The organism is Amycolatopsis ruanii, assembly GCF_003385175.1.
In the GTDB taxonomy this organism is placed as follows: Bacteria; Actinomycetota; Actinomycetes; order Mycobacteriales; family Pseudonocardiaceae; genus Amycolatopsis_E; species Amycolatopsis_E thermalba.
This window is the reverse complement of the sequence record NZ_PQHY01000010.1, coordinates 56,959-144,943: the sequence shown is the minus strand read 5'-3', so window position 1 is coordinate 144,943 and position 87,985 is coordinate 56,959. Positions and strand designations below refer to the sequence as shown.

At 71.6% G+C, this 87,985-nt stretch carries 80 protein-coding genes, 1 tRNA gene, 3 pseudogenes and 1 riboswitch (1 of these 85 cut by a window edge); of the genes and pseudogenes, 28 read left to right on the top strand and 56 right to left on the bottom strand.

Annotated elements, in window-relative coordinates:
- Nucleotides 1–222: 222 nt before the first annotated feature.
- From D0D28_RS08180 to D0D28_RS08150, 7 genes are read right to left on the bottom strand one after another with little or no spacing between them, the layout of a single operon-like run.
- Entirely contained in the window at nt 223–714 is a 492-nt protein-coding gene (locus D0D28_RS08180) for a GNAT family N-acetyltransferase (RefSeq protein ID WP_162831011.1), read from the bottom strand.
- 36 nt (nt 715–750) lie between these two features.
- On the bottom strand, nt 751–1,401 hold the full coding sequence (locus tag D0D28_RS08175; protein WP_094005668.1) for a class II aldolase/adducin family protein: 651 nt from the start codon (nt 1,399–1,401) through the stop codon (nt 751–753).
- The gene (locus D0D28_RS08170) at nt 1,398–2,846 is read right to left on the bottom strand and encodes an FGGY-family carbohydrate kinase (RefSeq protein ID WP_116110238.1); all 1,449 of its coding nucleotides are present in this window, start codon (nt 2,844–2,846) and stop codon (nt 1,398–1,400) included. The genes D0D28_RS08175 and D0D28_RS08170 overlap by 4 nt, the downstream gene beginning before the upstream one ends.
- Nucleotides 2,843–3,874, bottom strand: coding sequence for a 2-hydroxyacid dehydrogenase (locus D0D28_RS08165; protein ID WP_116110237.1), 1,032 nt, complete (start codon nt 3,872–3,874; stop codon nt 2,843–2,845). Before D0D28_RS08165 ends, D0D28_RS08170 begins: the two co-directional genes overlap by 4 nt.
- Nucleotides 3,875–3,903: 29 nt before the next feature.
- Nucleotides 3,904–4,368 carry a ribose-5-phosphate isomerase gene (locus D0D28_RS08160; protein WP_116110236.1) on the bottom strand — a complete coding sequence of 155 codons (465 nt, stop codon included), beginning with the start codon at nt 4,366–4,368 and terminating at the stop codon, nt 3,904–3,906.
- A complete protein-coding gene (gene dhaL, locus D0D28_RS08155; protein ID WP_116110235.1) occupies nt 4,368–6,056 on the bottom strand; it encodes a dihydroxyacetone kinase subunit DhaL in 1,689 nt (562 codons plus the stop codon). The genes D0D28_RS08160 and dhaL overlap by 1 nt, the downstream gene beginning before the upstream one ends.
- Nucleotides 6,053–6,730, bottom strand: a complete 678-nt coding sequence (locus tag D0D28_RS08150; RefSeq protein ID WP_116110234.1) for an HAD family hydrolase — start codon at nt 6,728–6,730, stop codon at nt 6,053–6,055. The genes dhaL and D0D28_RS08150 overlap by 4 nt, the downstream gene beginning before the upstream one ends.
- A gap of 68 nt (nt 6,731–6,798) precedes the next feature.
- Between D0D28_RS08150 and D0D28_RS08145 the strand changes: the two genes are divergently transcribed.
- The 4 genes from D0D28_RS08145 to D0D28_RS08130 all read left to right on the top strand — a co-directional run bounded on the left by D0D28_RS08145 (nt 6,799) and on the right by D0D28_RS08130 (nt 10,991).
- Entirely contained in the window at nt 6,799–7,404 is a 606-nt protein-coding gene (locus tag D0D28_RS08145) for a histidine phosphatase family protein (RefSeq protein ID WP_094005662.1), read from the top strand.
- Between the two features lie 9 nt (nt 7,405–7,413).
- Nucleotides 7,414–8,202 (top strand): DeoR/GlpR family DNA-binding transcription regulator, encoded by a 789-nt coding sequence (locus D0D28_RS08140; RefSeq protein WP_094005661.1) that lies wholly within the window; start codon nt 7,414–7,416, stop codon nt 8,200–8,202.
- A gap of 72 nt (nt 8,203–8,274) precedes the next feature.
- Nucleotides 8,275–9,606 carry an MFS transporter gene (locus D0D28_RS08135; protein ID WP_198958234.1) on the top strand — a complete coding sequence of 444 codons (1,332 nt, stop codon included), beginning with the start codon at nt 8,275–8,277 and terminating at the stop codon, nt 9,604–9,606.
- Nucleotides 9,603–10,991: an FGGY-family carbohydrate kinase gene (locus D0D28_RS08130; protein WP_116110233.1), complete on the top strand. Its 1,389-nt coding sequence runs from the start codon at nt 9,603–9,605 to the stop codon at nt 10,989–10,991. Before D0D28_RS08135 ends, D0D28_RS08130 begins: the two co-directional genes overlap by 4 nt.
- A gap of 687 nt (nt 10,992–11,678) precedes the next feature.
- Here D0D28_RS08130 and D0D28_RS08125 read toward each other — a convergent pair.
- Nucleotides 11,679–12,737 (bottom strand): hypothetical protein, encoded by a 1,059-nt coding sequence (locus D0D28_RS08125; RefSeq protein ID WP_233157281.1) that lies wholly within the window; start codon nt 12,735–12,737, stop codon nt 11,679–11,681.
- 135 nt (nt 12,738–12,872) lie between these two features.
- Between D0D28_RS08125 and D0D28_RS08120 the strand changes: the two genes are divergently transcribed.
- Genes D0D28_RS08120 through D0D28_RS08110 form a run of 3 tightly spaced genes read left to right on the top strand, consistent with a single transcriptional unit; the run spans nt 12,873 to nt 16,697 of the window.
- Nucleotides 12,873–14,105 carry a DUF445 domain-containing protein gene (locus D0D28_RS08120; protein ID WP_094005658.1) on the top strand — a complete coding sequence of 411 codons (1,233 nt, stop codon included), beginning with the start codon at nt 12,873–12,875 and terminating at the stop codon, nt 14,103–14,105.
- A 33-nt stretch (nt 14,106–14,138) separates the two neighbouring features.
- On the top strand, nt 14,139–15,362 hold the full coding sequence (locus D0D28_RS08115; protein WP_094005657.1) for a DUF445 family protein: 1,224 nt from the start codon (nt 14,139–14,141) through the stop codon (nt 15,360–15,362).
- A gap of 21 nt (nt 15,363–15,383) precedes the next feature.
- Complete coding sequence (locus tag D0D28_RS08110; RefSeq protein WP_205413205.1) at nt 15,384–16,697, top strand: alginate O-acetyltransferase AlgX-related protein; 1,314 nt, start codon at nt 15,384–15,386, stop codon at nt 16,695–16,697.
- Here the strand turns inward: D0D28_RS08110 and D0D28_RS08105 are convergent.
- The 3 genes from D0D28_RS08105 to D0D28_RS08095 are packed head-to-tail and all read right to left on the bottom strand — an operon-like array spanning nt 16,654 to nt 19,254.
- Entirely contained in the window at nt 16,654–17,535 is an 882-nt protein-coding gene (locus D0D28_RS08105) for a metal ABC transporter permease (protein WP_116110231.1), read from the bottom strand. The two genes, D0D28_RS08110 and D0D28_RS08105, sit on opposite strands and share 44 nt — an antisense overlap.
- A gap of 22 nt (nt 17,536–17,557) precedes the next feature.
- Nucleotides 17,558–18,352: a metal ABC transporter ATP-binding protein gene (locus D0D28_RS08100; RefSeq protein ID WP_116110230.1), complete on the bottom strand. Its 795-nt coding sequence runs from the start codon at nt 18,350–18,352 to the stop codon at nt 17,558–17,560.
- On the bottom strand, nt 18,349–19,254 hold the full coding sequence (locus D0D28_RS08095; protein WP_116110229.1) for a metal ABC transporter solute-binding protein, Zn/Mn family: 906 nt from the start codon (nt 19,252–19,254) through the stop codon (nt 18,349–18,351). The genes D0D28_RS08100 and D0D28_RS08095 overlap by 4 nt, the downstream gene beginning before the upstream one ends.
- A gap of 196 nt (nt 19,255–19,450) precedes the next feature.
- On the opposite strand from D0D28_RS08095, the gene D0D28_RS08090 reads away from it, so the two are divergent.
- The 3 genes from D0D28_RS08090 (at nt 19,451) to D0D28_RS08080 (ending at nt 22,003) form a co-directional block, all read left to right on the top strand.
- Nucleotides 19,451–20,551: a LacI family DNA-binding transcriptional regulator gene (locus D0D28_RS08090; RefSeq protein WP_116110228.1), complete on the top strand. Its 1,101-nt coding sequence runs from the start codon at nt 19,451–19,453 to the stop codon at nt 20,549–20,551.
- Between the two features lie 68 nt (nt 20,552–20,619).
- On the top strand, nt 20,620–21,108 hold the full coding sequence (locus tag D0D28_RS08085; RefSeq protein WP_094005651.1) for a beta-class carbonic anhydrase: 489 nt from the start codon (nt 20,620–20,622) through the stop codon (nt 21,106–21,108).
- A gap of 16 nt (nt 21,109–21,124) precedes the next feature.
- Nucleotides 21,125–22,003 carry an A/G-specific adenine glycosylase gene (locus D0D28_RS08080; RefSeq protein WP_116110227.1) on the top strand — a complete coding sequence of 293 codons (879 nt, stop codon included), beginning with the start codon at nt 21,125–21,127 and terminating at the stop codon, nt 22,001–22,003.
- 1 nt (nt 22,004) lies between these two features.
- Here D0D28_RS08080 and D0D28_RS08075 read toward each other — a convergent pair whose 3' ends face one another.
- Nucleotides 22,005–23,051: an aldo/keto reductase gene (locus tag D0D28_RS08075; protein ID WP_116110226.1), complete on the bottom strand. Its 1,047-nt coding sequence runs from the start codon at nt 23,049–23,051 to the stop codon at nt 22,005–22,007.
- A 117-nt stretch (nt 23,052–23,168) separates the two neighbouring features.
- Between D0D28_RS08075 and D0D28_RS08070 the strand changes: the two genes are divergently transcribed.
- On the top strand, nt 23,169–24,002 hold the full coding sequence (locus D0D28_RS08070) for a helix-turn-helix transcriptional regulator (RefSeq protein ID WP_116110225.1): 834 nt from the start codon (nt 23,169–23,171) through the stop codon (nt 24,000–24,002).
- Between the two features lie 7 nt (nt 24,003–24,009).
- Here the strand turns inward: D0D28_RS08070 and D0D28_RS08065 are convergent, their stop codons facing one another.
- Together D0D28_RS08065 and D0D28_RS08060 are read right to left on the bottom strand one after the other, a co-directional pair.
- Complete coding sequence (locus D0D28_RS08065) at nt 24,010–24,768, bottom strand: alpha/beta fold hydrolase (protein ID WP_116110224.1); 759 nt, start codon at nt 24,766–24,768, stop codon at nt 24,010–24,012.
- A 4-nt stretch (nt 24,769–24,772) separates the two neighbouring features.
- Complete coding sequence (locus D0D28_RS08060) at nt 24,773–26,176, bottom strand: AAA family ATPase (RefSeq protein WP_116110223.1); 1,404 nt, start codon at nt 26,174–26,176, stop codon at nt 24,773–24,775.
- Nucleotides 26,177–26,217: 41 nt separating this feature from the next.
- Here D0D28_RS08060 and D0D28_RS08055 point away from each other — a divergent pair, with 41 nt between their 5' ends.
- The 3 genes from D0D28_RS08055 to D0D28_RS08045 are packed head-to-tail and all read left to right on the top strand — an operon-like array spanning nt 26,218 to nt 28,558.
- Nucleotides 26,218–26,514, top strand: coding sequence for an antibiotic biosynthesis monooxygenase family protein (locus D0D28_RS08055; RefSeq protein ID WP_020417072.1), 297 nt, complete (start codon nt 26,218–26,220; stop codon nt 26,512–26,514).
- The gene (locus tag D0D28_RS08050; protein ID WP_094005646.1) at nt 26,514–27,323 is read left to right on the top strand and encodes an SIR2 family NAD-dependent protein deacylase; all 810 of its coding nucleotides are present in this window, start codon (nt 26,514–26,516) and stop codon (nt 27,321–27,323) included. Before D0D28_RS08055 ends, D0D28_RS08050 begins: the two co-directional genes overlap by 1 nt.
- A 47-nt stretch (nt 27,324–27,370) precedes the next feature.
- Complete coding sequence (locus tag D0D28_RS08045; protein WP_116110222.1) at nt 27,371–28,558, top strand: FAD-dependent monooxygenase; 1,188 nt, start codon at nt 27,371–27,373, stop codon at nt 28,556–28,558.
- A 170-nt stretch (nt 28,559–28,728) separates the two neighbouring features.
- On the opposite strand, the gene D0D28_RS08040 is transcribed toward D0D28_RS08045, so the two are convergent.
- Nucleotides 28,729–29,562 carry an SDR family NAD(P)-dependent oxidoreductase gene (locus D0D28_RS08040; protein WP_116110221.1) on the bottom strand — a complete coding sequence of 278 codons (834 nt, stop codon included), beginning with the start codon at nt 29,560–29,562 and terminating at the stop codon, nt 28,729–28,731.
- An 86-nt stretch (nt 29,563–29,648) separates the two neighbouring features.
- Between D0D28_RS08040 and D0D28_RS08035 the strand changes: the two genes are divergently transcribed.
- Nucleotides 29,649–30,515: a LysR family transcriptional regulator gene (locus tag D0D28_RS08035; RefSeq protein WP_094005643.1), complete on the top strand. Its 867-nt coding sequence runs from the start codon at nt 29,649–29,651 to the stop codon at nt 30,513–30,515.
- Here the strand turns inward: D0D28_RS08035 and D0D28_RS08030 are convergent.
- Nucleotides 30,502–31,419 carry an endonuclease/exonuclease/phosphatase family protein gene (locus D0D28_RS08030; RefSeq protein WP_116110220.1) on the bottom strand — a complete coding sequence of 306 codons (918 nt, stop codon included), beginning with the start codon at nt 31,417–31,419 and terminating at the stop codon, nt 30,502–30,504. The genes D0D28_RS08035 and D0D28_RS08030 overlap by 14 nt on opposite strands.
- A 104-nt stretch (nt 31,420–31,523) precedes the next feature.
- On the opposite strand from D0D28_RS08030, the gene D0D28_RS08025 reads away from it, so the two are divergent.
- Together D0D28_RS08025 and D0D28_RS08020 are read left to right on the top strand one after the other, a co-directional pair.
- Nucleotides 31,524–32,489 (top strand): ATP-binding cassette domain-containing protein, encoded by a 966-nt coding sequence (locus D0D28_RS08025; RefSeq protein WP_116110219.1) that lies wholly within the window; start codon nt 31,524–31,526, stop codon nt 32,487–32,489.
- Nucleotides 32,486–33,280, top strand: coding sequence for an ABC transporter permease (locus D0D28_RS08020; RefSeq protein ID WP_094005640.1), 795 nt, complete (start codon nt 32,486–32,488; stop codon nt 33,278–33,280). The genes D0D28_RS08025 and D0D28_RS08020 overlap by 4 nt, the downstream gene beginning before the upstream one ends.
- A gap of 40 nt (nt 33,281–33,320) precedes the next feature.
- Here D0D28_RS08020 and D0D28_RS37590 read toward each other — a convergent pair.
- The 3 genes and pseudogenes from D0D28_RS37590 to D0D28_RS08005 form a co-directional block, all read right to left on the bottom strand.
- A pseudogene (locus D0D28_RS37590) lies at nt 33,321–36,427 on the bottom strand (BTAD domain-containing putative transcriptional regulator).
- Between the two features lie 18 nt (nt 36,428–36,445).
- Nucleotides 36,446–38,230, bottom strand: a complete 1,785-nt coding sequence (locus tag D0D28_RS08010; protein ID WP_116110218.1) for an Hsp70 family protein — start codon at nt 38,228–38,230, stop codon at nt 36,446–36,448.
- A 100-nt stretch (nt 38,231–38,330) separates the two neighbouring features.
- Nucleotides 38,331–40,883, bottom strand: coding sequence for an ATP-dependent Clp protease ATP-binding subunit (locus tag D0D28_RS08005; protein WP_094005637.1), 2,553 nt, complete (start codon nt 40,881–40,883; stop codon nt 38,331–38,333).
- Nucleotides 40,884–41,281: 398 nt separating this feature from the next.
- Here D0D28_RS08005 and D0D28_RS08000 point away from each other — a divergent pair, with 398 nt between their 5' ends.
- On the top strand, nt 41,282–41,998 hold the full coding sequence (locus D0D28_RS08000; RefSeq protein WP_240323129.1) for a (2Fe-2S)-binding protein: 717 nt from the start codon (nt 41,282–41,284) through the stop codon (nt 41,996–41,998).
- A 26-nt stretch (nt 41,999–42,024) separates the two neighbouring features.
- Here D0D28_RS08000 and D0D28_RS07995 read toward each other — a convergent pair whose 3' ends face one another.
- The 3 genes from D0D28_RS07995 to lysS all read right to left on the bottom strand — a co-directional run bounded on the left by D0D28_RS07995 (nt 42,025) and on the right by lysS (nt 44,785).
- Nucleotides 42,025–42,615 (bottom strand): TIGR03086 family metal-binding protein, encoded by a 591-nt coding sequence (locus tag D0D28_RS07995; protein WP_240323128.1) that lies wholly within the window; start codon nt 42,613–42,615, stop codon nt 42,025–42,027.
- Between the two features lie 161 nt (nt 42,616–42,776).
- Nucleotides 42,777–43,130 (bottom strand): histone-like nucleoid-structuring protein Lsr2, encoded by a 354-nt coding sequence (locus tag D0D28_RS07990; protein WP_017985420.1) that lies wholly within the window; start codon nt 43,128–43,130, stop codon nt 42,777–42,779.
- 143 nt (nt 43,131–43,273) lie between these two features.
- Nucleotides 43,274–44,785, bottom strand: coding sequence for a lysine--tRNA ligase (gene lysS, locus D0D28_RS07985; protein ID WP_094005634.1), 1,512 nt, complete (start codon nt 44,783–44,785; stop codon nt 43,274–43,276).
- 250 nt (nt 44,786–45,035) lie between these two features.
- Between lysS and D0D28_RS37465 the strand changes: the two are divergent.
- Both D0D28_RS37465 and D0D28_RS07980 read left to right on the top strand, forming a co-directional pair.
- Nucleotides 45,036–45,101, top strand: a pseudogene (locus D0D28_RS37465) (hypothetical protein); the annotation flags it as partial.
- A gap of 71 nt (nt 45,102–45,172) precedes the next feature.
- On the top strand, nt 45,173–45,475 hold the full coding sequence (locus D0D28_RS07980; protein WP_240323127.1) for a hypothetical protein: 303 nt from the start codon (nt 45,173–45,175) through the stop codon (nt 45,473–45,475).
- Here the strand turns inward: D0D28_RS07980 and D0D28_RS07975 are convergent.
- The 7 genes from D0D28_RS07975 to D0D28_RS07945 form a co-directional block, all read right to left on the bottom strand.
- On the bottom strand, nt 45,472–46,257 hold the full coding sequence (locus tag D0D28_RS07975; RefSeq protein ID WP_094005633.1) for a type III pantothenate kinase: 786 nt from the start codon (nt 46,255–46,257) through the stop codon (nt 45,472–45,474). The genes D0D28_RS07980 and D0D28_RS07975 overlap by 4 nt on opposite strands.
- A 5-nt stretch (nt 46,258–46,262) precedes the next feature.
- Entirely contained in the window at nt 46,263–46,760 is a 498-nt protein-coding gene (gene panD, locus D0D28_RS07970) for an aspartate 1-decarboxylase (RefSeq protein ID WP_094005632.1), read from the bottom strand.
- A gap of 2 nt (nt 46,761–46,762) precedes the next feature.
- Nucleotides 46,763–47,647: a pantoate--beta-alanine ligase gene (panC, locus tag D0D28_RS07965; protein WP_094005631.1), complete on the bottom strand. Its 885-nt coding sequence runs from the start codon at nt 47,645–47,647 to the stop codon at nt 46,763–46,765.
- Nucleotides 47,644–48,588: a Rossmann-like and DUF2520 domain-containing protein gene (locus tag D0D28_RS07960; protein ID WP_430732355.1), complete on the bottom strand. Its 945-nt coding sequence runs from the start codon at nt 48,586–48,588 to the stop codon at nt 47,644–47,646. The genes panC and D0D28_RS07960 overlap by 4 nt, the downstream gene beginning before the upstream one ends.
- Nucleotides 48,589–48,683: 95 nt before the next feature.
- Nucleotides 48,684–49,790, bottom strand: coding sequence for a PrsW family intramembrane metalloprotease (locus D0D28_RS07955; protein WP_094005629.1), 1,107 nt, complete (start codon nt 49,788–49,790; stop codon nt 48,684–48,686).
- Nucleotides 49,791–50,176: 386 nt separating this feature from the next.
- Nucleotides 50,177–51,769 (bottom strand): DUF6779 domain-containing protein, encoded by a 1,593-nt coding sequence (locus D0D28_RS07950; RefSeq protein WP_116110215.1) that lies wholly within the window; start codon nt 51,767–51,769, stop codon nt 50,177–50,179.
- A gap of 69 nt (nt 51,770–51,838) precedes the next feature.
- Entirely contained in the window at nt 51,839–52,300 is a 462-nt protein-coding gene (locus D0D28_RS07945) for a DUF3180 domain-containing protein (protein ID WP_094005627.1), read from the bottom strand.
- A 61-nt stretch (nt 52,301–52,361) separates the two neighbouring features.
- On the opposite strand from D0D28_RS07945, the gene D0D28_RS07940 reads away from it, so the two are divergent.
- Nucleotides 52,362–53,291: a MerR family transcriptional regulator gene (locus D0D28_RS07940; protein ID WP_116110214.1), complete on the top strand. Its 930-nt coding sequence runs from the start codon at nt 52,362–52,364 to the stop codon at nt 53,289–53,291.
- A 7-nt stretch (nt 53,292–53,298) separates the two neighbouring features.
- On the opposite strand, the gene folK is transcribed toward D0D28_RS07940, so the two are convergent.
- From folK to dacB, 13 genes are all read right to left on the bottom strand, one after another.
- Entirely contained in the window at nt 53,299–53,787 is a 489-nt protein-coding gene (folK, locus tag D0D28_RS07935) for a 2-amino-4-hydroxy-6-hydroxymethyldihydropteridine diphosphokinase (protein WP_094005625.1), read from the bottom strand.
- Nucleotides 53,784–54,146 carry a dihydroneopterin aldolase gene (gene folB, locus D0D28_RS07930; protein ID WP_116110243.1) on the bottom strand — a complete coding sequence of 121 codons (363 nt, stop codon included), beginning with the start codon at nt 54,144–54,146 and terminating at the stop codon, nt 53,784–53,786. The genes folK and folB overlap by 4 nt, the downstream gene beginning before the upstream one ends.
- Nucleotides 54,139–54,972, bottom strand: a complete 834-nt coding sequence (gene folP, locus D0D28_RS07925) for a dihydropteroate synthase (RefSeq protein ID WP_116110213.1) — start codon at nt 54,970–54,972, stop codon at nt 54,139–54,141. The genes folB and folP overlap by 8 nt, the downstream gene beginning before the upstream one ends.
- Nucleotides 54,969–55,571, bottom strand: coding sequence for a GTP cyclohydrolase I FolE (gene folE, locus D0D28_RS07920; RefSeq protein WP_198958236.1), 603 nt, complete (start codon nt 55,569–55,571; stop codon nt 54,969–54,971). The genes folP and folE overlap by 4 nt, the downstream gene beginning before the upstream one ends.
- Nucleotides 55,561–57,915, bottom strand: coding sequence for an ATP-dependent zinc metalloprotease FtsH (gene ftsH / locus D0D28_RS07915; RefSeq protein WP_116110212.1), 2,355 nt, complete (start codon nt 57,913–57,915; stop codon nt 55,561–55,563). Before ftsH ends, folE begins: the two co-directional genes overlap by 11 nt.
- 199 nt (nt 57,916–58,114) lie before the next feature.
- Complete coding sequence (locus D0D28_RS07910) at nt 58,115–58,918, bottom strand: ESX secretion-associated protein EspG (RefSeq protein WP_094005622.1); 804 nt, start codon at nt 58,916–58,918, stop codon at nt 58,115–58,117.
- Between the two features lie 79 nt (nt 58,919–58,997).
- Nucleotides 58,998–59,798 carry an ESX secretion-associated protein EspG gene (locus D0D28_RS07905; RefSeq protein ID WP_094005621.1) on the bottom strand — a complete coding sequence of 267 codons (801 nt, stop codon included), beginning with the start codon at nt 59,796–59,798 and terminating at the stop codon, nt 58,998–59,000.
- Nucleotides 59,799–59,835: 37 nt separating this feature from the next.
- Nucleotides 59,836–61,161 (bottom strand): hypothetical protein, encoded by a 1,326-nt coding sequence (locus D0D28_RS07900; protein ID WP_116110211.1) that lies wholly within the window; start codon nt 61,159–61,161, stop codon nt 59,836–59,838.
- 19 nt (nt 61,162–61,180) lie between these two features.
- Nucleotides 61,181–61,549 carry a hypothetical protein gene (locus D0D28_RS07895; RefSeq protein WP_020422650.1) on the bottom strand — a complete coding sequence of 123 codons (369 nt, stop codon included), beginning with the start codon at nt 61,547–61,549 and terminating at the stop codon, nt 61,181–61,183.
- A 136-nt stretch (nt 61,550–61,685) separates the two neighbouring features.
- Complete coding sequence (hpt, locus tag D0D28_RS07890) at nt 61,686–62,240, bottom strand: hypoxanthine phosphoribosyltransferase (protein ID WP_094005619.1); 555 nt, start codon at nt 62,238–62,240, stop codon at nt 61,686–61,688.
- A 3-nt stretch (nt 62,241–62,243) separates the two neighbouring features.
- Nucleotides 62,244–63,203 (bottom strand): tRNA lysidine(34) synthetase TilS, encoded by a 960-nt coding sequence (tilS, locus tag D0D28_RS07885; RefSeq protein WP_094005618.1) that lies wholly within the window; start codon nt 63,201–63,203, stop codon nt 62,244–62,246.
- Nucleotides 63,200–64,252: a zinc-dependent metalloprotease gene (locus D0D28_RS07880; protein WP_094005673.1), complete on the bottom strand. Its 1,053-nt coding sequence runs from the start codon at nt 64,250–64,252 to the stop codon at nt 63,200–63,202. The genes tilS and D0D28_RS07880 overlap by 4 nt, the downstream gene beginning before the upstream one ends.
- Nucleotides 64,253–64,274: 22 nt before the next feature.
- Entirely contained in the window at nt 64,275–66,245 is a 1,971-nt protein-coding gene (gene dacB, locus D0D28_RS07875) for a D-alanyl-D-alanine carboxypeptidase/D-alanyl-D-alanine endopeptidase (protein ID WP_116110210.1), read from the bottom strand.
- A gap of 166 nt (nt 66,246–66,411) precedes the next feature.
- Here dacB and D0D28_RS07870 point away from each other — a divergent pair, with 166 nt between their 5' ends.
- Nucleotides 66,412–66,930: an inorganic diphosphatase gene (locus tag D0D28_RS07870; protein WP_094005616.1), complete on the top strand. Its 519-nt coding sequence runs from the start codon at nt 66,412–66,414 to the stop codon at nt 66,928–66,930.
- 61 nt (nt 66,931–66,991) lie between these two features.
- On the opposite strand, the gene glyA is transcribed toward D0D28_RS07870, so the two are convergent.
- A complete protein-coding gene (gene glyA / locus D0D28_RS07865; RefSeq protein WP_116110209.1) occupies nt 66,992–68,260 on the bottom strand; it encodes a serine hydroxymethyltransferase in 1,269 nt (422 codons plus the stop codon).
- 17 nt (nt 68,261–68,277) lie between these two features.
- Nucleotides 68,278–68,363, bottom strand: a riboswitch (ZMP/ZTP riboswitch).
- A 362-nt stretch (nt 68,364–68,725) separates the two neighbouring features.
- A pseudogene (locus D0D28_RS37585) lies at nt 68,726–68,899 on the bottom strand (SDR family NAD(P)-dependent oxidoreductase); the annotation flags it as partial.
- A gap of 399 nt (nt 68,900–69,298) precedes the next feature.
- On the opposite strand from D0D28_RS37585, the gene D0D28_RS36070 reads away from it, so the two are divergent.
- Nucleotides 69,299–69,499 carry a hypothetical protein gene (locus D0D28_RS36070; protein WP_205413204.1) on the top strand — a complete coding sequence of 67 codons (201 nt, stop codon included), beginning with the start codon at nt 69,299–69,301 and terminating at the stop codon, nt 69,497–69,499.
- Nucleotides 69,500–69,540: 41 nt separating this feature from the next.
- Here the strand turns inward: D0D28_RS36070 and D0D28_RS07850 are convergent, their stop codons facing one another.
- The gene (locus tag D0D28_RS07850) at nt 69,541–70,062 is read right to left on the bottom strand and encodes a gamma carbonic anhydrase family protein (RefSeq protein WP_094005614.1); all 522 of its coding nucleotides are present in this window, start codon (nt 70,060–70,062) and stop codon (nt 69,541–69,543) included.
- A gap of 10 nt (nt 70,063–70,072) precedes the next feature.
- Nucleotides 70,073–70,654 carry a TetR/AcrR family transcriptional regulator gene (locus D0D28_RS07845; protein ID WP_116110208.1) on the bottom strand — a complete coding sequence of 194 codons (582 nt, stop codon included), beginning with the start codon at nt 70,652–70,654 and terminating at the stop codon, nt 70,073–70,075.
- A 117-nt stretch (nt 70,655–70,771) separates the two neighbouring features.
- Between D0D28_RS07845 and D0D28_RS07840 the strand changes: the two genes are divergently transcribed.
- Nucleotides 70,772–71,461, top strand: coding sequence for a Pr6Pr family membrane protein (locus D0D28_RS07840; RefSeq protein WP_094005612.1), 690 nt, complete (start codon nt 70,772–70,774; stop codon nt 71,459–71,461).
- Here D0D28_RS07840 and D0D28_RS07835 read toward each other — a convergent pair.
- Together D0D28_RS07835 and D0D28_RS07830 are read right to left on the bottom strand one after the other, a co-directional pair.
- Nucleotides 71,378–72,163 carry a class I SAM-dependent methyltransferase gene (locus D0D28_RS07835; protein WP_116110207.1) on the bottom strand — a complete coding sequence of 262 codons (786 nt, stop codon included), beginning with the start codon at nt 72,161–72,163 and terminating at the stop codon, nt 71,378–71,380. The two genes, D0D28_RS07840 and D0D28_RS07835, sit on opposite strands and share 84 nt — an antisense overlap.
- 68 nt (nt 72,164–72,231) lie before the next feature.
- Nucleotides 72,232–72,305, bottom strand: a tRNA-Thr gene (locus D0D28_RS07830).
- Nucleotides 72,306–72,418: 113 nt separating this feature from the next.
- Here D0D28_RS07830 and D0D28_RS07825 point away from each other — a divergent pair.
- Nucleotides 72,419–74,062, top strand: a complete 1,644-nt coding sequence (locus tag D0D28_RS07825) for a hypothetical protein (RefSeq protein ID WP_240323125.1) — start codon at nt 72,419–72,421, stop codon at nt 74,060–74,062.
- A 51-nt stretch (nt 74,063–74,113) separates the two neighbouring features.
- On the opposite strand, the gene D0D28_RS07820 is transcribed toward D0D28_RS07825, so the two are convergent.
- From D0D28_RS07820 to topA, 5 genes are all read right to left on the bottom strand, one after another.
- A complete protein-coding gene (locus D0D28_RS07820; protein WP_094005609.1) occupies nt 74,114–75,322 on the bottom strand; it encodes a DNA polymerase III subunit delta' in 1,209 nt (402 codons plus the stop codon).
- The gene (locus D0D28_RS07815) at nt 75,319–77,418 is read right to left on the bottom strand and encodes a bifunctional MFS transporter/dTMP kinase (RefSeq protein WP_116110205.1); all 2,100 of its coding nucleotides are present in this window, start codon (nt 77,416–77,418) and stop codon (nt 75,319–75,321) included. The genes D0D28_RS07820 and D0D28_RS07815 overlap by 4 nt, the downstream gene beginning before the upstream one ends.
- A gap of 146 nt (nt 77,419–77,564) precedes the next feature.
- A complete protein-coding gene (locus tag D0D28_RS07810; protein WP_240323124.1) occupies nt 77,565–78,068 on the bottom strand; it encodes a hypothetical protein in 504 nt (167 codons plus the stop codon).
- Between the two features lie 107 nt (nt 78,069–78,175).
- Nucleotides 78,176–78,970: a hypothetical protein gene (locus D0D28_RS07805; RefSeq protein ID WP_094005606.1), complete on the bottom strand. Its 795-nt coding sequence runs from the start codon at nt 78,968–78,970 to the stop codon at nt 78,176–78,178.
- Nucleotides 78,971–79,024: 54 nt separating this feature from the next.
- Nucleotides 79,025–81,787, bottom strand: coding sequence for a type I DNA topoisomerase (gene topA / locus D0D28_RS07800; RefSeq protein ID WP_116110203.1), 2,763 nt, complete (start codon nt 81,785–81,787; stop codon nt 79,025–79,027).
- A 230-nt stretch (nt 81,788–82,017) separates the two neighbouring features.
- Here topA and D0D28_RS07795 point away from each other — a divergent pair, with 230 nt between their 5' ends.
- Nucleotides 82,018–82,866: a trypsin-like serine peptidase gene (locus D0D28_RS07795; protein ID WP_116110202.1), complete on the top strand. Its 849-nt coding sequence runs from the start codon at nt 82,018–82,020 to the stop codon at nt 82,864–82,866.
- On the opposite strand, the gene D0D28_RS07790 is transcribed toward D0D28_RS07795, so the two are convergent.
- A complete protein-coding gene (locus tag D0D28_RS07790) occupies nt 82,867–83,454 on the bottom strand; it encodes a hypothetical protein (protein WP_116110201.1) in 588 nt (195 codons plus the stop codon). It lies immediately after the preceding gene.
- A gap of 126 nt (nt 83,455–83,580) precedes the next feature.
- On the opposite strand from D0D28_RS07790, the gene D0D28_RS07785 reads away from it, so the two are divergent.
- A complete protein-coding gene (locus D0D28_RS07785) occupies nt 83,581–84,342 on the top strand; it encodes a MerR family transcriptional regulator (RefSeq protein ID WP_094005602.1) in 762 nt (253 codons plus the stop codon).
- Nucleotides 84,343–84,432: 90 nt separating this feature from the next.
- Here the strand turns inward: D0D28_RS07785 and D0D28_RS07780 are convergent, their stop codons facing one another.
- Both D0D28_RS07780 and D0D28_RS07775 read right to left on the bottom strand, forming a co-directional pair.
- Nucleotides 84,433–84,951, bottom strand: a complete 519-nt coding sequence (locus D0D28_RS07780; RefSeq protein ID WP_240323123.1) for a hypothetical protein — start codon at nt 84,949–84,951, stop codon at nt 84,433–84,435.
- Between the two features lie 211 nt (nt 84,952–85,162).
- Nucleotides 85,163–87,457: a sodium-translocating pyrophosphatase gene (locus D0D28_RS07775; protein WP_116110199.1), complete on the bottom strand. Its 2,295-nt coding sequence runs from the start codon at nt 87,455–87,457 to the stop codon at nt 85,163–85,165.
- Nucleotides 87,458–87,701: 244 nt separating this feature from the next.
- Here D0D28_RS07775 and D0D28_RS07770 point away from each other — a divergent pair, with 244 nt between their 5' ends.
- Nucleotides 87,702–87,985: the start of a DEAD/DEAH box helicase gene (locus D0D28_RS07770; protein ID WP_430732354.1), read on the top strand. It continues 2,464 nt past the right edge of the window; 284 of the gene's 2,748 nt are visible here — the first part of the coding sequence; it begins with the start codon at nt 87,702–87,704; the stop codon falls past the right edge of the window.

Sequence of the window (87,985 nt, the reverse complement as noted above, 5' to 3'; positions counted from 1 at the left end):
CAAAATCCTGCGAGACTACCGCCGCGCCGCAAGCACGCTCGCCGACACCGTCTCCGGAATCGCGAACCTCCACAACATCATCCTCACAGCCTGACCCAACCACTAGCCCCACCAACCACAACACCAGTTACGAGACAGCCCTTAGGGGATGCCGTGCCCGAGCGGATCATGTTCGTGCAGCTGAAGACCGGCTTCCACACCCCTGCCGGGGCAGGAAGACGGTTAACGCTGTCCGCGTGTGGTGCGGAACGTGCGGAATCCCCGGCGGTGGTAGTTCGGCAGGGCGTGTGGGTGGTCCAGGTCCGAGGTGTGCAGCCAGACGCGGCGGACGTCCGGGCCGCACTGCCACGCCTGCTCGATCGCCAGGGTCAGCGCGTACCCGCCGATGCCCTTGCCCACGTACTCCGGCACCAGGCCGAACGTGGTGATCTCGACTTCGCCGTCGCCGTGGGATTGGTAGTCCGCCAGGCCGGCGACTTCGCTCAGGTAGCGGATCAGCACGCACTGCCGTCCCTCGCGGGCCAGGTACGACGCCCAGTCGTCGTCGGACCAGCGGGAGCTGGGCCAGTTGTACGGCTTCCCGATCCGCACGGTCGTCGGGCGGACCAGCGGGGAGTCGGCGGGCACGTGCTCGGCCGACAACCCCGGCACGGGCGGCGCCGGGCGCAGGTCGGCGGGGCTGGACATCTCGAGATGGGTGACGATTTCCTCCACCGGCCCAGAATGCCGTCCGCGCCCGCGTCGCGCGAGCTATTTCTGCCCGTACCCCCGCAACTTCTCGACCACGTGGGCGATCTCCTCGGACGGCAACAACCGCGGGCTGCCGGCCGAACGAGCCAGCAGCCACACCTGACACAGCCACTCCAGCTGCTCGGCACGGCTGTAGGCAGCCGCCAGACCGTCACCGTAGGTGATCGTGCCGTGGTTGCCCAGCAGACAGCCCCGGCGGCCTTCCAAGGCGGCGAGCATCGACTCCGCCAGCTCCTCCGTGCCGTACGTCGCGTACCGGGCGACCCGCGCGGACGGGCCGATCGCCGCCAGCATGTAGTGCACCGCGGGCACCTCGTCGACCAAAGTGGACACCGCGGTCGCGTGCACCGAGTGCGTGTGCACGATCCCGGTGATCGGCGCGCCGTCCGGATCGGTCGCCTTCGTGTACACCGACAGGTGCATCGGCATCTCGCTGGTGGGCCGCAGCTTGCCCTCCACAATGGCCCCGTCGAGCGACACCACCGGGATGTCCTCCGGTGTCAGCACGCCGTAGTCCACCCCGGTGGGCGTCATCGCGATCAGCTCGCCCGAGCGGGCGGAGATGTTGCCCGAGGTGCCCACCACGAGCCCGTCGGCGGTCAACCGCCGCGCGTACTCGCACACCGCTCGCCGTTCGTCGGCCAGGATCACAGTCGCCACAACCCTCGCGCGGCGGTCAGCGACGCCTGGTAGTCCGCGTAACCGCCCTGGTAGAACTCGACATTTTCGGGCACCGGCGACACGGTCCGCGAGCTGCTCGCCCACAGCTCCGCGTCGTACGGCTGGTTCAGCGCCTCGGCCGCGACCAGGACGGCACCCCGCGCCCCGACGCCCGGATCGCTCGGGATCACGATCGGGCGGCCGAGCACGTCGGCGAAGATCTGCGTCCACTCGGCGGAGCGCACCCCGCCGCCGCACGCGTACAACCGGCCGGACAGCCCGGCGGCTTCGAAGCAGTGCCGCGCCGCGTACGCGATCGACTCGCACAACGCGCGCACCATGTCCGCCCGCCCGTGCTCCAGGCTCAGCCCGGCGAACTGCGCCCGCGCGGACGCGTCGACGAACGGCGCCCGCTCACCGGACGCGGACAGGAACGGCAGCGCCCGCACCCCGGCGGCACCGGGCGGGCTCTGCGCAAGCAGCGACCCGATCTGGGTGACCTCGATGCCCAGCAGACGGCAGATCCAGTCGATGCTCGCGGTGCCCACCATCGCCGGCATCGCGTGCAGGTATTCGCCGGGCGTGGGCGTGGACAGGAACATCCCGGCCGGCTCGCCCTCGCCGTCGAACTCGGCGTTGTCGGTGAGCACCTGGCAGGCCAGGGTGGTGCCGGCGGTGAGGATGCCGTCACCCGGCGCCCGCACACCCGCGCCGATCGCGCTGGCCGGCAGGTCGAACGGGCCGGCGGTGACCGGCAGCCCCTCGGGCAGCCCGAGGAGTTCGGCGCCACGGCGGTTCAGCGAGAACACGGCCTTCGGCGGCGCCGGTTCGGCCAGCAGGTTCCGCCGGTGGGACAGCCCCACGGCGGCGATGGCGCCCTCGTCGTAGCGGCGGGTCTTCGGGTCGAGGAACGGCAGGGACGCGTCGGACACGTCGACCGTGATCTCACCGGTCAGCCGCTGCACGACGGCGTCCACGCAGTACCCGGCCACCGCGGCCCGGTCCAGCACCTCGGGCTCGTGGGTGTCCAGATAGGACAGGATGGCGGCTGCGCAGCCGGGGAACATGCCCGAGCCGGTGCGCCGGAACACCTCCCGGGAAACGCCGTCGGCCTGCCACTTCGCGAGCAGCGCGTTGGCCCGGCCGTCGAGCCACGAGATGGCCGGGCGCACCGCGTTGCCGTCCTCGTCACGAAGCCACACGCCATCACCCTGGCCGGTCAGCGCGAGCGCGGTGACCGGGGCGTCCAGCTTCGCCGCGACCTCGCGCACGACGGTCGCGACCGTGCCGACGACCTGGTCGAGGTCCTGCTCGACCCGGCCGCCGGACAGGTGGTGCACCTCGGACGGCGTGCAGGCCTGGTGCAGCGACACCCCGGCCTCGTCGAAGACGACGGCCTTCGTCAGTGAAGTACCGATGTCGACGCCGATGATCATCGGAGCACATCCGGGTTGGCGACGTTGGCCAGCTTCTCCCCACGGGCGTAGCGGCCCACCTCGGCGGCGACGATCCGCGCGGCTCGCTCCGCGGTCTGGCGGCTGGCACCCGCCAGGTGCGGCGTCGCGATGACGTTCGGCGCGTCACGCAGGGCCCAGTCCGCGGGCGGCGGTTCGACGGCGTAGACGTCCAGCGCCAGGGCACCCAGCCGGCCGGACTTCAGCAGGCCGGGCAGCGGCGCGTAGTCCAGCAGCCCGCCGCGGGCGGAGTTGACCAGCACCGCGCCTTCGGGCAGCAGGGCCAGGCGCTCGGCGTTGATCAGGTGGCGGGTCTCGTCGGTCAGCCGGGCGTGCAGGCTGACCACCGCGCTGCGCCGCAGCAGGTCGTCCAGCTCGACCAGCTCGGCCCCGTCCGCGGCGATCTGCTCCGGCTTGGCGTAGGGGTCGGCGACCAGCACCTTCGAGCCGAACGCGACCAGCACCTTGGCCACCCGCGAGCCGATGGCGCCGTAGCCGACCAGGCCGACCGTGGTGCCCTCCAGCTCGAGGCCGGCGTTCGGGTAGGCGTAGTAGTCGCCGCGCCAGGTGCCGCCGAGCAGCTCGGCCGACGAGGTCGAGATGCGGCGCATGGCGGCGAGGATCATGCCGATCGCGAACTCGGCCGCGGCCGTCGCGTTGCGGCCCGGCGCGTACGTGACGGCGACGCCGGCCTCGGTCGCGGCGGCGAGGTCGACGTTCACCGGCCCGCCCCGGCACACCGACACCAGCTTCAGCTCGGGCGCGGCGGCGAACACCTTCTTCGTGAACGGCGCCATCTGGGTGACCGCGACCTCGGCCCCCGCCAGCGCCTCGATGACCTGCTCCTCGGTGCCACTCGCCTCGTGCACCCCGCCGACCGGCCCGAACGGCTCGACCGGCCAGGGCAGCGACAGCTCGCTGAACTCGACCTCGGTGGCCAGCTCGACCCGGACCGCGTCGGCCAGCAGGTTGTTGCCGACGAACTCGTCTCCCGCGCAGAGAACGCGCACTTCTGGCTCCTCCTTGAACCCGCCGGGCCTCAGCTGGCCGCGTGGACCTGTTCGTATTCGGTGATGTGCGCGACCTTGGCCGCGCTGGGCGAACCCGGGTCGAACGTGTAGCCCAGCCACTCCGTGACGATCTTCTTCGCCAGCTCGGCTCCGATGACCCGGGCACCGAAGGTGATGATCTGGCAGTTGTTCGACTTCACGGACCGCTCGGCCGAGTATGAATCGTGGGCGACCGTGGCGCGCACCCCCGGCACCTTGTTGGCCGAGATCGCCACGCCGATGCCGGTTCCGCAGACCAGGACACCCCGGTCGGCCTCGCCGTTCGCGATCTTCTCCGCGGCCGCCAGGCCGAAGATCGGGTAGGCGCGGTCGTCGTCCGGGCTGTCCACGCCCAGGTCGATCACCTCGGTGACCCGCTCGTCCTTCCGCAGCAGGTCCCGCACCTCGTTCTTCAGCAGCACGCCGGCGTTGTCCGCGGCCACCACGACCCGCATCAGTTCCCCTCCTTGCTCAGAGCTTCCCCGATCGCCGTGACGATCAGGGCGAACGAGGTCGCGCCGGGGTCGGCGTGCCCCTTGCTGCGCTGCGCCAGCCGGGCCGCGCGCCCCTTGGCGGGCACCAGGTTCGCGGTCTCCTCGGCGGCGAGCGTGGCCGCCTGCGCGGCCTTGCGCCACGCGTCCGGCAGCGCGGCACCGGCTTCGGCCTGCTTGCGCAGCGCCTGCCGGAACGGTTCGATCGCGTCGAGCATGGTCTTCTCGCCCAGCTCGGCCTTGCCCAGCTCGGTGAACGCCCGCACCGCGCCGTCCACGGCATCGGCGACCACCGCCGTCGTGATCTCGTCCACCCGCAGCCCGGCGCCGGTCTCGGCGAGCAGCACGCCGTACAGCGCACCGGAAGCCCCGCCGGCGGCGTCGGCGAGCGCGGTCCCGGCGGCCAGCAGCGTGTCGGCCACCGACGACCCGGCGGCCGCGCGCGCGGCCGAGACGGCGGCCCGCATCCCGCGGGTCATGCCCAGGCCGTGGTCACCGTCCGCCGCGACCGCGTCCAGACGGCCCAGCTCCGGCTCGTTCTCCTCGATGCTGCGCATGGCCGCGGTCAGCAGGCGGTCGACGACCTCGACGCCCGCGCCCTCCGGCCGGTCCAGTTGCTTGTCCACGGTGGACGACAGCTCGACCGGCTCCAGGATCGCGCCGCCGCTGCGGTAGCCCGGGGTGTCGCACGGCGCGCCGTACAGCTCGGCGAGCTCGTCGTCCAGCACCAGCACCGACAACGAGACGCCGGCCATGTCCAGCGACGTGACGAACTCGCCGACCTCGGTGTGCACCGGGGTCAGCCCGGCGGCGGTGAGACGCTCGTGGATCCGGGTGTAGGTCACGAACATCTCTTCGTACTTGGTCCGGCCCAGGCCGTTCACCAGCACCGCGACCCGGCCGTCGCCCCGCGGCAGCTCGGGCAGCAGGCCGTCGACCAGCTCGTCGGCCAGCTCCGCCGCGCCGAGACGGCCCACGGTCCGCACCCCCGGCTCGCCGTGGATGCCCAGCCCCAGCTCCATCTCGGACTCGCCGACGGTGAACAGCGGCTGATCGGCCCCCGGCAGCGTGCAGCCGCCGAACGCCACGCCGAACGTGCGGGTGTTCGCGTTGGCCTTGACCGCCGCCGCGTACACCGCGTCCAGGTCGTCCCCGCGCTCGGCCGCGGCACCCGCGACCTTGAAGACGATGAAGTCGCCGGCCACCCCGCGGCGCTTCTCCGGCGCGTCGGCCGGGCCGCTGGCGATGTCGTCGGTGATCAGGATGGTGCGGCTCTCGATGCCCTCCGCGGCCAGCCGGCGCGCGGCGAGGCCGAAGTGCAGGACGTCACCGGCGTAGTTGCCGTAGGCGAACAGCACCCCCGCGCCCCCCTCGGCGGCGCGGGCGGTGCGGTAGACCTGCTCGGCGCTCGGGCTGGTGAACACGTCACCGACCACCGCCGCGTCGGCCAGGCCGCGCCGGTCGAGCCCGGCGAACGCCGGGTAGTGGCCGCAGCCGCCGCCGATGATCACGGCGACCTTGCCCTGGCGGGGCACGTTCCGGCCGAGCACGCCGTAGGCGTCCGGCACCTTGCGCACCTCGCGGCCGTAGGCGGTGACGAAGCCGTCCAGCCAGTCCCGCTTGAACGTCTCGGCTGTTCCCAGCGTGGTCATGAGCGCACCAGCTCTCCGGTGAGGTAGGCGAGCAGCAGCTTCCGGACGTCGTGGTTGGACTCGGCGATCCGCGCCGCCATCTCCAGCGCGTCCGGCTTGGGCGGGTAGGTCGGGTTGGGCAGGGCGATGACGGTGAGCCCGGCGGCCGCGGCGGCGCGGATGCCGTTGCTGGAGTCCTCGACCCCCAGGCACTCCTCGCCGCGGAAGCCGAGCCGGGACGCGGCCTCGGCGTAGACGTCCGGGCTGGGCTTGCCGCGCGGCACCTCGGCACTGGACACCGTCGCCGAGAACTCGCCGGTCAGCCCGTGCGTCTCCAGCACCGCGTCGATGACCCGGCGGGCGGCGGAGGACGCGAGCGCGACCGGAACCCGGGCGGCCACATCGCGCACCATCGCGTCGGCGCCGTCGAGCAGCGGGGCCTCGCCGTTCGCGATCGACCGGATCATCCCGTCGACCACGGCCTTCTCGACCTGCTCCGGGCTCTCCGGGGTCCCGCTGCGCTCCGCCAGGTACGCGGCCCACTCGGGCGCGCTCATGCCCTGGACCGTGGCGGTGTCGGCGGCCGTCCACTCGACACCGTGGGCGGCCGCGTAGGCGACCCAGTTCTCCTCCCAGAGGTGTTCACTCTCGACCAGGACACCGTCGAGGTCGAACACCACCGCGGCGAAACCCATGCAACAACCCCTTTCACGCCGTTGGTGTTAAATTAACACCGCTGCCGAGATTTGTCACGGGAGGTCTGATGGGAACCCGGTTGCTGCTGGTCCGCCACGGCGAGACCGAATGGCACGCGGAGAACCGCTACGCGGGCACCAGCGAGGTGGGCCTCACCGAGCGCGGGAGGCGCCAGGCCGAGCGGCTCGCCGCACACCTGGCGGCGGCGGAAGAGCAGGTCACCGCCCTCTACCGCTCGCCGCAGGGCCGGGCGCGGGTGACCGCGGAGCCGTCCGCGCGGGCGCTCGGACTCGAGCCGGTCGTGGTCGAGGAGCTGCGCGAGGTGCACTTCGGGATCGCCGAGGGCCGGGTGCTGTCCGAGCTGGACCCGCAGGTCGTGGCCGCGTTCCGGGCCGATCCGGTGGCCGGCGCGTTCCCCGGGGCCGAGCCCACGGCCGACGCCGCACGCCGCGGGGCGGCGGCTCTGCGGGCCATCGCCGCGCGGGAGGACGGCGGCCGCGTGCTGGTCGTCGCGCACAACACCCTGATCAGGGTCACCCTGTGCGAGCTGCTCGGCATCCCGGTCCGCGACTACCGCCGGGTGTTCCCGCGACTGGAGAACGCGGCGATCACCGAGATCGGGATCGACGGCGACGCGACGAGCCTGCGGCGCTTCAACCTGCCCACGTCCTAGCCTGGTCGCGTGGAAGACAAGTCCAGCGGGAGCGCCCGCTCTCGTAACATCCGGCAGCAGCGCATCACCGACTACGTCGTGAAGAAGGGCCAGGCCTCCGCCGCGGAGCTGGCCGAGCTGACCGGCGTGAGCGTGATGACGGTGCACCGCGACCTGGACGAACTGGCCCGGCGCGGTCTGCTGCGCAAGTACCGCGGTGGGGTCTCGGCCCAGCCCTCGACGGTCTTCGAGAGCAACACCGAGTACCGGCTCAACGCCCACGTCGAGGCCAAGGCGGCGATCGCCAGGGAGGCGCTGTCCCTGGTCGAGCCCGGCATGTCGATCCTGCTCGACGACTCCACCACCGCGCTCGCGCTGGCCAGGCTGCTGCACCAGGTCACCCCGCTCACCGTGGCGACGAACTACCTGCGCATCATCGAGGTGCTCAAGCACATCGACGACCTGCGCCTGATCGGCCTCGGCGGCGACTACTCCGCCACCCACGACTCGTTCCTCGGCATGCCCTGCCTGGAGGCCGTCGAGCGGCTTACGGTGGACGCGACGTTCGTGTCGACCTCGGCGATGAACTCGGAGATGACCTTCCACCAGGAGCCCGAGATCGTCATGGTCAAGCGGGCGATGCTGGCCAGCGCCGAGATCCGGGTGCTGCTCATGGACTCCAGCAAGATGCCGCGCACCGCGCTGCACCGGCTGGCCGAGATCGAGGACTTCCACCACCTCGTGGTCGACTCCGGGGTCTCCGGCTACCTGCTGAACGAGCTACAGGACCAGACGAACGTGGCCGTCGCCGAGGTCTGATCGCATCACACCCTTGCGTGTTAATTTCACGTGCTCCATGATAACTTGAGTTCGAGACTCATGGAGGGCGTGATGACGCAGACGGCAACATCGAGGTTGTCCCAGCCGGACAGGGGGTTCCGGGGGCTTCTCACCAGGTGGGGGCTGCCGGCCCCGCTGTTCCTCGGCTATGTCGGCCTGTTGCTGTTCATGGTCGGCGACGGCGTGGAGTCCGGGTTCATCGCCCCGTTCATGGCCGACCACGGCGCCGGCACCGAAATTCACGCGTCCTATGTGATCACCGCATACGGCGTGGCCGTGATGCTCGCGTCCTGGCTGTCCGGCGCGTTGTCGGAGCTGTGGGGACCGCGCCGGGTCATGTGGATCGGCCTGGCGATCTGGCTCGTGTTCGACGTGCTGTTCCTCGCCGTGGCGGTGCCGAGCGAGAACTACCCGCTGATGCTGATCACCTACGGCATCCGCGGCTTCGGCTACCCGATGTTCGCGTTCGGGTTCCTGGTGTGGATCACCGCGGTCGCGCCGGTCGCCCGGCTCGGCGCCGCGGTCGGCTGGTTCTACTTCGCGTTCACCGGCGGCCTGCCCACGCTCGGCTCGCTGGTCGCGAGCTTCACCAACCCGGTGCTCGGCCACTACGGCACGCTGTGGCTGTCCGTCGGCATCCTCGCCGCCGGTGGCTTGCTGTGCGTCCTCGGCGTGCGCGAGCGGACCGGTTTCACGCGGCTCGCCCCGGAGGGCGTCAAGCCCGTGCAGAGCCTGGTGTCCAGCGTGTCGATCGCGTGGAAGAACCCGCGGGTGGGCGTCGGCATGATCGTGCGGATCATCAACACCGCGCCGGAGTTCGGCATGCTGGTGTTCTTCCCGACGATCTTCGCCGACCAGATCGGGTTCGGCGAGGGCCGGTGGCTGCTGCTGGTGTCGGTCATCTACGGCACGAACATCTTCTTCAACCTGATCTTCGGCGTGGCCTCGGACAAGATCGGCTGGCAGCGGACCATCTTCTGGTTCGGCGCGATCGGCTGCGCGATCTCGATCCTGCTGCTGTACTTCGTTCCGACGGCCCTGGGCGCGGACTACTACTGGGTGGCCCTGCTGGTCGGCGCGCTCTACGGTGCGACGCTGGCCGGGTTCGTGCCGATCTCGGCGCTGCTGCCGTCGCTCGCGCCGGAGAACAAGGGTGGTGCGATGGCGTTGCTGAACCTCGGCGCCGGTGCCGCGGCGTTCGTCGGGCCCGCGATCGTGTCGCTGTTCCTCGGTCCGGCCGGCGCGGCGGGCGTGGTGATCATCTTCGCGGCGCTCTACATCGTGGCGGCGGTGCTGACCCGGTTCCTGAAGCTGCCGGAGACCACGCGGAAGGCGATCGACGAGGACGTCAGCCTGCAGGACGTGACGGTGGCTCGCCCGTGACGGTTGTCGGTGTCGATGTCGCGACCGCGGGGGTGCGTGCCTTCGCGGTCGGCGACGACGGTTCGGTGCGGGCAACGGCTTCGGCGCCGCTGCCCGCCCCGGTCCGGGACGAGTCCGGCCGCAGCGAACAGGACGCGCGGTCGTGGTGGCCCGCGGTCGAGGCGGTGCTGTGCCGGGTGACCGCAGAGGCCGGGCCGGTGCGGGCGGTCGCGGTGTCGGCCACGTCGGGCACGATCGTCGCGGTCGACGACCGGGGTGAGCCGCTCGGCCCGGCCCTGATGTACGACGACCGTCGCGGCGCGGACGACAACGCGAAGGCGGCGGCGGTGGGCGCGCAGCGGTGGCGCGAGCTGGGGATGAGCGTGTCCCCGACCGCGGCGCTGGGCCGGATCAACTGGTTGCGGCGTGCCTTTCCCGGCGCGGCCGGGGTCCGGCACACGCCGGATCTGATCGGTGAGAAGCTCCTCGGCCGCCCGGTGGCGACCGACTCCTCGCATGCCCTGAAGAGCGGGTACGACCCGTTGCGCGAGGAGTGGGCGGCCGAGGTGTTCGACTTCGGGGTGGACTGGCTCCCCGAGGTCGTGCGGCCGACGACCGTGCTGGGCGAGCTGCCTCGCGCGGTCGCCGGCCTGCCCCAGGGGTGCCTGGTGGTGGCCGGCATGACCGACGGTTGCGCCGGCCAGCTGGCGACGGGTGCGGTGACGCCGGGCCGTTTCGTGGGCATCCTGGGCACGACGTACGTGTTGAAGGGGGTCACCGAGCAGCTGGTGCGAGACCCCTCGGGCGCGATGTACAGCCACCGGCACCCGGACGGCTGGTGGCTGCCGGGCGGGGCGTCGAACACCGGCGGCGAGGCGGTGGCCGGCGTGCCCAACCTCGCTCACCTCGACGAAGCGGCGGCGCGACTGGGCCCGGCGCGCGTGGTGGCTTACCCGTTGAAGCGAGCCGGAGAGCGCTTCCCGTTCGTCACCCCGGACGCGCGGGGCTTCGTGCTGGGCGAGCCACGGGACGAGGTGGAACTGCACCGCGCGCGGCTGGAAGGCGTGGCGTTCGTCGAGCGGTTGGCGTTGGAGCGGTTGCGGGAGCTGGGGGTGCCGGTGAGCGGCCCCTTGGTCGCTGCCGGTGGGGGCAGCCGAAGTCCCTTGTGGACACGCATCCGGGCGACGGTCAACGGGATGGACTTGCGGATCTCCCCCCAGGCCGAGACGGGCTACGGGGCAGCAATGCTCGCGGCGGCCGCGGTACTGCCGGGAGGACTGACCGAGGCCGCGGAGATGATCAGCGGAGAGGAAACGCTGATCGAGCCAGACCCGGCGGAACGGGATGCGCTGGAAGAGAATTACGAGCGGTTCAAGGGGGAATTGCTTAGCAGAGGGTGGATTTGAGGTAGGGGAAGAGGGGCCGGCGGGGGAAGAAGCGCCGGCGGCGAAACAGGGGCTGACGGAGCAGCAGAGGTCGGCGAGGGAAGAGTTTTTAGCGAATGGGCCGACCAACCTGCACGACCGGCGGCCGGCAACGCAACAGCACCGACTACCCCAACCAGACCTCCCCCGCCCCCGATCCACAGCCGATCTTTGGTCGCCGACCAGGCGTGTCAAGGTACTCTTTCCCGCCTTGACACGCCTGCTCGGCGACCGAAACACAATCAGGCATCGGGGGCGGGGGTGGTCGTAAGGTGACCGTTCGGCGCCGTAGGCGCCCTGGTTTTACCGCCCGGAGGGCGGGCTCTTCGCCTGCCTAACGTCACCTCTAAAGATCAAAAGATGTCCTCGCCGGACGGGCAGGCTCCGGGATGACGGGGGACCGTTGTCGGCTCACCTCGGGCAGGTGGTCGCTGTGTGGTCATCCCGTCGCCTTCCGGTTTGTGTGTATCACTTTGAGCCAGGCCCGCAAGGTTGGGTACCCGGCCGCCGGAGAGAGCGTGGGTTGCGGGCCTGGCTCAAAGTGATCGTCACGTGTCAGGCGACGGGATGACCACCCAGCTCGGGTTTGTTCAAAAAGCCTGGCGCGCGCGCCGAAGAAAAAAAGCGCTGGCGCGCACAGCGCGCCAGCGCTTTCAGCTGAAAAAATCCTCAGGCGACGGGGGTGCGGTCGTCGGCTGGGACTAGGGTTTCCAGTGCTTCCTGCAGGGCCGAGTGGGTGGCCGTGAGGCGCTCGGTGACCTCGCGGCGGAACTCGAACGCCTCGGTGCGCGCCTGCTGCGCCTCGGACAGCTGGCGCTCCGCGTCGGCGACCAGGGTGCTCGCCCGGGTCTCCGCCTCGGACGTCTGCTTGGCCAGACGCGACTCCGTCTCGGCGGTGATCTTCGCCAGGCGGGTCTCCGTCTCCTCGGTGTCCTTGGCGATCTTCGCCTCGGTCTCGGCGACCAGCTTCGCCAGGCGCTCCTCGGTCTCCCGGGTGTCCTTCGCCAGTCGCTCCTCGACCTCCTTGGTCTTCTGGGCCAGCGCGGTCTCGACCTCTTCGGTCTTGCGCGCGAGCGCCGTCTCGACCTCGTCGGTCTTGCGGGCCAGCGCCTCGGCGGTCTCCCGCTCGGCCTTGGCACGCGCGTCGGCGGCTTCGGCGTCCAGGCGGGCCCGCTCCTCGGCGGCCTCCTCGTTCAGGCGCGCGATCTCGGCGCGGCCCTGCTCCATGAGGTTCTCGTGCTCGGTGGTGAGCGCGGTGTGCCGCTCCTGGAACTCCAGCTCGAGGTCGTCGCGCCGCTTGGCCAGCTCGGCCTCGCGCTCGGCGACCATCTTGTCGGCCGCCTTGCGGGTGTCCAGGTCGTACTTGTCGGCCGCGGCGCGGATGTCGTCGGCTTGCGCTTCGGCGCGGTTCTTGAGCTCGGCGATCTCCTCTTCGGCGAGCGTCATCATCGTGCGCACGCGCTCGGTCATCGTGGCGGCGCTCGACGGGTCGCTCGCCATCCGCGACAGCGCCTGCTTGGCCTCGCTCAGCTCCTGCTGGGCGTAGGACAGGGCACGGGTCAGCTCGGCGACCGAGGACAGGGCCTCGTCACGGGAGACGGACGTCTCCTTCAGCTCGGCGGTCAGCTGGGCGAACTTCTCGTCCACCGGCGGCCGGTCGTAGCCGCGGAACACGAGCGGGAACAGGGGATTACCAGCGATGGGATCTTGGGACTCGGCAGGAGGCATGCGGGCACCTTAGTGCTATTGGACCTGGGTTTCCATACTTTCGGGTGACACATTATCGAAGATCAACTGAATCCGGTCCGCGCCTCCCCCGGAACGGCTGGGATACGGTTCGGCGGGAGTCGCGAGGAGGGGCCGGTGCAACTGCAGGAGATCGTGGCCGACCTGGCCGAACACTGGCCGCTCTACGTGTCGATGCCGTTCATCGCGGCGCTCATCGGCTACGTGACCAAGCGCGTCGCGATCGAGATGATGTTCCGGCCGATCGAGTTCGTCGGGATCAAACCGTTCCTCGGGTGGCAGGGCGTCCTGCCGGCCAACGCCGAACGCATGGCGGCCACCGCCACCGACATGCTCACCAGCAACCTCGTCGACCCGAAGGAGATCTTCGCCCGGCTCGACCCCGACCAGCTCGCCAAGGAAATCGAGCAGCCCCTCCTGCAGGTGGTCGAGGAGATCACCGAGGAGGTCATGGAGCAGTACCAGCCGCGGCTGTGGGAGGCCCTGCCCACCGGCGCCAAGGAACTGCTGCTGCGCCGCGTCCAGGCCGAGGCGCCCAAGGTGATCGCGAAGATCATGCGGGAGCTGTCGGACAACATCGAGGACGTTCTCGACCTCAAGAACATGGTCATCACCAACCTGGTGCGTGACAAGAGCCTGCTCAACCGTCTCATCCGGGACATCTCCCGCCCCGAGATGCGGTTCATCGCGAACTCCGGCCTGGTGTTCGGCTTCGCCCTCGGGTGCGTCCAGCTCGTCGTCTGGGCGCTGACCAAGTCGCCGATCGTGATGCCGCTGTTCGGCCTCGGCATCGGCTGGTTCACCGACTGGCTCGCCCTCAAGATGATCTTCCTGCCGCGCGAGCCGCGCGAGTTCTTCGGCCTCTACACCTGGCAGGGCGTGTTCCAGAAACGCCGCGACCAGGTGGCCGCCGACTACGGCGACATGATCGCCCGCGAGATCATCACCATCCCGAACCTCCTGGAGGCCATCCTCAAGGGCCCGAAGGCCGACCGGCTGTTCCACCTGATCGGCCGCGAGGTGCAGCGGACCATCGACGCGCAGGCCGGCGTCGTGAAACCGCTCGTCGCGGCCGCGGTGGGCACCCGCAAGTGGCAGGAGATGAAGCAGGCCGCCGCGCTCAAGGCCGCCGAGCGGGTGCCGGACACCATCCGGTACGCCGAGGAGTACGCGGTCAACGCCCTGGACGTGCGGAACACGATCGTCGACCGGATGCGCCAGCTGTCCCCGATGGAGTTCGAGGAGCTGCTGCGGCCCGCGTTCCGGCAGGACGAGTGGAAGCTGATCGCCGTGGGTGCGATCATCGGCGGGCTCGTGGGCGAGCTTCAGGCGATCCTGCTCCTCCACTAATCTCGCGGCCAGGATTTCCGAGGGGGTGGCCGGATGGACGCGGTGCTGGCCGACTTCGCGCAGCACTGGCCGCTCTACACCGCGATCCCGTTCATCGCCGCCCTCATCGGTTACGTCACCAAGCGCGTGGCCATCGAGATGATGTTCCGCCCGCTGGACTTCGTCGGCATCCGCCCGATCTTCGGCTGGCAGGGCGTGGTGCCCAAGCACGGCGGCCGGATGGCGGCGATCGCCACCGACCTGCTCACCAAGAACCTGATCGACCTGGGCGAGGTGATCGGCCGGATCCAGCCCGACCGGCTGGTGCGGGAGATCGAACAGCCGCTGCTGCGCGCGATCGACGCCCTGGCCCGCGACGTGCTCGCCCGGCACCACCCGCGGCTGTGGGAGTCGCTGCCGCCGATGGCGCAGGACCTGATCGTCAAGCAGCTGCAGGCCGGCTCGCCGAAGCTGGTGCGGGAGCTGCTGGAGGAGATCCGCACCAACCTCGACGGCGTGCTCGACGTCAAGCACATGACGGTCGAACGGCTCACCCGCGACCGCGCCCTGCTGGTGCGGCTCATCCGGGAGACGTCCCGGCCGGAAATGGCGTTCATCGCCCGCTGCGGCATCTACTTCGGGTTCGTCCTGGGCGTCGTGCAGGCGGTGGTGTGGGCGCTGACGAAGAACCCGTGGGTGCTGCCCGCCTTCGGCGGGGCCATCGGGCTGTTCACCGACTGGCTCGCCATCAAGATGATCTTCCTGCCGCGCCGCCCGGTGAAGATCGGGCCGATCACGCTGCAGGGCAAGTTCCAGCGCCGCAAGGCCGAGGTGGCCCGCCAGTACGGCGAGATCATCGCCCGCGAGGTGCTGACCGTCCCCAACCTCCTCGACGAGCTGCTCACCGGCCCGCGCGCCGACCGGCTCGCCGCGCTCGTGCGGCGCGTGGTGGCACGGGCCGTCGACGAGCAGGTCGGCCTGATCCGGCCGCTGGTGTCCGCGACCGTCGGCGGGGAGCGGCTGCGTGAGATGACCGAGACCGCGGCCGCCGGGGCGCTCGCGCAGATGCCGTACCTGCTGCGCAGCGCCGAGCCGTACCTGGTGGAGGCGATGGACCTGGCGAACCTGGTCGAACGGCGGATGCTCGCGCTCACGCCCGAGGACTACGAGAACCTGCTGCGCCCGGCGTTCCGCCAGGAGGAGTGGAAGCTGATCGCGGTCGGCGGTGTGATCGGGTTCGTGGTCGGCGAGTTGCAGGTTCTGCTGATGCTGCACTAGGTGAACCGTTACCGTGGCCGCGTGGCGCACGAACCGCAGCAGCTCCCCGCGGTGCACGAGGCGTGGCTGCCCCGCGAGCACTCCCTGCACCGGCCCCGGCACGGCGGCCGGCAGCTCACCGCGTTGATCAGCGCGATCGTGTTCTTCACGACCCCGGCGCTGCTGTGGGTGTTCGGCGCCCGCCCCGCCGAGATCGAGAACCGGCACCTGGCGAGCTTCCCCAGCATCGGCGACGGCTGGGCGTTCTTCACCAGCCTGCCCGGCTGGGCCACCGACCAGCTCACCTTCCGCGGCGCCGCGATCGACGCCGCGGACTGGGTCAGCCGCACCTTCTTCGGCGAGACCCCGCCACGCGACCAGGCGGGCACCACCGAAACCGGTCCCCTGCCCGGCAGCCCGCCGCCGACGCAGACGCAGGGCGAGGCCGACCAGCCCACCACCTCGGGCCCGCTCGACCAGGCCGGCTACCGGCAGGTGATCGAGGGCCGCAACGGCTGGCTGTACTTCGGCTACGACGCCGAGGCCAAGTGCTCCCCGGTCCGGATGCTGTCCGACACGCTGGAGCGGATGGGCCGGCTGCGCACGATGATCGAGGCGTCCGGCCGCAAGTTCGTGTGGGTCGTGGCGCCGGACAAATCCACCATGGTCCCGGAGAACCTGCCGTCCAGCTACCCGGGCCGGGAGTGCCACCGGGCCGCGGAGGCGCCCACCTGGCAGCAGATCGACGCGGCCGGCGCCGTGGACCTGCGGCCGGCGCTGACGGCGGAGGCGCGGCGCGTCAACCGGCCGGTCTACCCGTCCAACGACACGCACTGGACCGACGAGGGCTCACTGGCGATGACCCGCGCGGTCGCCGAGGCCGTGCAGCCCGGCATCACCGCGACCTGGCAGAGCAAGCAGATCGGCACCTACACCGTGGCCGCGGACCTGCCGCCGCTGCTGGGCAAGAAGGCCGACAAGACGAACGTGCTCTACGACCTGCGCCCGGACGGCATCGTCGACCGGGCCGGGCAGACCATCACCGACATCGAGACACCGTCCTACCGGTTCGCCTCACCGATGTCCTCGACGGTGAACCAGAAGACCCTGTTCTACGGCGACTCGTTCACCAAGGCGTCCTCGCGGTACCTGGCGGCCGGGTTCGCGAACCTGACGATGCTCGCCTACTTCACCCCGAAGACGAGCCGGGACCAGGCGATCGGGATGTTCGTCAACTCGGACGTGATCGTGCTGGAGACCGTGGAGCGCAACGTCTCCAGCGGTCAGCTGCCGTTCCTGACCGACGAGTTCCTCACGGCGCTGCAGGCGCAACTGCAGCAGCATCCGATTCGGTGACGCGGGCGGCCCGGTCGCGCAGGTAGGCGATCAGGCGGCAGACCAGGTAGATCGTGAACGCGATCGCGGTGACGAACGCGCTCAGCGGCGCGCCCGGCGCGAGCGACAGGACGATGCCGCCCAGCGCGGCCGTCTCGGCGAACACGACGGCCAGCACGGTCGCCTTCCACGGGCTCGCGGTGAGCCGCACGGCCGCGGCGGCCGGGGTGACCATCATGGCGACCACCAGCAGCGCGCCGACGATCTGCACGCCGAGCGCCGTCGCGACGCCGACCAGCACGGCGAACACGACGGACAGCGTCCGCGCCGGCACCCCGCGCGCGGCCGCGACGTGCGGGTCGACGCTGGCGAACAGCAGCGGCCGGTAGATCGCCGCGAGGATCAGCAGCACCGCGACTGCAGCGATGACCAGCACGATCAGGTTGGTCGTCTCGATCGACACGATCTGACCGACCAGGATGCCGAACTTGTTGGCCGCGCGGCCCGGGTAGAACCACAGGAACAGCACGCCGAGACCGAGCCCGAAGGACAGGATCGCGCCGATCACCGAGTCGCGATCGGACTCCCGCCCGCCGAGCAGGCCGAGCAGCACCCCGCCGATCACCGCGCCGGCCAGCGACCCGAACTCGACGCCGACGCCGAGCAGCAGCGCACCGGCCGCGCCGGTGAAGGCCAGTTCGGCGGTGCCGTGCACGGCGAAGGACATCCGCCGGGTCACGATCAGCGGGCCCAGCACTCCGGCGACGAGCCCGAGCACGGCCGCGGCGAGCAGGGCGGTCTGCACGAACGGCAGCCCGAGCAGCTGCGCCGTCAGACCGAAGTCGAAGAGCTTGTCCATGTTCAGCGGGAACCTTCGGTGCTCACGAAACGCGCTCGTCCAGGTGGTGGGGTTCGTCCTCGCAGACCGCGCTGCGGGCACCGGCGACGTGGATCTGGCCGCCGACGCGGACGACCTCCACGCGCGCCCGGTACAGCTCGGACAGCGTCTCGGAGGTCATCACGACCTCCGGCGGGCCGATCCGGAACCGGCCGTCGACCAGGTACAGCACGCGGTCCACGTACGGCAGGATCGGGTTGATCTCGTGGGTCACGAACAGCACCGCGGTACCGGCTTCGCGGCGGCGGGCGTCGATCAGCTCGCTCACCGCGCGCTGGTGCGCGAGGTCCAGCGACAGCAGCGGCTCGTCGCACAGCAGCACGTCCGGCGCGGCCACCAGCGCCTGCGCCACGCGCAGCCGCTGCTGCTCACCGCCGGAGAGCTTGCCGACCGGCTGCTTCGCGTAGGACTGCGCGCCGACCGCCGCGACGGCGGCGGACACCCGCCGCCGTCGCTCGGCCAGTCCACGCAGCCCGGTGCCCCAGCGGTGCCCGTCGAGCCCCAGCCCGACGAGGTCGACCCCGCGCAGCGTCAGCGCCTCGGCCATCGCCCTCTGCTGCGGGACGTACCCGACCGGGTGATCGCTGTTGATGCGCACGCTGCCACGCGAGAGGTGCTGCAGACCGAGCAGCACCTTCAGCAGGCTGGTCTTGCCCGACCCGTTCGGCCCCAGCACGGCGACGAACTCGCCGGGCTCGACCGCGAGGTCCAGACCGGACCACAGCGTGCGCGAACCGAACGCGAGGGTCGCGCCGGAGATCTCGACAGCAGGGCTCAAGAGTTCAGTGCCTTCGCCAGGTCGTCGACTTCGCTGGTCATCCAGGCAATGTAGTCCGTCGTCCCGGCGGGCAGCGTCTCGGTCACGCCCACCACGGGGATGCCGGCGCGGGTCGCCTCGCCGACGACCTGCTCGGTGACCGGGGTGACCGTCTGCTCGTTGTTGATCAGGGCCTTGACCTGCTTGCCGGTGATCAGCGAGTTGAACTCGGCCAGCGCGGCCGGCGGCACGTCGGTCTCCTCCTCGATGGCCTCGGAGAACTCCGCCGGGGTGGCGTCGGTGACCTTGGCGGCCTCGATCAGGTAGTGCGCGACCGGCTCGGTGACCAGGACCTTGGTGTCCGGGTGGGCGGTGCCGATCTGCTCGGCCTTGGTGGTGAGCTGGTCGAGCTGGGACTTGAAGTTCGTGGCGTTGGTGGTGAAGGTCTGCGCGGCGTCCGGCTTGATCTGGCCGAGCTGCGCGGCGACCTGGTCGGCGACCTTGGCGACGGTGGCGAAGCTGTACCAGACGTGCTCGTTCTCGTCGCCGGTCGCGCCGATCTCGTAGGCGTTGAGCTTGCGGGCGTTCGCGGCCTGGTCGGCGAGCTTGCCGAAGAAGTCGTCGTAGCCGCCGCCGTTGGCCAGGGTCAGCTGCGCGTTCTGCGCGGCGATGGCGTCCTCGGGGGTGGTCTCGTAGGAGTGCGGGTCGGCGCTCGGGTCGTCGATGATCGAGGTGACCGCGACCTGGTCGCCGCCGACCGCGGACAGCACGCTGCCCCAGACGTTCGTCGAGGCGACCACGTTGATCTTGCCGCCGGAGCCGCCGGTGTCGTCGCTGCCAGTGTTACCCCCACCACAGGCGGTGAGGCCGAGGACGAGGGCCGTCGCGGCGGACGCGAGACCGATCAGGCGGGGGAAACTCATCGCGAGCACTCCTGAAGTACGAGGTGGGAAGCACCGACAGCGCTATTGGAAACGGTTTTCGGGTTCACCTTACCTGAACGGGTGACGATCTCACCGGCTCGGTTACCGCCGCTTGAACGTGACGTTGCGCAGTGGCGCACGCCGCACGGACGGCGTTCGACTTCACGACTCCGTTCTGAACCGTTACGGTTCCCTCATGGGGCGTCCTATGCGCATGAGGCGACAGGCGACGTTGGCGTCGCTCGCCGCGGAGCTCGGCGTGTCTCGGACCACCGTGTCCAACGCCTACAACCGCCCGGACCAGCTGTCACCCGAACTGCGCAAGCGCGTGCTGGAAACCGCCCGCCGCCTCGGATACCCCGGCCCCGACCCGGTGGCGCGGTCGCTGCGCACCCGCAAGGCCGGTGCCGTCGGCCTGCTGCTCACCGAGAACCTGTCCTACGCCTTCCGCGACCCGGCCGCGATCGGCGTGCTGGAGGGGCTCGCGCTGGCGTGCGAGGACGCCGGCGTCGGGCTGCACCTCGTGCCGGCCAGCCCCGGGCGCGACGACGTGGCCGCCGTGCACCGCGCCGGTGTGGACGGTTTCGTCGTGTACTCGGTGCCGGACGACGACCCGCACCTGGGCGCCGTGCTGGCCCGCCCGGTGCCGACGGTGATCATCGACCAGCCGCGCATCGAGGGCGTCGACCGGGTCGGCCCCGACGACACGACGGCCGTCACCGCGCTCGCCGAGCACATCATCCAGCTCGGGCACCGGCAGATCGGCGTGCTGTGCATGCGGCTGGCGCGCGACCGCAACGACGGGTTCGCCTACCTGGACCGGCAGCAGAGCGCGCACTTCCACGTGCAGCGCGCCCGGCTGGAGGCGCTGGCGAAGGCGTTCGCGAAGGTCGGTGTCGACTGGTCGGCCGTGCCGGTGGTGGAGCGGTTCGAGCACACCGTGGACGACGACGCCGCCGCGGCCCGCCACCTGCTCGACGCGCATCCCCAGGTGACCGCCCTGATCTGCACCTCGGACATCCTCGCGCTCGGCGCGCTGGCCGAGGCGAACCGCCGCGGCCTGCGGGTGCCCGCGGACCTGACGGTGACCGGGTTCGACGGCATCGCGGAGGCGGAGCGCGCCGGCCTGACCACCGTGCACCAGCCGGTGCTGGAGAAGGGCCGCGCGGCGGGCAAGCTGCTGCTGTCCTCCGGGGACCACGTCAAGCCGCGGATCATCACGCTCAACACGCAGCTGCGGATCGGCACGACGTCCGCGCCGCCGCGCACGATGGAGCAGCACTGGTTCGGGCCGTGATCTCTCTCATTGCGGGGTCTTGATGAGTCCGGTGGAATGAAATCCGGACAATCTCCCGGGAGGCATTCTTGACCGCGATCGACACCCTGCTCCAGCGCAACCAGGACCACCCCGAGACCGTGGGCGACCGCTCCAACGCGCGGCCCGGTCTGAAGGTGGCGATCCTGACCTGCATGGACGCCCGCATCCGCGTCGGCGACGTGTTCGGGCTCGGCGAGGGCGAGGTGCACGTCCTGCGCAACGCCGGTGGCGTGGTCACCGACGACGTGATCCGCTCGCTCGCGCTGTCGCAGCGCAAGCTGGGCACCGAAGAGGTGCTGATCATGCAGCACACCGGCTGCGGCGTCTCGTCGGTCACCGAGGACGACTTCAAGGACGAGCTGGAGTCGGAGTGCGGGGTGCGGCCGACGTGGTCGGTCGAGGCGTTCCGCGACGTCGAGGACAGCGTGCGCCGGTCGGTGCGGCGCGTGAAGCGCAGCCCGTACCTGCCGCACGTGGACAAGGTGCGCGGGTTCGTCTACGACGTGACCACCGGCAAGATCTCCGAGGTGGAGTGACCCTTACGCTGGTTCGGTGCCCATCGACTCCGAACTGCTGATCGACTGGTTCGACTCGTGCGCCCGGGACCTGCCGTGGCGGCGGCCGGAGTGCACCGCGTGGGGTGTGCTGGTCAGCGAGATCATGCTGCAGCAGACGCCGGTCGCACGGGTCGAGCCGATCTGGCACGAGTGGCTGGCGCGGTGGCCGGTGCCGTCGGCGCTGGCGGCGGCGAGCCAGGGCGAGGTGCTGCGGGCGTGGGGCAAGCTCGGCTACCCGAGGCGGGCGCTGCGCCTGCACGCGGCGGCCACGGCGATCGCCACCGAGCACGGGGACGTGGTGCCGTCCGATGTGGACACACTGTTGTCGTTGCCCGGCATCGGGGCGTACACGGCGCGGGCGGTGGCGGCGTTCGCGTACGGCAAGCGGGCGCCGGTGGTGGACACGAACGTGCGGCGCGTGGTGGCGCGGGCGGTGCACGGCGCCGGTGGCGCGGGCCCGCCGTCGAACACCCGCGACATGGCCGACGTCGAGGTGCTGCTGCCGCGCGACGAGGCCCGAGCAGCGCGGTTCTCGGCGGCCCTGATGGAGCTGGGCGCGGTGGTGTGCACGGCCCGTTCGCCGCGCTGCGCGGACTGCCCGGTGTACGACGACTGCGCCTGGCAGAAGGCCGGCCGCCCGGCGTACCAGGGTCCCGCCAAGGCGACGCAGAAGTACGCCGGGACGGACCGCCACGTGCGCGGCCTGCTGCTGGACGTCCTGCGGGGCACGCCGGAGCCGGTGTGGAAGGCGAGCCTGGACGTGGTCTGGCCGGACACCGGCCAGCGGGACCGCTGCCTGGATTCGCTGCTGGTGGACGGTTTGGTGGAGCAGACGGCGGACGGCCGGTTCGCGCTCCCGGGCGAACATCGGTAGCTCAGCGGCGGTTGTCGATCTTCAGACCGCCCGTGGTGACCGCGCGGATGTGGTCACTGGCGAGCAGGGCGTGCGGGTAGCCGGGGTCGATCGCGCTGACCTCGTCGAGCCGGGCCAGCTGGGCGGGGCTGAAGGCGACCGCCAGGGCGCCGAGGTTGTCCTCCAGCTGGGCGGTGGTGCGAGCGCCGATGATCGGCGCCGTGATACCCGGGGTCCGCAGGGTCCAGGCGAGCGCGACCTGGGCGGGAGTGCACCCCAGCTCCGCGGCGACCTCCTGCACGACGTCGGCGATGGCGAGGTTGCGCTCGGTGACCAGGCCCAGATCGGCGTTGAAGCTCCGGCGGGTGCTCTCCCCGGCACCGTCGTCGCGGCGGTACTTGCCGGTCAGCACCCCACCCGCCAGCGGCGAGTACGGAATCACGCCCAAGCCCAGCTCACGTGCCATCGGGATCAAGTCGCGTTCCCCGGTGCGCTGCGCCAGGTTGTACTCGATCTGCAGCGCGACGAGCGGCGACCAGCCACGCAGGTCGGCGATCGCCTGCATGCGCGACACCTGCCACGCCGGGACGTTGGACATCGCCACGTGCAGGACCTTGCCCTGCCGGACCAGATCGTCCATGGCGCGCAGGATCTCCTCCACCGGAGTCGTGTCGTCCCACACGTGCAGGTAGAGCAGATCGAGGTAGTCCGTGTTCAGCCGTCGCAGACTGGCCGCCACCGACGTGAACATGCTCTTCCGGTGCGGGCCGCCGGAGTTCGGGTCGCCGGGACGGCGCAGCGTCGTGTACTTCGTCGCCAGCACGAGGCTTTCCCGGTTGCCCCGGGTGAATTCCCCCAGCAGGCGTTCGGAGCTGCCGTCGGTGTAGGTGTTGGCGGTGTCGATGAAGTTGCCACCGCGCTCGACGTAGGTGTCGAACAACTTGCGCGCGTCGTCCGGCTCCGCGCCCCAGCCCCACTCCGTGCCGAAGGTCGCGGTGCCCAGCGCCAGCGGCGAGACCCGCAGGCCGGAGCGGCCCAGCAGGCGGTAGGTGTCGAGGGTGAGCGGCATCGTGTCCTCCAGTGCTCGTGATCCGTTGCCGTGGACGAGTCTGTGGGCACGGCGGGCCGGGGGTAAGGGAACCGGTTTCCTGGGAACACCGGTCCTACCCGGGCTGTTGGACCGTCCGTGATCACTCGCGCCGTGGACCCCGCGCAGGAGCTGGCCGCGTTCCTGCGCAGCCGTCGCGAACGGCTGGAGCCGCGCGATTTCGGCCTGCCGCCGGGGCGGCGGGCCCGGCGGACCCCGGGGTTGCGCCGGGAAGAGGTCGCCGAGCTGGCGGGGATCAGCGTCGACTACATCGTGCGGCTGGAGCAGGCCCGTGGGCTGCGGCCATCGGCGGAGGTCGTGGACGCGCTGGCCCAGGCTCTGCGCCTGGCCCCCGACGAGCGCGCCTACCTGTTCGACCTGACCCGGCAGCGCCCCCGCGACACCGGCGAACCCGCCTCCGCCGCCGCGCCGCAGCTGGCCCGGCTGGTCGAGGACCTCGCCCCGCTGCCCGCGATGCTGATGAACCACCGCTACGACATCCTGGCCTGGAACGGCCTGATGGCGAAGCTCCTCCTCGATTTCGACACCCTTCCGCCGTCGCAGCGCAACGCGATGTGGTTGTGCCTGCTGCACCCGAAGACCCGTGAGCTCTACGTCGACCGCGAACGCGTCGTGCGGGAGGGGATCGCGCACCTGCGTGCCGCCTGGGCGGCGCATCCGGACGACCAGGCGTTGACGGACCTGATCACCGAATGCGTGAGGCGCGACGCGGACTTCGCACGGTGGTGGGCCGAACGGGACGTCAAGGTCGACGGCCGCGGCCAGAAGGTGGTGCGGCACCCCGAAGCCGGGGACATCGCCCTGCAGTTCGAAACGCTCACGCCACTTCGCGACGCGGCGCAGCTGCTGGTGATCTACCGTCCCGCGGACGACGAGAGCCGGGCGGCGCTGGAGCGCTTGTCCGCGCGGTGACGCGCGCCTACCGCCCCAGCACCTCGGACAGGAACGCCTCCACCGCGCCCCGGTAGATCTCCGGCTGCGAGTCGTGCACGACGTGTCCGGCTCCGGGGACCACCAGGTGCCGCCCCTGCTGGGCCCGCCGCGCCGTTTCCGCCTGCTGCCCGGCCGGCATCAACGTGTGCTCGGCCTCCACCACCAGCATGGGGCACTTCACGCCGTCCACGAGCGACCAGTACTCCCGCCGCCCCCACTCCGCGGCGATCTCGTACAGATCGTCCAGCTCGGCGATCAGGTGGTAGCCGTCGGCGCGTTCCTCCACGCATTCGGTGAAGTACTCGCCCGTCTCGCCGAAGAAGTCCCGCACGTGCGCGAGCGACTGGAACGGCACCGGCCACGACTCGAAGTACCCGCGCCACGTCTCGACCGTCTTGCCGCGCTGGTCCGGCGCCATGTCCTCGACCACCACGGCGTGCACCAGTTCCGGCTCGGCGGCGGCCAGCGCCCACGCGTGCAGGCCGCCCATGGAGTGCCCGATCACCACGGCCGGTCCGCCCAGCGACCGCACCACCTCTGCGGCGTCGGCGACGAACTGTTCGGTCGTCCACGGCCCGCCGCGCGGCCCGCGCCCGTGCCCGCGGGCGTCCAGGCCCACGACGTGCCCGTACCGGCGCAGCCACTGAGCCACCCGCCACCACGTGCGCGCCCGGCCCATCAGCCCGTGCAGCAACACGATCGGACGGCCCTCGCCACCGAAGTCCACGACGCTCACGGCGCCCATTGAATCAGCTGCCGAGCAGCGACCTGGTCAGCGAGTTCCGCGAATCCTGCATGGCCCGCAACGCCGTCGCGAGCGCTTTGTCGCCCACCCGCACCCGCTCGCCGTCCACCCCGTTGCGCATCTCGTGCAGCACCGCGCGGCGCAGCAACTCCTTCACGAACGACGCGGTCACGCCCTCGGTCTCGGCGATCACCGGCTCCAGGTCCGCCACCAGGTCCACCCCGCGGCCGTACAGCTCGAACAGCTTGCGCCGCCCCTCGGCGTCCGGCCGCGGGATCTCCACCGCCAGGTCGACCCGCCCCGGCCGGTCCCGCAACGCCGCCTCCAGCGCCGCCGGCCGGTTGGTCGTCAGCACGAACGTGACGTCCGCGTCCGCGCCGATCCCGTCCATCGCGTCCAGCAGGCTGAACAGCAGCACGCCGCCACCGCCCGGCATGGTGCGGTCCTCGGCGACCAGGTCCACGTCCTCGACCACCAGGATCGACGGCTGCAACCGCCGGGCCAGCTCGGCCGCCTTGCCGAGGAACCGCATGCCCGCGCCGGTCAGGATGATCACCGTGCTGCCGGACAGGCGGCTCAGCAGGTAGCGCACGGTGTGCGTCTTGCCGGTGCCAGGCGGCCCGTGCAGCAGCAGCCCCCGCTTGAGGTGCTGGCCCGCGGCGCGCAGCCGGTCGGCGTGCTCGGCGATGCCGACGATGTGCTCCTCGATCGAGGGCAGCACCCCCTCGGGCAGCACGACCTGCTCGGCGGTCGGGCTCGGGCGGGGCAGGAACGTCAGCAGCTCGTTGCCCCGGTACTCGCTGCTGCCGAAGGCGAGCACCTGGCCGCGCAGCACGTCGTGCTCACGGGCGAGCTGTTCGATCCGGTCGCGGACCGCCCCGGCCGCCGCGCGGTCACCGGCCAGCACCTCGACCTTGGACAGCGCGGACGGCCCGTGCTGCGGGTTCGGCCCGCGTAGCGCGACGACCACCGGCCCGCCGTCCGGGGCCGTCGTCAGGACCAGCCCGAACTGGACGACCTCCGCGGTCTCCTCCGGTCCGATCGCGACGGTCGCCATGTCGACCGCGCCCAGCTCGAACGCGCCGTGCCGCCGCGCGGACGACAGCATCCCGGTCAGTTCCTCGTGCAGCCGGTTCGCGCCGGTCACGCCGAACCACTCCGGCTCACCGCCGCGTTCGGCGAGGTAGGCCTCGACGCCGCGGTGCACGTTCACGTGCTCCCACGGCGAGAAGTCCTGGCCGACCAGCACGATCTGCCGGAACCCGACGCCGAGGTGCCCGGTGATCCGGCCGATGAGCTCCTCGGCCGGGTTGTCCTCCTCGACCACCAGCGCGGCCGTCTGGACGAGTTTCCGCAGGTCCCCGGCGAGCCCCCGGGCCAGCTTGCGATCTTCCCCTGTGATCCCCATTACGTCCCAGCATAGCCACGTGGGCTGGGTAGGCTGAGGCCATGGCAGTCGTGAAGATCAATGCGATCGAGGTCCCCGAGGGCGCGGGCCCCGAACTGGAGAAGCGGTTCGCGAACCGGGCCCACTCGGTCGACGGGCAGCCCGGGTTCCTCGGCTTCGAGCTGCTGCGCCCGGTCGCCGGCGAGAACCGCTACTTCGTCTACACGAAGTGGGAGTCCGAGGAGGCCTACCAGGCCTGGGCGAGCGGCCCGGCCAAGGAGGCGCACGCCGGCCAGAGCTCACGGCCGGTGGCCAGCGGGGCGAACCTGCTGGAGTTCGAGGTCGTCCCGCTCGACTGATGTCCGGCGACGGCCTTGCCGAGGCCGCCGAGATGCTCGCCGGCGCGTCCGCGCTCCTCGTGTGCGCGGGCGCCGGCATGGGCGTCGACTCCGGCCTCCCGGACTTCCGCGGCGACGAGGGGTTCTGGCGGGCCTATCCGCCGTACGCGCGGCTCGGGCTGAGCTTCGCCGAGATCGCCGACCCGCGTCACTTCGCCGAGGACCCCGAGCTGGCCTGGGGTTTCTACGGCCACCGGCTCGACCTGTACCGCCGGACCGAACCGCACGCCGGGTTCGGGTTGCTGCTGCGGCACGGCTCCCGGCTGCCCGGCGGCGTCGCGGTGTTCACGTCCAATGTGGACGGCCAGTTCCAGCGCGCCGGGTTCGGCCTGGTCGCCGAGGCGCACGGCTCGATCCACCACCTGCAGTGCACCGTTCCGTGCGGCCCGGACATCTGGCCCGCGGAGTTCTCCCCCGGCGTCGACGAATCCACCATGCGCGCCCGCCCGCCGCTGCCGTCCTGCCCGAACTGCGGTGGCCTGGCCCGGCCGAACATCCTGATGTTCGGCGACTTCGACTGGGTGTCCGCCCGCACGGACGCCCAGATGCGCGCGCTCGACGAGTGGCGGCGCGCGAACCGGGGCGCGGTCGTCGTCGAGCTGGGCGCCGGGCGCGCGGTGCCCACCGTGCGCCGCTACGCCGAGCTGGCCTCCGCCGTGACCGGCGCGCTGATCCGCATCAACCCGCGCGAACCCGAGGTCCGGCACGGGCGCGGGGTGTCGCTCCCCTATCCCGCGCTGACCGCGCTGACCGCGTTGCTCGGCGGCTGACAGCCGTTCGTCAGCGGCCGGTCAGTGGCGCCCGGCACGGTGACGGCATGACCAACACCAAGATCCTCATCTCCGGCGCCAGCATCGCCGGGCCCGCCCTCGCGCACTGGCTCACGCGCTACGGCTACACCGTGACCGTCGTGGAGCGGGCGCCCGCCCCACGGCCCGGCGGGCAGGCGGTCGACGTGCGCGGTCCGGCGCTGGACGTCGCCGAGCGCATGGGCATCCTGGACACCCTGCGCGCCCACGGCACCGGCATGCGTGGGATGTCGGTGGTGGACGCCGACGGCACCGAGATCTACCGCACCGAGGACCGCACGGTCAGCGGCGGCGACCTGGACAGCCCGGACGTCGAAATCCTGCGCGACGACCTCGCGCGGATCATCACCGAAGCCACGAGCGGCGAGGTCGAGTACCTGTTCGGCGACTCGATCGCCGCCCTGGAGCAGGACGCCGACGAGGTCCGCGTGGTGTTCGAGTCCGGCCTGGAGCGCACGTTCGACCTGGTGGTCGGCGCGGACGGCCTGCACTCGAACACCCGTCGCCTGGTCTTCGGTCCGACCGAGCGGTTCATCCGGGACCTGGGCATCAGCATGGCCGTGTGCACGGTGCCGAACTTCCTCGGCCTGGACCACTGGCAGGTCATGCACCAGATGCCGGGCGGCGGGATGCGCGGCGCGATGGTGATGAGCGCGCGGGGCAACACCGAGGCGCGGGCGTACCTGATGTTCGACACCCCGGAGCCGGTCGACTACGACCGCCGGGACGTCGAGGGCCAGAAGGAGATCGTGGCTCGTGCGCTGGCCGGGGACAGCTGGGAGATGCCGCGGCTGGTGGAGTACGCGCGGGCCGCCGCGGACTTCCACCTCGACTCCGCGGCGCAGATCCACCTGGACTCGTGGTCGCGCGGCCGGGTCGTCCTGCTCGGCGACGCGGGTTACTGCGGTTCGCCGATGTCCGGTCAGGGCAGCAGCATGGCGCTGATCGGGGCGTACGTGCTGGCCGGCGAGCTGGCCGCGGCCGGCGGCGACCACCGGGCGGCGTTCGCGGCGTATGAGAAGGAGCTGCGGGACTACACCCGGGCGAACCAGGAGATGGCGGTCGTCAACCTGCGGGAGCGGCGGGCCCAGGCGGGTCAGGCCGAGGACGCGAGCGCGGCGGCCGAGATCCTGGTCGAAACCGGGGTGGACGAGTTCACGCAGGTCGTGGCGTCGTACTCGGTCAAGGACTACTGACCGGACCACTCGATCCGGTGAACATGAGGGTTCCACGCGTCCCGTGGGGCCCGTCGGCCCCTCTAACCAGACGGCTGCGGCCGCACGGGCGCCACCGTGCTCCTCGCAGTCGTCCGGCATACCGGATCCGGCCGTCACGCCCCCCGAACGGCCGGATCCGGTACGCGCCGCTACTGCGTCAGGACGCGCTCGGTCAGGTCACGGGCGGCCGCCACCAGATCGTCGGTGAGGGCCCCGGTCAGCTCCTCCGACGGCTTGCCCTCCGCGTCGAGCACGGTCCCGCTCGGCAGGGACGGATCGGTCGCCGCGCACACGATCGACCGAGCGGCCTCCGCGACCGGGCGCCGCACCGCCTCCTGGATCTGCGCCCACTGCGGGCGCAGGGCAGGCGGCAGGATCTCCGGGGTCATCTCGGCGGCGTTCGGCGTCGCCGCCGGGCCCGGGTCGGCCGCGCGGACCGAGATCCCACTGCCGCGCAGCCGCTGCGCCAGTTCCCGGTTGTAGGCCAGGTGCGCGAGCTTCGCCCGCCCGGACACCGCCATGCCGTAGTACTCGCTGGGCTCGACCTCCGCGTATGACGGGGTCCCGGCGAGCAGCGCGGCCTGGATCGACGACGAGGTCACGTCGACGATCCGGCTGGGGGCGCCGGCTCGGAGTGAGTCCAGCAGCGCTTCGGTCAGCACCAGCGGCGAGAGGTGGTTCACCGCGAAGCTGGCTTCGAGGCCGTCGGCCGTCTCCCAGCGCTTCGACCACATACCGCCCACGTTGTTCACCAGCAGCTGCCACGGTCCCGCCGCGGCGAGCAACTCACCGAGCGCGCGCACCTCCGCCAGCACCGAGAGGTCGGCCTGGACGAACCGGCCGCCGATGGTCCGCGCCGCCGCCTCGCCGTGTTCCGGGTCCCGTCCGATGATCGTCACGTCGTGGTCCCGCCGCGCGAGTTGCCGCGCCACCTCGAAGCCGAGTCCCCGGGTGCCCGCCGTCACGATTGCCTTCTGTGTCATGCCGTTCAGCTCAGCCGACTGGCGGGAATCCGTCCAAAGCCCCGCGAACATGGGTCCATGCCGGGCCGGCATGGCAGCCTGTCGGAGTGGATCTGAAGCACCTGCGGTATTTCCTCGCCGTCGCCACCGAGGGCACCTTCACCGCGGCCGCGCAGCGTCTCGGCATGACGCAGCCGGCGCTGTCGCGCGCGATCCGGGCCCTCGAAGACGGGGTCGGGACCGCGCTGTTCGCCCGCGGGCACCGGGGCGCGGAGCTGACCGCCGCCGGGCGGATGCTCGCCGAGGACGCCCGCGGTATCGACGAGTACGCCCGCGCGGCGATCGCCCGGGTGGCGCGGTTCGGGCAGGACGGACCGCGGCTGCGGGTGACCGCGCGGGCCTGTGACGTGGCCACGCTCCAGGGACTCGTCGACTCCTACAACGAGCAGTACGAACCGCACGCCGTCGCGACCGTGGCCGACTGGCAGGTCCAGGCGGACGAGCTGCGCACCGGGGCGGCCGACGTGGGTTTGCTGCGCGTCCCGTTCGAGAGCCGGGGCCTGGACAGCGATCCGGTGCGGATCGACGAGCGGGTCGCCCTGCTGCCGCGGTCGCACCCGCTCGCCGGCCGGGAGTCGGTCGACCGGGCCGAACTGGCGGGCGAGGCGTTCCCGCGGTGGGTCGGCATGCCAGCCGCGGAGACGGCGTACTGGACCGGCACCGACCGGGTCGCGTACGAGTGGCGGCCCGGCCCGTTGGTGCGCAACGGCGCCGAGTACGCGAGCGCGGTCCGGCTCGGTCAGGCGGTCGGGTTCGTGCCCCGGACGCTGCTGCCGGAGCTGCCGCTCACGGGCATCAGCGTGGTGCCGGTCAGCGGGTTGTCACCCAGCGAGCTGCACGTCGTGTGGGCGGCCACCGCGACGTCCCCGGACGTGGCGCGGTTCGTCCGGCACGCGCAGCTCACGGGAGTGTGATCGACGCGAACACGGCCTTGTGGTCGGAGTTCGGCATCGGGAACACGCGGTAGGCGGTGACCGCGGCCCGCTGGTCGACCAGCACGTGGTCGATCGTGACCGGCGGTGGGAACAGTTTCGACGGCCAGGTCGACGTGAAGCCCTCACCCATCGCGTCGCCCGCGTCCGTGTAGCCCGTCGCGATCAGGTCCCGCAGCGTCCCGTGGTCGAGCGTGGCGTTGAAATCGCCCGCGAGGATGCGCACCGGGCCGTCCGGATCGGGGTGCGGCAGTCCCGCGATCTCCGACTTCCACGCCCCCGCGTCGGCGACCGGCGCCGTCGGGTGCACCGCCACGACCTCGACCGACACCCCGCCGCCGAGGTCCACGCGCGCGCTCGGCTGCGCGAAGATCGACGGCCCGGCCAGCGACAACTGCGTGACCGGATACCGGGACAACAACCCTGACCCGGCACCGCGCCGCGCCGGCTCCAGCACCCGGTACGGCAGCAGCTCGAACAGCCCGGCCGCCTCCAGCGCCGTCACCCCCTGTGGCGTCAGCTCCAGCAGGTTCAGCACGTCGACCTGGTTCTCCCGCACCAGCCGCACGAGGGTTTGCGGATCGGCCTCGCCGTAGTACATGTTCGACGACATCACGTGCAGCGTCCGCCCGTGCACCTGCGGCTGGGCCGAGGAAAACGCGCGCGGCACCACCACGCCGAGCAGGTCCAGGGCGAGCACCAGCACGACCCCGCCGATCCACCAGTGCCGGAGCGCGAGGGTGAGCGCCGCGAGCACCAGGCCGCACACGATCCAGTACGGCGTCAGCGCGATCAGCGACGCGGTCAGCCGCCCGCCGTCGACGCCGAACAGGCGCATCACCGCGAACACCACGAAGACCGCGGCGAGGACGGCGAAGAACACCATGCGCCCAGTCTTCCTGTCACGCCTCGGCGGCGGCTGACAGCCGGCTGTGCGCGCGCTGTCAGGTTCCCCCGGAAGAGTCGGTTCCGACACAGGAGGAGGATGTCATGACCTTGGCGATCCAGGCTGAGGGCCTGGTGAAACGGTTCGGGAACACCACCGCGCTGAACGGGGTCGACCTGGAGGTGCCGACCGGCAAGGTGGTCGGCGTGCTCGGCCCGAACGGGGCAGGCAAGACCACCACGGTGCGGATCCTGGCGACGCTGCTGCGGCCGGACGCCGGTCATGCGACCGTCGGCGGCTACGACGTCGTGCGCGACGCGGTGCGGGTGCGCGGGTTGATCGGCCTGACCGGGCAGTACGCGTCGGTGGACGAGGACCTGTCCGGCACCGAGAACCTGGTGCTGCTGGGCCGGTTGCTCGGGCTCGGCCGGGCCGATGCGAAGGCGCGCGCGGCGGAGTTGCTGGAGCAGTTCGAGCTGACCGACGCCGCCGCCCGCGCGGCGAAAACGTACTCGGGCGGTATGCGGCGGCGGCTGGACCTGGCCGCGAGCCTGGTCGGCCGCCCGAAGCTGCTCTACCTCGACGAGCCGACCACCGGGCTGGACCCGCACGCGCGCAACGAGGTGTGGCAGGTGGTGCGGCGGCTCGTCGACCTCGGCGCGACCGTGCTGCTGACCACGCAGTACCTGGACGAGGCCGACCAGCTCGCGGACACGATCACGGTGATCGACCACGGGCGGGTGGTCGCGGAGGGCCGCCCGGACGAGCTGAAGCGCCGCGTGGGCGGGCAGACCGTGCAGGTGCGGCCGAGCTCGCGGAGCGATTTCGACGCCGTGGCGAGGATCCTGACCGATCTGACCGGGTTCGAACCGGCGCGCGACACCGATGTCGGCTTGCTGACCGCACCGGTGGGCGATCCGGTCCTGATGTCCACTTTGGTCCGCAAACTGGACGAAGCCGGCATCACCGCCGACGAACTCGCGCTGCGCCTGCCCAGCCTCGACGAGGTCTTCCTGGCGCTGACCGGGAAGCCCGCCGAAGAACCGGCCCGTGAAGGGAGCCTGGTGTGACCACGCTCGACCTGCCCCGGCGCATCAGCCCGGGCAAAGCCCTGCAGGACGGGTTCACCCTGGCCTGGCGGGGCGTGCTGAAGATCCGCAAGAACCCGGAGCAGCTCGCCGACGTGACGCTGCAACCGATCCTGTTCCTGCTCATGTTCGGCTACCTGTTCGGCGGCGCGATCGCCGGCAGCACGAGCGCCTACCTGCAGATCCTGGTGCCCGGCCTGATGGTGCAGAACACGGTGTTCGCGAGCATGGCGACCGGGACGTCGCTCAACACCGACGTCACCAAGGGCGTGTTCGACCGGTTCCGCGCCATGCCGATCGCCCGGTCCGCGCCGCTGATCGGCGCGGTGGTGTCGGACGTCGTGCGGTACGCGGTGGCGCTCGCGGTGCTGCTGGTCGCCGGCACGATCATGGGATACCGGCTGCACACCGATCCGGGTTCGCTGGTGGTGGCCGTCGCGTTGCTGCTGCTGGCCGGGTTGTGCTTCTGCTGGATCGCGGTGTTCGTCGGGATGCTGATGCGCAGCCCGGGGGCCGTGCAGGGCGTGATGGTCGCGATCATGATGCCGATCACCTTCGGCAGCAACGTGTTCGTCCCGTCCGACACCATGCCCGGCTGGCTGCGCGCGTGGTCGGACATCAGCCCGGTGAGCCTGCTGACCGAAACGATGCGCAGCCTGCTGAACGGCGGCCCGGTCACCGGTCCGCTGCTGGGCGCGCTGGCCTGGATGGCGGGGATCGTCGCGGTGTTCTTCCCGCTGGCGATGCGCGCCTACCGCCGCCGGGTCGTCTGATCCGCACGGGTCTCCGCCGACGGGCGCCGGCGGAGACCCGTCACCCGGCCCGCTCGGCGACCGCGGCCCCGATCGCGGCCATCGCCTGCGCGCTGGTGAGCCGCGCGCCCCGCTGGTAGGCCTCGTCGTACGCGTCCGCGCCGAGCTTCTCGCGCAAGTCGGCGATCACCGCGCGCAGCTCCGGGTCGCCGGAGTCGAAGACGCCGCGGATGGCCTCGCTCAGGCCGAGCGCCCACGCGGCCCGCTCGGCGTCGCCCTCCGCGTGGTACACCCGGGCGATCACGGCGGTCGTCTTCGCCACGTCCGGCAGGTCCTTGCGTTCGCTCGCCGAGCGCAGCGGATTCGCCAGCAGCGGCCACGCCTCCGCGGCCCGCCCCTCGGTGACGAGCAGCGAAGCCCCGGTGATCGCGACCAGCTCCGCCGCCATGTCGATCGGGAACGGGACGCGTGCCGCGTTCGCGGCCAGCCACGCGTGCTCGGCGCGCGCCACGTCCAGCTCACCGCACCGCCGGGCCAGTTCGAACTTCCGCAGCGCCACCATCGCCCGGCGGTCGACCTTGTCCGTCACCAGCCGCTCGGCCTCGGCGACGTCGTGCCAGGCCGCCTCGGCGTCCCCGGCCCGGAACTTCTCCTCCGCCAGCCGGGCCAGCTGCTGCACCACGTCGTCGGCCGAGGACAGCTCCCGCGCCATCCGCAGGCCCTCCGCGAACCCGGCGATGGCCGCGGAGTGGTTACCGCGCAGCGAGTGCGCCTCCGCCTGCATCGCGACCGTCATCGAGGTGCCCCAGCGGTCCCCGCACTCGCGGAACCCGGCCAGCCCCCGGTCCCGGGCGCGCCCGCTGCGGTCCAGATCGCCGTCCTGGTCGGCCATGAAACTCTCGGCCCAGCTCGCGCACGCGATCGCCCAGGGGTCCGAGCCGGCCAGCACGCGGCGCACCTCGCGTTCGGCGAGATCCCGGTGCCCGCCCAGGAAACAGGTCATCGGCAGGGCCAGCGCCAGCATCGGGTACCGCCGCACCGCGCCGGTGCGCAGGCACTCGTCGGCCAGCTCCGGCAGGTCGTCCCGGCGCACGATCGGCTGGCTCGTCATGAGCGCGTGCATCACGGTGAGGCACACGTGAGCGTGGTCCGGCAGGCCGTCGTGACGCAGCACCTCCCCCAGCAGCGGCACCGGTTCCGCGTGGAACCCGCGGATCACCCAGTACCAGAGCGTCGCGAGGACCAGTCGTGCGGCGGTGCCCGCGTCCTCGTCGTCGAGAGCGCGGCGCACCGCGGCCACGATGTTGTCGTGCTCGGCGCCGAAGGTCTCGATCGCGCGGACCTGCTCGTGACCCCGCAGCTTCGGTTCGTTCCCCTCGGCCAGATCGGCGAAGAACCCGGTGAACCGCCGCACCACGTCGTCCCGTTCGCCGGACTCGGCGAGCCGCTCGGCGCCGTAGGCGCGGATCGTCTCCAGCATCCGGTAGCGCGGCTCCGCACCCGTCGAGACCGCGTCCACATGGACTTCTCGACGAGTGAGCCGAGCACGTACAGCACGTCCTCGGCAGGCAGCAGCTCGTCGGCGCAGACGGCTTCGGCCGCGGCCACGGTGGCGCCACCGGCGAACACCGACAGCCGCCGGGCCAGGATCCGCTCCGGCTTCTCCAGCAGGTCCCAGCTCCACTCGACGACGGCCCGCAGCGTGCGCTGCCGCGGCATCGCGGTGCGGCTGCCGGAACTCAGGAGCCGGAAGCGGTCGTCCAGCCGCCGCGCGATCTGGTCCGCCGTCATCGACCGCAGCCGCGCCGCGGCCAGTTCCAGCGCGAGCGGCATCCCGTCCAGGCTCCGGCAGATCTCCGCCACGGCGTCCGAAGTGGACTCGTCGAGCACGAACCCCGGCCGCACCGCGACCGCCCGTTCGGTGAACAACCGCACCGCCTCGGCGACCGCCAGCGGCCCGACCTGGCACAGCGCCTCACCGGTGATGGCGAGCGGCTCCCGGCTGGTGGCCAGGATCCGCAGCCCGGGCACCCGGGCCAGCAGCTGGAAGGCCACGTCGGCCACGGTGTCGACCACGTGCTCGCAGTTGTCCAGCACCAGCACCGCGTCACCACCGTCGAGCAGCGCCACGATCTGCGACATCGCGTCCACCGGCAGCTTCGGCGCGCTGGTCGTCCGCAGGTCCAGCGGGCCCAGCGCGCCCAGGATCGCGCCGGGCACGTCGTCCGCGTCGCGCACACCCGCGAGCGCGACGAACCACGCGCGCGCCGGGTGGCGTTCCGCCGCTTCGGTCGCCAGCCGGGTCTTGCCCGCCCCACCGGGGCCGACGAGTGTGACCAACCGCGACGCCGACAACGCCCGGGCGACCTGGCCGAGTTCCCGCTCGCGGCCGACGAAACTGGTCAGCCGCACCGGCAGCGCAGGCTCGGCGCGCGCCGCCGCGACCTCGCCGCGCAGGACCTTCAGGTGCGCGTCGCGGAGTTCGGCCGACGGGTCGACGCCCAGCTCCTCGGCCAGCGTGGCGCGGATCCGCTCGAACACGGCGAGGGCGTCGGCCTGGCGGCCGCTCGCGGCCAGCGCCCGCATCCGCAACGACGCCAGCCGTTCCCGCAGCGGGTGCGCCTGCCCGGCGGCGTCCAGGTCCGCCAGCACCTCGGCGTGCCGCCCGAGCGCCAGCTCGGCCTCGAAGCGGTCCTCCACGGCGGCGATCCGCAGGTCGTTGAGCCGCGCGACCGGGGCCTGCGCGAACGGCGCGTCGAGCACGTCGGCCAGCGCGCCGCCGCGCCACAACGCGAGCGCTTCGCCGAGGTCCGCGGCGGCCTCGCCGGGGCGTCCGGCGGCGAGTTCCCGCCGTCCGCGGGCGGCCAGCTCCTCGAACCGCTGGGCGTCCACGTCGGCGTCGAGGGTGTAGCCGCCGGAACCGGAGGTGATGGCGCCCGCGCGGCCCAGCGCCCGCCGCAGCCGGGACACCAGCGACTGCAGGGCGTTCGCCGCGTCCGCGGGCGGGTCGGCGCCCCACAGGCCGTCGATCAGCGCGTCGGTGCCGACCGCGCGGCCGGGGTCGAGCGCCAGGCGGGCCAGGAGCATGCGCAGGCGCGGACCGCCGATGTCGATCGGCGTGCCGTCGTCCGCCTGGGCCCGGACCGGGCCGAGCAGTGCCACCCGCACGGCTACCACTGTTCCAGATCAGGCGCCGGGCTTGAGGCTCTGCTCGAAGTAGTCGACCATCTCCTGCGGTGTCGGGCCGCTCCCGCCGAAGTCGATCCACACCAGCAGGCCGCAGATCTCGGCGTCGTCCGCGCCGAACAGCATGATGCCCATCCCGATCGCCGTGCCCGCCAGGTACCGGCCGCTCAGCCCGGCACCGCTCCAGGTGCCGTCGAGGGTGCCGTCCGAACCGTCCATCTGGGACTCGACGCCCGGTTTCAACTCGTCGAACGACATGCCCTCGTAGTAGATGACGGACCGGCCGCTGGTGGTCGAATCGCTGGGCAGCTTGCAGGTCACCACGTTCTCGGCGCCGGCCTCCTCGATCGGCGCACCGGCCCCGCCGCTTTCGCAGGTCCCGGCGTCCGGCACGGTGCCGGCGAGCCGGCGCAGGCAGGACGTGAAGCCCTCGGCGTCCGGCTCGCCACCGGGCGAGCAGGTCGCGGCGACCTGCCTGGTCGAGACCTGGGCGGCGTTCCCGCTGGTTCCGACCGGATCGCCGGAGCCACCGCGGGTGACCGCCAGGAGGGTGATCACCAGCGCGGCGACCAGCACGCCGACGCCGGCGCCGATGAGCAGCGGCGTGCGCACGCCCGTGGGCTTCGGCCGGGGCGGCGGTGGCTGCCAGGCGGCGGGTGGGGTGGCCGGCGCCATCGCCGGGAGCGTGCGGCCGTCGATCGCGGGCGGCGTCGGCGGCGGGCCGGCCGGGACGTGGTGCAGTCCGAACGCGACCGCGGTCTCCGGCTGGTCCTGGGTGGTCGGCAGGACGCCGAGCTGTTCGGCGAGCAGTGTCGCGACCAGCGGCATCCGGCTCGGCCCGCCGACCAGGTAGACGCCGGTGAGCTGCCGCGGGGTGTGCCCGGCGTCGCGGATGGTCGCGGCGAGCATCTCGGCGCTGCGCAGCAGGTTCGGCCGGACGAGCGCCTCCAGCTCGGCGCGGGTGACCAGGACGTCGTCGAACGGTTCGGGCATCGGCACTTCGGTGTGCGCGTGGCGGGACAGGGTCTCCTTGGCCTCGCGCACGTCCTGCAGGAGGGCGCGGCGGGTGCGCCGGTCGGCGAGGCTCCCCGGCCGCAGCATGCGCTGCCACTGGGCCGGGTCGGTGTGGGAGACCTGGCGGCCGACGTGTTCGAGGAGGGCCTGATCGATGTCGAGGCTGCCCAGGTCCGGCAGGCCGTTGTCGGCCAGCACGGTGAAGCCGCGGTCGGTGACGCCGATGACGGCGCAGTCGAACGTGCCGGCGCCGAGGTCGTAGACGGCCAGGGTGCTGCCGGGCGCGAGGGCGCGGCCGAGGGAGGCGTAGTGCGCGGCGGCGGCGACCGGTTCCGGGATGAGGACCGGGTCGGCGCCGAGACCGGCCTTGATCGCGGCCTGGCGGAGGAGCTGCTGGCGGGTGGCGCCCCAGCGGGCCGGGTGGGAGAGGCGGACCTGGTCGAGCGGCTGCCCGGCGAGCTGGCGGTGGGCCTCCTCCGCGACGCGACGCAGGACCGCGGCGAGAGCGTCGGTCACCTCGACGACGGTGTCGCCGAGCAGGAGGGTCGCGTCGTCGATGCGGCGCTTGGGATTGGGCTCGAACCGGGCCGGATCCAGGCGCGCCCGGCGCTCCGCGTCCTGCCCGACGACCAGCGTGCCGTCCTCGCCCGCGAAGATCGCGGACGACATGGTCACCGACCCGTCGATCTCGATGACCCGCGGCCCGCGCCCGAACGCGGACAGGACGGCCACCGTGCTCGACGTACCCAGGTCGATCGACAGGACGTTCATGAGCCTCCCCTCGGCCCGATCACACTATCGGGGCGCCCGGGACGCGAAGTGCCCCCAGGGAACCAGTCCCTGGGGGCACTCGCTTCGGCGGCCTAGAAGATCAGCGCTCGCCCTCGGCGTCGTCCTCGTGGGTACCCGCGCCGATGCTCACCGGCGGGGCGTCGGGGACGTCGGACGGCTTCGGCTCGCCGCGGAAGACGAAGCGCGCCTCGTCGTCGCGGTCCTCCGGGTTGCCGCTCCAGCCCTCGACGTCGACGATCACGATCTGACCAGCCTCGACCTCGCCGAACAGGATCTTCTCGGACAGCTGGTCCTCGATCTCCCGCTGGATGGTCCGGCGCAGCGGACGGGCACCGAGCACCGGGTCGAAGCCGCGCTTGGCCAGCAGCGCCTTCGCCTTGTCGGTCAGCTCGAGAGCCATGTCCTTGGCCTTCAGCTGCTTCTCCACCCGCGTCGCCATCAGGTCGACCATCTGGATGATCTGCTCCTGGGTGAGCTGGTGGAACACGATGATGTCGTCGATCCGGTTGAGGAACTCGGGCCGGAAGTGCTTCTTCATCTCCTCGTTGACCTTCTGCTTCATCTTCTCGTAACGCGATCCCTCGTCGTTACCCGAAGAGAAGCCGAGGCTGACGGTCTTAGAGATGTCCGACGTGCCCAGGTTCGAGGTGAAGATCAGCACCGTGTTCTTGAAGTCGACCGTGCGGCCCTGACCGTCGGTGAGCCGGCCGTCCTCCAGCACCTGCAGGAGGGTGTTGTAGATCTCCTGGTGGGCCTTCTCGATCTCGTCGAACAGGACCACGGAGAACGGCTTCCGGCGGACCTTCTCGGTCAGCTGGCCACCCTCCTCGTAGCCGACGTACCCCGGAGGGGCACCGAACAGCCGCGAGGCGGTGTAGCGGTCGTGGAACTCGCCCATGTCGATCTGGATGAGCGCGTCGTCCTCGCCGAACAGGAACTCCGCCAGCGCCTTGGACAGCTCGGTCTTACCGACACCGGACGGGCCGGCGAAGATGAACGAGCCGGACGGGCGCTTCGGGTCCTTCAGGCCGGCCCGGGTGCGGCGGATCGCCTGGGAGACGGCCTTGACGGCGTCCTCCTGGCCGATGATCCGCTTGTGCAGCTCGTCCTCCATGCGGAGCAGACGCGTGGTCTCCTCCTCGGTGAGCTTGAACACCGGGATGCCGGTCCAGTTGGCCAGGACCTCGGCGATCTGCTCGTCGTCGACCTCGGCGACGACGTCCAGGTCACCGTCCTTCCACTGCTTCTCCCGCTCGGACTTCTGCGCGAGCAGGTTCTTCTCCTCGTCACGCAGCCGGGCGGCGCGCTCGAAGTCCTGCGCGTCGATCGCGGACTCCTTGTCGCGGCGCACCTTGGCGATCTTCTCGTCGAACTCGCGCAGGTCCGGCGGAGCCGTCATGCGGCGGATGCGCATGCGGGCACCGGCCTCGTCGATCAGGTCGATCGCCTTGTCCGGCAGGAACCGGTCGTTGATGTACCGGTCGGCCAGGGTGGCCGCGGCGACCAGCGCGGAGTCGGTGATCGACACGCGGTGGTGCGCCTCGTAGCGGTCCCGCAGGCCCTTGAGGATCTCGATGGTGTGCTCGAGCGACGGCTCGCCCACCTGGATCGGCTGGAAGCGGCGCTCCAGCGCGGCGTCCTTCTCGATGTACTTGCGGTACTCCTCGAGCGTGGTCGCGCCGATGGTCTGCAGCTCGCCGCGGGCCAGCATCGGCTTGAGGATCGACGCGGCGTCGATCGCGCCCTCGGCGGCACCCGCGCCGACGAGCGTGTGCAGCTCGTCGATGAACAGGATGATGTCGCCGCGGGTCTTGATTTCCTTGAGCACCTTCTTCAGGCGCTCTTCGAAGTCACCGCGGTACCGGGAGCCGGCGACCAGGGAGCCCAGGTCCAGCGTGTAGAGCTGCTTGTCCTTCAGCGTCTCGGGCACCTCGCCCTTGACGATGTTCTGGGCCAGGCCCTCGACGACGGCGGTCTTGCCGACGCCGGGCTCGCCGATCAGCACCGGGTTGTTCTTGGTGCGGCGGGACAGCACCTGCATGACCCGCTCGATCTCCTTGCCGCGCCCGATGACCGGGTCCAGCTTGCCCTCACGCGCGGACTGGGTGAGGTTGCGGCCGAACTGGTCGAGCACCAGCGAGGAGGACGGGGTGCCCTCGCCGCGGCCGGAACCGGCCTCGGCCGGCTCCTTGCCCTGGTAACCGGACAGCAGCTGCAGCACCTGCTGGCGCACCCGGTTCAGGTCCGCGCCCAGCTTGACGAGGACCTGAGCGGCCACGCCTTCGCCTTCGCGGATCAGGCCGAGCAGGATGTGCTCGGTGCCGATGTAGTTGTGGCCGAGCTGCAGCGCCTCGCGCAGCGACAGCTCGAGCACCTTCTTGGCACGCGGGGTGAACGGGATGTGCCCGCTCGGCGCCTGCTGACCCTGGCCGATGATCTCCTCGACCTGCTGGCGGACGCCTTCCAGCGCGATACCCAACGATTCGAGCGCCTTGGCGGCGACACCCTCACCCTCGTGGATCAGGCCCAGGAGGATGTGCTCGGTGCCGATGTAGTTGTGGTTGAGCATCCGGGCCTCTTCCTGGGCCAGGACGACCACCCGCCTCGCGCGGTCGGTGAACCTCTCGAACATTCCCACTCCCTCGACTGCTGCGCCGGCGGTGAGCATCCATCACTTCGCGATGGATTCAGCACCGTGAGTCCACTGTAGTAGCCATGCGGTCCCACCGGACTACCACTGGGGCGGATTAGGTCACAGCTGATGTAGATGCCGGGAACTCCCGGCGACTGAGTCTGCGCTGGTAGCTGACGTAAGGGTCAACGCGGGACTTCTCCCGGCGATTCCGCAAGCCCCGGTTTGTCCGCTCACCGCGAACACCCCCGTTGCGGGGACGGGACTGGCGCTCGCGCCCGGAATGAGTAAGGTAAGGCGAACCTAACCACCCGGACGGAGCAGGGAGGTCCGCCATCGACACCGCGCTGGGCGCTCTCGACGCGTCCGTCACGAGGGTGGCCGCCCTGCAGGACCGCATGGAAGTGCGCACCGGCCTGCCCGCCACGGGCTCCTGGCAGCGCTGCAGCGACCTGCTGGCCGACCCCGCGCGGTTCGACGTGTGGCGCAAGCTCCTGGGCGAATGGCTGCGGGCGAACTTCGGCGAGGCGCCCGATCGGACGACCGCGGGTTTCGTCATGTCGTGGTACCTGCACGTGCCGGCGTTCACCGGTGCGTTGCTGCTCCATCACGAACGGCGAGTACCCATGCTGCGACCGGGTGAACTCGCCTTCCGCCTGTGCGCCGACCGCCCGCACCCCGAAGGTGTGGCGGTGCTGGGGGACGAGTTCTACTGCCTGCCCGGCGACCCGGCGGCGGGCAGCCCCGAGGCGACGGTGGTCGCGGACGAGAAGGCGCTGGCCGCGGTGCTGCGCGCCCGGTACACGGCGCACGCGGCGCAGTTCGTGCGGGCCTACGCCCCGCTGAGCAGGCTGGGGCGGCGGATGCTGTGGGCCGCGGCGACGGATGCCCTGGACAGCACGCTGTGGTGGGCCGGGCTGTACGCCGGGAACGAGGAGGCGGGCGTCGCGGACGCGCACCTCGTGCTCGACGAGCACTACCCGCCGCTGACGGCGTCGACCCGGCTGAAGCAGACGGCGGACGGGTGGGCCCGGCGGCGGGAGAGCTGCTGTTTTTCGTACCTGCTGCCGGAACAGCCCCTCTGCGAGGGCTGCCCACGCACCTGCCGCCGGTGACTTTCACCACACCCTGATCGCCGCGGCTACCGCTGAGGTTCGCGCCACCCCGGATCGCGGCCCGTCAGGGCCAGCAGCCGGTCCAGCGTCGGCGCGTCCGCGGCGCACGGCACCTCCGGTCCGAAGACCTTCATCTCCCGCGCCTGCTCGGCCGTCGCCTGCGCGGAGGTGAACAGCGCCTCCGCCGTCGCCGGGTCCACGGTCAGCGGGTGGCCCGTTGCGCGGGCGAGGTCCCATCCGTGCACCACCCATTCGGTGAGCACCATTTCGGCGATCATCGGCGCCGGCATCTCCGAACCGCCGAACTTCGTGGTGCCCTCCAGCGCCCCCGGCCGTCCACAGGCATCCACAATTCCATCCACAAGCGTGCACAGCTCGCTCAGCCAGTCACCCTGCGTGAGATCGGTGTCTCGCTCCCCGGCGGCGACCGTGGGCGCCGGTTCGCGCCGCAGCGCCGCCGCCATCCACGGCCCCCAATAGAGCAGGTGGTTGAGCAGGCCCCGCACGTCGTATTCGGCGCACGGCGTCCGGTTGTCCAGTTGTCCGGGTTCGATGGCGCGCAGCAGCGCGGTGAACTCGCGCGCGGCCCGCTCCAGCATCGGTCGAAGGTCTGTCATGCCTCCATTCAGCCGAATGGCGGCGCCGCCGTCTTGAACAAAAGCGACAGCCGCTCGCGAATGACCGGGCGGACAGAACCGTGTTCAACCTGTCGCGCAATGAAAAAAGCCGCCGGGAATCCCCGGCGGCCCTTCCACGCCCCTCTTTACCCGAACTGTGCTCAGTTCTTCTTGTGGTAGGCCTCCACGACCTCGGACGGGATACGCCCGCGGTCGGAAACCTGGTACCCGTTCTTGCGCGCCCAGGCCCGGATGGCCTGGTTCTGCTCGCGGTCGACCGAGGCGGAACGGCCCGCCACCTTGCCCGCCGGCTGGCGACCCGCCGTGCCCCGCTTGCGGCCACCGGCACGCCGCGCGTGCTCGACGTACTGGGCCAGCGCGTCACGGAGTTCCTCGGCGTTTTCCGCCGACAGGTCGATCTGGTACGAGATGCCGTCCAGTCCGAACTCGACGGTCTCGTCCGCCTCCGAGCCGTCGATGTCGTCGATGAGCGACACCAGCACCTTCTGTGCCATGTGTTTCCTCCTGTTTTAGGCCAGCCACGAATGATCGGGCAGGGGCAGGCGCCCTGACCAGAAGCCATTGACTAGGACATTAATACCCGGAATCAGGGCCGCACGCAAATCACGTTACCGATACCGTGACCAGTTCCTGCCTGCTATTCGGGGCGCACCAGGGGGAAGAGGATGGTCTCGCGGATGCCCAGGCCGGTCAGGGCCATCAGCAAGCGATCGATGCCCATTCCCACGCCACCACTCGGTGGCATTCCGTACTCGAGCGCGCGCAGGAAATCCTCATCGAGGCGCATCGCTTCGCTATCGCCTGCCGCGGCCTGCCGGGCCTGATCCAGCAATCTTTCCCGCTCGATCACCGGGTCGACCAGCTCGGAGTATCCGGTGGCCAGCTCGAATCCGCGGACGTAGAGGTCCCACTTCTCGGCCACGCCGGGCTTGGTCCGGTGCTGGCGGGTGAGCGGCGAGGTCTCGATCGGGAAATCCCGCACGAAAGTCGGCTCGTGCAGGTGGTCGCCGACGAGGTGCTCCCACAGTTCCTCGACCAGCTTGCCGTGGCCGAGTTTCGGGTCGACCTCCAGCCCGCGCGCCGAGGCGAACCCCCGCAGCTTCTCGACCGACGTTTCCGGCGTCACTTCTTCGCCCAGCGCGTCCGACAACGAGTCGTACATGCTCAGCGAGGTCCATTCACCGGACAGGTCGTACGGCGTGCCGTCGGCGAGCGTGACCTCCAGGCCACCGAAAACGGCCTGCGCGGCTTCCTGGATCAGCTCGCGCGTCATCGCCGCGTTGGTGTCGTAGGTGGCGTAGGCCTCGTAGTACTCCAGCATGGCGAATTCCGGCGAATGCGAGGAGTCGCTGCCCTCGTTGCGGAAGTTGCGGTTGATCTCGAAGACCTTCTCGATCCCGCCGACCACGCACCGCTTGAGGAACAGCTCCGGGGCGATCCGCAGATACAGATCGATGTCGAACGCGTTCGAATGGGTGACGAACGGCCGGGCCGACGCACCACCGTGGAGCGTCTGCAGCATCGGCGTTTCCACCTCGGTGAAACCGCGGCGGTGGAACGAATCCCGCAGCGAGCGGACCACCGACGCCCGCGTCCGCACCACGTCGCGCGCCTGCGGGCGCAGGATCAGGTCGACGTAACGCTGGCGGACGCGCGTCTCCTCGGCCAGCTCCTTGTGCGCGACCGGCAGCGGGCGCAGCGACTTCGCGGCCATGCGCCATTCGTCGGCCATGATCGACAGCTCGCCGCGCTTGGAGGTGATGACCTCACCGTGGACGTACACGTGGTCACCGAGGTCGACGTCGGACTTCCAGGCGGCCAGCGCCTCTGCACCGACGTTCGCGAGGCTGATCATCGCCTGCAGTTCCGTGCCGTCGCCCTCGCGCAGCGTCGCGAAGCACAGCTTCCCCCCGATGCGCGAGAACATGACGCGACCGGTCACGCCGACGACGTCGCCGGTGGCCGTGTCGGCGGGCAGGTCCGGGTGGGCCGCACGCACCTCGGCGAGCGTGTGGGTGCGCGGCACTTCCACCGGGTACGGCTCCACGCCCTCCGCGAGCAGCCGGTCGCGCTTGGCCCGACGGACCCGCATTTGCTCGGGCAGGTCGTCAGCGGGCACCGGGCGCTCCGGGGAGGGGGAATCCGTCATGCGGACAGGGTATTCAAGGCCGTTCCGACTAGGCCAACCGGATTACCTGTATCGACCTGCGGATGTTCACCGATGGCATCGCGCGAGTGAGCGAAGCCACCTCATCGGCGGAGCGTGAGCTCTGGAACAGCTTCGCGGAGCCGGTCTGCAGATCGATCACCTCGGCAGCTTGAAAGCGGCGCATCCGGTGCGCAGCGCGTCGAGCAGGTAAGCCGGGCAGTGTTCGGCATACGCGCCCGCACACCCTCCGATGAGCGGAGTGCCGGTGCCGGCCGGCCAGGCGTTCCACTGGTTCGACGTCGACGCCGCGCTCACCGAGATCGCCCGCGTGCTGCGCCCGGGCGGCGTGGTGGCCGGGCTGTGGAACGGCAACGACGATTCCGTGCCGTGGGTCGCCGAAATGGCGCGCGTCGCCGGTTTCGTCCGGCGCCCGGTGGGTGGCCGATCTGGGGCGACCACCCGGCGTTCGGTCCGTTCGAGGAGACGACTTTCCGGCACGCGCACCGCCGCACGCCCGAAAGCCTGGTCGAAACGATCTCCACGCATTCCCGCCTCATCGTCGCCGAGGCCGGCGAGCGCGCGCGGACGCGGGAGCAGCTGCTGGAATTCCTCCGCACCCACCCGGACACCGCCGGGGGCGAATTCGACCTGCCGCTGGTGACGACCGTGCTGCGCGCGGTCCGCCGCTAACGCGCCTGGCGTTCGAAGGCCAGGCGCAGGCCCAGCAGCGTCAGGTCGGGCACGTGCTCGGTGATCGTCTCCGACTCGCCGATCACCAGCGGCGCCAGGCCGCCGGTGGCGAGCACCGTGACCGGCTCGTGCGTGCGCGCGGTCAGCTCCCGCACGATCCGCCGCACCAGGCCGTCGACCTGACCGGCGAACCCGAACACGATGCCGGACTGCAGGCACTCCACGGTATTCTTGCCGATCACCGACCGCGGCCGGACCAGCTCGACCTTGCGCAGCGCCGCCGCGCGCGAGGCCAGCGCGTCGACCGAGATCTCGATGCCCGGCGCGAACGCGCCGCCGAGGAACTCGCCCTTCGCGGAGATGACGTCGACGTTGGTCGAGGTGCCGAAGTCCACGACCACGCACGCCGTGCGGTACAGGTGGTGCGCGGCCAGCGTGTTCACCAGCCGGTCCGCGCCCACCTCGCGCGGGTTGTCGACCAGCAGCGGGACGCCGGTGCGCACGCCGGGCTCGACGACGACCTTCGGCACCCGCGCGTAGTAGCGCGCGAGCATGACCCGCATCTCACGCAGCACCGCGGGCACGGTCGACAGCGCGCTGATCCCGGTGATCGCGTCGGCGTGCTCGCCGAGCAGGCCGCGCATGGTCAGCGCCAGCTCGTCGGCGGTCATCTGCGCGTCGGTCCGCATCCGCCAGTCGCCGACGAGCTTGGCCGCGTCCCCCCGGCCCTCGTACAGGCCGAGCACGATGTTCGTGTTGCCGACGTCGATCGTCAGGAGCACCTGCGTCAGCTCTCGGCGTGCAGCAGTGCGTCCAGGCGCGCCGCGTCGACGGTCTCGGCGACCGGGAACGGGTTCTCCCGGTCCGGCGACGCGATCGGGATGCTGCCGCTCACCAGACCCGACCCGGCCGGCGCGTGGCCGGGGTCGCTGCCGGCGTGCTTGATCCGGTTCTCGTCGTCGACGAACACGATCCGCGGCTGGTAGGTGGCCGCTTCGGCGTTGTCCATCTGCCCGTAGGAGATCAGGATGACCAGGTCGCCCGGGTGCACCAGGTGCGCGGCCGCGCCGTTGATCCCGATCACGCCGCTGTCCCGCTCGCCGGGGATGACGTAGGTCTCCAGCCGCGCGCCGTTCGTGACGTCCACAATGGACACCTGCTCGCCGGGCAGCAGGTCGGCCGCCTCCATCAGCGTCTCGTCGATCGTGACCGACCCGACGTAGTGCAGGTTGGCCTGGGTGACCGTCGCGCGATGGATCTTCGACTTCAGCATCGTGCGGTACATGGTTATCTCTCTTCCTCCGACGCGCCCAGCACCACCGGGACGTTGTCGATCAGCCGGGTCCGCCCCACGCGGGCGGCGATCAGCAACCGTGCTTCCCCATCGACGGGTGCGGGACCGAGATCGGTTCCCCGCAATTCGAGGTAATCGACGTCGACCTCGGGACGAGCGGCCAGCGTCTCGCGCGCCGCCGCGAGGACCGCCTCCGCGCCGTTCGGACCGGCGTGCCCGCCCGCCGCCAGCGCCGCGGACAGCACCACCGCCGATTCCCGCTGTTCCGGCGTGAGGTAGACGTTGCGCGAGGACAGCGCCAGTCCGTCGGCCTCCCGGACCGTCGGCACCCCGATCACGCGGACGTCCAGGTTCAGGTCGCGCACCATCCGCTTGATCAGGACCAGCTGCTGGTAGTCCTTCTCCCCGAAGAACGCGTAGTCGGGCGTGACGATGTGGAACAGCTTCGCCACCACCGTCAGCACGCCGGCGAAGTGGCCGGGGCGGTGCGCGCCCTCCAGCTCGTCGCCGAGCGGGCCGGGGTGCAGGGTCACCGCGTGGCCCTCGGCGTAGAGGTCGCCGACCTTGGGCACGAACGCGATCTCGACGCCGTCCTCGGCGAGGATCTCCAGGTCCCGCTCCAGCGGCCGCGGGTAGGCGTCGAAGTCCTCGCCCTCACCGAACTGCAGCGGGTTCACGAAGATCGAGACGGCGACGACGGTGTTCGGCAGCCGCTTGGCGCGGCGGATCAGCTCGCGGTGGCCGGCGTGCAGCGCGCCCATGGTCGGCACCAGCGCGACCTTGCGGCCCACCGAGCGCAGCGCCGCGGTGACCCGGTGGACGTCGCCGGGCGTCTGGTAGGTGTTCAGCTGCCCGCGGCTGAATTTCGGTGTGGTCACGGGTGTTCCGGCCTTTCGAGGAGTTCGGTGATCTCGGCGGCGGCACCGGCGTCGAGCAGGCCGGCCGCTTCGGCTCGCTGCGCGGTGCGCCGGGCGAGCGAGGTGTAGGCGGGCACGATCGCGGGCTCGGTGGCTTCGAGCACGCCGAGGTGCTTGCGCAGCGTACCGGTGTCGCCGCGGGCGACCGGACCGGTCAGCGCCCGGTCACCGTGCCGCAGCGCGTTGTCCAGCGCCGCCGACAACAGCGGGCCCAGCATGCGCTCGGCGTTGCCGATTCCCGCGCCGCGCAACAGGTCCGCGCAGTCCTCGACGAGCGTGATCAGGTGGTTGGCGCCGTGCGCGAGCGCCGCGTGGTACAGCGCACGGGCGGCTTCCGGCACGCGCACCGGTTCCGCGCCCATCTCGACGGTCAGCGCCTCCCCGACGCTCCACGCGGCCTCGTCGCCGGCCGCGGCGGTGACGCCGACGCTGCACGCGGTCAGCCGGTCCAGGTCCTCGGAGCGGCCGGTGAAGGTCATGACCGGGTGCAGGGCCAGCGGCAGCGCACCGGCTTCGGCGGCCGGGGCCAGCACGTCGAGGCCGTGCGCGCCGGAGGTGTGGATGACGATCTGGCCGGGACGCCAGGACCCGGTGGCGGCCAGGCCGCGGACAAGGCCGCCGAGTTCGTCGTCGGGCACGGCCAGCAGCACGAGGTCGGCGGCCGCGGCGACCTCGTCCGGCGGTTTCAGCGGGACACCGGGCAGCATGCGCTCGGCGCGGGCCTGGGAGGCGGCGGAAATACCGGACGCGGCGACCACGGCGTGCCCGGACCGGGCCAGCGCGGCGCCGTCGACGCTGCCCACGCGGCCGGCGGAGATCACCCCGACGCCGAGCCTGGCGGGACGACTCACGGCGTGCCCCTGTGGACGCTCATGGCAGCAGAACTCCTCGGCTCGTTCCAGTCCCGCTCCTGGCGCGGGTACCGGACGACGGGGCGAGGGTAGCTCGCGGAAACGCCCCGGGTCGGCGGCAGGTGACCAGCTTCACCCGACCCGGTTTACCCGGTATGACTGCCTTCACCCGCCAGCCGGACCGCGTCGGCGCGGGACGAGCACAGCGCGGCGAGCAGTTCCCGCTTGCGCTTCTCGTGGTCCGGGGTCGCCCGGCGGCGGCGCAGGAACGCGAGTTCGGTCACGCTGGCCTGGTAGCGGGCGACGGCCTTCGCCGCGTCCCGCCCGGACTGCCGGCGGGCCTGGCGGCGCCACTCGCGGCGGCCGGCGAGCGTGGACAGCAGCTCGACCTCCGACGGCGCGATCAGCCGCGCCTGGACCATGGCGGGCAGGGCGGCGGTGACGATGCGTTGCTCGCGGCGGCGCTGCAGGAGGACGAGCATCACGACCGCGACGAACATCGGCACCATGATCAGGAAGTAGACGTTGAGGAACGTCTGGGCGCCGCCGAGGACGGCCGCGCCGTTCCACAGGGCGTGCAGCAGGACGGCGGCGAGGTAGGCGCCGAGCGGGGCGAGGACCTTGACGGTGCGGTTGTCGGCGCGGGCAGCGTAACCGAGGCCGATGCCGGTGATGGCGGCGAACAGCGGGTGCGTGAACGGTGACATCACGCCGCGCAGCACGAACGCGGCGATCACGCCGGTGCTGGTGGCGTCGCCGAAGCCGTAGTCGGCGAAGGCGCGGCCGAAGTAGTAGATGTTCTCGGTGAACGCGAAGCCTGCGGCGGTGAAGCCCGCGTAGACGACACCGTCGATGATCCCGTCGAACTCGTCGGCGCGGCGGAGGAGGATCGCGAGCACGAACGAGGCCTTCGCGGCCTCCTCGACGAGCGGGGCGGACAGGAGCGCGGACAGCTTGCTGCCGCTGCCCTCGCCGAGGAGCAGGTCGCCCACGGTTTCGGCGGTGTTGTTGATCAGCAGGGCGGTGATCGCGGCGACGCAGGCACCCCAGCAGAAGGCGACGAGGAGGAGCTTCGCGGGCTCCGGCTCCCAGCGGTCGGCCCACAGGATGGTCGCCACGACGACCGCGACGGGAACGAGCGCCGCGGCGACGCCGATGGCCACCGCGACGGGCCCGATCTGCACGGTGACCAGGCCGAGGACGGTCAGCCCGCACACGGCCAGGACGACGAGGCCGAGCACGGGCAGGAGCACGGTGAGCCTGCGAGGGGGTGCCGTCACAGCCCGGCACTTTACGGTGACGGGTTCAGCGGGCGGGCCCCACCTCGCCCCCGCTCCGGTGGGCTGTTGGCCGGCACGGTGGCCGAGGCATCAACCCACTGCCCTGCGGCCGGTGCTGGTCCCCCGGGAGCCACGACCGCGACAACGGTGTGGCGGCCTCGCGCGCCGGAATCTCCCTGCCCTGGTGACTACCGCGTCAGTCCTCGGCGCGGCGGGCATCCCCGTTGCCCGCCAGCAGTTCGCTCACCGAACGACCCGCCTGCCCCGGTGACTACCGCGTCAGTCCTCGGCGCGGCGGGGCATCCCCGTTACCCGCCAGCAGCTCGCTCACCGAACGACCCGCCCCGCTGGCTCCCGCGTCAGTCCTCGGCGCGGCGGCGTCGTCGTGGGGTCGCCGATTTGCCGTTGGCTGCCAGCAGTTCGCTCACGGAGCGGCCCGCCGAGTGGGATCCGGTGTCCTCCTCCACGGCGGCGCGGCGGCCGCGAGGGGCCTCCGGCTCGGGCTTCGCGCGGCGGCCGGTGCTCGCGCTGGTCCGTGGCTCGTCATCGGGGCGGTGGCGGCGGCCGGTGGCCTCGGCGGCGCCGGTCGCCTCGGCCGAGCGGCGCCCGGAGATCGCGGCGGCGGACCGGTACCCACTCGAATCAGCCGACCGACGGCCGGTGACCGCGGCACCCGCGGCCGAGCGCCCACCCGTCGGCTCGTCGTCCCCAGTCACCGCGGCACCCGCCGAGCGGCGGCCCCCGGGTGTCTCGGCTGCCGACAGCCTCGGTAGCGCTTCATCGGCATCCGGCGCACGCCGGCCCGGCGCCTCCTCGGCTTCCGGCATCGGCGCGCCCGCCTCGTCCGCCGCGCGGCGACGACGGCCGGCAGGCGCTTCGTCCTCCTCCGCGCGGCGGCGACGGCCCCCCGGCCTGCCCTGCTGCGCCAGCCGCCGGACCTCGACCGGCAACGTCTCGTTGACCACCGGATGGTCCTCCGGCACCGCGGCCACCGGCTCCGCACGCGGCGGCTCGGGCTGCACCGGTCGCGTCACGCGCGTCGGGAACGCGGCGGACAGGTCCGTCGCGGAGCGTTCGGCGCGCGGCGTCCGGTCCGCGTCGACGGCCTTCGCCACCTGCGTCGGTTGCTCGGCCCGCGGCGGCTCACGCTTGACGGGCGCCGTCGCGTTGGCCGGGCGCACCCGCTCGGGACGGCTGGGCGCGGGACGGCTCGGTTCGACCGGGCGGGCCTGCGGCTTCTTCGCCGCCGGCTGGACCCGCGTGCGCTCCGGGTCCACCGGCTCGGCGCCCGCGACCCGGCGGACGGGCAGGTCCATCGACACCTCGGGCCGCCGCGGCTCCGGCGCGCTCGGGCGGCCACCGGAACGCACCGGCTCCTTCTCCCGCACCCGCTCGATGAACTCGGTCGGCCGGTCGGTGATCTCCCGCTTCTTCGCGGCGGTGAGCTGCGGGGGCTGGCTCGTGCCGGACTCGACGACCCGCTGCTCCTCGCGCAGCGCCCGCATCCGGGTCGCCTGCGCGGTCAGCGCGACGCGCTCCAGCAGCACCTCGCCACCGAAGAGGCTCTGCAGGTTGTCCCGCAGCGACGCGATTTCCGAGCGCAGCGCGTCCAGTTCGCTGCGGGACTCGGACTCGATCCGTTGCCGCGTCTCGGCTTCGACCTCCAGCTCGAACTCGCGCCGCGCGGCGATCTCCCGTTCGAGCTCCAGCTCGTAGACCTCCTGCGCCTGCGCGACGGCCTCCTCTGTGGTCGTCGCCTGGCGGCGGTAGCGCACGGCGAGGAAGGCGCCGATCAGCGCCGCCCACAACGCGGCGACGATGCCCAGCCGCACGTAGCGGATGTCGTCGGCCAGTACCAGCGGAATCGTGGCGCCGACCGCGAGGACGAGGCCGATGAGAAACCACGGCCTGTCCACGACGCGGCCGCGCGTCTCGTCACCCTCGCCAGTCATGACCAACACCGTACCCGCTAGTTATGCGTCTGAGACCTAGTTGGTACTTCGAGCGGTCGGTTCCCCGCGTTAACCGGTCGGGTGATGATCGGGATCACTTTCGTCGTCCTCGGGGGTGCGGCAGCAGTGCTCCAGCCACAGCGCCGCGGCGATCAACATCGCCGCGCACACCGCCCCGATCGCGACGCTGCGGAGGTCGCTCGACGCCGCGGCCAGCTCCGACGCCCGCGGGATCAGCGCGCCGGCGATCCCGGCCCACGCGCCGAGCATGATCGCGCCGAGGAGCGAGGAGGCCTTCGCGAGCGCGACCGTGCGCGCCGCCGAGACCGCGTTGACGAGCCGGCCGGACCGGACCCGGGACCGCATCGTGAACGCCAGTGCGACTTCGATCACCGCGAGCAGGAACAGCGTGATGCCGACCGGGCGCGGCACGCGGGGCAGGTCCCCGTAGGCGAACCGGAACAGCAGGTACGCCACGACGAGCCCGATCAGCCCGGCGATCACCAGTTCACGGGGCCGGGTGAAGTGCATACCGCCACGGTACCCAGGTGATCGTGGCACAGTTGACTCTCCACTGGCCGGAGGGTTGAGCATGGGACGCGCGGACGGGACGTTCACCATCGGCGAGCTGAGCCGGCGGACCGGGTTGCCGGTCAAGACCATCCGGTTCTACGCCGACGAGGGGCTGCTCCCGCCCGCCGACCGCACGAGTTCCGGCTACCGGCTCTACGACGTCACGGCCATGGCCCGGCTCGAACTGATCAAGACGTTGCGCGAGCTCGGTCTGGGGCTGGTCGACGTGTCGGCGGTGCTGGCGCGGGAGACGAGCGTCCCCCGGCTGGCCCGGCGGCACATCGACGCGCTCGACGAGCAGATCCGCAGGCTGCGGCTGCGGCGCGCGGTCCTGCGTGCGGTCGTGAAACGCGAATCCGAGCTGGCGGAAGTGAAGCTGATGACCAGGCTGGCGACGATGTCCGACGAGGAGCGGGCCCGTCTGCTCGACGAGTTCTGGCAGGAGGTGACCGAGGGCCTGCCCGTCGACGCCGAGTTCTACGAGCGGATGCGGGCGGCGAAGCCCGAACTGCCCGACGATCCGTCGCCCGAGCAGCTGGAGGCGTGGATCGAGTTCGCCGAGCTGATCCAGGATCCGCGGTTCCGCGCGGTGACCCGGCGGATGAGCGAACGGCACGCCGACGACCTCCGGGCCGGCGAGGCGACCGTACCGGCGCAGGCGGAGTGGATCGAGTGGAGCGAGCGGGCACACCAGGCGCTAAAGGCCGGGCTGTCGCCGGACTCGGCGGAGGGCCGCGCGCTGGCCGACGACATCGCCCGGGTGTGGGCGCCGGAGGGGCAGGATCCGGATGATCCCGCGTTCCGGAATTCGGTGGCGGACCGGATCGCCGTCGGGACCGATCACCGGGCCGAGCGGTACTGGCAGTTGATGGCGATCATGAACGGCTGGCCGGAGGTGCCGACGCGGGTCCCCGCCGTGGAGTGGCTGACGGCGGCGCTCCGCGCCTGACCCGGGGTCAGCGGGGGAAGGGGTACAGGCGGTTCACCGAGGCACGGTCCGAATCGGGGCGAGCCCGCAACAGCTCGGCGATCGGGCCGTGGCCCGGCAGCACCGCGTCGGGATCGATCTCCAGCCACGGGATCAGCACGCTGGCGCGCTCGGGGGTGCCCGGGTGCGGCAGCAGCAGCTCCGGATCGTCCGAGCGCACTCCGTCCACCGTCACCACGTCCACGTCCAGCGTGCGCGGGCCCCACCGGAGCTCGCGCACGCGGCCGGCCCGGCGTTCCAGCTCCTGGCCCGCCCGCAGCCAGGCCCACTCGTCCCGCGCCGGATCGTCCACAATGCACACGGCGTTCAGAAAGTCCGGCTGGTCCTCGACGCCCCACGGCGCCGTTTCGTACACACTGGACACCGCGACCACCGCGGAGCCCAGGGAGTCCACCACGGACTTCAGGTACGCCAACCGGTCGCCCAGGTTGGAGCCCAGCGACAGGACCGCCCTCACGCGCGCTCCCGGTGCACGGTCACGGCGACGTCGGCGAAGGTCAACGGAATCGGCGCGGACGGCTTGTGCACGGTCACCTCGACCGCGGACAACCGCGCATCCTCGAGCACCTCGTCGGCGATCCGGCCCGCGACGCTCTCGATCAGGTCGTACGGCTCGCCGCCGACGATGTCGGCCGCCAGTTGCGCCAGCTCGCCGTAGTGCAGGGTCTGCGTCAGATCGTCCGATGCGGCGGCGGGCGCGAGGTCCAGCCACGCCACGATGTCGACGACGAACTCCTGCCCGTCCCGCTTCTCGTGCTCGAACACCCCGTGCCGCCCGAACACGCGCAGCCCGGTGAGCGTGATCCGGTCAGGCACGCCCACGCCTCCACGCCGCGGCGACCGCGACGGCGTCCAGCGACGAACCCACGTTGTGCACCCGCACGCCCCACGCCCCCTTGACCGCGGCGATCGCGGACACCGCCGCCGTCGCGTCCTCCCGGCCGTCCGGCGGGCGCGGCGAGCCGTCGGCGTCCGCCAGCAGGCTGCCCAGGAACCGCTTGCGCGAAGCCCCGACCAGCACCGGGAACCCCATGTCGAGGAACGCTTCGAGCCCGTTCAGCAGCGCCCAGTCGTGCTCGGCGCGCTTCGCGAACCCCAGGCCCGGGTCGATGACGATCTTCTCCGGCGCGACGCCGGCGGCCAGCGCCGCGTCGATCCGCCCCCGCAGCTCGCGCTGAACGTCCGCGACCACGTCGTCGTACTTCGCGAGCGCGTTCATGTCCTTGCTGTGCCCGCGCCAGTGCATCAGCACCCACGGCGCCTGGCTGGTCGCGGCCACTTTCGCCATGTCCGGATCGGCCAGGCCACCGGACACGTCGTTGATGATCTCCGCCCCCGCGTCGAGCGCCGCTTCGGCGACCGCCGCACGCGTGGTGTCCACCGAGAGCCGCAGGCCGTCGGCCGCCAGCGTGCGCACGACGGGCAGCATGCGGGCGATCTCGGTCTCCGCGTCCACCCGCGACGAGCCGGGACGCGTGGACTCGCCGCCGACGTCGATGATGTCCGCGCCGCGCTTCCACATCTCGTGCGCGTGGGCCAGCGCCGCGTCCAGGTCGAGGTACCGGCCGCCGTCGGAGAACGAGTCCGGCGTGACGTTCAGGACGCCCATCACCAGACAGCGGTCCGGCACCCCGGTGGTCATCGACGGCCCTTGATCAGTTCCAGTGCCTCCGCCCGGGAGGTCGCCGACGTCTGCAGCATGCCGCGCACCGCCGACGTGGTGGTGCGCGCGCCCGGCTTGCGGATGCCGCGCATCGACATGCACAGGTGCTCGGCTTCGACCACGACGATCACGCCGCGCGGCTCCAGCTTGCGCACCAGCGCGTCGGCGATCTGCGAGGTCAGCCGCTCCTGCACCTGCGGGCGCTTGGCGTAGAGGTCGACCAGCCGGGCCAGCTTCGACAGGCCGGTGACCTTGCCGTGGCTGTTCGGGATGTAGCCGACGTGGGCGACGCCGTGGAAGGGCACCAGGTGGTGCTCGCACGTGCTGTACATCGGGATGTCGGTGACCAGCACCATCTCTTCGTGCGACTCGTCGAAGGTGCGCGAAAGCACCTCCGCCGGGTCCGTGTACAGCCCGGCGAACATCTCCCGGTAGGCACGGGCCACCCGGGCCGGGGTGTCCCGAAGGCCCTCCCGGTCCGGGTTCTCGCCCACGGCTTCCAGCAGTTCACGCACCGCTTTCTCGGCGCGCGCCTGATCGAAGACCGGTCCTTCCTCGGGCGTCAGCTCACTGTCGATCTTGACCGTCCTGCTCGTCGGAATTCCGCCGGTGCTGGCCCTGGCCCTCCTCGGAGCCACCGAACCAGTCACCCTGCCGCGGCTGCTCGCTCTGGTTCGGGCGCCACGGCGTCTGGCCACCCGGCTGGGTCGCCGGGGTCCAGCCCGGAGGCGCACCGTAGTTCGGCGGGCCGGACTGGTTGCCCCCGTTGTAGGGCTGCGGCCACTGGCCGGTGCCGTTCGGCCCGTACGGGCGGCCGCCACCGTTGGGCGGCGGCGGGTAGTTCCCGCCCGAGGGGGGCGCGTACGGGTTCGACGGCGGTTCCGGCTGGCTGTACGGCGGGCCACCGGGCAGGTCGCTGCCGCCCGGCCTGGTGCCGACCGGGGTCGGCACCTGGCGCGGCGCCGGCTTCTTCTCCGGCGGAGGCCACGGCTCGCCGCGTTCCATCGCCAGCTCACCCGGGGTCTTGACCGGCGGCTTGTCCGACGGGGTGCGCTCACCGAATTCGTTGAACACGGTGATGTGCGGCCGCTTCTCCACGGTGGCGAAGATCCGCTCGAGGTCCTTGCGGGTCAGCGTCTCCTTCTCCAGGAGCTCCACCACGAGTTCGTCGAGCACGTCGCGGTAGGTGTTGAGCACCTCCCACGCCTCGGTGTGCGCGGTCTCGATGAGCTTGCGGACCTCTTCGTCGATCTCGTGCGCGACCTCGAGCGAGTAGTCCGCCTGGCGCCCGGCGGAGCGGCCCAGGAACGGGTCGCCCTGGTCCTGGCCGTACTTCACGGCACCCAGGCGGGCGCTCATGCCGTACTCCATGACCATCGCCTTGGCGATCTTGGTCGCCTGCTCGATGTCGGAGGACGCACCGGTGGTCGGCTCGTGGAACACCAGCTCCTCGGCCGTGCGGCCACCCATCGCGAACACCAGCCGGGCGATCATCTCGGAGCGGGTCATCAGCTGCTTGTCGTCCTCGGGGACGACCAGCGCGTGCCCACCGGTCCGGCCGCGCGGCAGGATGGTCAGCTTGTAGACCGGCTCCAGGTCCGGCATCGCCCACGCGGCCAGCGCGTGCCCGCCCTCGTGGTAGGCGGTGATCTTCTTCTCCTGCTCGGAGATGATCCGGCTCTTGCGGGCCGGGCCGCCGATGACCCGGTCGACCGACTCCTCCAGCGCGGCGTCGGTGATCACGTGCCCGTTCTGGCGGGCGGTGAGCAGCGCGGCCTCGTTGATGACGTTGGCCAGGTCGGCACCGGACATGCCCACGGTGCGCTTGGCCAGCGCGTTCAGGTCGACGCCCTGGGCCAGCGGCTTGCCCTTCGAGTGCACCTCGAGGATGGCGCGGCGGCCGGCCAGGTCCGGCGCGGACACCGGGATCTGCCGGTCGAAGCGGCCCGGGCGCAGCAGCGCGGGGTCCAGGATGTCCGGGCGGTTGGTGGCGGCGATCAGGATGATGCCGCCGCGCGAGTCGAAGCCGTCCATCTCGACGAGCAGCTGGTTCAGCGTCTGCTCGCGCTCGTCGTGACCGCCGCCGAGGCCGGCGCCGCGCTGGCGGCCGACCGCGTCGATCTCGTCGACGAAGATGATGCACGGGGCGTTCTGCTTGGCCTGCTCGAACAGGTCGCGGACCCGGGAGGCGCCGACACCGACGAACATCTCGACGAAGTCCGAACCGGAGATCGTGTAGAACGGCACGCCGGCCTCACCGGCGACGACTCGCGCGAGCAGCGTCTTACCGGTGCCGGGCGGGCCGTAGAGCAGCACGCCCTTCGGGATCTTCGCGCCCAGCGCCTGGTAGCGGGCCGGGTTCTGCAGGAAGTCCTTGATCTCGTAGAGCTCTTCGACCGCCTCGTCGGCACCTGCCACGTCGGCGAACGTCGTCTTCGGCATGTCCTTGTTCAGCTGCTTGGCCTTGGACTTGCCGAAGTTGAGGACGCGGTTGCCGCCGCCCTGGGCGTTGTTCATCATCCACATCAGCAGCAGGAGCAGCAGGCCGAGCGGGATGATGTAGTACAGGATCTGCGTGAAGAAGCCCTGTTGCGTGACCGTGGTGTTGAACTTGACGTTCTGCTTGTCGATCAACAGGTCGTAGATCGGTCGCGCCCCTTGGGACGGGAACGAGGTGATGATCTGGTCGACCTGCTGGCCGTCGACGTCGATCTTGTTCGTGAGCGACAGCTTGAGCTGCTGCTCCTTGTCCTCCAGGTTGGCTTCCTTCACGTTGTTGCCGTTGATCTGGGCAATCGCCTGTGAAGTGGGGACCTGGGTATAACCACGGTCGCTGTCGAAAAGGGTGTTGACCGCGAGGAAGATCAACACAACCGCGACGATCCACAGCAGCGGGTTCCTGAGCAGGCGCTTCCGGTCCATATGCCTCGGCCGTTCGGCCTCGACCCTCCCTGGCTAGGCGGTAGATGTCACATCCGCCGTCACGGTGTAGACAACAACTTGCGGTGTGCGAGGAACACCCCGTCCATCCAGGGTACAGTCCGGCCGACATGGGCACCTGCACGAGTCTCAAGCAGGTCAACGGCCGGTGTCGCGTTCGGGTTCCCCGGGGCGGTCCGGGTCAGTAGCCCGGGTCGGATGTGACGCTCGCCACCATCTCGCCGAGCCTGGTCCGCAGCGTTTTCGCGTCCGCCGAGGACACCGTCACCCACTCGCGCCCGTCGGCGCCCGGCCGGGACAGGCTCAGGTACCGGCCGGTGGCCGTGTCGAACCAGCCCAGCACGGGTGACCTGCGACGACCGCTCACCTCGGAGCGGCTGTTCGCGGCGAGCTGACCGCCGCGCAGCCGGGGCTGGCCGGCGAGCCGGGCGTAGGCCTCGCGCGGGTCCGACGAGCCCTCGGACAGCGACCGGCGCCGTGGTTTCGCGTCGCCGCCGACCGGGACCGCCGCCCGGGCCGGCTGGATCCGCAGTGCCTCGTCGACCGGAAGTGTGATGGAAGCCTCGGTGCCGCGCGTGCCCGGTGGCAGCAGGTCGACGACCGTCGAGGCCAGCCCCTCGGGGAAGGCGGGCCGGATCCAGATGCCGTCGGCGTCCTGGATCGCCACCACGCCCAGCGTGCCGTCGGTGGCCGCGAGGATCGAAACGGGCGGCACCTGGAAGTCCGGGATGTGCACGGCGTCGATGCTGGTGGTCGGCTGCGAGAGCACCCGGAACCAGTCCTCGACCCGCGGTTCCAGGCGGCCGTAGTGGTCGCGCAGGCCGCGGGCCTTCAACTCCTCGTGGGCCTGCTGGCGGAGCTTCGCGCGCTCGTCCATGGTCGCGCCGTGCGAGCGGACCTGCAGCGGGTAGGGCAGCTCGCCGATGCCGACCGCCTCCCAGAGGAAGTCGAAGGTCATCGGGGTGAAGAACTCGGGGCGGTTCACCAGGCGCTCTCCAGGGTCGAGATCTCACCGGACGCGACGGCCAGCCACCCACGCCCGAACCCAGCCAGCGCGAAGCGGTTCACCACGCACCTCCCGGCGTCAGGGTCTCACCGGCGGCGCGGGCCAGCATCTCGCCGAGGCGGTGCCTCAGGGTCGGTGCGTCGGCGGGGGCGATGGTGATCCAGTCGCGTCCGTCGTGGCCTCGGCTGGCCTGCGTGAAGTAGCGGCCGCTGTCGGTGTCGAACCAGCTCAGCACCGGTGGCCTGGTCTTCGCGCCGCTGCGGCTGCGGGCGTTGGCGCCGATCTGCCCGCCACGCAGGCGCGGCTGGGCCTGCAGCCGGGCCAGCGCCTTGCGATCGTCGTCGGCGCCGGTGCGGTCGCCGCCCGCGGTGCGGCGCTGCAGGAAGTCGGCCCCGGTGGCCGTCATCAGCTGCTCGAGCGGCACGGTGATCGACTTCTCGGTGCCCCGCGGCGCGGCGGGCAGCAGCGACACGATGGCGCTCGCGAGACCGTCCGCAGGCATCGGCTGGAAGTGGAAGCCCCGGTCGTCGTGCACCGCGAGCACACCGCGCCCGGCGAGCGCCGCCGCCACGGCGAGCAGCGGACGCGCGTCGGGCGCGGTGATGTGCACGCTGTCCAGGCTGGTCTCCGACCCCGACAGCACCTCGAAGAACTCCTCGACGTGCGGCGCGGGCCGGCCCCGGCCGTCGGCCGCGCCGCGCGCGGCCAGCCGGTCCAGGGTCTGCCGCCGCAGCTGGGCGCGCTCGTCCATCGTCGCGCCGTGCGAGCGCACCTCCAGCGGGTACGGCAGTTCACCTGCTCCGAAAGACTCCCACAGGAAGTCCAGTTCCAGCGGAGTGAGCAGCTCCGCTCGCACCATCAAGTCCCTCTTTCCGGGTTCGCGCGGTTGCGCCGGATCAGCGGTCGTCCTCGTCGTTCCAGGCCCCGATGACCGGCGGCGCGGTCGCCACGTTGGCGCCGAACGCCTCGTCCGGGTCGGCCTCGACGAGGAAGGAAGCCCTGGTGTGCTCCTCGTCCTCCGCACCCTGCGCGCCGCCGGCCCCCATGCCGCCGCCCATGCCCGAGGCGGGCGGCGGGGTGCCCGCCCCGCCGATGGTGCCACTGGTGCTCATCAGGCTCTGCTGGGCCTGCTGCTGCGCGGCGCCGTGGGCCTGCTGCGACTGGTCGGAACTGGCCGCCGTCTCGTCGCCGGCCGGGCGCTCCTTGGCGCCGGACTTGCTGCCCCGGCCGAGCGCGGCCTTGCCGCCCACCGCGGCCAGACCCGCGGCGCCCAGGCCGGCCGCCGCACCCAGCGCCGCCGAACCGCCGCCGCCGGACGAGGTCGGCGCCGCGGCCTGACCGGCACCGGAGACCGCGCCGGGCGCCTGCGCCGGAGGCGCGGGGACACCGTGCGGCCCCGGGGCGCCACCGGGCTGCCCACCGGCGGCGAAGGCACCCGTGCCGCCGCCCGGGAGCCCGGCGGTGACACCGCCGACCGGGCCGATCCCGACCGAACCGAGACCGCCCGGCACCGCGCCGGAACCGGCGCCGACGGACTGCGCCGAGGTGCTGCCGAAGCGGCCGTCCGCGGGCAGGCCGAGCGACTCCGGGCCGAAGCTCGGGGTCGCGCTGTCGACCTCGGACATCGCCTGGGTGTAGGCGTTGAAGTACTGGACCTGCTGCGCGTGCACGGCGCGGGCCTCGTCGGCCTGCACCTTCATGTCGGCGACCATCGCGGCCGGGCCGCCGGCGAGCATCGCCGCCGTCTGCTTGGCCGGGTCGAACTCCTTCGGCGCCGGCATCTTCTTGACCTCGGCGGCCGCGGCGGCCTGCTGCGCCATGCGGTGGGACATGGTGTGCGCCGCGTCGCCGGCCTGCTTGCTGGAGTTCGCGATGCCGACCAGCGCGCCCTGCGCGGAGCCGGCGCCCTGGCCGATCCACGCGTTGCCCAGCTCGGTGATCGCGTTGTACAGGTCGTCGGCCGCCTGGTGCAGGCTCTCGCCGTGCGACTGCCACTGCCGCCCGGTGGCCTCGGCCGTGGCCGGGTCGTTGTTCTGGGTGGCGCCGAGGTAGAGCTGGTTGCTCTCCTGCGAGGCCCAGTTCGGCGGGCTGCCGATGGCGCGGTCGCCGCCGTAGGTGAACCCGCCCGCGCTGTTGCGCGCCTGCTGCACCAGCGCGGCGGACTCGCCGTTGTCGCCCAGCTGGACGGCCTCGCCTCTGGGCTCGCTGCTCGGAGAAGTCATCGTCATCGTCCCCCCGGATTCAGACCTGACGCCCGGACGCCAGCGCGTCCTCGGCGGCCTGCTCGATCTTGTCGTAGTGGCTCATCGCCGCGACGATGGCGTCCTCGGCCTGCTGGTACTGGTTGTAGAGGTTGCGCAGCGCGGTCGCGTACGACTCGCCGCCCCCGTCGGCGCGCTGCACGAACTTCGCGGCGATGGCGTTGCCCACCGGGTTGTTGCCCAGCTTCGGCGGTTCGGCCAGTGCCCCGGCGTTGCGCAGCAGGTTCTCCACCTGGTCCTTGCCGAGGCGGATCTTCTTCAGAACCGCCTGCGCGGCATCCGGGTCGACCCCCAGCTGGCCGTTGACAGCGGCGTTCCGGAACGCCGCGGCGTCCGCGTAGCTCCCCATCAGTTCTCCCTACCCCACGTCCGTACCGCATCGCGGCGCGTCACCCTCGTTCGCACAGGTTAACGCACCGCACCGACACTTATGACGCGTTCCGGCACGTTCGGGTTCACGATTTTCCGGTGCTCACGCACCGTGTTCAGGCGCCGTACACCTTCGGATCGAGCGTGCCGATGTAGGGCAGGTCGCGGTAGCGCTCCGCGTAGTCCAGGCCGTAGCCGACGACGAACTCGTTCGGGATGTCGAACCCGACGTAGCGCACCGGCACGTCCACCTTGACCGCCTCCGGCTTGCGCAGCAGCGTGACGACCTCCAGCGACGCCGGGTTGCGGCTCGCCAGGTTCTTCAGCAGCCAGGACAGGGTCAGTCCGGAGTCGACGATGTCCTCGACGATCAGCACGTGCCGTCCGGTGATGTCCCGGTCGAGGTCCTTGAGGATCCGCACCACGCCCGAGGACGACGTGGACGAACCGTACGAGGAGACGGCCATGAACTCCAGCTGCGCCGGCATCGGCAGCGCGCGGGCGAAGTCGGTCATGAACATGACGGCGCCCTTGAGCACGCCCACCAGCAGCAGGTCGCCGGCAGACGTCTCGCGCTCGTAGTCGGCGGCGATCTGCTTGGCGAGCTCGGTGATCTTGTCGTTGATCTGCTGCTCGGTGATGAGGACGGAGGCGATCTCGCCTTCGTACACGGGTCAGTCCCCTCTTGTTTCCGGTGGATTCATGGCAAGCCTGCCATGCGTCCGGGTCACCACCAAGCCGCCGGGTAGCCAAACGCCGCCCTGACCACGCCAGTCGCCGACCAGCGCGTCGACGGACCGCAGGTGGGCGTCGGTGAGGCCGCGCGCGCCGTGCGCGACGAGCCAGTTCCGCAGGATCCTCCGCCGGAGGGATGCCGGCAGCGGCGAAAGGGCCGGGATGTCCGGTTTCCCGTGCCGCGCCAGGAAGTCCGCGGCGAGCGCGTCCAGCGCCTCGGAATCCTCCCTGAGCTGGGCGGCCGTGCGGGCGAGCGCGGCCGCGACCCCGCCGTGGAGGACGTCTTCCAGCAGTGGCAGCACTTCCGTGCGCAGGCGCACCCGGGTGTAGCGCGGATCGCTGTTGTGCGGGTCCTCCCACGGGGTCAGGCCGAGCGCGTGGCACGCCTGCCGGGTCGTCGCGCGGGGCACGTCGAGAAGTGGCCTACCCCACGGGAGATCCACAGCACGCATCCCGGCGATGGACCGCGGACCGGAGCCGCGGGCGAGTCCGAGGAGGACGGTCTCGGCCTGGTCGTCACGCGTGTGCCCGAGGAGGACGATCCCGCGCTGGTGCTCGCGAAGTGCCGCATACCGGGCGTTCCGGGCCGCCGCCTCGGGTCCGCCGGCACCGGTCACGTCGACGGTCAGGACCTCGGCGGAGTCCACGCCGAGCTTGCGCGCGACCCCGGCCGCTTCCGCGGCCACGCGTGCCGAGTCCGCCTGCAGCCCGTGGTCCACGACCAGCGCGCGCACCGGCAACCCGAGCGCTCGCCCGGTGAACACGGCGGCCTCGGTGAGCGCCAGGGAATCGGCCCCGCCGGACAACGCGACGTCGATCGCGGGCACGCCGGGGCACTCGGCCAGGAGGTTCCGCACCGCGCGGCGCACCGCGGCGACCGCGGGGTGCGGGCCGGTCACGGGTGGACGCGCCGCACCCACGCCTCGGGATCGGCGATCTCGGCCCGGGTCGGCAGCGTGTTCGGCGAGGTCCAGACGGCGTTGAACCCGGCCATCCCGACCCGGTCGACCACGTGCCGGGTGAAGGCCGCGCCCTGCGCGTACTGGCGGATCTTGGCGTCCACCCCGAGCAGCGCGCGCAGCAGGCGGTCCAGCAGGCCGCCGCCCTTGCGCCGCTCGGTGAACCGCGCGCGGATGGTCTCGACGCTGGGCACCACGCTCGGCCCCACCGCGTCCATCACGTAGTCCGCGTGCCCTTCGAGGAGGGTGGACAGCGCCAGCAGGCGGTCGAACACCTCGCGCTGCTCCGGCGACCGCAGCAGCTGACCGACCGCGACGAGCCCGTCGGCCTTGGCGCGCCGGGCCTCGCGCAGCGCCTCCGGCAGCCGGCCGAGCAGGTCGGTCATCCCGTCGTTGTCGCTGGTGAGGCCGCCGACCAGGCGCTCGACCTCGTCGGCGAAGTAGTCGCGCAGCCAGTCCACGGCGGTGAACTGCAACCGGTGGGTGCTCTCGTGCAGGCACACCCACAGCCGGAAGTCGCGGCCCGGCACCTGCAGCGCCTGCTGGGCGGTGACCACGTTCGGCGCCACCAGCAGCAGCCGCCCGCCGCCGTCCGGCCCGCCGAACGGGTCGTACTGGCCCAGCACGCGGGAGGCCAGGAAGGCCAGCACCACGCCGGTCTGCACGCCGGCGCCACCGGCCAGGACGGGCCCGAGCGGGCCGGCCGGGTTGGGCGGCAGTGCCTTCGCGGTGAGCGCGTCCAGCCCGGCGGCGGCCGAGCGCACCCAGCCGGGCCGGTCCACCACGTCACCGGGGAGCAGCGGCAGCCCGGCTCCCAGGCCGGTCAGGTCGCGGACGTGGGCCTCGGCGTCGACCGTCAGCTCACGCAACTCGGTCACGGCCAGGCCGGCCTCCTCACGGGAGACCACCGGCCCGCCGCGGGCGAGGAACGCGCCCGTGGCGGCGGCCAGCGACCAGTCCACGACCGGCCGGGACGCGACCTCGCTCATCGTGTTCACACCTTTCCGGAAGCTATCGGCAGCCACAGCCCCGCAGCGAGGCCGCGACGACGTCCAGTGCCGCCCGCGCGGGATCCTGGTCGGGGCCGTCGGACATCAACGCGAACACCAGGACCCGGCCGTCCTCGTCCAGCACTATCCCTGCCAACGTGTGGACCCCGGACAGAGTGCCCGTCTTGGCGCGGACCCATCCCTTGCCGGACCGCGAGTTCGCGGCGTTGTAGCGGTCGGCGAGGGTGCCGCTGCCGCCGGCGACCGGCAGCCCGGCCAGCATCGGGCGCAGCTTCGCGGTGCGCGGGTCCTTGCCGTCCGGTTCGGCGGCGACCGCCAGGACCTGCGCGAGCAGCTTCGCCGGGACGCTGTTCTGCGGGGACAGGCCGCTGTTGTCGCTCAGCTCGACCTGCGACACGTCGAACCCGTTCTGGGACAGCACGGACAGCGTCGCCTGCGCGGCGCCGGCGAACGACGCCTCGGTGCCGGTCGCGATCGCCGTCATCCGGCCGATGGCGTCGGCGAGGGTGTTGTCCGAGGCCTCCAGCGCGTGCGCGATCAGCTCGCTCAGCGGTGCCGACTTCACCTCGCCGAGCACCTTCGCGTCCTGGGGCGCCTTCGCCTGCCCGGCCGCGCTGGCGCCGAGGCGCTGGGCGAACGTCTGCAGCACGGTGTTCGCCGGCTGGGCGACGCGCATCGAGTGGTCGTTGGTCGGGTCGGTGAGACCGCCGTCGAGCATCACCGGCGTCATCGCGGCCGTGTAGATCGGCGCGTCGTCGGGCGCCCAACCGGGCGCGGTCAGCGGGCCGGACCAGATCGAGGTGTCGATCTGCACCTTCTCGATCGCGCCGCCGCTGGCCTGCTTGACCTGCGTGACGAGGTCGTCGAGGTGGGCGGCACCGGAGTACACCGACTGCTGCCCGGCCGGCAGCGAGGACAGCGTGATGTCCCCGCCCGCGACGATCACCGCGGTGTCCGGCGAGGCGCCCTGGACGACCTTGGTGCTCAGCTGGGTGCCCGGGTCCATCGCGAGCAGCGCGGCGGAGGTGGTCAGCAGCTTGGTGGTCGACGCCGGGGTGCGGAACTGGCCGGAGTTGCGGTCCCACAGCAGTTCGCCGGTTTGGGGGTCGATCACGGCACCGGTGAGCGTGCCCAGCGCGGAGGTCGCGGCGGGGCCGGCCAGCGCCGCGGACACGCCGGCCGACGTCGGTTGCGGGGCCGACTCGCTGGGCGCCTTGAGCGAGAGGGCCACCGGGACCGGCTCCGGGGTGTCGCCCTTGGGCAGGTTCGGCGCCCACGGCAGGCCGAGGCGGTTGGAGACGTAGGGCGTGGCGAGCGCGGCGCCCACCGCGATGACCAGGAGCAGCGCGAGGGCACTGGTGATCAGCACGCGCTTGCGGCGGCGCTTCGGCTTCGCCGCGGGCTCGGCGGGCGGCTTCTCCTCGCCGGTGGTCGCCTCGGCGGGGTGGATTTCGCCGCTGGGCTCGATGCGCATCGGCTGCATGAGCGGAGCAGCGGCGGGCGGCACCGGCTGCGGGCCCTGCGGACGCTCGGCATTCGGCGCGGCAGGTTGCCCCAGCTGCGACTGCTCGCCCTGCGGGCGGTCAGGGTGCGGCGCGGGCTGCGGGGCCTCGGGATTCGGCGCGGGCTGTGGCCGGGGCCGCTCCGGCGGCGCGCCCTGCTCCGGCCGGCCGGGGCTCTGCTCGCCCCGCGCGGCGGGCTGCGGCCCGGGTCCCGGCTGCTGCGGCTGCGCCGGTCGCGGCTCGGGCTTCGGGAGCTGGTGCGGCTCGGTCTCCTGCTCCTGCCGCAGGTCGATCACCTGCGTGCGCTCCGCGTCCGGCTTGGGCGCCGGCACGAACAGCGTCGGCGACTCGGGCAGCGAGGCCTCGCCGGGCACCGGCAGCTGGGCCGTGGCACCACCGTCAGCGGGCTTCTCCTCGGCGGAGACGTCCGCATCTTCGGACGGCCACTCGGGCTGGTCGTTGCTCGGCACGCACCCCTCCTCCTCACCGGCGACACGCCGCCGGGCAAACTCACTGTTGTCAAGACGACATCAGTGCGACTTCCCAACGGCGCGTGGTCCACACTAGTGACGACAAGTTAGCGAAACCGTAAGCCGCCGGTACCGGCGGGAAAAAGACGAGGTCAGCGAGGACGCCGTGGAGTTCGACGCCACGATCGAAATCCCCAAGGGGGAGCGCAACAAGTACGAGGTGGACCACAAGACGGGCCGCATCCGCCTGGACCGGACCCTGTTCACGGCCACCCAGTACCCGGCCGACTACGGCTTCATCGACGACACCCTTGGGCAGGACGGCGACCCGCTCGACGTGCTGGTGCTCGTCCAGGAGCCGACGTTCCCGGGCTGCCTGATCCGCTGCCGCGCGATCGGCATGTTCCGGATGACCGACGAGAAGGGCCCGGACGACAAGGTCCTCGCGGTGCCGTCGGACGACCCGCGGCTGGAGCACCTGCGTGACATCCACCACCTGAACGAGTTCCACAAGCTGGAGATCGAGCACTTCTTCCAGGTCTACAAGGACCTGGAGCCGGCCAAGAGCGTCGAGGGCTCGCAGTGGGTGGGCCGCACGGAGGCGGAGGCCGAGATCAAGCGCTCCTACCAGCGTGAGATCGACCGGCTCGCGAAGGAGGCCGCCGAGGGCGGCGAGCACCACTGAGTGCCGGTCAACGCGAAACGCCCCTTCCCCGCGCGGGGGAAGGGGCGTTCGTCGTTGCTGATCAGGCCCGGTAGCCGGGGATGGGGTAGGCGGCGAGCAGGTCGCGCACCTCACCGGCGATCTTGGTGATCGCGGCCTCGTCGTTCGCGGCGGCCGCGGTGATCGTGCGGTCGATCCACTCGGCGATCTGCGGCTGGTGCTCCGGCGTGAGGCCGCGGGTGGTGATGGCCGCGGTGCCCAGCCGGATGCCGGACGGGTCGAACGGCTTGCGCGGGTCGAACGGCACCGTGTTGTAGTTCAGCTCGATGCCGGCGCGGTCCAGCGCCTGCGCGGCCGGCTTGCCGCCGATCTGCTTGCTGGTCAGGTCGACCAGCAGCAGGTGGTTGTCGGTGCCGCCGGACACCAGGTCGAAGCCGCGCTCGATCAGCGCCTCGGCGAGCGCCTTGGCGTTGGCGACGATGGCGTGGGCGTAGTCGCGGAACTCCGGCTTGGACGCCTCGCCCAGCGCGACGGCGATCGCGGCGGTGGTGTGGTTGTGCGGGCCGCCCTGCAGGCCGGGGAACACGGCCTTGTCGATGGCCTTCGCGTGGTCGGCGTCGGTCATGATCATCGCGCCGCGCGGGCCGCGCAGGGTCTTGTGCGTGGTGGTGGTGATGACCTGCGCGTGGCCGACCGGCGACGGGTGCGCGCCACCGGCGACCAGGCCGGCGATGTGCGCGATGTCGGCCACCAGCACGGCGCCGACCTCCTTCGCGATCTCCGCGAAGGCCGGGAAGTCGATGGTGCGCGGGATCGCGGTGCCGCCCGCGAAGATCAGCTTCGGCCGGTGCTCCAGCGCCTGCTCGAGGACCTGGTCGAGGTCGACGCGGCCGGTCTCCTTGCGCACGCCGTAGCGGACCGGGTTGAACCACTTGCCGGTGGCCGAGACCGACCAGCCGTGCGTGAGGTGGCCGCCGTCGGGCAGCGCCATGCCCATCACGGTGTCGCCGGGGCTGGCGAAGGCCAGGTAGGCGGCCAGGTTCGCGGGCGAGCCCGAGTACGGCTGCACGTTCGCGTGGTCGACGCCGAACAGCGCCTTGGCGCGCTCGATCGCGACCTGCTCGACCTGGTCGATGAACTGCTGGCCCTCGTAGTAGCGCTTGCCGGCGTAGCCCTCGGAGTACTTGTTGGTGAGGACGGAGCCGGTGGCCTCGAGGACCGCCTCGGACACGTAGTTCTCCGAGGCGATGAGGCGGATCTTCTCCGCCTGGCGGCGCGCCTCGTCCTCGACGAGACCGGCGATCTGCGGGTCGGCCGCGGTGAGCGTGGGGATGGCTGGCTGGTGCGTCATCTTCCTACTCCTGACACTGGCCACACCCAGGCGCGCGGTGCCGGCCTCGTCGGTCGCTTCCCGGTGGTGCTCCACCTCTACGGCGCCAGTCGCAAATTGCTGTGCGCCCAGCTTAGTACTCACGTCGCCGGTCTCGCCCACCATCAGCCGCGCGCAGCTCACAGGCCGGAGCCGCCGGTCGCGTCGATCACCTTGCCGGTCACCCAGCGCGCGTCGTCGAGGCGAGGAAGGCCACGACGTCGGCCACGTCGTCCGGCCGGCCGACGCGGCCCAGCGCGGCCAGGGAAGCCGCGTGGGCTTCGGCCTCCGGGTTGCCCCGCGCCACCCCGCGTTGACGTCGGTGTCGATGATCCCGGGCGCGACCGAGTTCGCCGTGATGCCCCGGCTGCCCAGCTCCTTGGCGAGGTGGGCCGCGCCGCTGGAGATGTTGATGCTCCGGCCGGCGTCGCGCAGCCGCTTCACTCCCTCCTGCACGATGAAGAACGGCGCTCGCACGTTCACGGCGAAGACCTCGTCGAAACCGTCCTCGGTCAGTGTCGCCAGGTCCGCACTGCGTCCGATACCGGCGTTGTTGACGATGATGTCGACGACCGGCTCGGGTGCGTGGCGGTGGATCTGGGCGTCGAATCCCGACCACAGGGCGGCGGCGTCGCCGCGACGGCCCAGCTGCGCCTGGAGGGCGAAGGCCCGGCCGCCGCCCGTTCGGATGCGCTCCTATGAAGGCGTTTCCATCGGCGATCCGACCGAGGCGATGGGCATCCGCTCAGGGAGCCTGTACGCCGGCTTCGGGGACAAGAAGTCCCTGTTCGAGGAGGTCGTGGAGGCCTACGGCCGGTCACCGGTCGGCGGCTTCGCGGGTGCGGCGCTTCGCGAGGAGCCGACCGCATAAGGGGCGTTCGCGCGCATCCTGCGCGAGGCCGCGGTCATCTACCCGGACCCCGCGCACCCGGCCGGCTGCCTGGCCATGAGCGCGGGGACCAACGTCACTTCGGAGGACACCGAAGTGCGCGCGTTCCCCGCGATCCGCGCAACCGGAACGTGGACGGGTTCGAGGCCCGGCTGCGGGAGGCGCAGCGGGCGGGGGAACTGCCAGCCCAGGCCAGCCCCCGGGCCCTGGCCGAGTACTTCACCACCGTCCTCCAGGGACTGTCGCAACGAGCCCAGGACGGCGCCACCGCCCCCCAGCTGGCCGCGGTGGCCGAACTGGCGCTGGCTGCCTGGCCGGCAGCGCAACGCTGATCAGTCCGCCCACTCCGGCCGGCGAGATCGCAGCCGGAGCACTAGTCGACGGGTGCGACACCGTCCGCGTGCCGCCGGGCCAGCTGCTGGTAGATGGCCGCGTTGTGGTCGACCCAGCCCCGCGCGGAGTCGGTCAGCGGCACGAACTTCTTGGCCGGGCTGCCCATCGCGATGACCTCCGGCGGCACCTGCGTGCCCGGGGTGACCGTGGAACCGGCGGCGATCAGCGCCCGTTCGCCGATCACCGACTGGTCGAGCACGGTGGAGCCGTTGCCGATCAGCGCCTGCTCGCCGACCGTGCAGTCGTGCACCAGGCACATGTGACCGACCGTGACGTTGCGGCCGATCTCGCACACCCCGGTGTTGACGTGGACCACGGAGTTGTCCTGGATGTTGGCGCCCTCGCGCACGATGATCTTGCCGAAGTCGGCCCGGAGCACCGCGCCGTACCAGATCGACACGTCCTTTTCGATGACGATGTCGCCGATCAGGGTCGCGGTGGGCGCGATCCAGGCGTCCGGGTGGACGGTGGGGCTCACGCCCTCGAAGGAGAACAGAGGCATACCCGGAACCTTAGGCCAGACAGAGCGACTCGATCTCCTCACGGAGGGTGGCGAACGGACGACGCCGGACACGCTGCTGCACCACCGCGCCGAGCAGGTAGGACATCAGGGCCCGGGCCCGCGCCCGCGGGTCGATGACACCGACTCCGGCGAGCAGCTCGGTGAGCAGCTCGGTGACCGACCGCAGCATCGCCTCGATCGCCTCCGGGTGGTCGGCGCGGCTGACCGCGATCCAGTACTCGAACCACAGGAACGCCGACTCGGTCTCCTTGGCGAAGCTGTCGAGGTAGGACTCGAGGACGGCCCACAGCTTCTCCCGCGGATCGGCGTGCCGGCCGGCGACCTCGCGCAGCTCGTCCAGGAAGGCGGTCACGTGCGCGGCCATCGCCCGGTCGACGAGCACGTCGATGTCGGTGAAGTAGTAGTGGATGGCGCTCTTGGTGAGCGGGCTCGCGTCGGCGATCGCCCGTGCCGTGCACCCGGCCAGTCCGTCCCGCGCGAGCACCCGCCGCGCCGCTTCGACGATCTGCTCCTGCTTGGCGAGCTGGTTCGGGGAGAGCCGCTCGCGCTGCCCCGGCGGGGTGACGGCCACTGCGATGTCCTCCTGACTCGGATGAGGACGGTCAGCCTACCTGTCAGGACCGGTGTCCCAAACGCCCCCCGGCGTGGCTCGGGTGCGGGCGGTGGCCGGGGCGTTTACCGTCCCGGGATGAGGATCGCCCGTGTCTGGTTCGGACTGCACGCCCTGGTGGTGCTGGCTGGCGTGGTCATGCAGCTGTTCGTCACCTCGGGCGTGATGGGCGGGCGCTACGAGTCGGCCGCCGCCCGCATGGCGAACGTGTTCGCCTACTTCACCATCCAGTCCAACCTGATCGTGGGATTCACCGGCCTGCTGCTGGCGATCCGTCCACATCGGACGTCCACGGTGTTCCGGACCCTGCGGCTGGACGGGGTGCTCGCGATCGCGGTCACCGGCATCGTGTTCCACCTGGTGCTGGCCGGGCTGCAGGACCTCACCGGGTGGGCGTGGGTCGCGAACCTGTTGCTGCACACCGTGTCCCCGCTGCTGGGCGTGCTCGGCTGGTTGCTGTTCGGGCCGCGCGGCGCGGTCACCTCGCGGATCATCGGCTGGTCGGCGGTCTACCCGCTCGCGTGGGTGGCGTTCACGCTCGTCCGGGGCGCGATCGACGGCTTCTACCCGTACCCGTTCATCGACGTGACCGCGCTCGGGTACCCGCGGGTGGCGGTGAACTGCCTGGTGATCGCGGTGCTGTTCGTCGCGCTGGCGTTCGGCGCGATGCTGCTCGACCGGCTGCTAGGGCGCGGCCTCGACGACGCGGACGAGCCCGGTGGACGCCGGGAGGTGCAGCACCGCCCGGCCGAACCCAGCCGTGAGTAGCGCTTCGCGGGCCGCGGTCTCATCGGCGAAGTGCAGGTGCACGCGGCCCCGCACGAACGCCGAGAGCGCCTGGACGAACGCCCGCACCGCGAAGTCGGCGGTCGCCAGGTGCAGGTCGGACAGGTACCGGCCGCGCTCGAACCGCCGTAGCGCCCGCGCGAAGCGCGACCACATGGCCCGCACGGTCGCCTCGTCGAAGTAGTTGACCAGCCCCTCGGTGACGATCACCAGCCCGCGCGCCGGGTCGAGGCCGGCCACCAGCCGGTCCAGGGCCGTCTCGTCGAGGACGTCCAGTTCGGCCACGCGATGCCCGGGCCCGGCGGGACTCGCGCGGCGCAGGGTGCGGCGTTTGCGCTCGGCCATGCCCGGCAGATCCGCCTCGACGTAGGTCAGGGCGGGGTGGCGCCGGGTGAAGCGCCAGCCGCCGGCGGACAATCCGGCCGCGACCTCGACGACCTGCGTGATCCCGTGCCGCTCGATGGCGTCGGTGAGCAGGTCGTCGATCAGGCGGTGCCGGGCCAGCAGGAAGCCCTCCAGGGTCGGCCCGCCGACCGCGCCGCTGACCGCCATGAGCGGCCGCAGGAGCCGGTGCAGCACGCGGCCCTCGCCGGTCGCGAAGGCGGGATCGGAGAGCCCGTGCCGCACCCACACGTAACCGGTGTAGTGGGCGGTCGGACTGATCGTCTCGGAGCGGCGGGCCATGGCCGGAGAGCCTAGGCCGGAAACGACATCGGGGGCCCTCCGAGTGGAGAGCCCCCGACCGTTGCCGGAGCCGCCTAGGGGAATCGAACCCCTGACCTGCTCATTACGAGTGAGCCGCTCTGGCCGACTGAGCTAAGGCGGCAACACGAACTAGTGTAGCGACCCCTTTCGCGTCACTTCAGCACCCCCCGCGTCGTTAGGCTGTGCGACGCCGATCACACGGGATCGGCCCGTCGTACTGGGAGGACCTTCCACATGCGTCGACGCATGCCTCGCGCGCTGGCGCTGCCGGTCGCCGCGGCCGTGCTCGTCCTGTCGGCCACGCCCGCCGTGGCGCAGAGCACGATCCCCACCACCCCGACCCCGCAGCCGGCCAACCCGGGGCAGCCGCCGTTCATCGGCCAGGAGGGCCCGCAGCCGCTCGGCCACGCCGTCGCCGACGCGGCCGCCGCGCTCGCGGTGCTGCGCCTGCTGCCGAACTCGGTCCCGACCAGCACGATCCTGCCCGGCTTCAGCGATCAGCTGCCGAAGCAGTCCGCGCTCGAGGCCGGGATGGGCCTGTCCAGCGCGCAGGCGAACTCCGAGGCGCTGCTCAGCTACGAGAAGGCGATCGCCCAGTCGTCCCCGTTCGGGCTCGCGGTGGGCGGCAACGCGCCGCAGGCGCCGGGCAGCCTCGTGCAGACCGCGCTGCCGGACAACGAGCAGCCGCTCACCGGCGGGCTCAACGCGTCGGAGAACCCGCTGCTCAACGTGGGTCTGCTGAACGGCAAGGTGCACGCGCGTTACAGCCCGACGCTCGGCCCGTGCGTCGGCACGATCGCCGACGCCAGCACCTCCGTCGCGAGCCTGTCGCTGCTCAACGTCATCCCGTCGCTGCCGAACCTGCCGATCGACGGCCTGGACCTGCAGAACGTGCAGCTGGCCGACGGCTTCGACCCGGCCAAGGGCCTGCAGACCCTCGGCGGCCTGCTCAGCGGCGGCGCCGAGACCAGGTCCGACGGCACGAACGCCGTGCTCAGCCTGCCCAACACGCTGTCCTCGCGGTCGGTGGTGCAGCTGGTCGACATCCCGGGGTCGCCGAACAAGGCGGTCCAGTCGATCTCGACGTTGCAGGCCGCCGACATCGAGATCCTCAAGGGCACCCCGCTGGAGCTGACGCTGAAGGTCGTCAGCCAGCCGACCCTCAAGGTCACCTCGACCGGTGACGAGAAGACCTCGAAGGTCGAGTACACGGCGCCGGTGATCACGATCGAGCGGCAGGGCAAGGTGCTCTACACGCTCGACGCGACCAACCCGACGAAGGACATCCCGATCGGGCTGCCGCTGTCCGGCCTGTCCCAGCAGTTCGGCCCGCTGCAGGACCTGCCGGTGGTCGGTGGCCTGGTCGCGACCGCGCAGAAGGGCCTGCAGCCGGTGTCGGACACCGCGGGCAAGGTGCTCGACCTCGGCGTCCTGCGACTGAGCATCGCCGAGCTGACCCAGAAGGGCCAGAACCTCACCGAGCCGTTCCAGGGCTACCAGCTGGGCGCCTCCGCCCGGATGCTCGACCTGAAGATCCTGCCGACGACCGGGCTGAAGGACCTGCTCCCGGCCGGCAGCGACTCGCTGCCGTCGTCGCTGGCGCAGATCTCCCTTGGCGAGCAGATCGGGCGGGCGTACGCGCCCGAGGGCGGTGTCGTCTGCGGGAGCACCACGACGCCCCCGCCGCCGGCGGGCAATGCGGCTCCCCCGGGTGTGCCGCAGAAGCTCGCCTACACGGCCGGCGCCTACTCGGCGGTGCCGATGTTCTGGACCGGCACCGCGATGCTGCTGCTCGGGGTCGTGCTCGTGGCGGCGTTCCCGGCCCGCAAGCGGATGAAGACCGTTCCGGTGAAGCCGTCGCCGCGCCCGCGGGACTGACGTCTCGGCGATGACAAGGGGCGGTGCCGGGGAACCGGTACCGCCCTTTTTTCAGCCGTGGCGCAGGGCCGTGAGCATCGCTTCCACGGCGATCCGCGGCTTGACGTTCCACAGGATCGCTTCGCGGCAGGCCAGCACGGCTTCCAGGCGCTTCAACGTGGATTCGGCCGTCCACTGGCGGGCGGCCTGTTCGATGTCCTGGGCGTGGTCCGGGTGGTTGTACCGGGCGTCCGCGCCGCTGATCGCCACGAGCACGTCCCGGTAGAAGCCGGCCAGGTCGACCAGCGCCAGGTCCAGCGTGTCGCGCTGGGTGCGGGTCGCGCGCGACTTCTGGCGCTTTTCCAGCTGCTTGACCGCCGCTTCGGCGGCCCGCTTGGCACCGGCGACGCCCTTGCCGGTCGCGTCGCCGCCCATCGCGTTGCGCAGCTCGGCCTTCTCGGCCTCGTCGCGGACCTTGCTCTCCTCCGTCGCGTCCGCTTCGGCCGCGGCGATCAGGTCGTCGGCGCACCGGAACACGTCACCGGGCCGGGACAGGCCCAGCGGAATCCGCAGCACCGCGGCCCGGCGCTGGCGGGCGTTGTCGTCCGTGGCCAGGCGGCGGGCCCGGCCGACGTGACCACCGCACACCGAGGCCGCCCATTCGGCCAGCTCCGGGTCGACGCCGTCCCGGTCGGCCAGCACCCGGGCGATCGCCTCCGCGGCCGGCGTCCGCAGCGTCACCAGACGGCACCGCGAGCGGATGGTGACCGAGATGTCCTCGGGGTGGTCCGAGGGCGCGCACAGCAGGAACACCGTCCGCTCCGGCGGCTCCTCGACCGCCTTGAGCAGGGCGTTCGACGCGCCCTCGGTCAACCGGTCGGCGTCCTCGATGATCACGACCTGCCACTGGCCCGTGGTCGGGCGCCGTGCGGCGGCCTGGACGAGCGCGCGCATCTCGGCGACCGAGATCGACAGCCCCTCCGGGATGACCAGCCGCACGTCGGCGTGGGTGCCGTGCATCGCGGTGCGGCAGCCGGGACACTGGCCGCAGCCGGTGCCGGTGATGCACTGCAGGGCCGCCGCGAACGCGCGCGCGGCCACCGACCGGCCCGACCCCGGTGGACCGGTGAGCAGCCAGGCGTGCGTCATCGCCCCCGCCGGAGCGGGTTCCCCGGCCACGATCTGCGCGGCCGCGCGCGCGGCGGAGGACAACACGTCGACGGCGTGGTCCTGGCCGACCAGCTGGGCCCACACCCCGGCCGGCGCGACGACAGCGGTCACCTGTCCTCACCCTCGGCCAGCGGCGCCAGTCCGAGCTTGCGCTGGGCGAGCACGGCCGCGACGGCGGTGCGCACCCGGTCGCCGACCTCGTCCGCGGGCCCGTCGGCGTCCACCACGACGTAGTGATCGGGGTCGGCGGCGGCCATCTCGCTGAGCAGGTTCTGCACGCGCCACTGGTCCTCGACCGAGATCGGCCCGGGCGCGTTCGCGCCGGGGTCGGCGTCCAGCAGCACGGTCACGTCGGGCCGCAGGCGGCCGGTGGCCCAGTCGGCCAGGCCTTCGAGTTCCTTCGCGTCCAGCCCGGCGACGGCGGACAGGTGCGCCAGCGGCGAGTCGACGAAGCGTTCCATCACCACGATCGAACCGCCGTCCAGCGCGGGGTTGACGTTGCGCTCCACGAGGTCGGCGCGCACCGCGGCGGCCGCGAGCGCCTGCGCCCGCGCCCCGGACAGCGAAGCGTTGCCGATGATCGTGGCCAGGCGCTCGTCGTCCAGCGCCGGATCCGCGGCCAGCACCACCGGGCGCGGGCTGACCGACCGCAGCCACTCGGCGAGTTTCGAAGCCTGCACCGCGGTGTCCGCGGCGGTCGTGCCCTCCAGCGCGATGAGCAGCCCGTTCACCCGGCGCGGGCGGCGCCGGATGGCGTTGCGCAGGTCGGCCATGATCGGTTCGGACCGGCGCGAGTCCATCTGCCGGTAGGCGACGATGCCGACGATCGCGGCGAGCGCGCCGCCGCCGAGCATCACCGGGCGGGTGCCGTCGATGATGATCGGGTTGCCCCACACCGTGATCGTCCGCGCATTGGTCAGGCCGATCAACAGCGGCACCACCGCGACCGACCCGAACACGATGATCTTCATCATCGACTGGTAGATCGCGTTGATCCGGCCGCGGATCGCGTCGTCCACCTGGGAACCGATGATCGTGACACCGGTCAGGAACGCCGCCCCGGCACACGCGCCGACGAGCGACACCGCGAGGAGCGACACGGTCAGGTGCGGGGACAGCGCCACCAGGATCAGCGCCAGGCCGGCGAGCACGATCGAGATGCCGAAGAGCCGGTCGTGCGGCAGCCGCCGGGCCAGCTTGGGCGTCCCGCCCATCCCGGTGGCCAGCCCGATGAAGACGGCCACGACCAGCAGGCCCCACGTGGAGTCGCCGGCGTTCAGGCTCGTCGAGTACGTCTTGGCCGACCCGACCACCGCGCCACCCGCGGCGAACGCGCCCGCGGCGCCGATGAGCAGGCCGCGCACGAGCGGGGTGCTCCGCACGTACTTGCCGGCGTCCCTGACCAGCTCGCCCAGGCCGGGCTTGTCCGCCTCCTTGACCGGCTTCGCGGCCTTCTCGGCCTGCTCGTGCGAGACCCCGGCCATCCGCGGCTTGCGGACCGACAGCTCCGGGATGCGGGTCAGCACCAGGATCGCGCTGGCCAGGTACAGCAGCGCGATGAGCACGACGATGACCTTGGCGACGCCCAGTTCGCCGAAGAACCCGGACGGCAGGCCCACCGACGCCGCGATCCGCGTCACCACGGCGTAAAGAGCGCCCGCGGTGACCGTGGCGAGCCCGTAGGTCATCACCAGGCCGAGCTGGTTGGCCGTCTCCACCTGGTCCGGGCGCTTGAGCAGGTTCGGGACCGCCGCCTCCTTGGACGGGATCCACATCATCGCGCTCGCGCTGGCCAGGAAGTTCGCGACGTAGAGCCACCAGGACGTGCCGACGAGCGCCACCGACAGCAGGAAACCGCAGCGGAAGATGTCCGCGACGAACATGACCTTGCGCCGGTCGAAGCGGTCGGCGAGCAGGCCGCCCAGCGGGGCGAAGATCAGGCCGGGCAGCAGCGCGGAGAGCAGGACGCCGGTGAAGGCGAAGTTCTGCGCGGTGTAGTTCGGGGTCAGCTGAGTCGCGAGGCTGGTCAGGCCGAGGATGGTCAGCCAGTCGGCGACGCTGCAGAGGTAGGTGACCCCCCACAGCCGCCGGAACGGCCGGATCGCCAGCACCCGACGGGCCCGGTGGATCGTCGAGGCGTCACGCCCTGCCGGCGCCTCACCTCCTGCGCCGGGTTCCACGTGCACGACCTCGCTGATCGGACCCACCCCACTTACTCCCGTGGCGCTGGAGAACCCCTGGCGCAGCAAACCGGTGTCCCCCAACCGTGGGGCCAGGGTAGCTCTGACGGTCTGAGAGCGCCCGTCCTGGTGGGCGATAGGTGTCCGGAATAGGTGGATCGTCCCGTCGTGGGCTAGTCGAAGATGCCGCTGAGCGTGTCGATCAGACTCGACAGGAACTGGATCGCGAGCACGCCGAACACGACCATCAGCAGGATCGCGACCAGGAACGCCGTGGACCCGCTGGACGGCTTCGCCCGGCGGACCGAGCCGCCCTGGCCCGGCCGCGGCAGGCGGAACGACGGCCGCGACCACGAGGCGAGCTTCTTGCGCCCGGTCCAGGTGCGCTGCCGGGGCAGGATGCCCAGCACCGGCGCGGGCGGCACCGCCTGGGCGGGAGCCGCGGGTGGCGTGTCGTCCACCGGCACCTCGGGCGGCGCGGCCGGCTTGTCCGACATCGCCTCGATCATCTCGCGGACCTTCTCCGGGTCCGGCTCGACCGGCTTGGCCACCTTCAACGGCTGGTAGCCCTCGGCGTCGTTGACCGACCCCGAGACGGCGTCGCTGAACGTCAGCGGCGGCAGGCCGGACTGCGTGCCGTCCCCGTCGAAGCGCCCGTCGTCCTTCGCCGGACTCATGGTGACCACTCCCGTGCGTTCGGAAACACCTCGTCCCAGCGTAGTGGGCTTTTCGCGGCTCGCACGCGCCCATCCGGGCAACCCCTCGATCACTCTGCGCAACCGGATCAGGCACAGGTCATCGCCGCCTCGACCGCGTCGGTCATCCACTGCGCCAGCCGGTCGCGGTCGGACGGAACCAGGAACAGCTGCGTGCCCTCCCCCGGCTCGGTGACCGTGGCCAGCACGTGCCTGCCCAGATCGTTGTCCACCACGACGTAACCCAGCCGCGGGAACTGCGCGCAGCGGCGGTCGAACGCCATCAGGTCGACCAGGGTGGTGCCGGTGCGCGGCCGCCGCAGGAACTGCCGCACGCGCTCCGCCTGCGCGGCGTCCCGGCCGGTCAGCTCACCGGCGGGACCGGCCTGCAGCATCACCGACTCGAACCGGCCCCGGCGCTGCTCGGGCACGAACCCGACCACCTGGTCGAACAGGGTGCGCAGCTCGCGGAAGCCCCACCCGCCGACCTGCGTGGTGTCCGGACGCCAGCTCCACAGCACCCCGGCCGCCGTGTCGGCGTAGACCCGCACGTCCAGCGGCCCGTCCAGCCCGCTGTGCACGCCGGTGAGCACCATCCGGATCGGGCCGCGCAGCATCAGCGCGAACGCCCGCATCGCGTCGTCGGTCAGGTCGCCGCCCTCGACGAACGGCGAGTCCCGCAGCTGCGCCATCCACGCGTTGTGCTCCTCGACCTCGGCCACCAGGTCGGCCGGATCGGCCGAGCGACTGAGCGGGTACCGGATCCGCTCGACGTCGTCGTCCGTCGCGAACGGCGCGTACAGGTCCCAGGTGCTGGCCCGCTCCGGCACGGTGTCCAGCACCGGCCGGGCGGCCTCGGTCAGCAGTTCGTCGATCGTCGTCACGGGGGCAGTGTGCCCCCGGGGTACGACAGTTTTGCTCGAACTGCTGTTCGAGGCCTACTTCTTGGCGGCCGCCTTCTTCGCCGGGGCCTTGCGCGCCGGCGCCTTCTTCTTCGGTGCCGGACCCTTCGCCCGCTTCTCGGCGAGCAGCTCGGACGCCCGCTCCGGGGTCAGCCCCTCGATGCTGTCGCCCTTGCGCAGGGTCGCGTTGTACTCCCCGTCGGTCACGTACGGCCCGAACCGGCCGTCCTTGACCACCATCGGCTTCTTGGACACCGGGTCCTCGCCCAGCTCCTTCAGCGGCGGCTTCGCGGCCCCGCGTCGGCCGCGCTGCTTCGGCTCGGCGTAGATCTTCAGCGCCTCGTCCAGCGTGATCGAGAAGATCTGGTCCTCGCTGGACAGCGACCGCGAGTCGGTGCCCTTCTTCAGGTACGGCCCGTAGCGCCCGTTCTGCGCGGTGATCTCCTCACCCGACTCCGGGTCCTTGCCCACCACGCGCGGCAGCGACAGCAGCTTGAGCGCGTCCTCCAGCGTCACCGTCTCGATCGACATCGACTGGAACAGCGAACCGGTGCGCGGCTTCGGCTTCTTCGCCTTGCTCTTCTTGGCGCCCTCGGCTTCCTCGGGCTCCTCGAGCACCTCGGTGACGTACGGTCCGAACCGGCCCTCCTTGGCCACGATCCGGTGGTTCGTGACCGGGTCGACGCCCAGCTCACGGCCCTCCTGCGGTGTCGCGAACAGCCGCTCCGCGATCTCCACGGTCAGCTCGTCCGGCGGCAGGTCCTCGGGCAGGTTCGCGCGCTGCGGCTTGCCGTCCACCTCGCGCTCCAGGTACGGGCCGTAGCGGCCGACCCGCACGTGCACCGTGCGGCCGTCGTTGTCCTCGAACATCGGGATGGAGTTGATCTCGCGCGGGTCGATGTCCTCGACGCCGCCGCTGACCAGCTTCTTCAGCCCGCCCAGGCGGCCCACCGAGCCGTCCACGCCCTGCTCGCCGCCGAAGTAGAACCGCGACAGCCAGCGGGTGCGCTGCTCGTTCCCGGCCGCGATGCGGTCGAGCTCGTCCTCCATGGCCGCGGTGAAGTCGTAGTCGACCAGCCGCTCGAAGTGCCGTTCCAGCAGCCCCACCACGGCGAAGGCGACCCACGACGGGACCAGCGCGGAGCCCTTCTTCCAGACGTAGCCGCGGTCCTGGATGGTCTTGATGATCGACGCGTACGTCGACGGGCGGCCGATGCCCAGTTCCTCCAGCTTGCTGACCAGGCTGGGCTCGTTGTAGCGGGCCGGCGGCGTGGTCGCGTGGCCGTCCGGGGACAGCTCGGTCGCGGTCAGCGCCTGGTCCTTGACCAGCTGCGGCAGGCGGCTCTGCTTGTCGTCGGCCTCGGCGCCGGAGTCGGCGTCCACCGCCTCGACGTAGGCCTTGAGGAAGCCGGCGAAGGTGATGGTGCGGCCGGACGAGGCGAACACGCACTCCTCGCCGGTGCTCGCGGTGCCGGTGATGCGCACCGACATGGTGGTGCCCTTGGCGTCGGCCATCTGCGAGGCGATCGTGCGCTGCCAGATCAGCTCGTACAGCCGGAACTCGTCGGCCTGCAGCACGGCCGCGACCTGGCCCGGCGTCCGGAACACCTCACCGGCGGGCCGGATCGCCTCGTGGGCCTCCTGCGCGTTCTTGACCTTGCGGGTGTACTGCCGCGGCGTCGGCGAGACGTAGTCCTTGCCGTACAGCTCGGTCGCCTGGCTGCTGGCCGCGGCGAGCGCCGACTCCGACAGCGTCGTGGAGTCGGTACGCATGTAGGTGATGTACCCGTTCTGGTACAGCCGCTGCGCGATCTGCATCGTCGTCTCGGCGTTGAAGCGCAGCTTGCGGCCGGCCTCCTGCTGCAGCGTGGAGGTCATGAACGGCGCGTACGGCCGCCGCGTGTACGGCTTCTCCTCGACGCTGGTGACCTTGAAGTCGCGCTGCTGCAGACCCTGGGCCAGCGCCCGCGCCGCCGCTTCCTCGAGCACCCGGACGTCCTGGGAGTTCGCCTTGAGCTGCCCGGAGGCGTCGAAGTCCTTGCCGGTGGCCAGGCGCGCGCCGTCGACCGACACCAGCCGCGCCGGGAACTGGCGCGGGGTCGCGTCCTCGCCGGCGTCCATCGTGGCGGAGATGTCCCAGTACGAGGCCGAGGTGAACTTGATGCGCTCCCGCTCGCGCTCGACGACCAGCCGCGTCGCCACCGACTGCACCCGGCCCGCCGACAGCCGCGGCATGACCTTCTTCCACAGCACCGGCGATACCTCGTAGCCGTAGAGCCGGTCCAGGATGCGGCGGGTCTCCTGCGCGTCGACGAGGTCGCCGTCCAGCTCGCGGGTGTCCTCGGCGGCCTCGCGGACGGCCTGCTCGGTCACCTCGTGGAAGACCATCCGGCGCACCGGGACCTTCGGCTTGAGGGTCTCCAGCAGGTGCCAGGCGATGGCCTCGCCCTCGCGGTCGGGGTCGGTGGCGAGGAACAGCTCGTCGACGTCCTTGAGCAGGCTCTTCAGCTCGGTGACCTTGGACTTCTTGTCCGCGGAGACGACGTAGAGCGGCTCGAAGTCGTGGTCGACGTCCACGCCGAGCTTCGCCCACGGTTCGCCCTTGTACTTGGCCGGGACGTCGTCGGCCTTCGACGGCAGGTCCCGGATGTGCCCGACCGAGGACTCCACGACGTAGCCCGGACCGAGGTAGGACGCGATCTTGCGGGCCTTGGCGGGCGACTCGACGATCACCAACCGTCGACGACCGGCGCCGTTCGCCCCGGCGTCGTTCTTCTTCGTCTTCGTCGATCCAGCCACGCTGTCCGCTCTCCTGCTCCGTCCCGCCGCCAAAGCAGCGGCGCCTGTTCAACCAGCAAGTGTGCACGTTGCCTGCCGGTAATGTCCCCCGAGGTGACGTAACACGCCGTCGCGCTTCCCAGCCGGGATGGGCGTCGGCGTGCGTCATCTCCCCCTTTCCACACCTAGCACGTGATGCCGGACACACGCTGCGCGGGGCTTCTGAGTAGCCGTTCCGCTACGCTCCGCCTATGTTCCGCCGCCTGCTCACCGTTCTGGCCGTCCTGCTGACCGCTCCCGCACTGGCCGGGGTCAGCGCCGCGTCCGCCGCTCCCGCCGACGACTACAGCGGGATCGTCAAGCTCAGCAACTGCTCCGGGTCACTCGTCCGGCTGCCCCAGTCCGGTGAGTTCGACCGGGCGCTCGTCCTCACCAACGGCCACTGCCTGGAGTCGGGCATGCCGGAGGCGGGCGAGGTCCTGGTCAACCAGCCGGTCAACCGCAAGATGGTGCTGCTCGGCGGCGTCGGCCGCGAGCTGGGCCGGATCCGCGCCACGAAGCTCGTCTACGCCACGATGACCGACACCGACGTCGCGCTGTACGCCCTCGACTCGTCCTACCGGGAGATCGCCCGCGAGCTCGGCGGCCACCCGTTGACGCTCGCGGCCTCGCCGGCCGACGTGGGCACGCCGGTCAGCGTCGTCTCCGGTTTCTTCACCCGCACGTGGAACTGCTCGATCGAGCGGGTGGTGTACTCGGTGCGCGAGGCGGAGTGGACCTGGAAGGACTCGATCCGGTACGCCCCCGGCTGCGACACCATCCACGGCACCTCCGGCTCGCCGATCGTCGACCAGGGCAGCCGGCAGATCGTCGGCGTCAACAACACGGGCAACGACGACGGCGGGGTCTGCACGTTCAACAACCCGTGCGAGGTCGACGAGAACGGCGTGGTGTTCGCGCGGCGCGGCCTCACCTACGGCCAGCAGACCTACCGGATCCCGGCCTGCTTCGCGAAGAACAACCAGCTCAACCTGACGCGGGACGGCTGCATGCTGCCCAAGCCGGCCGCGCTGCCCGTTCCGGTGCCCATCCCCGCCTGATCAGACCGCCTGCCGGGCCGGTGCGTGCCGCGGCCACACCGGCTCGGCGCCCGGCGGGGGCATGCCGATCAGCTCGGCCAGCGTCGCGAGCCTGCGGCGGCCGGTGACCCGGACCGCCGGCCCACCGCCCTTCGGCCCGATCAGCTGCGCCGGCAGGCCGACCTGCCGGAACGCCTCGGCGAGCGGTTCGTGCGTGTCCGGCGCCCGTTCGTCGACGGCCAGCAGGTACCCCTGGACGCCGGGCCGTCCGGCCGCGAGCGCCCACAGCCGCAAGGCCGCACCGGTCAGCCGGAACCGTCCCGGCAGCGACTTCCCGTCGTCGTCCAGCCACGCCCTGGCCAGCCCGATCAGGTCGGACCGGAACGCGGTGCGGATCATCGGCCTGCCGTCCTCGGTGCGGCTCAGCTCGGCCGACACCCCGCGCCTGCCGAACTCGGCGGCCAGCACCCGCGCCCGCCACACCTCGTCCACCTCGACGGTGAGGCGGGCGGCCGTGCGCGCGAAGCCGGTGATCTGGCCCTGCCCGCACAGGACGCCGCTCAGGTCGGCGATGTCCGGGCCGCTCGCCTCCGCCGAGAAGAGCGACATCTGATCCACAGCGGACAGGGTAGAACACCCGTTCGATTTCCCGCGAGTCGTCGCGGAGAAAAAGTTCTTGAAGTTGACGCGGCGTCAACCTCTACCGTGGTTTTCACGGGCGAGAACGGAGACGAGATGGAGGAACCGCTGTCGATCGTCCAGGTGTCGAAGGCCTCCGGGGTGACCTCCCGGACCCTGCGGCACTACGACGACATCGGCCTGCTGCCACCGGCCTTCGCCGACACCAGTGGGAGGCGCTACTACCAGCGGGAACAGCTCATCCGGTTGCAGCAGATCCTGCTGCTGCGCGAGCTGGGCCTCGGCCTGGACACGATCGCGCGGATCCTCGACGGGTCCGTGTCCCGGGCGGAGGCGCTGCGGCTGCACCGGAGTTGGCTGCTGGCGGAGCGCGATCGGCTGGACCGGCTCGCCGACACCGTCGCCCGGACCATCGAAGAACTGGAAGGAGGGGAACACATGTCCGCCAAGGAACTGTTCGAGGGGTTTTCACCGCACTCGGAGAAGGCGAAGTGGCTGGCACAGGAAGCGGCCGAACGGTGGGGTGCGAACGCCCTGGCGTCGCACGAACGGAGCAAGCGCTGGTCGGACGAGAAGTGGGCCGAGGTCAAGCGGCAGGGCGGCGAGGCCGCCGAGCGTCTGGCCGAACTGGCCCGCGAGGGAGTGCCGGTCGACGACGAGCGCGTGCTCGACGCGGTCGCGGCGCACCGCGCCTGGCTGGAGAACTTCTGGACGCCGGACGCCGAGTCCTACACCGGCCTGGGCCGCCTGTACCGCGACGACGAGCGTTTCCGCAGCCAGTACGAGGCCATCCAGCCCGGATTCGCCGAGTACCTGAGCGACGCCATGGCCGCCTACGCCCGCGCTCGCATGAGCTAGCGGGTCGAGGCGGAGCCAGTCCGGCTGCCACCCCGCCGAGCGCGCCCCGCGCCCTGGCCCGGACCACCAACGGAGTTGCGCACTGCTCGTCTAGCGGGGCGTCGCGGTCACCTGCACGGTGAGCTGACGGCACACCGGGGCGTGCGCGACCGCGGTGGCCAGCTCGGGCACGGCGTCGAAGCGGTTCAGCAGGTCGAGGCGGGCCACCTCGTCCAGCGGGCCGTGCGCCTGCCCGAGCGTGGCCTCGTCGATGGCGCCCGGCTCGGTCGAATCGAGCCGCTGCCGGGCGGCGGAGGCGCGGTCCCGCACGCCCTGGAAGTCGGTCACGGCCTGGGCACGCACCTGGTCACCTCCGGGCACCGGGGACGGCGGCAGCTCGTTGAGCCCGTCCAGTGCCCGGTCCAGGCCGTTGATCACCGATCCGAGCAGCTCGCTCGACGTGCGCACGGCGCGCTGCGGGCTGCTCGGGTCCACGCTCGGCATGGTCACCAGCCCCTGGACCAGCGAGCCGACCGCGACGCAGTAGTCGTCGGCCCACCGCGCGGCGGCGTCCTGCAGCTGGACCTCCTCCCGCGACAGGCCGGGCCCACCGGGCTCGACGTTTCTCACGGGTTGCTGGCCGCATCCGGAAAGGCCCACGCAGAGCCCGGTCAGTACCACCAGGAACACGGACTTCCCGGGCCGCACCCACACACCTCCAGCTGCCGACGCGAAGCTCTTTCCCGACCGTACCGAGACGATTGCGGATCGCAACCGCCGGGCATGGAAAAGGCCGGGCCCGTCACGCTGCGTGCGCGACGAGCCCGGCCTTCGCGGGAAATCAGGCGGTCTTCGCCGGGGTGGCGTCCTCGCTCGGCGTCTCGGTCATGACACTCGCGCGGCGCTTCGACACCACGATCGCGGCGACGATGATCGCCACCGCCACCAGCGAGATCGCGATCCGCACACCGGCGGAGGCGTCCGGCCCGATCGAGAACTGCACGACGGCGGGCGCGATCAGCACCGAGACCAGGTTCATCACCTTGATCAGCGGGTTGATCGCCGGGCCCGCGGTGTCCTTGAACGGGTCGCCGACGGTGTCGCCGATGACCGTCGCGGCGTGCGCCTCGGAGCCCTTGCCACCGTGGTGGCCGTCCTCGACCAGCTTCTTCGCGTTGTCCCAGGCGCCACCGGAGTTGGCCAGGAAGATCGCCATCAGGGTGCCGGTCGCGATCGCACCGGCCAGGTAGCCGGCCAGTGCGCCGGTGCCGAGGCCGAAGCCGACGGCGATCGGGGCGAACACCGCGAGCAGACCCGGGGTGGCCAGCTCACGCAGCGAGTCGCGGGTGACGATGTCGACGACCTTGCCGTACTCGGGCCGCGTGGTGCCCTCCATGATCCCCGGGATGTCGCGGAACTGGCGGCGCACCTCGTACACCACCGCGCCCGCGGCGCGGGACACGGCGTTGACCGCGAGACCGGAGAACAGGAAGACCACCGCGGCGCCGATGATCACGCCGACCAGCGTGTTCGGGCTGACGATCGTGTCCACGAACGACTTCACGCCGGCAGCGGACTCGCCGATGTCGGCCAGCGCCTTGGAGATCGAGTCCTGGTAGGACCCGAACAGCGCGGTCGCGGCCAGCACGGCGGTCGCGATCGCGATGCCCTTGGTGATCGCCTTGGTGGTGTTGCCGACCGCGTCCAGCTCGGTCAGGATCTGCGCGGCGTCCTCGTCGACCTCGCCGGACATCTCCGCGATGCCCTGCGCGTTGTCCGAGACCGGGCCGAAGGTGTCCATCGCGACGATGACACCGACCGTGGTCAGCAGGCCGGTGCCGGCCAGCGCGACCGCGAACAACGCGATCGTGCCGCCCAGCAGGTAGGCGCCGAACACCGCCGCGCCGATCACCAGCGCGGTGTAGACGGCCGACTCGAAACCGACCGAGATGCCGGACAGGATCACCGTCGCCGCACCGGTGCGCGAGGTCTCCCCGACGTTCTTCACCGGGCCGTGCTCGGTGCCGGTGTAGTAGCCGGTGAGCTTGAGGATGACGCCGGCCAGCACGATGCCGATGACCACCGCGACGAACGCGATCAGCGCCGGGTTGCCGTCGATGCCGGCCTGGTCCGGGCCGAACTCGGCGAACGAGCCGGGCAGGTAGACGAACGCGGCGACCGCGCACAGCACGGCCGAGATGCCGGCCGAGATGTAGAACGAGCGGTTGATCGTGACCAGGCCGTTCTCACCGGAGCGGGCACGCGTGATGTAGACGCCGATAACCGCGGTGATGACACCGATGGCCGGCACGATCAGCGGGAACAGCAGACCGTCCACACCGAAGGCGGTGCTGCCCAGGATCAGCGCGGCGACCAGGGTCACCGCGTAGGACTCGAACAGGTCGGCGGCCATGCCGGCGCAGTCACCCACGTTGTCACCGACGTTGTCGGCGATGGTGGCCGCGTTGCGCGGGTCGTCCTCGGGGATGTTCTGCTCGACCTTGCCGACCAGGTCCGCGCCCACGTCGGCGGCCTTGGTGAAGATGCCGCCGCCGACACGCATGAACATCGCGATCAGCGCGGCGCCGAAGCCGAAGCCCTCGAGCACCTTCGGCGCCTGGCCGGTGTAGACGAGCACGACGACCGCGGCGCCGAACAGGCCGAGGCCGACGGTGAACATGCCGACCGCGCCGCCGGTGCGGAACGCGACGCGCATCGCCTTCTCCCGGCCGCCCGGCTCACGGGAGGCAGCGGCGACCCGCAGGTTGGCCCGCGTCGCCAGCCACATGCCGGTGTAGCCGATGAGGAACGAGAACACCGCGCCGACGAGGAAGAACAACGAGCGGCCGATGCGCTCGTTCCAGTCCTCCGCCGGGAGCGCGAGCAGCAGCAGGAACACCACGACCCCGAAGATCGAGAGGGTGTTGCGTTGCCGCTTCAGATACGCGGCCGCCCCTTCCTGCACGGCCTTGGCGATGTCCTGCATCTTCGTGGTGCCCTGGCCGGCGGCCAGCACCTCCTTGAGCAGGAACCAGCCGATGACCAGAGCGGCCAGGGCGATGACGGCGACCACGGCCGCGATGCCGTAGTCACCTCCGGAAAACTCGAGGCCCTCCGCGAGGGTCTGCCGGGACATCCGTCCTCCTGGAAACGTTCCTGTCGCCAGTGACAGCCCGCCTAGGGGAAGCCGTGCCGACGCTGGCATGGGATCTACACCACAAGTGGTGCCGGTTGCGGGGAGTGTATTGGTAATGGATCCGGCGCGGTCAGGGCGTCCCGTAACGATCACGCTCAGTGCATGTGAGCCTGCTCACGGTTCATGATCTTTTCACACGAGAACGGTTCTGTCGTACACGTGTGCGAAGCTGGGAAGCGTGGATGTGGTTGCGGGAACCGAGCGCGCGCGGCGGTTGCTGCACAGGGTCACCGCCGGGATCCGGGAGAACCCGGTGACCCACGTGGCCGATCTGCCGGCCCGCGAGGCGCGGCACACCGACTGGCCGTCGTGGGCGGATCCGCGCGTGGTGGATGCGCTGCGGTCGGGCGGGGTGGAGCGGCCGTGGGCGCACCAGACGGAGGCGGCGTCGCTGGCCTTCGCGGGGCGGCACGTCGTGGTGTCCACGGGCACGGCGTCGGGCAAGTCGCTGTGCTACCAGCTGCCGGT

Bases quoted from the DNA above. Each gene is read 5' to 3' on its own strand.
- D0D28_RS08170 (WP_116110238.1), bottom strand. From the start codon at position 2,846: ATGATCATCGGCGTCGACATCGGTACTTCACTGACGAAGGCCGTCGTC.
- D0D28_RS08160 (WP_116110236.1), bottom strand. From the start codon at position 4,368: ATGCGGGTCGTGGTGGCCGCGGACAACGCCGGCGTGCTGCTGAAGAAC.
- dhaL (WP_116110235.1), bottom strand. From the start codon at position 6,056: ATGACCACGCTGGGAACAGCCGAGACGTTCAAGCGGGACTGGCTGGAC.
- D0D28_RS08150 (WP_116110234.1), bottom strand. From the start codon at position 6,730: ATGGGTTTCGCCGCGGTGGTGTTCGACCTCGACGGTGTCCTGGTCGAG.
- D0D28_RS08145 (WP_094005662.1), top strand. From the start codon at position 6,799: ATGGGAACCCGGTTGCTGCTGGTCCGCCACGGCGAGACCGAATGGCAC.
- D0D28_RS08135 (WP_198958234.1), top strand. From the start codon at position 8,275: ATGACGCAGACGGCAACATCGAGGTTGTCCCAGCCGGACAGGGGGTTC.
- D0D28_RS08125 (WP_233157281.1), bottom strand. From the start codon at position 12,737: ATGCCTCCTGCCGAGTCCCAAGATCCCATCGCTGGTAATCCCCTGTTC.
- D0D28_RS08115 (WP_094005657.1), top strand. From the start codon at position 14,139: ATGGACGCGGTGCTGGCCGACTTCGCGCAGCACTGGCCGCTCTACACC.
- D0D28_RS08105 (WP_116110231.1), bottom strand. From the start codon at position 17,535: ATGGACAAGCTCTTCGACTTCGGTCTGACGGCGCAGCTGCTCGGGCTG.
- D0D28_RS08095 (WP_116110229.1), bottom strand. From the start codon at position 19,254: ATGAGTTTCCCCCGCCTGATCGGTCTCGCGTCCGCCGCGACGGCCCTC.
- D0D28_RS08090 (WP_116110228.1), top strand. From the start codon at position 19,451: ATGGGGCGTCCTATGCGCATGAGGCGACAGGCGACGTTGGCGTCGCTC.
- D0D28_RS08075 (WP_116110226.1), bottom strand. From the start codon at position 23,051: ATGCCGCTCACCCTCGACACCTACCGCCTGCTGGGCCGCTCCGGCCTG.
- D0D28_RS08065 (WP_116110224.1), bottom strand. From the start codon at position 24,768: ATGGGCGCCGTGAGCGTCGTGGACTTCGGTGGCGAGGGCCGTCCGATC.
- D0D28_RS08060 (WP_116110223.1), bottom strand. From the start codon at position 26,176: ATGGGGATCACAGGGGAAGATCGCAAGCTGGCCCGGGGGCTCGCCGGG.
- D0D28_RS08055 (WP_020417072.1), top strand. From the start codon at position 26,218: ATGGCAGTCGTGAAGATCAATGCGATCGAGGTCCCCGAGGGCGCGGGC.
- D0D28_RS08050 (WP_094005646.1), top strand. From the start codon at position 26,514: ATGTCCGGCGACGGCCTTGCCGAGGCCGCCGAGATGCTCGCCGGCGCG.
- D0D28_RS08045 (WP_116110222.1), top strand. From the start codon at position 27,371: ATGACCAACACCAAGATCCTCATCTCCGGCGCCAGCATCGCCGGGCCC.
- D0D28_RS08040 (WP_116110221.1), bottom strand. From the start codon at position 29,562: ATGACACAGAAGGCAATCGTGACGGCGGGCACCCGGGGACTCGGCTTC.
- D0D28_RS08030 (WP_116110220.1), bottom strand. From the start codon at position 31,419: ATGGTGTTCTTCGCCGTCCTCGCCGCGGTCTTCGTGGTGTTCGCGGTG.
- D0D28_RS08025 (WP_116110219.1), top strand. From the start codon at position 31,524: ATGACCTTGGCGATCCAGGCTGAGGGCCTGGTGAAACGGTTCGGGAAC.
- D0D28_RS08010 (WP_116110218.1), bottom strand. From the start codon at position 38,230: ATGAACGTCCTGTCGATCGACCTGGGTACGTCGAGCACGGTGGCCGTC.
- D0D28_RS08005 (WP_094005637.1), bottom strand. From the start codon at position 40,883: ATGTTCGAGAGGTTCACCGACCGCGCGAGGCGGGTGGTCGTCCTGGCC.
- D0D28_RS08000 (WP_240323129.1), top strand. From the start codon at position 41,282: ATGGAAGTGCGCACCGGCCTGCCCGCCACGGGCTCCTGGCAGCGCTGC.
- D0D28_RS07995 (WP_240323128.1), bottom strand. From the start codon at position 42,615: ATGACAGACCTTCGACCGATGCTGGAGCGGGCCGCGCGCGAGTTCACC.
- D0D28_RS07990 (WP_017985420.1), bottom strand. From the start codon at position 43,130: ATGGCACAGAAGGTGCTGGTGTCGCTCATCGACGACATCGACGGCTCG.
- lysS (WP_094005634.1), bottom strand. From the start codon at position 44,785: ATGACGGATTCCCCCTCCCCGGAGCGCCCGGTGCCCGCTGACGACCTG.
- panD (WP_094005632.1), bottom strand. From the start codon at position 46,760: ATGTACCGCACGATGCTGAAGTCGAAGATCCATCGCGCGACGGTCACC.
- D0D28_RS07950 (WP_116110215.1), bottom strand. From the start codon at position 51,769: ATGACTGGCGAGGGTGACGAGACGCGCGGCCGCGTCGTGGACAGGCCG.
- D0D28_RS07945 (WP_094005627.1), bottom strand. From the start codon at position 52,300: ATGCACTTCACCCGGCCCCGTGAACTGGTGATCGCCGGGCTGATCGGG.
- D0D28_RS07940 (WP_116110214.1), top strand. From the start codon at position 52,362: ATGGGACGCGCGGACGGGACGTTCACCATCGGCGAGCTGAGCCGGCGG.
- folP (WP_116110213.1), bottom strand. From the start codon at position 54,972: ATGACCACCGGGGTGCCGGACCGCTGTCTGGTGATGGGCGTCCTGAAC.
- ftsH (WP_116110212.1), bottom strand. From the start codon at position 57,915: ATGGACCGGAAGCGCCTGCTCAGGAACCCGCTGCTGTGGATCGTCGCG.
- D0D28_RS07905 (WP_094005621.1), bottom strand. From the start codon at position 59,798: ATGGTGCGAGCGGAGCTGCTCACTCCGCTGGAACTGGACTTCCTGTGG.
- D0D28_RS07900 (WP_116110211.1), bottom strand. From the start codon at position 61,161: ATGACTTCTCCGAGCAGCGAGCCCAGAGGCGAGGCCGTCCAGCTGGGC.
- D0D28_RS07895 (WP_020422650.1), bottom strand. From the start codon at position 61,549: ATGGGGAGCTACGCGGACGCCGCGGCGTTCCGGAACGCCGCTGTCAAC.
- D0D28_RS07880 (WP_094005673.1), bottom strand. From the start codon at position 64,252: ATGAGCGAGGTCGCGTCCCGGCCGGTCGTGGACTGGTCGCTGGCCGCC.
- glyA (WP_116110209.1), bottom strand. From the start codon at position 68,260: ATGACGCACCAGCCAGCCATCCCCACGCTCACCGCGGCCGACCCGCAG.
- D0D28_RS07850 (WP_094005614.1), bottom strand. From the start codon at position 70,062: ATGCCTCTGTTCTCCTTCGAGGGCGTGAGCCCCACCGTCCACCCGGAC.
- D0D28_RS07840 (WP_094005612.1), top strand. From the start codon at position 70,772: ATGAGGATCGCCCGTGTCTGGTTCGGACTGCACGCCCTGGTGGTGCTG.
- D0D28_RS07835 (WP_116110207.1), bottom strand. From the start codon at position 72,163: ATGGCCCGCCGCTCCGAGACGATCAGTCCGACCGCCCACTACACCGGT.
- D0D28_RS07825 (WP_240323125.1), top strand. From the start codon at position 72,419: ATGCGTCGACGCATGCCTCGCGCGCTGGCGCTGCCGGTCGCCGCGGCC.
- D0D28_RS07810 (WP_240323124.1), bottom strand. From the start codon at position 78,068: ATGAGTCCGGCGAAGGACGACGGGCGCTTCGACGGGGACGGCACGCAG.
- D0D28_RS07795 (WP_116110202.1), top strand. From the start codon at position 82,018: ATGTTCCGCCGCCTGCTCACCGTTCTGGCCGTCCTGCTGACCGCTCCC.
- D0D28_RS07790 (WP_116110201.1), bottom strand. From the start codon at position 83,454: ATGTCGCTCTTCTCGGCGGAGGCGAGCGGCCCGGACATCGCCGACCTG.
- D0D28_RS07785 (WP_094005602.1), top strand. From the start codon at position 83,581: ATGGAGGAACCGCTGTCGATCGTCCAGGTGTCGAAGGCCTCCGGGGTG.
- D0D28_RS07775 (WP_116110199.1), bottom strand. From the start codon at position 87,457: ATGTCCCGGCAGACCCTCGCGGAGGGCCTCGAGTTTTCCGGAGGTGAC.